Origin of the sequence: Sulfitobacter sp. BSw21498 (assembly GCF_006064855.1) — a bacterium.
In the GTDB taxonomy this organism is placed as follows: domain Bacteria; phylum Pseudomonadota; class Alphaproteobacteria; order Rhodobacterales; family Rhodobacteraceae; genus Sulfitobacter.
The window spans coordinates 1,760,032-1,875,374 of sequence record NZ_CP040753.1 but is presented as its reverse complement, the minus strand read 5'-3'; the positions used below and the strand labels follow the sequence as shown (position 1 = coordinate 1,875,374).

At 59.2% G+C, this 115,343-nt stretch carries 103 protein-coding genes, 1 tRNA gene and 2 pseudogenes (2 of these 106 only partly in view); 47 read left to right on the top strand and 59 right to left on the bottom strand.

The genetic code is table 11. The features are described 5' to 3' along the window. From E5180_RS09115 to E5180_RS09065, 11 genes are all read left to right on the top strand, one after another. On the top strand, positions 1-51 hold the 3' end of the coding sequence (locus E5180_RS09115; RefSeq protein WP_138925178.1) for a class I SAM-dependent methyltransferase. 444 nt of this gene lie to the left of the window's left edge; 51 of the gene's 495 nt are visible here — the last part of the coding sequence; its start codon lies beyond the left edge, outside the window; the stop codon is at positions 49-51. Between the two features lie 165 nt (positions 52-216). Further along, the gene (locus tag E5180_RS09110) at positions 217-1,272 is read left to right on the top strand and encodes a C4-dicarboxylate TRAP transporter substrate-binding protein (protein WP_138924102.1); all 1,056 of its coding nucleotides are present in this window, start codon (positions 217-219) and stop codon (positions 1,270-1,272) included. A gap of 27 nt (positions 1,273-1,299) precedes the next feature. Further along, complete coding sequence (locus E5180_RS09105) at positions 1,300-1,833, top strand: TRAP transporter small permease (RefSeq protein ID WP_138924101.1); 534 nt, start codon at positions 1,300-1,302, stop codon at positions 1,831-1,833. Further along, positions 1,833-3,173, top strand: coding sequence for a TRAP transporter large permease (locus E5180_RS09100; RefSeq protein ID WP_138924100.1), 1,341 nt, complete (start codon positions 1,833-1,835; stop codon positions 3,171-3,173). Before E5180_RS09105 ends, E5180_RS09100 begins: the two co-directional genes overlap by 1 nt. Continuing rightward, on the top strand, positions 3,170-3,946 hold the full coding sequence (locus E5180_RS09095; protein WP_138924099.1) for an IclR family transcriptional regulator: 777 nt from the start codon (positions 3,170-3,172) through the stop codon (positions 3,944-3,946). Before E5180_RS09100 ends, E5180_RS09095 begins: the two co-directional genes overlap by 4 nt. Positions 3,947-3,974: 28 nt before the next feature. Then, a complete protein-coding gene (locus E5180_RS09090; RefSeq protein ID WP_138924098.1) occupies positions 3,975-6,071 on the top strand; it encodes an FAD-dependent oxidoreductase in 2,097 nt (698 codons plus the stop codon). 46 nt (positions 6,072-6,117) lie between these two features. Continuing rightward, complete coding sequence (locus E5180_RS09085; protein ID WP_138924097.1) at positions 6,118-7,326, top strand: acyl-CoA dehydrogenase family protein; 1,209 nt, start codon at positions 6,118-6,120, stop codon at positions 7,324-7,326. Next, positions 7,323-8,456 (top strand): acyl-CoA dehydrogenase family protein, encoded by a 1,134-nt coding sequence (locus tag E5180_RS09080; protein ID WP_138924096.1) that lies wholly within the window; start codon positions 7,323-7,325, stop codon positions 8,454-8,456. The genes E5180_RS09085 and E5180_RS09080 overlap by 4 nt, the downstream gene beginning before the upstream one ends. Continuing rightward, on the top strand, positions 8,437-8,865 hold the full coding sequence (locus E5180_RS09075) for a PaaI family thioesterase (protein WP_138925177.1): 429 nt from the start codon (positions 8,437-8,439) through the stop codon (positions 8,863-8,865). The genes E5180_RS09080 and E5180_RS09075 overlap by 20 nt, the downstream gene beginning before the upstream one ends. Continuing rightward, positions 8,862-9,635, top strand: coding sequence for an oxepin-CoA hydrolase, alternative type (locus tag E5180_RS09070; protein WP_138924095.1), 774 nt, complete (start codon positions 8,862-8,864; stop codon positions 9,633-9,635). The genes E5180_RS09075 and E5180_RS09070 overlap by 4 nt, the downstream gene beginning before the upstream one ends. 84 nt (positions 9,636-9,719) lie before the next feature. After that, on the top strand, positions 9,720-11,213 hold the full coding sequence (locus E5180_RS09065) for a class I adenylate-forming enzyme family protein (RefSeq protein ID WP_138924094.1): 1,494 nt from the start codon (positions 9,720-9,722) through the stop codon (positions 11,211-11,213). A gap of 85 nt (positions 11,214-11,298) precedes the next feature. On the opposite strand, the gene rpe is transcribed toward E5180_RS09065, so the two are convergent. Then, entirely contained in the window at positions 11,299-11,988 is a 690-nt protein-coding gene (gene rpe / locus E5180_RS09060) for a ribulose-phosphate 3-epimerase (protein ID WP_138924093.1), read from the bottom strand. Positions 11,989-12,226: 238 nt separating this feature from the next. Here rpe and E5180_RS09055 point away from each other — a divergent pair, with 238 nt between their 5' ends. The 5 genes from E5180_RS09055 (at position 12,227) to E5180_RS09035 (ending at position 16,134) form a co-directional block, all read left to right on the top strand. Beyond that, on the top strand, positions 12,227-13,246 hold the full coding sequence (locus tag E5180_RS09055) for an ABC transporter substrate-binding protein (protein ID WP_138924092.1): 1,020 nt from the start codon (positions 12,227-12,229) through the stop codon (positions 13,244-13,246). 69 nt (positions 13,247-13,315) lie between these two features. Then, entirely contained in the window at positions 13,316-14,083 is a 768-nt protein-coding gene (locus E5180_RS09050) for an ABC transporter ATP-binding protein (protein ID WP_138924091.1), read from the top strand. Next, positions 14,076-14,882, top strand: a complete 807-nt coding sequence (locus tag E5180_RS09045; RefSeq protein WP_171048931.1) for an ABC transporter permease — start codon at positions 14,076-14,078, stop codon at positions 14,880-14,882. The genes E5180_RS09050 and E5180_RS09045 overlap by 8 nt, the downstream gene beginning before the upstream one ends. Before the next feature lie 66 nt (positions 14,883-14,948). Next, a complete protein-coding gene (locus tag E5180_RS09040) occupies positions 14,949-15,164 on the top strand; it encodes a DUF2945 domain-containing protein (RefSeq protein WP_093733453.1) in 216 nt (71 codons plus the stop codon). A gap of 4 nt (positions 15,165-15,168) precedes the next feature. Then, positions 15,169-16,134 (top strand): DNA topoisomerase IB, encoded by a 966-nt coding sequence (locus tag E5180_RS09035; protein ID WP_138924090.1) that lies wholly within the window; start codon positions 15,169-15,171, stop codon positions 16,132-16,134. A gap of 7 nt (positions 16,135-16,141) precedes the next feature. Here E5180_RS09035 and E5180_RS09030 read toward each other — a convergent pair whose 3' ends face one another. After that, positions 16,142-16,459: an ArsR/SmtB family transcription factor gene (locus tag E5180_RS09030; RefSeq protein ID WP_093733503.1), complete on the bottom strand. Its 318-nt coding sequence runs from the start codon at positions 16,457-16,459 to the stop codon at positions 16,142-16,144. A gap of 81 nt (positions 16,460-16,540) precedes the next feature. After that, positions 16,541-16,927, bottom strand: a complete 387-nt coding sequence (locus E5180_RS09025) for a hypothetical protein (protein WP_138924089.1) — start codon at positions 16,925-16,927, stop codon at positions 16,541-16,543. A gap of 71 nt (positions 16,928-16,998) precedes the next feature. Here E5180_RS09025 and E5180_RS09020 point away from each other — a divergent pair, with 71 nt between their 5' ends. The 10 genes from E5180_RS09020 to E5180_RS08975 all read left to right on the top strand — a co-directional run bounded on the left by E5180_RS09020 (position 16,999) and on the right by E5180_RS08975 (position 25,233). Continuing rightward, a complete protein-coding gene (locus E5180_RS09020) occupies positions 16,999-17,739 on the top strand; it encodes a cytochrome c biogenesis CcdA family protein (RefSeq protein WP_138924088.1) in 741 nt (246 codons plus the stop codon). Between the two features lie 19 nt (positions 17,740-17,758). Further along, positions 17,759-18,331, top strand: coding sequence for a thioredoxin family protein (locus E5180_RS09015; RefSeq protein ID WP_138924087.1), 573 nt, complete (start codon positions 17,759-17,761; stop codon positions 18,329-18,331). Positions 18,332-18,450: 119 nt separating this feature from the next. After that, entirely contained in the window at positions 18,451-18,927 is a 477-nt protein-coding gene (soxX, locus tag E5180_RS09010; RefSeq protein ID WP_138924086.1) for a sulfur oxidation c-type cytochrome SoxX, read from the top strand. A 36-nt stretch (positions 18,928-18,963) separates the two neighbouring features. Continuing rightward, positions 18,964-19,383: a thiosulfate oxidation carrier protein SoxY gene (gene soxY / locus E5180_RS09005; protein ID WP_138924085.1), complete on the top strand. Its 420-nt coding sequence runs from the start codon at positions 18,964-18,966 to the stop codon at positions 19,381-19,383. 19 nt (positions 19,384-19,402) lie between these two features. Beyond that, positions 19,403-19,732, top strand: a complete 330-nt coding sequence (gene soxZ / locus E5180_RS09000) for a thiosulfate oxidation carrier complex protein SoxZ (RefSeq protein WP_138924084.1) — start codon at positions 19,403-19,405, stop codon at positions 19,730-19,732. Positions 19,733-19,759: 27 nt separating this feature from the next. After that, on the top strand, positions 19,760-20,614 hold the full coding sequence (soxA, locus tag E5180_RS08995) for a sulfur oxidation c-type cytochrome SoxA (protein WP_138924083.1): 855 nt from the start codon (positions 19,760-19,762) through the stop codon (positions 20,612-20,614). 97 nt (positions 20,615-20,711) lie between these two features. After that, positions 20,712-22,415, top strand: a complete 1,704-nt coding sequence (soxB, locus tag E5180_RS08990) for a thiosulfohydrolase SoxB (protein WP_138924082.1) — start codon at positions 20,712-20,714, stop codon at positions 22,413-22,415. 25 nt (positions 22,416-22,440) lie between these two features. Continuing rightward, on the top strand, positions 22,441-23,703 hold the full coding sequence (gene soxC / locus E5180_RS08985; protein ID WP_138924081.1) for a sulfite dehydrogenase: 1,263 nt from the start codon (positions 22,441-22,443) through the stop codon (positions 23,701-23,703). After that, on the top strand, positions 23,687-24,724 hold the full coding sequence (locus E5180_RS08980; protein ID WP_138924080.1) for a c-type cytochrome: 1,038 nt from the start codon (positions 23,687-23,689) through the stop codon (positions 24,722-24,724). The genes soxC and E5180_RS08980 overlap by 17 nt, the downstream gene beginning before the upstream one ends. Before the next feature lie 71 nt (positions 24,725-24,795). Then, positions 24,796-25,233 (top strand): DUF302 domain-containing protein, encoded by a 438-nt coding sequence (locus E5180_RS08975; protein ID WP_138924079.1) that lies wholly within the window; start codon positions 24,796-24,798, stop codon positions 25,231-25,233. A gap of 15 nt (positions 25,234-25,248) precedes the next feature. On the opposite strand, the gene E5180_RS08970 is transcribed toward E5180_RS08975, so the two are convergent. Then, positions 25,249-26,160: an MBL fold metallo-hydrolase gene (locus tag E5180_RS08970; protein ID WP_138924078.1), complete on the bottom strand. Its 912-nt coding sequence runs from the start codon at positions 26,158-26,160 to the stop codon at positions 25,249-25,251. A 106-nt stretch (positions 26,161-26,266) separates the two neighbouring features. Here E5180_RS08970 and E5180_RS08965 point away from each other — a divergent pair, with 106 nt between their 5' ends. The 4 genes from E5180_RS08965 to E5180_RS08950 all read left to right on the top strand — a co-directional run bounded on the left by E5180_RS08965 (position 26,267) and on the right by E5180_RS08950 (position 32,139). Further along, complete coding sequence (locus E5180_RS08965; RefSeq protein ID WP_138924077.1) at positions 26,267-27,151, top strand: MBL fold metallo-hydrolase; 885 nt, start codon at positions 26,267-26,269, stop codon at positions 27,149-27,151. Positions 27,152-27,155: 4 nt separating this feature from the next. Continuing rightward, a complete protein-coding gene (locus E5180_RS08960) occupies positions 27,156-28,883 on the top strand; it encodes a SulP family inorganic anion transporter (protein ID WP_138924076.1) in 1,728 nt (575 codons plus the stop codon). Between the two features lie 101 nt (positions 28,884-28,984). Next, positions 28,985-30,553: a class I adenylate-forming enzyme family protein gene (locus tag E5180_RS08955; protein WP_138924075.1), complete on the top strand. Its 1,569-nt coding sequence runs from the start codon at positions 28,985-28,987 to the stop codon at positions 30,551-30,553. 14 nt (positions 30,554-30,567) lie between these two features. Further along, a complete protein-coding gene (locus tag E5180_RS08950) occupies positions 30,568-32,139 on the top strand; it encodes an acetolactate synthase large subunit (RefSeq protein ID WP_254700444.1) in 1,572 nt (523 codons plus the stop codon). Positions 32,140-32,223: 84 nt separating this feature from the next. On the opposite strand, the gene E5180_RS08945 is transcribed toward E5180_RS08950, so the two are convergent. From E5180_RS08945 to E5180_RS08930, 5 genes are all read right to left on the bottom strand, one after another. After that, the gene (locus tag E5180_RS08945; protein ID WP_138924073.1) at positions 32,224-34,659 is read right to left on the bottom strand and encodes a mechanosensitive ion channel domain-containing protein; all 2,436 of its coding nucleotides are present in this window, start codon (positions 34,657-34,659) and stop codon (positions 32,224-32,226) included. Positions 34,660-34,822: 163 nt separating this feature from the next. Further along, positions 34,823-36,073, bottom strand: coding sequence for an OpgC family protein (locus E5180_RS08940; RefSeq protein ID WP_138924072.1), 1,251 nt, complete (start codon positions 36,071-36,073; stop codon positions 34,823-34,825). Next, the gene (gene mdoH / locus E5180_RS08935; protein WP_138924071.1) at positions 36,048-37,826 is read right to left on the bottom strand and encodes a glucans biosynthesis glucosyltransferase MdoH; all 1,779 of its coding nucleotides are present in this window, start codon (positions 37,824-37,826) and stop codon (positions 36,048-36,050) included. Before mdoH ends, E5180_RS08940 begins: the two co-directional genes overlap by 26 nt. After that, entirely contained in the window at positions 37,819-37,980 is a 162-nt protein-coding gene (locus E5180_RS15730; RefSeq protein WP_171048930.1) for a hypothetical protein, read from the bottom strand. Before E5180_RS15730 ends, mdoH begins: the two co-directional genes overlap by 8 nt. Beyond that, complete coding sequence (locus E5180_RS08930) at positions 37,977-39,566, bottom strand: glucan biosynthesis protein (protein ID WP_254700442.1); 1,590 nt, start codon at positions 39,564-39,566, stop codon at positions 37,977-37,979. The genes E5180_RS15730 and E5180_RS08930 overlap by 4 nt, the downstream gene beginning before the upstream one ends. A 334-nt stretch (positions 39,567-39,900) precedes the next feature. Here E5180_RS08930 and nhaC point away from each other — a divergent pair, with 334 nt between their 5' ends. Further along, the gene (gene nhaC, locus E5180_RS08925; RefSeq protein ID WP_138924070.1) at positions 39,901-41,394 is read left to right on the top strand and encodes a Na+/H+ antiporter NhaC; all 1,494 of its coding nucleotides are present in this window, start codon (positions 39,901-39,903) and stop codon (positions 41,392-41,394) included. A 66-nt stretch (positions 41,395-41,460) separates the two neighbouring features. On the opposite strand, the gene E5180_RS08920 is transcribed toward nhaC, so the two are convergent. From E5180_RS08920 to doeA, 4 genes are all read right to left on the bottom strand, one after another. Then, a complete protein-coding gene (locus tag E5180_RS08920) occupies positions 41,461-43,068 on the bottom strand; it encodes a class I adenylate-forming enzyme family protein (RefSeq protein ID WP_138924069.1) in 1,608 nt (535 codons plus the stop codon). A gap of 139 nt (positions 43,069-43,207) precedes the next feature. Then, complete coding sequence (locus tag E5180_RS08915) at positions 43,208-44,581, bottom strand: aspartate aminotransferase family protein (protein ID WP_138924068.1); 1,374 nt, start codon at positions 44,579-44,581, stop codon at positions 43,208-43,210. Positions 44,582-44,608: 27 nt separating this feature from the next. After that, positions 44,609-45,601, bottom strand: coding sequence for a N(2)-acetyl-L-2,4-diaminobutanoate deacetylase DoeB (gene doeB / locus E5180_RS08910; protein ID WP_138924067.1), 993 nt, complete (start codon positions 45,599-45,601; stop codon positions 44,609-44,611). A gap of 4 nt (positions 45,602-45,605) precedes the next feature. Then, complete coding sequence (gene doeA, locus E5180_RS08905) at positions 45,606-46,781, bottom strand: ectoine hydrolase DoeA (protein WP_138924066.1); 1,176 nt, start codon at positions 46,779-46,781, stop codon at positions 45,606-45,608. Positions 46,782-46,899: 118 nt separating this feature from the next. On the opposite strand from doeA, the gene E5180_RS08900 reads away from it, so the two are divergent. Next, positions 46,900-47,355, top strand: a complete 456-nt coding sequence (locus E5180_RS08900) for an Lrp/AsnC family transcriptional regulator (RefSeq protein ID WP_138924065.1) — start codon at positions 46,900-46,902, stop codon at positions 47,353-47,355. Between the two features lie 21 nt (positions 47,356-47,376). On the opposite strand, the gene E5180_RS08895 is transcribed toward E5180_RS08900, so the two are convergent. Then, the gene (locus E5180_RS08895) at positions 47,377-47,817 is read right to left on the bottom strand and encodes a PACE efflux transporter (RefSeq protein ID WP_138924064.1); all 441 of its coding nucleotides are present in this window, start codon (positions 47,815-47,817) and stop codon (positions 47,377-47,379) included. 231 nt (positions 47,818-48,048) lie between these two features. On the opposite strand from E5180_RS08895, the gene speB reads away from it, so the two are divergent. Further along, on the top strand, positions 48,049-49,005 hold the full coding sequence (gene speB / locus E5180_RS08890) for an agmatinase (RefSeq protein WP_138924063.1): 957 nt from the start codon (positions 48,049-48,051) through the stop codon (positions 49,003-49,005). Between the two features lie 142 nt (positions 49,006-49,147). Here speB and E5180_RS08885 read toward each other — a convergent pair whose 3' ends face one another. The 5 genes from E5180_RS08885 to E5180_RS08865 form a co-directional block, all read right to left on the bottom strand. Beyond that, positions 49,148-51,358 (bottom strand): xanthine dehydrogenase family protein molybdopterin-binding subunit, encoded by a 2,211-nt coding sequence (locus E5180_RS08885; RefSeq protein WP_138924062.1) that lies wholly within the window; start codon positions 51,356-51,358, stop codon positions 49,148-49,150. Next, positions 51,355-52,329, bottom strand: coding sequence for an FAD binding domain-containing protein (locus tag E5180_RS08880; protein ID WP_138924061.1), 975 nt, complete (start codon positions 52,327-52,329; stop codon positions 51,355-51,357). The genes E5180_RS08885 and E5180_RS08880 overlap by 4 nt, the downstream gene beginning before the upstream one ends. After that, positions 52,326-52,832: a 2Fe-2S iron-sulfur cluster-binding protein gene (locus E5180_RS08875; RefSeq protein ID WP_138924060.1), complete on the bottom strand. Its 507-nt coding sequence runs from the start codon at positions 52,830-52,832 to the stop codon at positions 52,326-52,328. Before E5180_RS08875 ends, E5180_RS08880 begins: the two co-directional genes overlap by 4 nt. A 123-nt stretch (positions 52,833-52,955) precedes the next feature. Continuing rightward, positions 52,956-53,726: an alpha/beta hydrolase gene (locus E5180_RS08870; RefSeq protein ID WP_171048929.1), complete on the bottom strand. Its 771-nt coding sequence runs from the start codon at positions 53,724-53,726 to the stop codon at positions 52,956-52,958. A 71-nt stretch (positions 53,727-53,797) separates the two neighbouring features. Further along, complete coding sequence (locus E5180_RS08865; protein ID WP_171048928.1) at positions 53,798-54,694, bottom strand: LysR family transcriptional regulator; 897 nt, start codon at positions 54,692-54,694, stop codon at positions 53,798-53,800. Positions 54,695-54,826: 132 nt separating this feature from the next. Here E5180_RS08865 and E5180_RS08860 point away from each other — a divergent pair, with 132 nt between their 5' ends. From E5180_RS08860 to E5180_RS15935, 3 genes are read left to right on the top strand one after another with little or no spacing between them, the layout of a single operon-like run. Beyond that, positions 54,827-55,336 (top strand): TRAP transporter small permease, encoded by a 510-nt coding sequence (locus E5180_RS08860; RefSeq protein WP_171048927.1) that lies wholly within the window; start codon positions 54,827-54,829, stop codon positions 55,334-55,336. After that, positions 55,336-56,646, top strand: a complete 1,311-nt coding sequence (locus E5180_RS08855; protein WP_138924056.1) for a TRAP transporter large permease — start codon at positions 55,336-55,338, stop codon at positions 56,644-56,646. Before E5180_RS08860 ends, E5180_RS08855 begins: the two co-directional genes overlap by 1 nt. 28 nt (positions 56,647-56,674) lie before the next feature. Continuing rightward, positions 56,675-57,787, top strand: a complete 1,113-nt coding sequence (locus tag E5180_RS15935; protein WP_254700441.1) for a C4-dicarboxylate TRAP transporter substrate-binding protein — start codon at positions 56,675-56,677, stop codon at positions 57,785-57,787. Between the two features lie 181 nt (positions 57,788-57,968). Here E5180_RS15935 and E5180_RS08845 read toward each other — a convergent pair whose 3' ends face one another. After that, a complete protein-coding gene (locus tag E5180_RS08845) occupies positions 57,969-58,442 on the bottom strand; it encodes an Lrp/AsnC family transcriptional regulator (protein WP_138924055.1) in 474 nt (157 codons plus the stop codon). 102 nt (positions 58,443-58,544) lie between these two features. Here E5180_RS08845 and E5180_RS08840 point away from each other — a divergent pair, with 102 nt between their 5' ends. Continuing rightward, on the top strand, positions 58,545-59,990 hold the full coding sequence (locus E5180_RS08840) for an aminotransferase class V-fold PLP-dependent enzyme (RefSeq protein ID WP_138924054.1): 1,446 nt from the start codon (positions 58,545-58,547) through the stop codon (positions 59,988-59,990). Positions 59,991-60,361: 371 nt separating this feature from the next. Here E5180_RS08840 and E5180_RS15930 read toward each other — a convergent pair whose 3' ends face one another. Next, complete coding sequence (locus E5180_RS15930) at positions 60,362-60,553, bottom strand: hypothetical protein (protein ID WP_254700584.1); 192 nt, start codon at positions 60,551-60,553, stop codon at positions 60,362-60,364. On the opposite strand from E5180_RS15930, the pseudogene E5180_RS15925 reads away from it, so the two are divergent. Beyond that, positions 60,461-60,739 (top strand): annotated as a pseudogene (locus tag E5180_RS15925) (GAF domain-containing protein); the annotation flags it as partial. The gene E5180_RS15930 and the pseudogene E5180_RS15925 sit on opposite strands and share 93 nt — an antisense overlap. A gap of 12 nt (positions 60,740-60,751) precedes the next feature. Next, positions 60,752-61,534 carry a sensor histidine kinase gene (locus tag E5180_RS15920; protein ID WP_254700571.1) on the top strand — a complete coding sequence of 261 codons (783 nt, stop codon included), beginning with the start codon at positions 60,752-60,754 and terminating at the stop codon, positions 61,532-61,534. Positions 61,535-61,692: 158 nt separating this feature from the next. Here the strand turns inward: E5180_RS15920 and E5180_RS08830 are convergent, their stop codons facing one another. The 17 genes from E5180_RS08830 to E5180_RS08750 form a co-directional block, all read right to left on the bottom strand. Continuing rightward, positions 61,693-62,085, bottom strand: a complete 393-nt coding sequence (locus E5180_RS08830) for a response regulator (RefSeq protein ID WP_138924053.1) — start codon at positions 62,083-62,085, stop codon at positions 61,693-61,695. 38 nt (positions 62,086-62,123) lie between these two features. Next, positions 62,124-63,572 (bottom strand): sensor histidine kinase, encoded by a 1,449-nt coding sequence (locus tag E5180_RS08825; protein ID WP_254700440.1) that lies wholly within the window; start codon positions 63,570-63,572, stop codon positions 62,124-62,126. After that, complete coding sequence (locus E5180_RS08820; RefSeq protein WP_138924052.1) at positions 63,569-65,086, bottom strand: ATPase domain-containing protein; 1,518 nt, start codon at positions 65,084-65,086, stop codon at positions 63,569-63,571. Before E5180_RS08820 ends, E5180_RS08825 begins: the two co-directional genes overlap by 4 nt. Before the next feature lie 158 nt (positions 65,087-65,244). Continuing rightward, positions 65,245-66,426 (bottom strand): benzoate/H(+) symporter BenE family transporter, encoded by a 1,182-nt coding sequence (locus E5180_RS08815; protein ID WP_138924051.1) that lies wholly within the window; start codon positions 66,424-66,426, stop codon positions 65,245-65,247. A gap of 382 nt (positions 66,427-66,808) precedes the next feature. Then, on the bottom strand, positions 66,809-67,693 hold the full coding sequence (locus tag E5180_RS08810; protein ID WP_138924050.1) for a polysaccharide deacetylase family protein: 885 nt from the start codon (positions 67,691-67,693) through the stop codon (positions 66,809-66,811). 3 nt (positions 67,694-67,696) lie between these two features. Further along, the gene (locus E5180_RS08805) at positions 67,697-68,122 is read right to left on the bottom strand and encodes a nuclear transport factor 2 family protein (RefSeq protein WP_138924049.1); all 426 of its coding nucleotides are present in this window, start codon (positions 68,120-68,122) and stop codon (positions 67,697-67,699) included. 16 nt (positions 68,123-68,138) lie between these two features. After that, the gene (locus E5180_RS08800) at positions 68,139-69,611 is read right to left on the bottom strand and encodes an amidohydrolase family protein (RefSeq protein WP_138924048.1); all 1,473 of its coding nucleotides are present in this window, start codon (positions 69,609-69,611) and stop codon (positions 68,139-68,141) included. 90 nt (positions 69,612-69,701) lie between these two features. Beyond that, the gene (locus E5180_RS08795) at positions 69,702-70,727 is read right to left on the bottom strand and encodes an ABC transporter substrate-binding protein (protein ID WP_138924047.1); all 1,026 of its coding nucleotides are present in this window, start codon (positions 70,725-70,727) and stop codon (positions 69,702-69,704) included. 35 nt (positions 70,728-70,762) lie between these two features. After that, on the bottom strand, positions 70,763-71,536 hold the full coding sequence (locus E5180_RS08790) for an ABC transporter permease (protein ID WP_138924046.1): 774 nt from the start codon (positions 71,534-71,536) through the stop codon (positions 70,763-70,765). Between the two features lie 10 nt (positions 71,537-71,546). Beyond that, a complete protein-coding gene (locus E5180_RS08785) occupies positions 71,547-72,398 on the bottom strand; it encodes an ABC transporter ATP-binding protein (RefSeq protein ID WP_138924045.1) in 852 nt (283 codons plus the stop codon). A gap of 201 nt (positions 72,399-72,599) precedes the next feature. Next, positions 72,600-73,310 (bottom strand): TetR/AcrR family transcriptional regulator, encoded by a 711-nt coding sequence (locus E5180_RS08780; protein WP_254700438.1) that lies wholly within the window; start codon positions 73,308-73,310, stop codon positions 72,600-72,602. Positions 73,311-73,489: 179 nt separating this feature from the next. Further along, on the bottom strand, positions 73,490-75,079 hold the full coding sequence (ggt, locus tag E5180_RS08775) for a gamma-glutamyltransferase (protein ID WP_138924044.1): 1,590 nt from the start codon (positions 75,077-75,079) through the stop codon (positions 73,490-73,492). A gap of 71 nt (positions 75,080-75,150) precedes the next feature. Continuing rightward, positions 75,151-76,164: an oligopeptide/dipeptide ABC transporter ATP-binding protein gene (locus E5180_RS08770; protein WP_138924043.1), complete on the bottom strand. Its 1,014-nt coding sequence runs from the start codon at positions 76,162-76,164 to the stop codon at positions 75,151-75,153. Continuing rightward, a complete protein-coding gene (locus tag E5180_RS08765) occupies positions 76,161-77,135 on the bottom strand; it encodes an ABC transporter ATP-binding protein (RefSeq protein ID WP_138924042.1) in 975 nt (324 codons plus the stop codon). Before E5180_RS08765 ends, E5180_RS08770 begins: the two co-directional genes overlap by 4 nt. Further along, positions 77,132-78,031 (bottom strand): ABC transporter permease, encoded by a 900-nt coding sequence (locus E5180_RS08760; RefSeq protein WP_138924041.1) that lies wholly within the window; start codon positions 78,029-78,031, stop codon positions 77,132-77,134. The genes E5180_RS08765 and E5180_RS08760 overlap by 4 nt, the downstream gene beginning before the upstream one ends. Continuing rightward, complete coding sequence (locus tag E5180_RS08755) at positions 78,028-78,978, bottom strand: ABC transporter permease (protein ID WP_138924040.1); 951 nt, start codon at positions 78,976-78,978, stop codon at positions 78,028-78,030. The genes E5180_RS08760 and E5180_RS08755 overlap by 4 nt, the downstream gene beginning before the upstream one ends. Beyond that, entirely contained in the window at positions 78,978-80,582 is a 1,605-nt protein-coding gene (locus E5180_RS08750) for an ABC transporter substrate-binding protein (RefSeq protein WP_138924039.1), read from the bottom strand. The genes E5180_RS08755 and E5180_RS08750 overlap by 1 nt, the downstream gene beginning before the upstream one ends. A gap of 173 nt (positions 80,583-80,755) precedes the next feature. Between E5180_RS08750 and E5180_RS08745 the strand changes: the two genes are divergently transcribed. After that, a complete protein-coding gene (locus E5180_RS08745) occupies positions 80,756-81,463 on the top strand; it encodes a GntR family transcriptional regulator (RefSeq protein ID WP_138924038.1) in 708 nt (235 codons plus the stop codon). A gap of 241 nt (positions 81,464-81,704) precedes the next feature. Here the strand turns inward: E5180_RS08745 and E5180_RS08740 are convergent, their stop codons facing one another. Further along, on the bottom strand, positions 81,705-82,592 hold the full coding sequence (locus E5180_RS08740; RefSeq protein WP_138924037.1) for an alpha/beta fold hydrolase: 888 nt from the start codon (positions 82,590-82,592) through the stop codon (positions 81,705-81,707). Between the two features lie 178 nt (positions 82,593-82,770). Then, positions 82,771-83,817: a helix-turn-helix domain-containing protein gene (locus tag E5180_RS08735; RefSeq protein ID WP_171048926.1), complete on the bottom strand. Its 1,047-nt coding sequence runs from the start codon at positions 83,815-83,817 to the stop codon at positions 82,771-82,773. Between the two features lie 300 nt (positions 83,818-84,117). Here E5180_RS08735 and E5180_RS08730 point away from each other — a divergent pair. Continuing rightward, a pseudogene (locus E5180_RS08730) lies at positions 84,118-85,819 on the top strand (helix-turn-helix domain-containing protein). 35 nt (positions 85,820-85,854) lie between these two features. Here E5180_RS08730 and E5180_RS16050 read toward each other — a convergent pair. The 4 genes from E5180_RS16050 to E5180_RS08715 all read right to left on the bottom strand — a co-directional run bounded on the left by E5180_RS16050 (position 85,855) and on the right by E5180_RS08715 (position 88,217). After that, a complete protein-coding gene (locus E5180_RS16050; RefSeq protein ID WP_441351446.1) occupies positions 85,855-86,058 on the bottom strand; it encodes a DUF6538 domain-containing protein in 204 nt (67 codons plus the stop codon). A gap of 185 nt (positions 86,059-86,243) precedes the next feature. Then, positions 86,244-86,318, bottom strand: a tRNA-Gln gene (locus E5180_RS08725). Between the two features lie 331 nt (positions 86,319-86,649). Beyond that, positions 86,650-87,639, bottom strand: coding sequence for an NADPH:quinone reductase (locus tag E5180_RS08720; protein ID WP_138924035.1), 990 nt, complete (start codon positions 87,637-87,639; stop codon positions 86,650-86,652). Between the two features lie 71 nt (positions 87,640-87,710). Continuing rightward, complete coding sequence (locus tag E5180_RS08715) at positions 87,711-88,217, bottom strand: SH3 domain-containing protein (protein ID WP_093734334.1); 507 nt, start codon at positions 88,215-88,217, stop codon at positions 87,711-87,713. Between the two features lie 126 nt (positions 88,218-88,343). Here E5180_RS08715 and E5180_RS08710 point away from each other — a divergent pair, with 126 nt between their 5' ends. The 4 genes from E5180_RS08710 (at position 88,344) to E5180_RS08695 (ending at position 95,365) form a co-directional block, all read left to right on the top strand. After that, a complete protein-coding gene (locus E5180_RS08710; RefSeq protein ID WP_138924034.1) occupies positions 88,344-89,330 on the top strand; it encodes a 2-hydroxyacid dehydrogenase in 987 nt (328 codons plus the stop codon). Positions 89,331-89,486: 156 nt separating this feature from the next. After that, positions 89,487-91,223 carry a gamma-glutamyltransferase gene (gene ggt, locus E5180_RS08705; protein ID WP_441351445.1) on the top strand — a complete coding sequence of 579 codons (1,737 nt, stop codon included), beginning with the start codon at positions 89,487-89,489 and terminating at the stop codon, positions 91,221-91,223. Between the two features lie 30 nt (positions 91,224-91,253). Further along, positions 91,254-92,666: an FAD-binding oxidoreductase gene (locus E5180_RS08700; RefSeq protein ID WP_138924032.1), complete on the top strand. Its 1,413-nt coding sequence runs from the start codon at positions 91,254-91,256 to the stop codon at positions 92,664-92,666. A gap of 206 nt (positions 92,667-92,872) precedes the next feature. After that, positions 92,873-95,365: a GcvT family protein gene (locus E5180_RS08695; protein WP_138924031.1), complete on the top strand. Its 2,493-nt coding sequence runs from the start codon at positions 92,873-92,875 to the stop codon at positions 95,363-95,365. 9 nt (positions 95,366-95,374) lie between these two features. Here E5180_RS08695 and E5180_RS08690 read toward each other — a convergent pair whose 3' ends face one another. The 14 genes from E5180_RS08690 to xdhA form a co-directional block, all read right to left on the bottom strand. After that, positions 95,375-96,142 (bottom strand): HNH endonuclease, encoded by a 768-nt coding sequence (locus E5180_RS08690; protein WP_138924030.1) that lies wholly within the window; start codon positions 96,140-96,142, stop codon positions 95,375-95,377. A gap of 90 nt (positions 96,143-96,232) precedes the next feature. Beyond that, the gene (locus tag E5180_RS08685; protein WP_138924029.1) at positions 96,233-97,015 is read right to left on the bottom strand and encodes a glycoside hydrolase family 25 protein; all 783 of its coding nucleotides are present in this window, start codon (positions 97,013-97,015) and stop codon (positions 96,233-96,235) included. 2 nt (positions 97,016-97,017) lie between these two features. Next, the gene (locus tag E5180_RS08680; protein WP_138924028.1) at positions 97,018-97,668 is read right to left on the bottom strand and encodes a DUF938 domain-containing protein; all 651 of its coding nucleotides are present in this window, start codon (positions 97,666-97,668) and stop codon (positions 97,018-97,020) included. Next, on the bottom strand, positions 97,665-98,750 hold the full coding sequence (locus E5180_RS08675; RefSeq protein WP_138924027.1) for an NAD(P)/FAD-dependent oxidoreductase: 1,086 nt from the start codon (positions 98,748-98,750) through the stop codon (positions 97,665-97,667). The genes E5180_RS08680 and E5180_RS08675 overlap by 4 nt, the downstream gene beginning before the upstream one ends. 105 nt (positions 98,751-98,855) lie before the next feature. Then, complete coding sequence (locus E5180_RS08670) at positions 98,856-99,470, bottom strand: glutathione S-transferase family protein (RefSeq protein ID WP_138924026.1); 615 nt, start codon at positions 99,468-99,470, stop codon at positions 98,856-98,858. A 91-nt stretch (positions 99,471-99,561) separates the two neighbouring features. Continuing rightward, on the bottom strand, positions 99,562-100,947 hold the full coding sequence (locus E5180_RS08665; RefSeq protein ID WP_138924025.1) for a PepSY-associated TM helix domain-containing protein: 1,386 nt from the start codon (positions 100,945-100,947) through the stop codon (positions 99,562-99,564). A 68-nt stretch (positions 100,948-101,015) separates the two neighbouring features. Continuing rightward, the gene (locus tag E5180_RS08660; RefSeq protein WP_138924024.1) at positions 101,016-101,381 is read right to left on the bottom strand and encodes a hypothetical protein; all 366 of its coding nucleotides are present in this window, start codon (positions 101,379-101,381) and stop codon (positions 101,016-101,018) included. A gap of 138 nt (positions 101,382-101,519) precedes the next feature. Next, positions 101,520-102,593 (bottom strand): BMP family ABC transporter substrate-binding protein, encoded by a 1,074-nt coding sequence (locus E5180_RS08655; protein ID WP_138924023.1) that lies wholly within the window; start codon positions 102,591-102,593, stop codon positions 101,520-101,522. Between the two features lie 53 nt (positions 102,594-102,646). Continuing rightward, complete coding sequence (locus E5180_RS08650) at positions 102,647-103,567, bottom strand: ABC transporter permease (RefSeq protein ID WP_093734321.1); 921 nt, start codon at positions 103,565-103,567, stop codon at positions 102,647-102,649. After that, on the bottom strand, positions 103,567-104,649 hold the full coding sequence (locus E5180_RS08645; protein WP_138924022.1) for an ABC transporter permease: 1,083 nt from the start codon (positions 104,647-104,649) through the stop codon (positions 103,567-103,569). The genes E5180_RS08650 and E5180_RS08645 overlap by 1 nt, the downstream gene beginning before the upstream one ends. 87 nt (positions 104,650-104,736) lie before the next feature. Beyond that, positions 104,737-106,257: an ABC transporter ATP-binding protein gene (locus E5180_RS08640; protein ID WP_138924021.1), complete on the bottom strand. Its 1,521-nt coding sequence runs from the start codon at positions 106,255-106,257 to the stop codon at positions 104,737-104,739. Next, complete coding sequence (xdhC, locus tag E5180_RS08635; protein WP_138924020.1) at positions 106,254-107,225, bottom strand: xanthine dehydrogenase accessory protein XdhC; 972 nt, start codon at positions 107,223-107,225, stop codon at positions 106,254-106,256. The genes E5180_RS08640 and xdhC overlap by 4 nt, the downstream gene beginning before the upstream one ends. Further along, the gene (gene xdhB / locus E5180_RS08630) at positions 107,215-109,617 is read right to left on the bottom strand and encodes a xanthine dehydrogenase molybdopterin binding subunit (protein WP_138924019.1); all 2,403 of its coding nucleotides are present in this window, start codon (positions 109,615-109,617) and stop codon (positions 107,215-107,217) included. The genes xdhC and xdhB overlap by 11 nt, the downstream gene beginning before the upstream one ends. Then, positions 109,614-111,032 (bottom strand): xanthine dehydrogenase small subunit, encoded by a 1,419-nt coding sequence (gene xdhA, locus E5180_RS08625; protein ID WP_138924018.1) that lies wholly within the window; start codon positions 111,030-111,032, stop codon positions 109,614-109,616. Before xdhA ends, xdhB begins: the two co-directional genes overlap by 4 nt. 223 nt (positions 111,033-111,255) lie before the next feature. On the opposite strand from xdhA, the gene dnaE reads away from it, so the two are divergent. Continuing rightward, complete coding sequence (gene dnaE, locus E5180_RS08620; RefSeq protein WP_138924017.1) at positions 111,256-114,789, top strand: DNA polymerase III subunit alpha; 3,534 nt, start codon at positions 111,256-111,258, stop codon at positions 114,787-114,789. Positions 114,790-114,841: 52 nt separating this feature from the next. Here dnaE and E5180_RS08615 read toward each other — a convergent pair whose 3' ends face one another. After that, entirely contained in the window at positions 114,842-115,036 is a 195-nt protein-coding gene (locus E5180_RS08615; protein ID WP_138924016.1) for a SlyX family protein, read from the bottom strand. A 170-nt stretch (positions 115,037-115,206) separates the two neighbouring features. On the opposite strand from E5180_RS08615, the gene hisS reads away from it, so the two are divergent. Continuing rightward, positions 115,207-115,343, top strand: partial view of a histidine--tRNA ligase gene (hisS, locus tag E5180_RS08610; protein WP_138924015.1) — the start only. Its footprint extends 1,372 nt past the window's final position; 137 of the gene's 1,509 nt are visible here — the first part of the coding sequence; it begins with the start codon at positions 115,207-115,209; its stop codon lies beyond the right edge, outside the window.

The window sequence follows — 115,343 nt, the reverse complement described above, 5'->3', positions numbered from 1 at the left end:
TCCGAAGCGGTCGCCGGACGCTGCTTTATGTACCGCCGTGACAAGTCTTGATCTGGCTTAAGTAATTGTAATTAATTTGTAAAATATTGTACGGCACCGGTATTTCGGTGCCGTTTTAAGTTTCGCTTGCGTGTTCCAAGTCCCCTCCCTAGTGTGCGCCCGAGACATAGTGAAACGATGTTTCGCATGGTGAAACAATTCTTGGGAGGGAATTACATGTCCTTTTTGAAAAATCTATCCTTCGCAGCCGCATTGAGCGTTGCAGCCTCTGTCGCCGGTGCCGAAACCGTCCTGATCCACGGCGAAGCCGGCCCGAATCGCGGTGCCCGCGCCAACGCGCTGCAGTGGTTTGCGGACCAAGTGGCCGAGCGGTCGGAAAACGATCTGCGTCTGGACATCCAGTGGGGCGGTGCGCTGTTCAAAGCGAACGCGGCGGTTCAATCCATCGGTGACGGTGTGGCGGACATGGGATCCGTGATCGCTGTCTATTACCCGCAAGAAATGGCGGCCTATGGCATCGCCGACCTGCCTGTCAGCAACCCCGACGCTTGGGTCGGTATGCGCGCCACGGACGAGCTAATGCGTTCAAACCCGGCGATTGCGGACAATCTGGCAGACAAGAACCTTGTTTACATCGGGACATGGACCACCAGCCAGGTGAACATCGGTTGTAAAGGCGACGCGATCCGTTCGATCGCCGATATCGCGGGCAAAAAAGTACGTGGTACAGGGGCCTACGGTAAAGTCTTTGGCGACGAGGGCGCGAACATGGTCAACATGTCCATCTATGACGCGTACCAAGGGCTGGACACTGGCTTGATCGATTGTAGCCAGGGCTATTCCTACGCCGTCGCAGCGCTGAAGCAGGCCGAAGTTATGGACAACTACACCCTGCTGAACTGGGGCCAAGTTGGTGGTGTCGGCATTTTCATGAACAAAGACATGTTCGATGGTCTGTCCGAAGATCAGCAGCAGGTACTGTTGTCCACTGGTGCCGACCTGTCCGATGAATTCGGTCGCATGATCACGATCGCCAATGATGACGCCATCGCAGCGATGAAAGACGAAGGTGTCGAGGTTCTTGAACTGCCCGCAGAAGAGCGCGCCAAACTGGTCGCCGGCGGCGAAAAGTATCTGGCCGAGTGGATCGAGACAGCCAACCGCACCGGCCTTCCCGGCGAACAGCTGCTGGAAGACTACAAGGCGTTGATCGTGAAATACACGAACGAGCGCGACGAGAACGGTTACCCCTGGGCAGCTGATAACAACTAAGCATTAGCTTTGGGAGGAGCAGGGACCATGTTGGTACCACTTGAGAAAATCCTGTTGGGGTTGGGCGCGGCTGCGGTCATCCTGCTGGGGATCTTGATCACGTCCAACGTGGTCGCGCGCGCCGTCTTCGCATCTAGCGTACCCGACAGCGTTACTTTGGTGCGGGAGCTGATGGTCGCGGCCATCCTCCTGCCCCTTGCAGCAGCAACTGCCAACCGCGCGCACGTCAGCGTGGCCTTTGTGTCCGACCGGTTCGGGCCCAAGTTGCGGTCCTGGTTGATCGTGCTGGGATCGGTGATGGGGATGATTGCCTTGGGCGGTCTGATCTATGCTGGCGGCCGCGAATTCCTGAGCGTTTGGGAAAAGGGCAGCTTTTTCTACGGCGACCTGAACCTGCCCAAATGGCCCGGACGTTTGTTGTTTGTGATCGGCATCGCCGCTTGCTGGCTGCGTCTGGCCGAACTGGCGATCCGCGATGTCCGCACGATCCTGTCCGGCGGTACGGTCTCGGACGAAGAAAATCACACAATCGAACTCCTTGCTGAAAAAGAGGTGCTGTAATGGACGCGTCAACCATTGGCCTGATTGCCTTTGCCGCAGTGTTGATCCTGCTGGCGCTTAGGGTGCCAATTGCGTTTGCTCTGGCCAGTGTGGCCACGATCGCCACCTTCTTTATCTTCGCGTTCCGCACCGGCACCTTCATGCCAGAACGTGCCATCCGCGCGACCACGTCGATGGTGTTCTCGAACTCCTTCGATCTGATACACTCGTACGATCTATCTATGATACCGCTGTTCGTGGCGCTTGGACATATCGCCTATCGCGCCGACATCACGACCAAGATTTACCATGCAGCCAAGGTTTGGCTCACGCGTCTGCCCGGCGGTGTTGCCATGGCAAGCGTCATGGGCTGTGGCGGGTTTTCGGCGATCACCGGCAGCTCTATTGCCTGCGCCTCGACCATGGGGAAAATCTGCACACCCGAGATGTTGCGCATGGGCTATGACCCACGTCTTGCCACGGCATCGGTCGCGGCAGGGGGCACGCTGGGGTCACTGATCCCGCCGTCGGTTTTGTTCATCATCTACGGTATCTTCACCGAGACCTCTATTTCGTCCCTGTTTCTGGCCGGTGTTCTGCCGGGGCTGCTGACGCTGGCGGGCTTTATCCTCGTGATTGCCGTCTGGGTCTGGCACTCACCTGAAATCGCACCGTCCACAGCGACGCGTTATTCCACAAAGGAACGGTTCGCTGCAGCTGCGGAAAGCTGGCCTGCGGTGATGCTGTTCGTGCTGATCATCGGTGGCATCTACGGCGGCATCTTTACCGCAACCGAAGCGGCGGCTGTTTGTGTGGTCGCGGCAACGCTCATCGGCTTTGCGCAGCGCAAACTGACGCTGCAAGGCCTGTGGGACGCGGTGAAAGAAACCTGCATCCAGACCGCGGCGATTTTCTTTATCGCGGCGGGGGCCAAGATCTTTGTGGCCTTTATCGCGCTGACCAACGTCGCCCCGATGATTGTGAATGTAGTGGCCGAGGCCGAGCTGTCGGCCGTGGTCCTGCTGCTGGCGATTGCGGCGATCTATCTGCTGCTTGGCATGTTCCTTGATCCGATTGGCATCATGGTTCTGACCCTGCCACTGATGATCCCGCTGGTTGAAAGCTATGACATGAACCTGATCTGGTTCGGTGTTGTGGTGATCAAGCTGCTGGAAATCGGTTTGATCACACCGCCCGTCGGGCTGAACGTCTTTGTCATCGCTAATGTGGTGGGCAAAGAGGCTCCGATCGACAAGATCTTTGCCGGTATCACGCGCTTCCTGAGCGTCGACGTGATCGTGCTGGTGCTGATCATGTCCTTCCCGATGATCTCGTTGCTTATTCCCATGGCGGCGCGATGAGTGGCGACACCACAGATCGGAAATTTGCCAATACTCTGGCGCGGGGGCTTGCTATATTGCGGGCCTTTCGCGCCAGTGACAGCGGGCTGACCCACGCGCAGATCGCGGATCGTACAGGGCTGCCGAAACCCACGGTGTCGCGGTTGACCTATACGCTATGCGAGCTGGGCTATCTTAGCCACGGCGGGCGCAATGACCGCTTTCGGCTGGGGCCGTCGGCCATCGCACTTGGCTCTGTCGCGTCGGTGGCGGTCAACTTTCTGGATCTGGTGTCGGATGCGATGCAGCAGCTGGCCGATGATACGGGCACGCTAACGCTAGTCGCCGTACGCGACGCCGAAAAGATGATGCTGGTGCGCACATGGCGCCCGCAGAATGCATCGACCATCTGGCTGGAGCCGGGACACCGGATTCCGTTGATTGGGTCGTCTTCTGGCATGGCCGTCGTGGCGTCACTTAGTGAAGAGCGCTTTGAGCAGTTGACGCCCGAAGCGGATATGCGAAGGTTCCAGGCGGAGGGATATTCGCAACTGATAGAACAAGGGTTCGCCTACGCGTTGGAAGGCACAAGATATGCCAGCACGATCAACGCCGTAAGTGTCCCCTATTTTGCCGAAGAGTTCGGCGAACCGGTATCGTTCACCGCCGGTGCCATGCCTCATGATTTGCCCGATTCCCGTATCGTGCAAGAGGTCGGCCCCGCGTTGCGTGAACTGGTGCGGGCGCTTGAACAGCGCACCGGGCGCACGCCTGCGCTGAGCCGCCGCGACTGAAACAAGACTAGACCAAGGAATATGCTAAATGACTGACAAGATTGGATATACCCGCAAAGGCGACGTGGCCGTACTGCGGATCAAGAACCCCCCGGTCAACGCGTTGTCCCATGCTGTTCGTGAAGGTCTGGTTGCCGGCATGGCACAGGCCGAAGCGGACGAAGGCGTCAAAGCCGTTGTTATCGTCGGGGAGGGCCGTGCCTTTATCGCCGGCGCGGATATCACCGAATTCGGCAAAACGCCGCTAGAACCCTTCCTGCCTGATGTTTGCAAACGGATCGAGGATTCCCCGTTGATCGTCGTAGCCTCCATGCATGGTGTATCGCTGGGTGGCGGGCTCGAGATCGCGTTATCGGCGCATTACCGCGTGGCGCAGCCGTCGGCCAAAGTGGGCCTGCCCGAAGTGCATCTGGGCCTGATCCCCGGTGCCGGTGCCACCCAGCGTTTGCCGCGTCTGATCGGTGTGGACCCGTCGCTTGATCTCATCACCTCTGGCCGTCAGGTCAAAGCGGCCGAAGCCGAAAGCCTTGGCATTGTCGATCAGGTGACCGAGGGCGACCCCGAGGACGTAGGCGTCGCCTATGCCGAGACCCTGATTGCCAAAAACGCATCGCGCCGCCCCGTAAGCGAGATGGCCGCACCAGCGCCGATCGACTGGGATGCGGCCTATGACGGGACGCTGAAAAAAGGCCGCGGACAGATTTCTCCGGCGCAGGCGGTCCGCGCTGTTCAGGCCGCTGCAGAGCTGCCCTTTGACGAAGGCATGCGGGCCGAGCGCAAGATTTTCATGGAGCTGATGGAAACCGACCAACGGCAGGGCATGATCCACACGTTCTTCTCTGAACGTGCGGTTGGTAACCTGCCGGAGCTCAAGGGCGTAGAGCCACGCGCACTGCAATCCATCGGGATCATCGGCGGCGGCACCATGGGGGCAGGCATCGCCACGGCTGCGCTGTTGGCAGGCTTTAACGTTGTGCTGATCGAGATGAAGGCTGACGCCGCAGAGGCCGCGCGCGGTCGCATTGCAGGCAATCTTTCGGGCGCGCTGAAGCGCGGCAAGATCACCCAAATGAAATACGATGCGATGACCAACACCGCGCTTGAGGTGTCGATCAACTATGACAGCCTCGCCTCGGTCGATCTGGTGATCGAAGCGGTGTTCGAGGACATGGACGTCAAGAAAGAGGTGTTCGGCAAGCTCGACGCCGTGTGCAAACCGGGTGCTATTCTGGCGTCCAACACGTCCTATCTGGATGTGGACGAGATCGCCGCCAGCACCTCGCGCCCTGCGGATGTAATCGGGCTGCACTTCTTCTCGCCTGCGCATATCATGAAGCTGCTCGAAGTGGTCGTCGCCGAAAAGACGGCAGCGGATGTGGTCGCCACGGGCTTCGCCCTTGGCAAGGCGCTGAACAAGATTTCGGTACGCGCCGGTGTGTGCGACGGCTTTATCGGCAACCGTATTCTGGCCACTTACCGCACCGCGGCCGATCATATGGTTCTGGATGGCGCGTCGCCCTACCAGATCGACAAGGCGCTGGTCGACTTTGGTTTCGCCATGGGCCCGTTTGCCGTGGGCGATCTGGCCGGTCTCGACATTGGCTGGGCCACACGCAAGCGCAAGGCGGCCACGCGCCACCCTGCCGAACGCGTACCGACATACCCCGACAAGATCTGCGAAGCCGGCAACTTTGGCCAGAAGACCGGCAAAGGCTTCTACATCTATGAAGCCGGCACACGCGGTGGGGTGCCAAACCCCGAGGTGTCCGAACTGATCGCCGCCGAACGCGCCGAACGCGGCATCACCCCGCGTGACTTTACAGACGCAGAAATCGTACGCCGCTATATGGCCGCGATGGTCAACGAGGCGGCAAAGGTCGTGGGCGAGGGCATCGCGAAACGGCCCTTGGACGTTGATATGGTGCTGCTCTTTGGCTACGGCTTCCCGCGCTATTGGGGTGGGCCGATGAAATGGGCCGACCTGCAAGGTCTGCCCGCGCTGCTGGCCGACATCGAAGGCTACGCCAAGGATGACGCGTGGTTCTGGGAACCCGCGCCGCTGTTGAAACAGCTGGTTGCAGAGGGTCGCACCTTTGACGACCTGAACAAACTAGCCGCAAAGTAAATGAACAAGGGCGCAATGCCCGACAATATAAACCGGAGGAAGACAAATGGATCTGAGCTATAGCGACGAAGAAAAGGCTTTCCGCGCCGAAGTGCGGGCCTTTCTTGAGGAAAAGCTCCCCAAGGAAATGAGCGACAAAATCCGCAAGGGTGAAGAGCTTGGTAAAGACGGTCAGGAACAGTGGCATGCTATCCTGAACGCCCAAGGCTGGCTGGCCCCGAACTGGCCCAAAAAGTTCGGTGGTGCCGAATGGAACGCGGTTCAGCGTCACATTTTCGAAGAAGAAGCCGCTGCCGCCTATGCGCCGCGCCTCGTGCCCTTTGGTCTGTCGATGTTGGCCCCCGTGCTGCAAAAATTCGGCTCGCAAGAGCAGAACGATTACTGGCTGCCACGCCTCTTGGCGGGCGATGACTGGTGGTGTCAGGGCTATTCCGAGCCGGGCGCGGGTTCCGACCTTGCCTCGTTGAAGACAGAAGCGGTTTTGAACGACGAAGGCACGCACTATATCGTCAACGGCCAAAAGACATGGACCACGCTGGGTCAGCACGCGAACATGATCTTCTGCCTCGTGCGCACCGACAAGACCGTGAAACAGCAAGAGGGTATCTCCTTCCTGCTGATCGACATGGAAACCCCCGGCGTCGAAGTGCGCCCGATCATCCTGCTCGACGGCACCCACGAGGTGAACGAAGTCTGGTTCACGGATGTGAAAGTACCGGTCGAAAACCTTGTTGGCAAAGAGAACGAAGGCTGGACCTACGCCAAGTACCTGCTGACTCACGAACGCACCAACATTGCGGGCGTCGGTTTCTCGCAAGCGGGTCTGACAGCGGTCAAGCGCATCGCCAAAGCCGAGATGTCCGGCGGCAAACCCTTGATGCAGAACCCGCACTTTGCGGCGCGCGTCGCACAGGTCGAGATCGACCTGATGGCGATGAGCACCACAAACCTGCGCATCGTCTCCAAGGCGGCGTCGGGTGGCGCGGCACCGGGCGTCGAAGCATCTATGCTTAAGGTCAAAGGCACGATCATCCGTCAAGAGATCAACGATCTCGCGCGTCGTGCGGCTGGTGCCTATGCGATGCCATTCGCATCCGAAGCGATCGAAGGGTCGAACCTGGCCCTGCCTGATCCGTTGAATGCCGGCCCCGTCGCCGCGCAATATTTCAACAACCGTAAACTGTCGATCTTTGGCGGCTCGAACGAAATCCAGCGCCAGATCATTGCCAAAACAACGATGGGAGGTGGAGCATGAACTTCGACCTGACAGAAGAACGCCAAATGCTGCAAGACAGTCTGCGCCGTTTCCTGCGCGACAAATACGACACGGCAACGCGTAACAAGATCCTCGAGAGCGACTCCGGCTTTTCCGCGGATATCTGGAACGGTCTGGCCGAACTGGGCGTCATCGGCGCGCTGTTCACCGAAGATCAGGGCGGCTTTGGCGGCGCTGGTTTCGACATCGCAGTTGTGTTCGAGGAACTGGGCCGCGCGGGCGTGGTCGAACCCTTCCTTGATACGGCCATTCTGGGCGGCGGTCTGATTGCCGATTTGGGCAATGATGACCAGCAGGCCCACATCGAAGAGCTGATCGGCGGCGCGCTGCAGGTGGCCTTTGCCCACGGTGAACCCACCAGCCGCTATGACCTGAACCAGGTCACGTCCACGGCCAAGGCCGATGGCGACAACGTCGTGCTGAACGGTCGCAAGGCTGTTGTGGTCAACGCAGAAAACGCCGACATGCTCATCGTCTCTGCCCGCGAAAGCGGCGCGGCAGGCGACGAAGACGGTATTTCGCTGTTCCTCGTTCCGGCGGACGCCAAGGGCATCACGCTGCAAGGCTATTCGCTGTTGGCCGGTGGCCGTGCCGCCGAAGTCACGCTGGATGATGTGTCCGTGCCTGCCTCTGCCCGTCTGGGTGAAGCCGGCAAGGCGTTCAAGGCCATCGAGGCCCGCGTCGCAGCGGCCAACGTCGCAATCTGTGCCGAAACATTGGGCGCCATGGAAACGGCAACGCGCCTGACCCGTGAATACCTGATGACCCGCAAACAGTTCGGCAAGCCCATCGGCACCTTCCAGGCGCTTGCGCACCGGATGTCCGATCTGCTGATCGAGATGGAACAGGCGCGTTCCGCCGTGATCGTTGCGGCTGGCCACCTCGAAGCGGAGTACAAAGCGCGCGAGACCCATATCTCTGCCGCCAAGAACCTGCTGGGCCGCGCGGGCCGTCTGGTTGCCGAAGACAGCATCCAGATGCACGGTGGTATCGCCATGACCCAAGAATACGAACTGGCTCATATCGCCAAGCGTATCATCATGGCCGATCACCGCTTTGGCGACACAGACCACCATCTGGAGCGTTTCATTGCCCTTGCAGCCGCTTGATGAAAGCCAGCTGATCCGGGACGAGACAGGCACCCAAACCCTTGTCGGATATGTCGTGGACATATCCGACAAGGCCCACGGGCGCTGCTTTCTTGATCTGGGTCCGCAGCACTTTAACCGCCATGGGGTTCTTCATGGCGGTATTGCCGCCACATTGCTGGATAACGCCTGTGGCATGACCGGATCGCTCAGCGTGGACCCCACGGGCCAGAACCCGTTTCTCACGATTTCGCTGACGACGCAGTTTCTGGCCGCTGGTATGCCAGGTCGCGTGACCGCGACCGGCACGATCAAGGGCGGTGGCCGCAGTCTGCTTTATATCGACGCTGAACTCGTCCACGAAGACGGCACGGTCATTGCGACATCCACAGGCGTGTTCAAACGCGTCCCTCAGGAGAAACTGAAATGAGCGCTCGGATCGAAGACAAGGGTGACCGCATCGTCATCTGGAACGGAAACGCGCACAAGCGGGGCGCATTGTCGCCCGAGCTTTACGCCTGCATCGCGCAAGCGATTGAAATGGCCGCCGAGCCGCGCATCCGTGCCGTGATCCTGACCTCCGAAGGCGATTTCTTTTGCGCAGGGGGCGATCTGAACGTCCTGATCGCGCGCCGCGACATGCCCAAGGATGAACGCCGCGGCAAGATCAACGAATTGCACAGCCTGATCCGCGCAATCCGGTCCAGCCCGGTGCCGGTCATTGCCGCCGTCGAAGGCGGTGCTGCCGGGGCAGGGCTGTCCTTTGCGTTGGCCTGCGATCTGGTCGTTGCTGCAGCCGGTGCCAAATTCGCCGCCGCCTACGTCAAGGCGGGTCTGGTGCCCGACGGGGGGCTGACCGCCTCGCTTGCCCGCGCCTTGCCGCGTCAGCTCGCCATGGAGATGTGTCTGCTGGCGCAGCCCGTGACGGTAGAGCGGATGCATGATCTGGGCGTGGTGAATGTCGTCACCGAAAAAGGTGGCGCGTTTGATGCTGCTATGGCGCTGGCCGATCGTTTGGCCGCAGGACCCCGCGATGCCCAAGGGGTGATCCGCGGCTTGGTCGCGCAGGGCTATGACGTGTCCGAGGCTGACCAGCTGGACGCGGAATGCGATGCGATGGCCCACGCCACCGGCGCTGATGAGGCCGCCGAAGGCATCGCCGCTTTCTTGGAAAAGCGCACACCGAATTACGGCGGCTGAGCCTCAGCCACCGATCTATTGACCCAACCCGCAGCCAGACGCGCTGACCGGGTTCTGACTGACTGCGGGGAGGCAGGGAATATTATGGTACGTGTAGAGCAATTTCTGGCGGATCAAGTGGCCGCACGCGGGGACGCGCCCGCGCTGAGTGACAGCACAGGGGTACGCTGGACGTACAAAATGTTCGACAAGGCAAGCGACGACATCGCGCAGGCGCTCAAGGATGCCGGTGTGCAGCCCAATGACCGCGTCCTGATGCTGTCGGAAAACTGTGCCGCCGCCGTGGCGACCGTGTTTGGCACATGGAAAGCCGGTGCGGTCATTATTCCCGTCAATGCACGGCAAAGTGCGGGCGAAATCCAGCGGATCATCGACCATGCGGCGCCGGCTGCGGTGGTGCTGACCTGCCATGCTTCATCTGATGCAACAGTCCACGCCGAAACTCTGAACGCCGCAGAAATCACCGGCGCCTTTGGCACGATGCATCTGGCCACGCCGATCGCAAGCAACCCCGATGATGAGCTAAGCGATGTGGCCGTGCTGCTTTATACCACGGGCACCACGGGCGATCCCAAAGGTGTAATGCTGACCCACGCCAACGTGCGCTTTGGCGGCAAGGCGTCGGCGAAACTGCGCGGGATCAATCCGGGCGATGTGGTCTATGGCGTGCTGCCGCTGACCCACGTCTTTGGTCTGTGCTCGGTCATGACCGCATCATCCTGTGCCGGTGCCGAAATCCGGCTGGAGGCGCGTTTTTCGGCCGAAAAACTCTATCAAGCCCTGACCACGGGGGTGAATTTCCTGTCCGCCGTGCCACAGATGCACGCGCTGTTGATGCAATACACCAAGGAACAAGGGCTCACGCAGCTGAACTCCGAAACGCTGCGCTATGTGTCGTCGGGGGCGGCGCCGCTTGACCCGACATGGAAGCGCAAGGCCGAAGGGTTCTATGGCGTCGCGATCCAGAATGGCTATGGCATGACGGAATCCACGGCTGGTATCTCGGCCACCAGTAACCCGCTGGGATCGCCTGATATTTCGGTCGGGCCTTCGTTGCCTGGCATCGAGACCAAGATCGACGATACCGTCGAGGGGGGCACCAACGGCAAGGGCGAGGTCCTGACCCGCGGGGCGCATGTGATGAAGGGCTACTACAAGAACCCGACAGAGACGGCCAAGGTACTGAGTGCTGACGGTTGGTTGCGCACGGGCGATCTGGGGACCTTCGATGAGCACGGCCACCTGCACATTCTGGGACGCTCGAAAGAGCTGATCATCCACGGCGGGTTCAACGTTTATCCGCCCGAAGTCGAGGCCGCGATCAACGATCACCCGCAGGTTATTCAGGCCGCTGTGGTCGGCCGGTCCACCGGCAATGACGAAGAGGTTCTGGCTTTTGTCCAGATTGCGGAGGGTGACACGCTTGACCCGCAAGATCTCAAGGCCTTCGTCAAAGAGCGGCTGACCGGTTATAAGCGCCCCAGCCAGTTCATCATCGGGACGTCACTGCCCGCGGCACCTACGGGCAAGATTCTCAAGCACAAGCTGATCGAGACGTTCAAGGACCAGCTTGCCTAATAGCCTTTGGGATACCCAATAGAAAAAGGCCGGTCCCTGTGGTGGGTGCCGGCCTTTTTGTCCGAAAGTGTTGCTGCGCTGGCGCTTAGGCGTAAATGCCCTCGGCTGCGGCGCGGATGGCGCGGATATTTTCGCCGTAGGGCGCGGGGTTGCTGACGGACCCGCCACGGAACACGGCAGAGCCTGCGACCAGCACATCGGCCCCTGCTTGCGCCACGCTGGACGCAGTGTTCACATCAACGCCGCCGTCAATTTCGATATGAACCGGACGGTCGCCGATCATCGCACGCAGAGTGCGGATCTTGTCGCTCATGTCGATAAATTTTTGTCCGCCAAAGCCAGGGTTCACTGTCATCACACAGACCAGATCGGCGACGTCCAACAGGTGCTCTACTGCAGAGGCAGGCGTGCCGGGGTTGAGCGCGACACCGGCCTTGGCACCCGCGCCCCGGATCGCTTGCAGCGTGCGGTGGATGTGGGGGCCGGCCTCTACGTGGGCGGTGATCACGTCGGCACCGGCCTTGGCAAACGCGTCGATATAGGGATCAACAGGTTCGATCATCAGGTGCACGTCCATCACGCCCTTGATGTGGGGCCGGATCGCGGCGCATGTGGTTGGGCCAAAGCTGATGTTCGGGACGAAATGCCCGTCCATCACATCGACATGTACCCAGTCTGCGCCTTGCGCCTCGATGGCTTCGCACTCGGCTCCAAAATTGGCAAAGTCGGCAGCAAGAATAGACGGGGCGATTTTGATCGAACGGTCGAAGGTCATGAGATCGGGCCTTTTGTGGTGGGGACGGGCAGGAGCACCCTTTGCGCCCATATAGGCAATGTCGCTGTCGGAGGCAATCTGGGGAGCCTTCGGCGATGATTTGCGGCCATTTGGAAGCCGCCGTGGCGCGATTACGTTGCTGGTCATGCGGGCGCGAGGGGGTGTTTTCGCGGGGCGCGTGCTTGACACTACGTCATGCCACGACCCATTGTGCGCACAAATCCAAGGGGAGGATATCATGACCACATTCAACCGCCGCCAGACACTGGCCACCATGGGCGCTGCCGCTGCCGTCGGGCTGGCCGTGCCGGCCATTGCGCAAGGTAAAAAGATCACGTTGGGTGCGCTGCGCTTTACCAGCCATTCAGGCACGTTCGTGGCTTATCAGCGCGAGTATTTCAAACAGGCTGGTCTGGACGTTGAGATCAAGTTCTTTCAGGCGGCACAACCAATGGCCGTGGCGATTGCCAGCGGTGATGTCGATTATGCCGTGACTGCGGTTTCGGGCGGGTTGGTGTCGCTAGCGGACAAGGGCGCGATCAAGGTTATTGGCGGTGCGCTGTCCGAGGAAAAGGGCATCGACGGGCAGAAGTTTCTAGCCTCTGACGCGGCCTATCAGGCCGGTGTGACTGCGCCTGCGATGCTGGACGGGAAAAGCTATGGCATGACCACGGCGGGATCGTCTTTTCACTACATGGGCTCAAAGATGGCGCAGGCCGAGGGGATCAACCTGTCGTTCAAGCCGTTGCAAAAAGTCGGTGCAATCATCGGTGCGCTGAAAACCGGCCAGATTGATGCTTGGTCGATCGTGCCGCATATCGCCAAACCACTGGCGGGGTCGGGCGCGGTACATATCATCGGGAACGTGTCCGACTATCTGCCCGACTATCAGGTCACCACGGTCTTTACCTCGACCAAGAATGCGACCGACGAAAAGCAGCAAACGCAGGATTACCTTGCGGCCTATGCCAAGGGGGCTGCCGACTACAACGCGGCGATGATCGAACAGACCGCCGGCGCTGAAGGCGTGGCCGAAATGGTCAAGCTGATCCACAACTATGTCTATACCGACAAGACGCTAGAGGCCGCGACACCGGGCATCGTCAACGGCACCATGCGTCTGAACGAGGGTGCCGCGTTGAACGTGGCATCGGTGCGCGACCAGCTTGAGTGGTTCCAGTCCGAAGGTCTGGTGGATGCGGATATCACGCTTGAGACACTGATCGACACGTCGTTCGTCGACACCATCGGCGCCTGATCGCGTCCCCTTTACCAACGTAAGGTCGGGCATCCTTTGCCCGGCCTTTGATATTTCAGGACGGTTCTCATGGATCTTAGGTTAGCGAACGTCAGCCATTACTATGGCGAGACCGAAGTGCTGCGCGACATCAGCCTTGATATACCGTCGGGGCAGATTGTCTGCATCGTCGGGCCTTCGGGCTGTGGCAAGTCGACCCTGCTGCGGATGCTTGGCGGGCTGGAGCAGCCGACGTCGGGCGAGGTGCTGCAACTGGGCACACCGCCTGCTGGCTGTCTGAACCCGCTGACCTATGTGTTCCAGGATTTCGCTTTGCTGCCGTGGCGCAGCGTGCGCGGCAATGTGGCGCTGGTGCTTGAGGATCACGGGCTGGACGCCGCTGCGCGGGCGCGGATCATCGACGATGTGCTGGCGCGTACCAAGCTGACCGAATTTGCCGATGCCCTGCCCAAACAGCTTTCTGGCGGGATGAAACAGCGGGTGGCCATTGCACGCGCCTTGGCGGTTAACCCTGCGGTGATGTTGATGGACGAACCGCTCAGCGCGCTGGACAGCCAGACGCGCGAACTGTTGATGGACGATCTGATCAGCCTGTGGACACGCCAGCCTTTCACCGCCGTCTATGTCACGCACAATCTGGCAGAGGCCGTGCGTCTGGGGCATAAGATCGTGGTCCTGTCGCGCCGTCCCGGACAAATCCGCGAGGTGGTTGATCTGACCACCCCGCTGGCAGAGCGCGCCTATGGCGACGCCGCCCTTGAGGCGCAACAACAACATTTGTGGGGGCTGATGCGCGAAGAAGCCGCTGCCGCCGATGCGGAGCTAATTCATGTCTGACACAGCACACACAACCAGCCGCCGCGTCGATTTTCGCGGGGGCGGGTTCGCTCCGAAACAGCGGCGGGGCATGGGTATTCTGGTCTTTGTCCTGCTGATCCTCTTTGCTGAATGGGGAACGCGCAGTGGGTTTATCACGAACCTCACCTTGCCGCGCCCGTCGGATGTGGCGATGACCTTTGTCGAGCTGTGGCAATCGGGAATGCTGTATAAACATCTTGCCCCGTCGCTTAGCCGGCTGGCCGTGGGGGCGACCCTTGGCGCTTTGGTCGGCGTGGGCGTGGGCGTTATGATCGGGTTGTTCAGCTACGTGCGCGCAGGGCTGGTGCCCCTCGTTGCGGCGCTGTTCCCGATCCCCAAGATCGCGCTGCTGCCGCTGTTCGTGATCTGGTTCGGCATTGACGAGGGCAGTAAATATGCACTGATCGCCTTTGGGACGTTCACGCCAACGGTCGTGGCGACCTATGCGGCGGTGGACAACGTGGACCGCGGGCTGATCCGGATGGGGCAAAGCTTTGGCCTGTCATGGTGGTCGATCGTGCGAAAAATCGTTCTGCCAGGGGCGATGCCGGGCATTTTGTCGGGGCTGCGGATTTCCTTGGCGATTGCGATTATTCTGCTTGTGGCCGCTGAAATGCTGGGCGCGGAATATGGCATCGGGGCATATATCCTTGAGGCCGGCAGCCTGTATGACCTTGAACGCCTGTTTGCGGGCGTGGTGACGCTGTCGGTGCTGGGGGTCTGCGTCAGTGCCGTGATCGCGGCGATCGAGACGCGCGTGTTGCGCTGGCGCGTCTAAGCGGCGGGAACCGTTTCTCGCATCCATGGTTATCCCTCCATACACAGCAGTTGGGGGGGAACGACGATGTCTGGTATTTCCAAAGGCACGAAAGTGAAATGGGACTGGGGGCAAGGCACAGCCACCGGCGAAGTGACGGAACGGTTTACCAAAAGCGTGACACGCACCCTGAAAGGGTCAGAGGTCACCCGCAACGGGTCTGACGATGATCCCGCGTTGTTGATCGAACAGGACGACGGGGATGAGGTGCTCAAGCTTTCCTCCGAAGTCGAGGCGACCTGACCGGATGGGCGGCGCGGGGCTGACCTATTACGGGGATGACCGCCCCGGCATTGCCCGCCAGCGCCACGGGCGCGGGTTCACCTATAAAGCGCCAGACGGGACAATGATTGCCCGCGGGGCGGAACGCGCGCGGCTCGAGGCGATGGCGGTGCCGCCTGCCTATGAAAACGTGTGGATGACGCCGCTCGCGAATGGGCATCTGCTGGCCACGGGGCGTGACGCGCGTGACCGCAAGCAGTATCGTTATCACGAGAAATGGTCCGAGGCACAGGCAGAGACGAAGTTCGCCAGTCTGATAGATTTCGCCCATGCGTTGCCCCGATTGCGGCGCTTTGTGGCCCGAGATCTGGATCAGGACGCAGGCGAGCGAAGCTTTGCACTGGCGAGCGCTGTGACGTTGATCGATCGCGCGTCCTTGCGGGTGGGAAACGCTGACTACACCCGCGAGAATGGCAGCTACGGCACGCTGACGTTGCGGGAGAAACATGTTAAGCTCGACGGAAATGTGATCCGTCTGCGGTACACCGCAAAAGGGGGCAAGAAGGTGCGGCGTCAGATCAATGACCGGACGCTTGCCAAGACGCTCGAGAAAGTCAGCGACCTGCCGGGGGCCGAGCTGCTGACATGGGCGGACGCGCAGGGCACGGTTCAACAGCTCAACTCTGCGGGATTGAACTCCTATATCGCCGAAGCGGCGGGATGCGATGATTTTACCGCCAAGACCTTTCGCACTTGGGCAGGCACCGTCGCCGCCTTTGAAGCCGCAGAACAAGGGCACGCGACGATCAAGCAACTGGCCGAAGCCGCTGCCGCACAGCTGAGCAATACGCCCACGGTGGCACGCAACAGCTATATTCATCCGGCGGTGATTGATCTGGCGGGCGCAGACGTGCCTGCTATCGACGTGGGCCGCAAAAAGGGCCTTTTCGCATCCGAAGCGCGGCTATTGGCCTATCTGGAGCAGTGCTGAACGCGGGTTAGTCCTGAGCGTCTGGCTTGCAGAACATCTCGTAGACCACTTCCATGATCTTTTGGGGCCGGTCATCCGCCAACCGGTAATAGATCGTCTTGCCATCGCGGCGCGGGGTCACCAACCCTTCAAGCCGCAAGCGCGACAACTGCTGCGATACTGCAGCCTGACGCGCCGAAAGCAGCGCCTCCAGCTCGGTGACTGATTTCTCGCCGGCAGACAGGTGGCACAAGATCATCAAACGCCCCTCGTGGCTGATCGCCTTGAGGAAGTTCGAGGCCCGTATGGCGTTCTCGGACATACGGTCCAGATCGGCTTGGCTCATTTCTGTATCGGAACCGGGGATACCCACAGGTTAGAATCCTTAGCGTAGAGAGAAGGGATTGGCGTGCGCATAAGGAGTGCGCTAGCTTTTGGCGGGGTCTGGCATCAGATCGGCGTCGGATAGCATCTTTTCCAGCACGCCCCAAAAGAAATCTTCGCCCGGATAGCCTTCGATCCGAGAGATTTCCTTGCCGTCGTCCATCAGCACAAAAGTGGGTGTATAATGCAGGCTGCGCGCGAAGTGCAGATCCGCAGGTTTTTCATCGTTGATATCGACGCGGCGCAGCGGCGCGGCTTTGCCGGCTTGGGTCTTGGGGTAGATCGGCGCGATCTGGTCATTCCAGCGGGCACACCAAATGCAGCCCTGCTCTTCGACCATGACCAGCGTGGTCTGAGTCGCCGCGATCATCGGGGAAAGTGCCAGACCCGCGGCCACCGATAGGGATAAGAAAGCAGTGCGCAACCGCATAGGGAATTCACCTGTTGATTTCAAAATACATAATGTGAATATGTGAATGGTACAAGATAAAGGCAAGTTGCATGCTAGAAATTACCTTTGTAGGCGCGACGCTGGCTGGGCTATTGTCCTTTTTATCGCCCTGCATTCTGCCGATTGTCCCGTTCTACCTAAGCTATCTGGCGGGGGTTGGCATGAACCAGATCACCGCAGACGGGCCGATTGACGCGGGCGTGCGCCGTCGCGCGGTGATCGCGGCGCTGTTTTTTGCGGCGGGGGTGATCACGATCTTTGTGGGGCTCGGCGCGGCAGCGACCACCTTTGGCCAGATCGTGCGTGATTACTTTGACGTTCTGCGATGGGTAGCGGCGGCGGTTATCATTGCAATGGGGCTGCATTTTCTGGGGGTGATCCGCATCGGATTTCTGTACCGCCAGTTTCGCGCGGATGCGGGCAGCACCTCCGCGACCAGCCTTTGGGGGGCCTATGTCATCGGGCTGGCCTTTGCCTTTGGCTGGACCCCTTGCGTCGGCCCGGTCCTGGCGGCGATTCTGTTCACCGCCGCCGGCGCAGAAACGGCAGTGACGGGCGGGTTGCTTTTGCTGGCCTATGGCATCGGGATGACCGCGCCCTTCGTGCTGGCAGCGTTGTTCATCGGCCCGTTCATGCGCTGGATGGCGCGGTTCCGGCAGCATCTGGGCACGGTAGAGAAAGCGATGGGGGTACTGCTGATCGTGTTTGGTCTGCTGATCGCTACGAATTCGATCAACTATATTGCGCAGTGGATGCTTGAAACCTTCCCCGTTTTCAGCGTCATTGGCTAACAACCGGAGGGACCTTGTGATGAAGATAATCCGAAACAGTTTGGCCGCGCTTGTGGCCGCGGCATGTCTGGCGACGGCGGGTGGGGCTGCACCCTTGGGCGATGACGGTCTGCACAAGGCCGCATGGATGCGCGACACCTTCAAGGACCTGCGCGAGGATCTGGCCGAGGCCACGGACGAGGGCAAACGTCTGATGCTCATCATCGAACAACGCGGCTGCATCTATTGCACCAAGATGCACGAAGAGGTCTTTCCGCTGCCCAAGATCGACGCCTACCTCAAGGACAACTTCTATGTCGTGCAGATCAATATGTTCGGCGATGTCGAGGTCACCGACTTTGACGGAGAAACGCTGCCCGAAAAGGATATGGTGCGCAAATGGCGTCAGATGTTCACGCCGACGCTGATGTATTTCCCGCAAACCGTTGCCGAAGGGCAGACAGCGGTCGAAGCCGCGGTCGCGACCGTGCCGGGTGCCTTTGGTCCGGCGACGACGTTTCACATGATGAACTGGGTCGTGGACAAGGGCTATGAGGGCGACGAGACATTCCAGAAATATCATGCGCGTATGCTGATTGAAGAGCAGAAATAGCGGCGGTAGGAATTGCTAAGTGGCTTGCTGTGCTTAAAAATTCAAAAAGTTGAATTTATAGTTGCGTCATTTCGGCGCGGGCAGTAGTGTTTTCAAAAGTAATGTCTGTGGGAGGACGCATGAAAGTTTCCGTATTTGCCTTGGTGGCCTCTGTTGGCTTTGCGGCGGCTGCCCATGCGGCCGACGTGGTCCCCGGTGACGTGGCCTATGACGATTATGGCGCGGTCGAGCAATCGCTGACCGGCACGCCCGGCAACCCCGAAGAGGGGGCCAAGATCGTTGGCAACAAAAAGTTGGGTAACTGCGTTGCCTGCCACCAGATCAGCGCCTTGCCCGACGTGCCGTGGCAGGGTGAAATCGGCCCGATGCTAGATGGTGCCGGTGATCGCTGGACCGAAGCCGAACTGCGCGGCATCGTTGCCAACGCCAAGATGATGTTCGAAGGGACGATGATGCCCGCCTTTTACAAGGACAGCGGCTATATCCGTCCGGGCAAAGCCTATACCGGCAAGGCCGCCGACGACACGCTGGGGCCAGTCCTGGCCGCGCAGCAGATCGAGGATGTCGTGGCCTATCTTGCCACATTGAAAGACTAAGAGCCCCCGCGCGGGATCTGATCAGGAGTGATGATAATGGAATTTACACGACGTAGTGCGATTGTGATGGGGGCAGGTGCCTTTGCCGCGCTGTTCCTGCCCAAGCTGGCGGTGGCTGCTGCCGGTGACGACGCGATTGCTGCCTTTACCGGTGGCGCTGACATGGCGGACACAGGTGTCACCCTGACCGCCCCCGAGATTGCGGAAAACGGCAATACTGTCCCGATCGAGGTAGACGCCCCCGGCGCGACCGAAATCTTGGTGCTGGCGCTTGGCAATCCCACGCCGCCCGTGGCGACCTTCAAGTTCGGCCCGCTTGCCGCGACACAGCACGCATCCACGCGCATTCGTCTGGCGGGCACGCAAGATGTGATCGCCATTGCCAAGCTGGCGGACGGCTCTTTTGCCAAGGCAACCAGTACCATTAAAGTAACAATCGGCGGCTGCGGCGGCTAAGGCTTAGAGGAAGAATAACATGGCATCTGGTGTAAAACCCCGCGTCAAAGTCCCCAAGTCAGCAGCGGCTGGCGAAACCATCACGATCAAGACATTGATCAGCCACAAGATGGAATCCGGTCAACGCAAGGACGACGACGGCAACACGATCCCTCGGTCGATCATCAACCGTTTTACCTGTGATTTTAACGGTGAGAATGTTGTCGATGTGACGATGGAACCTGCGATCTCGACCAACCCGTATTTCGAATTCGACGCGACAGTGCCCGAAGCGGGGACATTCACTTTCACGTGGTATGACGATGACGGCGATGTCTACGAGGAAACCAAAGACATCACGATCAGCTAAGCGTCCGCATCCTTGGGAGGAACAGGAATGAGCAATTTCACAAAAGGTCTGAGCGCGTGCCTTGCTGCGGTGCTGATGTCGACGGGGGCCTTTGCTGAACCCGCTGACGATACGCTGGTGATCAACGAAGACATCGACATCGTGACCCGTACCGCCGCACCGGCGCATATGTCGGATGCGGTCGACGAGGTTATGTCGGGCTGGCTGTTTCGCGGCACCGAAACCCGCGCGATGCAAGCAGATGATTTTGACAACCCTGGCATGATCTTTGTGGAGCAGGCCGAGGACGTCTGGAACACCGCTGACGGCGAAGAGGGTAAATCCTGCGCTGATTGTCACGGTGCGTCGTCCGAGATGGCCGGCGTGCGTCCGGTCTATCCCAAGTTTGTGGAATCTGCAGGCGAGGTGCGTACGCTTGAAATGCAGATCAACGATTGCCGCGAGAACCGCATGGGCGCGGAAAAGTGGAAATACACGGGCGGTGACATGGTGAACATGACCGCGCTGATTTCTTCGGTGTCGCGCGGGTTGCCGGTGAATGTCGCCATCGACGGTCCGGCCCAGTCCACATGGGAGCAGGGCAAGGAAATCTACTATACCCGTTTCGGCCAGCTTGAACTGTCCTGCGCGAATTGCCACGAAGACAACTATGGCAACATGATCCGCGCGGATCACTTGAGCCAGGGCCAGATCAACGGCTTTCCGACCTACCGTCTGAAAAACACCAAGCTGAACGCGGTGCAGGCCCGTTTCAAAGGCTGCGTGCGCGACACCCGTGCCGAAACCTTTGCCCCCGGCAGCCCCGAGTTCGTGGCTCTGGAGCTTTATGTAGGCTCGCGTGGCAACGGGCTTTCGGTCGAAGGACCTTCTGTCCGCAACTAACCTGAAAAGACCTGTCTTGCTGATGCGAGGCAGGTTTTTTTTCTCACAATGCTATTCAAACATGCGCATATGAATTGCGTGTCACAAAGGCCAATCTATGATCTCTCGTCGTGATTTTCTTCAGGCTAGTATGGCTGCAACAGCTCTGTATGGTGCGTCTTCTTTTGGCAACTGGGGCAAACTGGCCGCGCAACAGGCGCTCACGCAGGACAAGCTGCTGGAATTCGACACGTTCGGCAACGTCAGCCTGATCCACGTGACCGACATCCACGCGCAGCTTAAACCGATCTATTTCCGCGAACCGTCGGTGAATATCGGTGTGGGCGAGAACCGCGGGCAGGTGCCGCATGTGACCGGTGCGGATTTCCGCAAGCTTTATGGCATCGCCGATGGCAGCCCGTCGGCTTATGCGCTGACCTATAATGATTTCACCGCGTTGGCACAGGGCTACGGCAAGATGGGCGGGCTGGACCGCGTGGCGACAGTGGTCAACCAGATCCGCGCCGACCGGCCTGACGCGCTGCTGCTGGATGGCGGCGATACGTGGCACGGCAGCTATACCTGCTACCACACGCAAGGTCAGGACATGGTCAACGTGATGAACGCGCTCAAGCCCGACGCGATGACCTTTCACTGGGAATTCACGCTTGGCTCTGACCGCGTTGCCGAGATCGTGGAGGGGCTACCTTTTGCGGCCTTGGGGCAGAACATCTTTGACGCCGAATGGGACGAACCGGCCGAGCTGTTCCCCCCTTACAAGTTCTACGAGACCGGCGGCGTCAAGGTCGCGGTGATCGGGCAGGCGTTCCCTTATATGCCGATTGCCAACCCCGGCTGGATGTTCCCCGAATACTCGTTTGGTATCCGCGACGAGCGTATGCAGGAAATGGTAGACGAGGTTCGCTCCAAAGGGGCCGAGCTGGTCGTTTGCCTGAGCCACAACGGCTTTGATGTGGACAAGCAGATGGCGGGCATTGTGACGGGGATCGACGTGATCCTATCCGGCCACACCCATGACGCGCTGCCCGAACCCGTGCTGGTGGGCGAGACGATTATCGTGGCATCAGGGTCGAACGGCAAATTCGTCAGCCGCGTCGATCTGGACGTGCAGAACGGCCGTATGATGGGGTTCCGGCACAAGCTGATCCCGATTTTCTCGGATGTGATTGCACCTGATTCCGCGATGACCGCGTTGATCGACGAACAGCGTGCGCCTTACCTTGACCAACTGACCGAGGTGATCGGCACCACCGCAGAGGACACGCTGCTGTACCGGCGTGGGAATTTTAACGGCACATGGGATGACTTGATTTGCGACGCACTGCTGTCCGAGCGCGAGGCCGACATCGCGCTTAGCCCCGGCGTGCGATGGGGGCCCTCGATCCTGCCGGGTCAGGACATCACCCGCGAAGACATCTTTAACGTCACCTCCATGAGCTACCCCGAAGCCTACCGTACAGAGATGACCGGTGAATTCCTGCATGTCGTGCTGGAAGACGTGGCCGACAACCTGTTCAACCCCAATCCCTATTACCAGCAGGGCGGCGATATGGTGCGCACAGGCGGTCTTGGCTACCACATTGATGTGACCCAACCCCAAGGCAGCCGCATCACGGAACTGACCTTGCTGAAAACCGGCGAACGCATTGATCCGGCCAAGTCCTATCAGGTCGCGGGGTGGGCCAGTGTGAACGAAGGCACCGAAGGCCCTCCGATCTGGGATGTCGTGGAAAACCACATTCGCAAGCAGGGCACGGTGTCGCTGGACCCCAACACCAGCGTCAGCGTCAAAGCCACGTAACAAGGCAGCACGGGAGGGCAACGCCATGGCACCACGTAACAAAACAAACAGACGGGCCTTTTTGCGCGGCGCGGCGACGGCCGGTCTGGGGGCGATGGCCGCCCGCAGCGCCGCGGCGCAATCGCCGGACCCGTTGATCACCGACCCGCAACCTTGGGCGCAGGGACTGGGCGAGGGCGTAGATGTTACTTCCTACGGCTTGCCGATCCGGTTCGAAGACGATGTGGTCCGGCGCAATGTGCCATGGCTGACGGCGGATACCATCAGCTCGATCAACTTTACGCCGATCCATGCGCTGGACGGCACGATCACCCCGCAGGGCTGCGCTTTTGAACGGCACCATTCGGGCGCGATTGAACTGTCAAAGCAGGATTACCGTCTGATGTTGAACGGGCTGGTGGACCGCCCGCTGGTGTTCACCTACGCCGATCTGGAACGCTTTCCGCGCGAAAACCATGTGTATTTCTGCGAATGTGCCGCCAATTCGGGGATGGAATGGGCTGGCGCGCAGTTGAACGGTGCGCAGTTCACGCACGGCATGATCCACAACATGGAATACACCGGCGTGCCCCTGCGCCTGCTGCTAGAGGAAGCGGGCTATGACACCGCGGGCAAGTGGGTTTACGTCGAGGGGGCGGATGCGTCGTCGAACGGGCGGTCGATCCCGATGGACAAGGCGCTTGACGATGTGCTGGTCGCATTCAAGGCCAATGGCGAGGCACTGCGCAAGGAACACGGTTATCCCGTGCGGCTGGTCGTTCCGGGCTGGGAGGGCAACCTGTGGGTCAAATGGCTGCGCCGGATAGAGGTCACCGACGCGCCCGTCGAAAGCCGCGAGGAAACCTCGAAATATACCGATACGCTGGCCGATGGCACCAGCCGCAAATGGACATGGGAGATGGACGCGAAGTCCGTCATCACCGCGCCAAGCCCGCAATCGCCAGTCCCGCATGGCGCGGGGCCTTTGGTGATCACGGGGCTGGCATGGTCGGGGCGCGGTGCGATCACCCGCGTGGATGTCTCCACGGATGGCGGGGCCTCGTGGCAGACAGCGCGACTGGCGCAGCCGGGCACGCCAATGGCGCTGACACGCTTTTATATGGATGTGCAGTGGGACGGCGCAGAGATGCTGCTGCAATCCCGCGCGATGGATGACACCGGCTATGTCCAGCCGACCAAAACCCAGCTGCGCGATGTGCGGGGGCTGAACTCTATTTACCACAACAACGGCATCCAGACGTGGTGGCTGCACAAGGACGGGAGCGTTGAAAATGTCGAAGTATCTTAAGGCCATCGCCCTGTGTTTGGGCACATCGGTTATCGCGCTGCCCGTGGGTGCGGCCCCTTACGGGTTAGGCCGTGCAGCGCTGCCCGAGGAAATCGCAGCGTGGGATATCGATGTGCACCCCGATGGAAGCGATCTACCGCAAGGGCAGGGGGATGCCCTCACGGGCGAGGAAATCTTTACCGAGAAATGCGCTGCCTGCCATGGGGACTTTGCCGAGGGGCGCGGAAACTGGCCAGCCTTGGCGGGCGGACAAGACACGCTTGCTGATGCTGATCCGGTCAAAACGGTGGGGTCCTACTGGCCGCATCTATCGACCAGTTTCGACTATATCCGCCGGTCCATGCCTTACGGCGATGCAGGGACGCTGACAGTGGACGAGGTCTATAGCATCGTGGCCTATATCCTGTATTCCAACGATTTAGTGGACGAGGATTTCGTGCTGACGAAGGATAACTTTACCTCTGTCGAGATGCCCAATGCTGACGGCTTTATCCGTGACGACCGCGAAACCGCAGAGCTTGGCCTATGGCGCGCCGAACCCTGTATGACCGGCTGCAAAGACAGCGTAGAGGTGACAATGCGTGCGCTGGCGTTGGATGTGACGCCCAAGGATGAGGTCGCGGATACGGCCGCGGATACAGCACAGCAAGAGACACCTGTAGTGGCCGAGGACGCGCCGATAGAGGCCTCCGTCGACCCGGAATTGCTTGCCGATGGCGAGCTGGTGTTTCGCAAATGCAAAGCCTGCCACCAACTGGGCGAGCGGGCGAAGAACCGCGCGGGTCCGGTTCTGAACGGGATCGTTGATGCGCCTGCGGGGCAGGTCGACGGGTTCAAATATTCGCGTGCACTGACGGCGCAAGCCGACGAAGGATTGGTCTGGACACCCCAGACGCTTGACGCCTTCCTGACCTCGCCACGCGGGTTCATCAAGGGGACCAAGATGGGGTTTGCGGGTTTGAAAAGCGATGCCGAGATCGAGGCAGTGATCGCCTATCTCAAGAGCTTTCCGGCGCCTTGATCCTGCGCCCGATTGGCGGCGCGGCCTTTCGGTACTACACTAAGGGCGTGCCCGTCACGAAAGGACAGAGTATGAAATCGATGCTTATTGCCGCCGCCCTTTGCCTAAGTGCGGCCCCGCTGGCCGCGCAGGATCAGGCGGTGACCTACCCTTATGATGGCAGCTTTGACGATGCGACATTCGCGGTTGAGAACGCGATTGTCGGCAAGGGGCTGGTGATTGATCACGTCAGCCACACGGGCGAGATGCTGGCCCGCACAGCTCGGGATGTTGGCAGCGACGTAGAGATTTTTCGCGCGGCGGATGTGTTTTTGTTCTGCTCTGCCGTGGTGTCACGCAAGATGATGGAGGCAGATCCGATGAACATCGCACATTGCCCCTACAGTATCTTTGTCACGGATATCGAGGGTGAAGTCGCTGTCGGCTACCCGACCTATCCTGACGGCCCGATGCAAGAGGTCCAGAGCTTGCTGGACGAGATCACGCAAAGCGCGCTTGACGGATTTTGAACGTCGGCTGCGTGCTTAGGTGTCGGGGATAAACGCGAAACCCTCGGCGCTTTTGTCGATCCGCCCCATACCGCCCTGCCCAAGGTGAAACCCTACAATCGGCATTTGTGAAGCGGCAAGATCGCCGATCAAGCCGACCCGCGTACGCGCGGCCTCTTCGGGGTTCTGGTCTGATGGCACCTCCCAAGACGGACGGGCCAGCGCGATATGGTCATTGCCGATGGCATCGCCCACGATCATCGCTGCGCTGTTACCGGCGCGCACTTCGAACGACATATGTCCGGGCGTGTGCCCCGCCGTCAGCCGCGCCCCGACGCCGGGCAGGACCTCTGCCCCGTCGGTAAAAAACTGCATCCGTTCTGCAATGACCTCTAGCCGGCGTGCCGCGCCCACGGCAAAGGACTGGCGGGCGCTACCGATGGTGCTGACGGTGTTGGGGTCGGTCCAATACGCCCATTCTTCCTGGCCTATATGATAGCCGGCATTGGCGAACAATGGATCGTCGAAATCATCCAGCACGCCCCACAGGTGGTCGGGGTGGCCGTGGGTAAACACGACATCCGTGATCTCTTCGGGGGCAACGCCAAGGGCATTGAGCGTGTCAGGCAGCTTGCCTGCGCTTGGCATAAAGCCCGTTCCTGCGCCCGTGTCGAACAACACGGTACGCCCGTTGCCGCGCAGCAGACTGAGGTTGCAAGGTGGGGTCAGCGGATCATAGGGTTGGTCAAGAGCTTGCAGCACCGGCATCAGATCATCCTTGGGTAGTCCCTCAAAGGCAAAACTGCCGGGCAGCTCTAGGTGGCCGTCGCTGACAACATCCAGCGTCATCTCTGCGATGGTGATGCGCGCGAGGGCGGGGTGGGCCAGACCCGCCAAGGCGAATGTCGCAGCGCTTTGCTGCAAGAAACTGCGTCGGTCAAGTCTCATAATCCGCTTCCCTCACTAAGAATTCCATAGTATGAATATGTTCGACTCGAAGACTGATGGCAAGCCTGCATTTCGGGCCGGCCAAACGCAAGTGGAGCGGATGACAATGACTGAGTACCCTGTAAATATGGATGTCACCCCTATCGTGTCGGGGCATTTTGATCCGGTGACGAATACGATCAGCTATATTGTCCGCGATCCGGATTCCAACGCCTGTGCAATCATCGATTCAGTCATGGATATCGATTATGCCGCCGGACGGATCACCTATGACCACGCGGACAAGCTGATCGCCGAGGTTGAAGCGCAGGGCCTTGCGTTGGAGTGGATCATAGAGACCCATGTCCACGCCGACCACCTGTCTGCCGCGCCCTACATCCAGCAAAAGCTTGGGGGCAAGATCGGCGTCGGAGAGCAGATCATGACCGTGCAGGACACCTTTGGGAAAGTGTTCAACGAAGGCACCGAATTTCAGCGCGACGGGTCGCAGTTCGATGCGTTGTTCAAGGACGGCGACCGCTACCGCGTTGGCGGTATGGCGTGTTTCGCGATGTACACCCCCGGCCATACGCCCGCCTGTATGGTGCATGTCATGGGCAACGCGGCCTTCACGGGCGATACGCTTTTCATGCCTGACGGTGGCTCCGCCCGCGCGGATTTCCCAGGTGGCGACGCCGGAGAGCTGTATGACAGCATCCAAAAGGTATTATCCTTGCCCGAAGATATGCGCCTGTTCATGTGCCACGACTATGGCCCCAACGGCCGCGATATACAGTGGGAGACCACGGTGGGCGACGAGAAGGCGCACAACATCCACGTGGGCGGCGGTAAAACCCGCGCCGAATTCATTGCCTTTCGCACCGAACGTGACGCGCAGCTTGCCATGCCGAAACTGATCATCCCGTCGCTTCAGGTGAACATGCGCGCAGGGCATATGCCGCGCGACAAGGATGGAAATTTAATGCTCAAGGTGCCGGTGAACGGGTTGTAAGCGGGTGCGTATCCCTTCAGCTGCCCGCCGGTATTTGCCCGTCCTCGACTGGGGGCGCGACTATGACAAGTCGGCTTTGTCCAATGATCTGATGGCGGCGGTGATCGTCACGATCATGCTGATCCCGCAGTCTCTCGCTTACGCCTTGCTGGCCGGACTGCCGCCCGAGGCGGGGCTTTATGCGTCCATCGCGCCGATCCTGCTCTATGCGGTGTTTGGGACCAGCCGTGCGCTGGCGGTGGGGCCTGTGGCGGTGGTGTCACTGATGACGGCGGCTGCCTTGGGCAACATCGCTGATCAGGGCACGATGGGCTATGCCGTCGCAGCGCTGACGCTGGCGTTGCTGTCGGGTGTCATGCTTCTGGTGATGGGGGTGTTCAAGCTTGGGTTTCTGGCGAATTTCTTGTCACACCCCGTCATCTCGGGGTTTATCACCGCCTCAGGCGTGATCATTGCGGCCAGCCAGATCAAACACCTTCTGGGCATTGATGCCACGGGCGGCAATCTGGCAGAGCTGCTGATGTCGATCTGGGCCAATCTGGGCAATGTGAACTGGACGACGGTCGCCATCGGCGTGTCAGCGACGCTGTTCCTGTTCTGGGTGCGCAAGGGGCTCAAGCCGTTTTTGCGTGCCCGCGGTGTCGGCCCGCGGGCGGCGGATGTGGCGACCAAGGCGGGGCCGGTGGCGGCTGTCGTTGCCACAACGGTGGCGGTCTGGTTCTTTGATCTCGCGGGGCAGGGCGTCAAAATAGTGGGCGCTGTCCCGCAAAGCCTGCCGCCGCTGACGATGCCGGATCTGTCGTTCGACCTGATGGGCAACCTGCTGCTGCCCGCGTTCCTGATCTCTGTCATCGGGTTTGTGGAATCGATATCGGTCGCTCAGACCCTTGCCGCAAAGAAGCGGCAGCGCATCAATCCGGACCAAGAGCTGATCGGGCTGGGGGCCGCAAATATCGGGGCGGCGTTTACCGGCGGCTATCCGGTCACGGGCGGTTTCGCGCGGTCGGTGGTAAACTTTGACGCAGGCGCGCAGACACCGGCGGCGGGGGCTTATACCGCCGTGGGGCTGGCCATCGCCGCATTGGCGCTGACGCCGCTGGTGTTCTTTCTACCGCAAGCGACACTGGCCGCGACGATCATTGTTGCTGTCCTGACGCTGGTTGATTTTACGATTTTGAAAAAGTCATGGTCCTATTCCAAGTCTGACTTCGCCGCCGTTCTGACCACCATGCTGATCACTTTGGGCAGCGGAGTCGAACTGGGGGTCACGTGCGGGGTGGTCCTGTCGATCTTCCTGCATCTTTATAAGACCACCAAACCCCATATTGCCGAGGTGGGGCTGGTGCCTGGCACCGAACACTTTCGAAATATTAACCGCCACGACGTTGAAACCTGCCCGACCGTGCTGACCCTGCGCATCGACGAGAGCCTCTATTTCGCCAACGCGCGTTTCCTCGAGGATCGCATCTATGACCGTTTGGCCGGAGATACCTGCCTGCGCCACGTGGTATTGATGTGCTCTGCCATCAACGAGATCGACTTTAGCGCGCTGGAATCGCTCGAGGCGATCAATACAAGGTTGCGGGATATGGGGATCAAGCTGCACCTGTCCGAGGTCAAAGGCCCGGTCATGGACCGCCTAAAAAAGCAGCACTTCATCTCTGATTTGACAGGAAGCGTGTTCCTTTCCCAGCATGAAGCCTATGTCGCCTTGGGAAAAGCTGCCACGTAGTCACCCATCGTTTGCAAGTTTCTGATTGATCGTTACTACTGCTGTCAGGGGCTGCGGAACGGTGTTCCGCAGCGGGGAGAGAACTATTTCAGGACAGTGATATGATACCGATCAATCCGCCGGCACCGGCAAACACACCCACGCAAACCATCGTCGAGGTCGTGCGTGGCAACGCCAAAGCGCATCCGGACAAACCCGCGCTGGTCTGTGACGCAAAGACCGTCAGCTGGGGGGCATTCGACCAGCGCATCAACAAGATCGCCAATCTGCTGCTGTCGCTGGGGGTGGGCAAGGGCGATAACATCGCAATCATCTCTCCTAATTCCATTCCTTATGCAGAGCTGTTTATGGGCATCCTGCGGGCGGGGGCCTGTGTGACGCCGCTGTCTACGATGGCGTCGCCCGACGCGCTGCAAAAGATGCTAACCGATTGCGGCGCGCGTGCGATCTTTGTCGCGGCGCAATACCTTGAACTGGTCGACGGGTTCGTTGCTGATCTGGATCTGGCACGGTTTGCCATTGATTTTGACCACCCCGCGTTCGACCCCTATGAACCGGCGGTCGCCGCGGCGTCTGACACCGACCCCGAAATCAAGACCGAGATGTCGGATGCGTTCAACCTGATCTATTCCTCGGGCACAACGGGGACGCCCAAGGGCATCTTGCACAACCACTGGATGCGGTCCGCGCAAATGGATCGTGTGTCGCCCAACGGATATGACGATAATGCGCGTACTCTGCTGTCGACGCCGCTCTATTCCAACACGACGATCGTGTCGTTCCTGCCCACGCTTTACGGCGGGTCCACGGTGTATCTGATGCCGAAATTCGACGCACGTGGTTACCTCGAGATCGTGCAGCGTGAAAAGATCACCCACACGATGCTGGTGCCTGTGCAGTACAAACGCATCATGGATGTGCCCGATTTTGACCAGTTTGATCTGTCGTCGATGCAGGTCAAATTCTCGACCTCCGCGCCGCTGCGGGCCGAGGTCAAGGCCGACGTGCTGGCACGGTTTCCCGGTAAGTTGCTTGAATACTATGGCCTGACCGAAGGGGGCGGGGTCACGGTGCTGAACTCTGCCGAACATCCCGATAAATTGCATACGGTGGGCCAGACTGCGCCGGGCAATGAAATTCGCCTGATTGACGAGACCGGCAAAGAGGTCCCCAAGGGCGAGGTGGGCGAGATTTGCGGCCGTGGTCCAACGATGATGGCGGGCTATTTCGGGCGCGATGATCTGACAGCGGATTACATCTGGCGTGACGAAGCGGGCAACGTCTTCTTCCGCTCGGGTGATATGGGGCGCTTTGACGACGACGGCTTTCTGATCCTGTCGGACCGCAAGAAAGATATGATCATCTCGGGCGGGTTGAACATCTATGCTGACGATCTTGAGCTGGCGCTGCTGGCGGACCCGGATGTGATCGATGCCGCGGTCATCGGTGTGCCATCTGAGGCATGGGGTGAAACGCCTTATGGTTTGGTTGTGCTGCGCGAAGGGGCGACACGTTCGGGCGATGACGTCTGCGCGGACGCCAATGCCAAACTGGGCAAAAGCCAGCGTCTGTCGGCGGTCGAGCTGCGGGACGAGCTGCCGCGCAGCTCTATCGGGAAAATCCTCAAGAAAGAGTTGCGTGCGCCCTTCTGGGCGGCGGTCTCTGCGTGAACAAGGAAAAATTCATGAACGATCAAACGGATACGGACAAGATGAACGGCGCGGATAGCCTTGTGCAAACGCTACTCGATAGCGGACTGGACACGTGCTTTACCAATCCCGGTACGTCGGAAATGCACTTTGTTGCCGCGCTGGATCACGTGCCCGGCATGCGGTCTATCCTTGTCCTGCAAGAGGGCGTGGCGACGGGGGCGGCGGATGGCTATTACCGTATGGCCGGCAAGCCCGCCTGTACTCTGCTGCACCTTGGGCCGGGTTTGGCCAACGGGTTGTCGAACCTGCACAATGCAAAAAAGGCCGGGTCCGGCGTGGTGAACATCGTCGGCGAACATGCGGTCACGCATATCGAGCTGGATGCGCCACTAACGTCTGACATCGAAGGGATCGCGCGGCCCGTGTCGCATTGGGTGCATACGTCGCTGTCGGCGGCGGATGTGGGCGCGGATGCTGCCCGTGCGGTGCAGGCGGCGAATGTGGCCCCCGGTCAGGTCGCGACGCTGATGCTGCCCAGTGACACCGCGTGGAACGAGGGCGGCACGGTCGCGCCCGCGCTTGAACCCGCAGTGCGCCCCGCCTTTGACGAGGCCGCGCTGGAGGAAGCGGTCGCCGCGCTGTCCGGTCCCGACAGCTTGCTGCTGTTGGGTGGTGCTGCGCTGAGCGCCGAGATGCTGGAGGTCGCAGGGCGGATCGCGGCCAAGACCGGCTGCAAATTGCTAAGCGAATGGGCCAATGCGCGGCAGGAACGCGGGGCGGGTCGTGTCGTGGTCAACCGCGTGCCTTATCCGATTGATCAGGCGCTAGAGACATTGGCACCGTTCAAACGCATCGTACTGGTGGGCGCGCGCGCGCCGGTCGGTTTCTTTGCCTACCCGAACAAGCCCGCCATCCTGACCGCCGAAGGCACGCAGATCATCAATCTGTGCACCACCGGTCAGGATATCGAAGCGGCACTGGCAGCGCTTTGCAGCGGTGCTGACGCGACGGGCACCGCGCCTGCGCATGTGGCAGAGGCCTCTGTGCCGGACAAACCCAGCGGCCCGCTGGAACCCGGCGGCATCGCGCAAGCTTTGGCACGCAGCATCCCCGAGGATGCGATTATCATCGACGAGGCGATCACCACCGGCCGCGCCTTTTTCCCCGCGACAGCAGGGGCACCCAAGCACACATGGGTGAACAACTGCGGCGGGTCCATCGGATATGGCATGCCCGTAGCGATTGGCGCTGCGGTTGCTTGCCCGGACCGCAAGGTGATGGCGTTGGTCGGGGACGGCAGCGCAATGTACACGGTTCAGGCGCTTTGGACGATGGCACGCGAAGGGCTGGACATTACCATCGTGATTTTCGCCAACCGCGTTTACAAGATCCTGCGCGGCGAGCTGACAAATGTTGGCGTCAGCAATGCGGGCCCCAAGGCGATGGATATGCTGTCGCTGGACCAGCCGACGCTTGAATTTGCTCAGATGGCGAAATCGATGGGCGTGGAGGCAACGCAGGTCACAGATTGCGCGGCACTGGAACTGGCGATCGAGACCGGACTGGCACACAAGGGCCCCTATCTGATCGAAGCCGTGATGTAGCGTCCGCGCAGATACTTTGAAAACAAAAGGCCCCCGATCATCGCTGATCGGGGGCCTTTTTTATGTCTCATCCATCAACCGCTGCTAGCGGTCGGCGCCGCCGTCACCGTCGCTGTCGGGCACATCATCCGCCTTGATCGGCTTGGACACCGTCTTGGCCTTTTTGGGGCCCTTGTCGGCATCTTGGGCTGCGGGGCCTTCGATCTTGAACGGCTGGGTGGTGCCGTCCTTGTTCTCGCCCAGCCAGATGGTTTGCTGTGGGAAGGGGATTTCGATCCCACGCTCGTCAAAGACTGTCTTGAGATAGCCGTTGTACATGCGCCCGATGCCCCATTGCTTGCCCGGATCGGTCTTGATCCGCACCCGCAGAACCACGGCGCTGTCGCCAAGCGACTGCACGCCGAACCATTCCAGCTCTCCCATGATGCTATTTGCGATTTCAGGCTCGTTTGCCATCATCCGGTCATAGGCATCGAACATCGCCTGTTTGGCGTCTTCGACATTCTCGCGGTAAGCGATGCCCATGTCACAAACCGTATAGGCAAAGCCGCGCATATAGTTGCTGACCACATCCACGGTCGAGAAGGGGATCATGTGGAACACCCCTTGCACATCGCGCAGGGAAACGGACCGCACCGACAGCTTTTCGACCGTGCCTGTGGTGCCGCCCACGGTGATCACGTCGCCGACGTTGATGACGTTCTCGAACTGGATGAACACGCCGGTGATGATGTCTTGCACCATCTTTTGAGCGCCAAAACCAATCGCCAGACCCAACACCCCAGCAGAAGCCAGCAGTGGCCCGATATCCAGCCCGATTTCGCTAAGCACGAACATCAGCGTCAGGATGATCAGCGCAATGGTCGCCGCGTTGCGCAGCAACGTCAGCAAGGTGGTTTCCCGCGAGGTCGGCACAGCGCCGTATTCAGGGTTCAGCTTGTAATCGACAAAGGACGTCAGCGCGAGCCAGATGCCAAAGGCCACCGTCAGGATCAACCCGACAGAGATCAACGCCTTGGTCACTGCCAGACCGACCTGGCCCTCAAGCCAGCTGCGCATGTCGATCATGCCAATCACGTCCAGTGTAAAGAACAGCACGCAGATCAGCAGGAAAAGACGCAATGTGCTAAAGGCACGCGGGACAAACGTGTTGATGCGGCGTTCAAGCAGCGGCAGTTTGGCGTTCACGTCCTTAGGCAAAGAGATACCACGGTGCACGGCCTGCGCCAACCAGCCCGACAGTAGGGATGCGATGATGATCGCGGCCAAAATCTTGCCTGACCCGACAATCGCCTCGAGCGTCACATCAGCAGGCTGGGTCATCACCACGATGAACATCACCGCAATATACGTCAGAGCAACCCAATGCCAGATGCCTGCCAGCCCATGCAGGATACGGGCGATGAACCCGCGCCGTGCCTGCGCGATGGTAGCCGGATCGACGCCCTCTGCTGCCGTCGCCTCAACGGGGTCCGCCTCGCTTTGAAGCCAGCGGGTAACAGCCTTGCGACGGCGCAGCACGATATAGACGAGATACAGCAGCACCATCACCGACAGCAGTGCCGAGACGCCTGCACCCGCAGCCGCGTTGACGCTTTGATTAACGATGGGCACGACAAGCAGCTGGCCATACCCCAGCAGGCTGACCACGACGCTCAGATAACGGGTCAGCGATTTGGCTGCCGCGTCTCCCACGGGTACGAGCCGCAGACCCGAGGCGACGGGCGACAGGAACGACCGGATGATGACTTTGGTCATCTCGACCAGCAGGAAGGCATTCAGATACATCGACTGGCGGATGCCGATCTGACCGGCTTCGCCCACGGCGAGGATGGTAATCAGATAGCCCGCAGCCCAGGCCACAATGACGATAAACGCATCCAGCAGGTTCGACCCCAGAAACAGGCCGATAGAGCGGAAGATGCCGACGTGTTCAGCTGTTCGGCCCATACGGGCATACAGCCCGCGTGCCAGATAGCGCAGCACCAGAAACAAGACGACGGTGATCGCAATCACGACCAGCAGGCCGGGCAGGGCGTCTAGCAAGACCGATAGCTCTGATCCGCTAAGGCCGGCGAACACGCCGCCGCCGCCTTCGATCGCGGTCCAGAACGACGTAAGCGTGTTAACCGTGTCTTGCCCGATCTGCTGGGTAATCAGCGCGATCTGCCGCCCGACTGACACACCTTCGGCATCGGCCGCAGCGGTGATGGTTTCAATCGCGGGGTTCTCGTCGCCCGCCGGTTGACCGGAAGCGTCCAGCGACTTTTCTAGGTCCGCGATCAGCGCCGCACGCGCGTTATCGTCTTTCAGAACCTCAAGCAGGCTATCCAGCGGTGCCTTCGCTTCGGCATCAGGCGCCGCTTCGGTCGTTTCTTTGTCAGAGGGCCCACCCCCCATAAACAGGGACTGCGCCTGTACCGCGAGGGGGGAGAGGGTCAGGAACACCGCCATCAGAAGGCTCGCCATCAACTGTAGCCACCCTCGGGTTGGTATCGCGATCTTTCCGGTTCCTGACATGGGGGCCTCTTTCGACATCTCTAAATTACGCTACGAGATAGGGGAATGATCCCTATTTCCACTGTTTTGTGCTTATGGGTGGTCTTGGACGCAAAGAAAACCCGATGCACGGGATAAGTTCGCACATCGGGTGTTGCGTCAATGGGGGGGCGGGGCCGTGGCCTTAAGCCGTTGAACTGCTGGCAACCATCTCGGGGCGTGGGGCTGTGGCGGCGGCTGGCTGCTTTGGCTGCGGCTGTTTACGTGAAGCTTCGGCCAGCAGGGCAGCAACATAGCACACAGCGACCGCGACCGGCGGCAGAATCCACGGCAAAGCCGTCACGTTGGGTTCGATGTCCATCATGATTTGACCGGCCAGTGCCAGAATGGTGCCAAGGCCGAACACCAGCAGCCCGTGACTGCCCATCAGCCGGAGCGGGGCGGCCAGACGGTGCGCACATATGTGTGTCACCACGGGGAGGCAGGACAGCACATAGACCAGCGCAAGGACGTGTACCAAACGCGGCAGCGCCAGCATGGACTTATTATGGGTCACGATATTAGCGGGCAGGCCAATCCCGCCAAGTTGCGCCATCTTGTGGTTCATAAAACTGCCCAGACCGGGCACATAGCGCCACGCCGCGATGAACAGCAACACACCGACCGCCAGTTTGAACAACAGCGCAGAGTTGCGGACCAGCCGTTCGCCCTTGCGGTGGCGGACACCGATTGCCAGACCGATCACAAAGATAAGCTGCCACGTGAGCGGGTTAAAGAACCAGCCGCCGCCACCGGGGTGGTTCGGGATGGTAAGCCGCGTGGCACCCGCATAAAGCCAGAACGCCCCCGCGACAGCCAGCGTCGTACGTGGCGCATATAGCACGGCGGCAATCAGAACAGGGCCTGCCAGCAACAAGACAGTATAAGACGGCAAAATGTTCACATAGCCGATTTGGTAGCCCAACGTAACAAGCCCCGCCATCGCGGCACCAGTCTGCTCATAGAGCAAGGCGAGGTTGTGCATCACTCGAAATTCGGATCGAACAAACGTATCCGCCGCCCAAGCATACAGCCCGATGGCGGCGACCGTTAGCACGATATGCACGATATAAAGCTGCCACGCACGCCGCCACAACGGGGCTATCGCATCCCATAGGCGCAGATCGCCCGACATCCACCGACCGATGGCGGGGGAATAGGCGATGCCGGCGGCGATGCCGGACATGATAAAGAACGCCTCTGCCGCGTCGGAGAACCCGATGTTGCGGATGGTCAGATACTCCCACGGGTTGCCGGGCATGTGGTCGATGATGATCATGATCAGCGCCAGCCCGCGAAAGGCATCAATGCGTGGATCGCGGGCGCGACGTGGCAGATCAACGCCACGCCGGATCGGAATAAGCTGGGCGTCAGGCCGGTTGGACGATTGGGTCATGCGACGATCCTTGTTGGGCGGTACCCGTTCTCAGGTTCTCGCGGTAGGCGGCAATTACAGCGGGCGTGACCCGTTCTTGCGGCGTGGTAAAGACGCGGCCATTGCTGGGGTGCGAGGTCACAGCGATCAGCAGCGGGGCGATCGACATGGGAAGCGTCACAGGCAGCAGCCAGTAAATCAGGTTCGGCACTAACAGATAGACCGCAATTGTGACCACGATCCCGAACAGCGACACCCAGCGGCTTGCACGCCAGCTTTCTGTCAGCGTCAGTCGCCCTTCGCCACGTGCAGTCGCAGGCCAGCCACCGTCCTTGCCCGCAAAGACTTCGGCTACGGCGCGGCTTTGGTACATCAGCATGATCGGCGCGATCAGCGCGGTGAGCAGGATTTCGGCCAACACGGACCCAAGCGCACGCAGCGCGCCGCCAAAGCCCCGTGCGCGCCCCGTTGCAGCAGCTTCGCCAAAGATCGCGAGCTTAGGCAGCAAAAGCAGCACGCCAATGCCAAAGGCCAGCGCAACAATCTGAAAGGTCTTGTCGTCGGGGAAAACCGGAAAAAGCTGATAGGCATTGGGGAAGTAATCAGGGCTTGCGTTGGTCGCGGCGGCCAGCAGCGATACGATTAGGAACGCGCCCCATGCGACCGACACCAGATAGGCCGTGATACCTTGGATAAAGACGAAACGGCTCCAGCCATGCAGACCGGGGGCACCGACCAGACGCATATGCTGAAGGTTGCCTTGGCACCACCGACGATCCCGACGGGCAAAGGCAAGAAGGTTGTCAGGGCCTTCTTCGAACGATCCGGTGATGCGCGGGTCCATTTCCACGCGCCAGCCGCCACGCACAAGCAACGCGGCTTCGACGTAATCATGGCTAAGGATTGTGCCGCCAAAAGGGGCAGGGCCGCTGAGTTCGGGCAGGCCGCAGCATTGCGACAAAGCGCGTACACGGGCGATGGCGTTGTGCCCCCAAAACGGGCCCGCACGCCCCTGCATTCGGGCCAGACCGCGGGCAAAGACAGGTGAGTGAAAGCTGGCAGAGAACTGCATCGCACGGCCAAATAGTGACCCCGCCCCGAAAATATTGGGCAGTGTTTGCAGCAGTCCAAGGGTCGTATCTGCCTCCATCCGCGCGACGAGGTGGCGGATCGTATTGCCCTCCATCAAGCTATCGGCGTCAAGGATCACGACGTATTCATAAGCCCCGCCGGATTTGCGGATGAAATCTTCGACGTTTCCAGCCTTGCGGCCGTGGCGGTCTGTGCGGTTGCGGTAGAAGACTGGATTAGACGCGCTATCATCGGCGAATAGCGGGGCGAGTGCCGCTCGCTCTGCGATCAGCGCGTCGGGGTCGAAGGTATCGGATAGGATCGCAAAATCGACCGGCACGTTGGCAGCTTGCATGGATTGGCGCATCGCAGTGATGCGGGCGCAAACCTCTGTCGGGTTTTCGTTGCAGATCGGCACAAGGATCGCTGTGGCGGGGAAGTCTGCGTTGGACAGGTCCATGTCGGGCAGCGGGTCAAAGGACGGCACGCCCAAAAACGCCTGCCCCGCCCCCCACGCCAACCAAGCAGTGGTAAGCGCAATGAGCGCAACGGCAAAGCCGTCCCAGATATCAAAGCCCGTGTTAAGACCCGCCTGCGCAAGCGTCGCGGCTGCGGCCGTCGCACAGAGCAGGGCAAAGCAAATGGCACCGACACGGCTGAACCGCGTGGCACCATCGCGCACATAAGAGGGCATGTCAGGCATTACGCATGAAGATACGGCTCAGCACTTCGAAAAGCGACGGGCGGGCATCATGTTCAAGTACCTGCCGCGGCATATCCAGCGGGGCAGCACGGGGCGCGTAGCGGTCAAAGTCGGTCATTGGTTCGGAAGAAGTTGATGTCACAGACGTATTCATTCTTTCAGCCATTGGTATACCCAAGTCTCGGTCAAGCGGCGGTCACCCGCGGCCAGATTGGCACGCAGTTCAACCATTGCATTCGTTTCGGCGACGACCTCTAGAACCAGTCGCCACATATGATCGTGGCCGTCGATCTGCTGCAGCACTTGTCCTGCAATCTTGCCGCCGACGATGTTTACATTGGCCTCAACAACGTTCTCGGCATTTGGTTCCGCTAAAGTTGCACCTTCAAAGTCGATGACAAATTTTCGGCGATCATTCCGCGGTTTTACGCCTGCAACGCCGCCATGTCCGGCAAGTGTGCGTGAAACTTGAGCAAGTGTAGAAGACGCGCCGGGTGGGGTCATGCCCCAGTTCAGACGGTAGGAGATGCTTTTGCTGTCCCCCGCAGAGAACCCGTCTTTATAGGTCCAGAAGGCGACGATATTGTCGTTTCCTTCCAGATCCGAAGGAATCTCGATCAGGCGGACCATACCTTCGCCCCAGTCGCCCCTGGGTTCGACCATGAGGGTGGGGCGCAACTCGTAATGGGCTTCGGCATCCAGATAGTCGTCAAAGGCGCGGTGGCGTTGCACAAGGCCAAAGGACTTAGGTGATTGCGCGCCAAAGTATGAATTTGCGAGTTTCGGCGGGTTGTTGAGCACCCGAAACAGCGTGTCCTCGCCGGTGTTCACGATCAGGGCTTCACTGTCGTGGACGCGGGCGCGGTAATCATCAAAGCTGCCCTGATCGTTCAGCCCGAACAGATACATAGAGGTCAGCGGCGCGATGCCGAGCTGCTGTACGTCTTGGCGGAAGAACAATTCGGTGGTCACATCCATCGTGGTGGTGGCCCCGGGGGTCACGGTGAACTTGTAGGCCCCCACGACCGACTGGCTTTCGAGCAGGGCAAAGAAGGTCATTGCCGTCTGGCCGGGTTTTGGCCGTTGCAGCCAGAAGGCGCTGAAACGGGGGAATTCTTCGGGCTCAGAGGTCGCGGTGTTCACCGCCAACCCGCGCGCGCTTAGGCCATAGCGGTTGCCCGCCCCTAAGGCGCGGAAATAGCTCGCGCCCAGAAACGACACGATCTCGTCGAACTGTTGCGGGTCATTCAACGGCGCGTTCATGCGAAAGCCCGCCACGCCGGGGAGCTCTGTGCCGGTTGGAATTTTCTCAAGCGCCTTGGCCTGATAGATGAAGTCGTCCGAGGTAAAACCAAGCGGCTGTGCCTTGCCGTCTACAACCTCGTAGAGTGCCACGGTGCCGTCGAATAGCCAGCCGGGGTGATAGGCGTGTACCACAGCCTGCGCCGCGGGGCCTTTCCAGACCGCGCTGTCTTCGCGGAACCGGATGTTGCGGTAGTCGTCATAGTCCAGCGAGGTAAACGGGTCGCCCAATTGCGTCGGCGCGACATAGTCTTCGCCGGCAAGGCTGCGCGCTTGTTCGATCAGTGACTCGAAGGTAAAAGGCTCTGCCGCATCGCTGGTTTGCGCCCATGCAGCAGTGTCCTGCGCACCGATTGCAGCCGCGAAAGCCAAAGCGGCCCCCCCTGCGAGCAAAACAGAGCGGCGAGACATCGGGCGGGTGCGAGACAAATGATGCATCAAAACTGATTCCTGTTCGTTGCTGCATTGCAGAATTCTTATAATTACGCGGGAAGTTCAATGACATGAAGCGTAATGCGCTGAATTTTGCTGCCCAATGCGGGGTTTGCGCGAAAATTGCGATTTTAACGCGGCATCAACCGCCAGTAATTCCATAATTCTAGCGTGACAGGGGACCGATTTTATCTAGAGCCTTCAAAAAACAGCGGAAAATTGCCTGAAATTCCAATCAGACGCCCTAGAATAAGATTGGTTGGCATCACAGGGCTGCAATGCCACCCTAAAGGGAATCTGTGTGTGTAAAAGTAAATAAGACTATAAAAACGAGGACAAAATGGACAATAAAGATCTTCCATCGCTCCCGCTGGCGCTGCTGCCCGTCGTGCTGACGCTTGGCCTTCTGGCGCTGCAACTCTTCTATTACGGCGACTTCACGCCGCATATTCCTCTGATCCTCGGATTGGCCATTACGTCCCTGCTTGGTGTGTTTCGCGGGCAGACGTGGATGGACATCCGCGAGGGCGTGTTTCACGTGATCCACGTGTCGATGCCGTCGCTTGCGGTGTTGATCGTGGTGGGCATGATTGTCGGTGTATGGATCGCGTCGGGCACGGTGCCGACGTTGATCTACTACGGGCTGACGTTGCTGACGCCGTCAATCTTTCTGGCAGCAGCCATGATCTTGTGTGCCGTGGTGTCGCTATCGTTGGGGACCAGCTGGGGCACGGTCGGGACCATCGGTCTGGCGTTGATGGGCATTGGTGCGGGCTTTGGTATTCCGGCCTATTGGACCGCAGGTGCTGTGGTATCGGGCGCATTCTTTGGCGATAAGGTATCACCGCTGTCCGATACGACGAACCTTGCCCCTGCGGTGACGGGCACGAACGTCTTCGACCACATCAAGAACATGCTGCCCACCACTGTGCCTGCGATGATTATCGCGCTGGTGATTTATATCGTGGTTGGCTTCATGCTGATCGAAGAGGGTGTTGGCGATGTAAGTAGCATCAATGCGATCACGGCCGGTCTGGAAGAACGGTTCAGCCTAGGGATCATCCCGCTGACACCTGCGTTGATCGTGATTGTGCTGGCGTTGATGAAAAAGCCGCCACTGCCGTCGCTATTTGCGGGTGTGCTGGCCGGTGGGCTGGTCGCGATCTTTTGGCAGGGTGCCGGTCTGCATGACGTGTTTGCCTTTGCGCAGTCGGGCTATTCTATCGACACTGGGATCGCCGACATCGACAGCCTGCTGAACGCGGGCGGCATCCAGTCGATGATGTGGACCATCTCGCTGATGCTGATTGCCTTGGGTTTTGGCGGTGCGCTGGAACGTACCGGCTGCCTCGAGGCGATTATTATGGCGATCGTCAGCCGCGTGAAAAGCTTTGGCGCAGTTCAAAGCTCGGCCATCGGGACGGCGTTTGCGACCAATATGGTGGCGGGTGATCCTTATATCTCGATTGCGCTGCCGGGCCGTATGTATGCGCCCCTGTACCGTGGGATGGGATATTCGACACTGAACCTGAGCCGTGCGGTCGAAGAGGGCGGCACGTTGATGAGCCCGCTGATCCCGTGGAACGCAGGCGGTGCCTTTGTGATCTCGGCCTTGGGGCTGGGGGTTATGGATGGTAACCTGACCAACCTGCTTTATATCCCGCTGGCCTTTGCCTGCTGGACCGCACCGTTGATCGGCGTGTTCTATGCGGTAACCGGACTGTTCTCGCCCAAGGCGACGGACGAGGACCGGGCAGAGTGGGAAAAATCCGGCGAGGACATCATGGACCTTGGCGACCATGCACTGGCTTACGAGGAACCAGCGCAAAGCTGATTCCGCTTGATACCACACAGATGAAAGCCGCAGCGCCTGATCGCGCGCTGCGGCTTTTTTCATGCGTTACGCTGTGGTCTTGAGCCGGTCCCGCAAGGTGTTCTTGACAATCTTGCCATTGGCATTGCGGGGCAGGGGATCGGGTTCGAATGTTGCGAAATCGGGGGCTTTGTAATCTGCCATCCGCGTGCGCGCGAAGGCTCTTACCGCCTTAAGATCCAGCGCCGTATCGGTGGTGTGGATGAAAACATGCATCTTTTCCCCAAGCACCGGATCAGGGCAGCCAATGGCGGCACATTCGATCACGGACGGGTGGGCGGTCAGCGCGTTTTCAACCTCGGCGCTGTAGATGTTATAGCCGCCACGAATAATCATATCCTTGCGGCGGTCATGCAGGCAGATAAAGCCGTCGGCATCGCGCGACCCCATGTCACCGCTCTTCCAATAGCCGTCATGAAACTCGCTGGCGGTGCGGTCGGGGTTGTCCCAATAGCCGGGCACGGTCATCGCGCCCTTGATCCAAAGCTCTCCGTGGGTGCCGTCGGGCACCTCATTGCCCTGCGGGTCAACGATACGGATGTCGGCGCAGGGCACGGCAATACCGATGCTGTCTGCGCGTTTGGTTCCGAAACCCATCGGCAGGATCGTCACGGCAGAGGTAAGCTCGGTTGCGCCATAGGCATTCATCAGGCACAGGTTCGGCAGCTTTTCTGACAGCTCCGTGATTGTGGACTGCGGCATCGGCGCGCCGCCATAGCCACCGATCCGCCAATGTTGCAGGTCGTAGTCATCGACGTTGCAGCGCAGCAGAAAGAGGTTGTACATCGCCGGCACCATCAGCGTCTGCGTGACTTTTTCATCTGCGGTTAGCGACAGGAATTCATGTGCGCCAAAGTGCTCCATCATCACGGTGCAGCCAGCAGTTTGCAGCATGGTAAAGACAGTGGCAACAAGGCCGGTCACGTGGCTCGCAGGCACACAGAGGAGGGAGCGTTCGCGGGCACCCAGTTCCATGCAAAGTTCAAAATGCATTGCCGAATGGACAATGTTCAGATGGGTCAGTGTCGCGCCCTTGGGCTGGCCTGTGGTGCCCGAGGTATAGAGGATCACCGCAATATCATCTTCGTGCAGCGGGACAGGGTCGCCCAGCGGTGCCTCGGCGGGGAGCGTGTCAAAAGCGTCAGATCCGGCTGCGGTGCCGCCAACACAAAAGCGGTGGGTCAGAGCGGGCAGATCGGCGGGCGCGGGCAGGCGGTCGGCGACATCCGTGCCATGCACGGCGATCTTGGCTCCGCATTGACGCAAGATGAACGCAAGCTCAGGCGTTCCTTCGCGGATGTTGATCGGCACGGCAATCGCACCAAGACGCAAACAGCCCATCATCGTCACGATGAATTCCCAGCGGTTCGACAGCAGCAGGGCAACGCGGTCGCCCTTGGCCACGCCACGCGCACGCAGCCCCGCTGCGATGCGGCCCACCTGCAGATCAAGGTCGGTGTAGATCAGTCTGGTATCGCCGCTGACCACGGCCTCTTGATCGGGGGCGCGGGCAAGTGCCGCGGCGAGCATGGCGTTCAGATCGGCTGGGCGATCCTTAAAGCACTTGATCTCGCGTCCGTCGAAATGGGTTTCTGTTTGTATGCGATCCGTGATCGCCTGTGACCAATGTGGCATCTGCGCTCCTCCCGTAGCTTGGGTAAGTCATTGCGCAAACGATCAAGGGCTGCAACGGCCAAGAGCGGTGTTAGCGCCCTTATAGGGTAACCCTTTCCAACGTGCGGTTCGCCCTGCGAAACAAGGCGAACCGAGACGCTTATCCCAGCACAGTTTTCACCGCGTCGGCGGTTGCGGCGACGACGGTATCGACCTCTTCGCGGGTGATGCAGAAGGGGGGCGCAAAGCCGGTAATGTCGCCTTGGGGCATAGCACGCGCGATCACGCCGCGTTCGAGCATTGCTGCAGAGATCGCAGCGCCCACCTTGCGTGCAGGATCAAGCGGGGACGCGTTGGATTTATCGGCCACATATTCCACTGCGCACAGCAGCCCTTCGCCACGGATGTCACCGACATTCGGGTGGTCGCCGAGCGCCTCTTTCATCGAGGTGTTGAGATACCCCCCGACCTCGGCCGCGTTGCTCACGAGGTTCAGGTCGTCGATCAGCTTGAGGTTGGCGACACCCGCCGCCGCACAAATGGGATGCGCCGAATAGGTCCAGCCGTGACCGATGGGGCCGTTTTCATCCGTGCCCTGTTCCAGCACCTTCCACATCCGGTCCGATACGATGGAGCCTGACAGCGGCGCATAGGCCGATGTCAGCCCTTTGGCGATGGTGATCAGATCGGGTTTCAACCCATAGTGATCGGACCCGAACATGGTGCCCAGGCGGCCAAAACCGGTCACGACCTCGTCGGCGATTAGCAGGATGTCGTGGCGGTTCAGCACCTCTTGGATCGCGTCCCAATAACCGGTGGGCGGGGGCACGATGCCACCGGTCCCGAGCACGGGTTCCCCGATAAAGGCCGCGATTGTGTCCGGCCCTTCGGCCTGAATCTGCGCCTCGAGCGCGTTGGCACATTGGGCGGTGAAGTCGGCTTCGGACTGGTTGCGGTCCTTGCGGCGGTAGTAATAGGGCGCATCCGTGTGGATTACGGGGTTCATGGGTAGATCGAATTTGTCGTGAAACAGCGACAGTCCGGTCAGCGATCCGGTCATCAACCCCGACCCGTGATAGCCACGCCAGCGCGAGATGATCTTTTTCTTCTGCGGACGGCCAAGGATGTTGTTGTAATACCAGACGAGCTTGATGTTGGTTTCATTCGCATCCGACCCCGACATGCCGAAATAGACTTTGGACATATGCGCCGGTGCGCGGTCCATAATCATCTTCGCGAGCGTGATCGAAGTTTCGGTCCCGTGGCCCATATAGGAATGGTAATAGGCCAGCTGATGTGCCTGTTCGGCGATGGCATCCGCGATCTCTGTCCGGCCATAGCCTGCGTTGACGCAATAGAGCCCGGCAAAGGCGTCCAGCATCCGGTTGCCGTCACGGTCTTCGATATGAACGCCCGATGCCCCTGTGATGACGCGCGTTGCGGATTCACCCCGCGCATGTTGTGCCAGATGCGTTGAGGGATGAAAAAAGTTCTCGCGGTCCCACGTGGCGAGTTGGTCATCGTTGCGAAGCATAGGTCAGGCTTTCTGTTTAGGAGAGTTTCAGGTGAGTTCGGTGGCAAGCACGGCAAGACAATCGCCAGGCTGTGTCAGACCGGGGTGATGGCGGGCGATCATGATGCCCCCCATCTGGGCGCGGATCTCGCGCGGGGGGACGCCGGTGTGCTGGCCGTCCCACAGACGTGCAATCAGGTCGCCTTCGGCTACGGTTTGCCCAAGGGTGACGTTGAAGTCGACGAGCCCACCGTGGTTGGTGACATGAAAGCAGCGGTCGTCGTCTTGAGACAGGACGCGTGATGGGGCGGTGACGGGCTGCCCCTCAAGGATACCGGCGTGGATCAACAGGTTACGCACCCCTTTACGAGCGATCTGTGCCGTTTCCGGCGTGGCGGTGCCACCGCCGCCCAGTTCGGTGGTGACGAAAGTCTTGCCCATAGCTTCTGCCGCATCGTCGTACATGCCTAGCGCGTCGATCTCGCGCATCTCGACACTGAACGGCGCGTTGAACGCATCGCGCACGGCGCGGCAGCGGGCCTGCTGGTCCGCATCCTCCAGCGTATGGCAGGCTGCAAAGGGAAGAAAATCAAGCGTTTTGCCGCCCGAGTGAAAATCAAGCACTACATCGGCCATCGGAAGAAGAACGTGTTGAAAGTAATCCGCGATCTTCTGCGTGGGCGTCCCATCGGGACGACCGGGAAAGCTGCGGTTCATGTTCACCCCGTCGAGCGGAGACACGCGCGTGCCGGCCGCAAAGGCAGGCTGGTTCATGAACGGGATTATGATCACGGAGCCGGTGACGTCCTTGGCCTGCAATGTCTGAGCAAGCTCGACCAAGGCCAACGGGCCTTCGTATTCGTCCCCGTGATTGCCACCTGTCAGAAGGGCGCAGGGGCCGTCGCCGCTTTTCACTTGGGTCACCGGAATTTGGATCGCCCCCCAAGCACTGTCGTTACGGCTATAGGGAAGGCGCAAATAGCCGTGCTGCACGCCTGTGCCCTCAAAATCGATGGTGGCAGAGATAGGATTGTCCCGCATGGCGCTATTCCTTGATCACAAGCGCACGCGGGGTGGTGCACAGACAGTCGGCACCCGTTTCGGTGATGACGATAGGTTCCGTGATCTCGATGCCGCCGTCGTCCAGCCACAGCGCTGGCATAAAGTGAAAGGTCATCCCCGGTTCAAGCACTGTGGTGTCGCCCGCGCGGAAGGACATGGTGCGTTCGCCCCAATCGGGAGGATAGGACAGCCCGATGGCATAACCGCAACGGCTGTCTTTCTCGAACCCGCGTTTGCGCAGGGTGGTGTTGAAGGCGCGGGCAATGTCTTCGCATCGGTTGCCGGGTTTGGCTTGTTCTAGCCCCGCGTCAATTGCTTCGAGAACGGCATTTTCCGCATCCAGATATTTTTGTGGCGGTTTGCCCAGAAACAAGGTGCGCGACTGCGGGCATTGGTAGCGCCGGTGCGCCCCTGCGATTTCAAAGAACGTGCCTTCGTTATTGCGCAGGGGGGCGTCGTCCCATGTGATATGCGGCGCGGTGGCATCCAGACCGGAGGGTGTCATTGGCACGCAAGCGGGGTAATCGCCCCAGTGCCCGTGGGCACCGCTGACAGAGGCGTGGTAGATATCCGCGATCAGATCGTTCTTGCGCATGCCGACTTCGGCCTTTTCGCGGATCACCTCGTGCATCCGTTCAACGATCCGGGCGGCGCGGCGCATGTATTCCAGTTCGGTGGGGGATTTGACGGCGCGTTGCCAATTCACCAGCGCGGTGGCGTTCTGGATGTTGACGCCCGGTAGCCGTGTTTGCAGCGTCAGAAACGCAGAGGCGGTGAAATAATAATTGTCCAGCTCGAATCCGATACGGGCGTTTTCTAGCCCGCGGGCGGCGATCAGGCGGGCCAGATCTTCCATCGGGTGTTTGTCGGGGTTCTGGACATAGGTGTCGTCGTAGCCGACGATATTGTCGTCCTCCAGATAGGTGGTGCGCTGGGCACCTGCACTGTCCATCGCTCGGCCCCACCAGACAGGCTGGCCCTCGTGGGTGAGCAGCACGCCCTGATGCACGTAAAACGACCACCCGTCATAGCCCGCCAACCACGCCATATTTGACGGGTCGGTGACAAACAGCGCGTCCAGCCCGCGTGTGGCCATTTCGGCGCGTGTTTTTGCCAGACGTGCTGCATATTCGGGCTGCGTAAAAGAATGGTCAATCATGTGGGAAATCCTGCCAGGGTATTGTGCGAGTTTAGCTTTTTCGGCCTCCGCATTTATGCGAATATCAACGTTACGCGGGTAAAAGCCGCAAACTTTTGGAAGATATGGGGAATTTAGGATGATTGACGCGATAGACCGGAAAATCCTGCATCACGTGCAGCGTGACAATCTGCTGACCAGCGCACGTCTTTCCGAACTGGTGGGGTTGTCGCAAACTTCGATCCAGCGGCGGTTGGCGCGGCTGCGGGCCACCAAAGCAATCGAGGCCGATATTGCCGTCGTATCGCCCGAAGCGGTGGGGCGCCCGCTGACCATGCTCATCGCGGTGGAGCTGGCGCGGGAACGCTCTGATATCATTGACAGGTTCAAACGTGCGGTGCGTGAGCGGGCAGAGGTGATGAGCGCCTATTACGTGACGGGAGAGACCGACTTTATGTTGATCGTAAGCGCCGAGGACATGCAGGACTACGAAGCCTTCACCCGCGATTTTTTCTATAACAACCCGGATATCAAAGGGTTCAAAACCACTGTCGTGATGGACAGGATCAAGGCGTCTTTCACGCTGCCGGTTTAAGGGCGAATGTCAGGTCGGGGCTCAGGCGGTTTTGACACGCTCTTGCGCCCATTCGGGCAGGGGAAAGAGCGTGTCATAGATCAGGTTAAACGCATAGGCATACACAAGGTAAAAGCCAGCCAGCGCGATATCCATGACAAAGGCGTCCCATAGGCTGATCCCCAGATACCACGCGATAAAGGGCATCAGGACAACGAGCAAACCCGCCTCGAATGCAACCGCATGGACCGCCCGCACGGACCGTGATTTCAGGGTGGTTCCGGTCAGCCGCTTCAAGGCAAGATCAAAGATCACATTGTAGCCAAGGTTCCAAAGCGTCGCGAGCGTGGCGCTGACCACCCCGACAATGCCAAAGTCGCGCAAAGGCACGTCGAAGAGGAACGCACCAGCGGGGATCACAAGGATCAGCGCGATGATTTCAAAACTGATGGCGTGGCGAAGACGGTCTAATGCGGAGCGCATGGGTATACCTCGGTGAAGGGCCGGGTCGTCCCGGCAATTTTCCATTCAGGGGAGGTCGTCCTCTCGTTGCCATAGGTGGCAAAGCAGGGCGCGGTTTGCAAGAGGCATGGGGGGCGTTGCTGCGGAAAGCTGCTTGGCTTTGCGGGTAAAGCTGCGAAGCTGCATGCAAACGGGGACGCGGAAATTGGTCTGTGCGCCAAGAACCATGCCAGAGCCAAAAGGAATGGGACGATGAACAAACCAGCATATAATCAGCCGCTTAGCGGGAATTTCATGCCACGCACGGGTGGGCCGGCGACCATGATGCGCTTGCCGATGGCAGAAACGGCGGCGGGGCTGGATGCATGTTTTCTGGGCATCCCAATGGATATTGGCACCTCGAACCGTCCCGGAGCGCGGTTGGGTCCCCGCCAGATACGCGACGAAAGCCGCATGATCCGCCCCTACAACATGGCGACCGGTGCGGCCCCGTTCGAACATCTTCAGGTGGCAGATATCGGTGACGTGCCGATCAACCTTTTTGATCTCAAGAAGTCCGTGGCCATTATCGCGGATCACTACCGCGAGGTCCTGTCCCATGGGGCGATCCCGCTGACACTGGGCGGGGATCACACGCTCAGCTGGCCAATCTTGCGGGCGGTCGCTGAAAAACACGGGCCTGTCGCGCTGATCCATGTGGATGCCCATTCGGATACCAACGATGAAATGTTCGGCGAGAAAGAGGCCCATGGCTGTCCGTTCCGACGCGCATGGGAGGAAGGCTGTCTGCAAAACGACAAGGTGTTCCAGATTGGTCTGCGGGGCACCGGCTATAGTAAGGATGATTTCGATTGGGGGCGGCAACAGGGCTGGACCTGCATTCAGGCCGAAGAATGCTGGCACAAATCGCTGACGCCATTGATGGCGGACATCCGCGCCAAGATCGGGGACGCACCGGTCTATCTGACCAATGATATCGACAGCCTTGATCCCGCGTTCGCCCCCGGTACAGGCACGGTCGAGGTGGGAGGGTTAACCACGATGCAGGGGCTAGAAATCATCCGCGGGACGGCGGGGCTAAATCTGGTGGGCTGTGATCTGGTCGAAGTCTCTCCGCCCTATGATCCGGCGGGCAACACGGCAATGATCGCGGCCAGTTATCTGTATGAAATGCTATGTGCACTGCCGGGGGTTCCGCAGGGCAGATAGACGCCATCAGGCAGAAAGAGGCGTCGGAGGCTGGAGCAGACGACGTGATCCTCAAGCTGGGCGGCCATACCGTCAGCGTTCTACCAGACACCGGCGCAGCGGCAAAGCCGCGCCGGTTTGGTCGGGGTTTGCGCAGACAGTCTCACATATCCGGTAGACCCGGCAGGATTTTGTCCATCGTTGCGGGTAAATCGCGCACACGGACGCCGCAGGCATCGTAGATCGCGTTGATGATCGACGCACCTGCGCCACAGATGCCAAGCTCGCCGATGCCTTTGGCCTGCATAGGGTTGGCCCAAGGGTCGCGTTCCTGCACGAAGTTGACTGTGAGCTGCGGCACATCAAGGTTCACCGGCACGTGGTATTCAGCCAGATCATTGTTAACCAAATGGCCGTCGCGTTTGTCGAACATCAGATCTTCGGTCAGCGCCATGCCGATGCCAAAGGTCATGCCGCCCAGACATTGAGACCGCGCCGTCTTGGCGTTCAGGATGCGCCCTGCGGCAAAGCTGCCGTGCATCCGGCGCACACGTGTTTCGCCGGTAACGCTGTTCACGCCGACCTCTGCAAAGAATGCGCCAAAGGTCGCTTGGCGACGGTCGGTCTGGGTGTCGCCCTTATTGATGGTGCCTTCGACCGTGAGGGGGCCGTTCTTGGTGAACTCTGGCAAATCGGCGCGGCGGTTGTTGGCGGTGGCAACACCGTCATGCAGCGTCAGATCGCGTTCTTCTACGCCCATGGTTTCGGCGATCTTTTTGCGCAGCGCCTCGCATGCAACAAAGACCGACCCGCCCGATGATGCGGCACCCCAGCTGCCCCCGGAACCGGCGGCTTTGGGCAGGCTGCTGTCGCCCAAGCGCACCGTCACACGGTCCGCCGGCACGCCCAGCATCTCGCCGGCGATCTGGGTCAGGATCGCATAGGTACCGGTGCCAATGTCTGTCATATCGGTTTCAACCAGCAGGCTGCCGTCTTCGTTCAGTGTGACACGCGCGTGGCTTTCGCCCAGCATGTTGACCCGCGTGGCCGAAGACATGCCGTAGCCGATCAACCACTCTCCGTCTGTTTTGCCGGCCTCGCGGTCGGCCCAGCCAAAGGTCTTGGCCCCGTCGTCCAGTGCCTCGGCCAGTTTGTGAGATGAGAATTCGCGCCCGTCCGAAGGGTCCACTTCAGGAATGTTGCGTTTGCGCAGTTCGACCGGATCGATGCCGCTCACGTCTGCCAGCTCGTCCATCGCGATCTCGAGCGCGGTGATACCCACCGCCTCGCCCGGTGCACGAACAGAGCCGGCACACATGCGGTTGATCCGTTTGATATGCATCCCGATTTCACGGTTTTCACCGCGATAAAGGAAAGGCGTCGCCTGCGATACCGGCTCTGCAAAGCTTTCATCCAACAATTGCGAGACGGTGGAATCATGCCCGATGCCGGTCATCCGTCCATCAGCGTCCGCGGCTAGTTTGATGTGCTGAACCGTCTCGGACCGGCGCATCGTCGCCTCAAGTACTTGTTGGCGGCTTAGTACAACGGCTACGGGGGCCCCAAGTTCACGTGCGGCATGGGCCGCGGCAACTGCCTCGTGGCTAATCCCGAGTTTCGAGCCAAAGCCACCACCGACGTAAGGCGCCAGAATATGCACATTTTCAGCGTCAATCCCAAGCGCGTCGGCCAGTTCATTCACATTGTATTTGAGCATCTGATACGACCCGCGCAGGGTCAGCTTGCCGCCATCCCACTGGGCAATCGCGGCATGGGGTTCCATCGCAGACGAGCTGTGCCCGCTGGTGCGATAGGTTTCATCCACGGTATAGGCGGCATCTGACAGCGCGGCATCCAGATCGCCTTGGGACGATTGCTTGTCCTTCGGCGTTTCGATTTCTGCCACATCAAGATCAGTCACGGCATCCTCGGGCGTAATCTGAAGCTCGATCATATGGGCAGCGTGGCGGGCCTGTTCAAAGGTATCGGCCACAACCAGCGCGACGGGTTGCCCGATATAGGAAATCTTGCCATCCGGCTGGACAGGGGCCTCGTTTGCGGTGCCTTGGGCAGGGTTGCGCAGGAAGGTCTTGCCGTGAAACACGTCGCGCACACCGTCAAACTTGCGCACGGCTTCGGCGTTCAATCCGGTGATCCGCCCACCTGCAACAGGTGCGCGGACAAGCACGCCGGTCATCATGCCCGCCGGTTGGTCTTCGTGGGCATAAGTGGCGCGGCCAGAGACTTTGAGCGGACCGTCGGGACGGTCCATGCCGGTGTGGATCAACCCTTGAACCGTGGCATCCAACCGATTGCGGTCGTCGGGTTCATTCATCGTCAGTTCGGCGCTCGAGATGTTGCTACCGTCGGTCATTGCTGTACCCCCGTCAGTTCCTTGAGTGTGGCAATCAACGTGCGCCGTGCCAGTGGCACTTTGAATGCGTTGCCGTCTTTGGGTGCTGCGTCTGCCACCAGAATATCGGCGGCCTTGCCGAACAAGGTGACCGAAGGCTCTTGCCCGATGAGCGCCTCTTCGACCGCCGGATCGCGCCACGGCATCGATCCAATGCCACCACAAGCGATTGCGGCTTGGGTAATTTTGCCTTCCGATACCTCGATCCGCGCCGCGACTGATACCATGGCAAACGCGTAGGATGCGCGATCGCGTACTTTGCGATACATCTGGTTCCCCTCGGCAGGGGCGGGCAAGGTGACGGCGGTGATCAGTTCACCCGATTGCAAAATTGTTTCAACTGCGGGATCGGTGGGGATCAGATAGAATTCGGACAGCGGCACCGTGCGAGAGGCGCCATCGGTGCCCTCGATCTCGACTTCGGCCCCCAGCATTTGCATCGCAACGGCCATATCACTGGGATGGCTGGCGATGCACTTGTCGGTGACGCCAAGGATCGCGTGAAGCCGGTTCGCCCCCTCCATCGCGCCGCAGCCTGAACCCGGCTCGCGTTTGTTGCACGGTTGGTCGGTGTCATAGAAATAATAGCAGCGGGTCCGTTGCAGAAGGTTGCCGCCGGTGGTCGCCTTGTTGCGCAGTTGACCCGACGCACCGGCCAACAGGGCCGACGATAATGCGGCATAGTCTTCGCGAACCGTCATATCCGCCGCGAGGTCAGAGTTCGTGACCAAAGCGCCGATACGCAGCCCGCCGTCGCGCGTGGGAGTGATCTGTTTCAGGTCCAGCCGCGAGATGTCGACAAGTTTGTCAGGGGTCATCACCTCTAGCTTCATGAGGTCCAGCAGGTTGGTCCCGCCCGCGATGATTGTCGCGTCAGGGGTGCGGGCGACATCACTGTTTGCACTGGCGCGGATATAGTCGAACTGCTTCATGACTGCTCCTCCGCGGTTTCGCGGATCGCATCGACGATATTGGGGTAGGCGGCGCAACGGCAAATATTACCTGACATCCGCTCTGATATTTCGGCATCGGTCAGCTCGGGCGATGCGGTAAGGCTGCCCGAAACATTGGAGGGCCAGCCGGCTTTGAACTCTTCGAGCATGGCGGTGGCTGAACAGATTTGACCCGGGGTGCAATAGCCGCATTGGAATCCATCGTGTTTCACGAAATTCTGCTGCATGTCTGACAGGTTGTGTTCGTCGCCCAACCCCTCGATCGTGGTGATTTCGTCGCCGTCATGCATGCAGGCAAGGCTGAGACATGAGTTGATGCGACGTCCGTTAACCATGACGGTGCAGGCCCCGCACTGTCCGTGATCGCAGCCTTTTTTGGTGCCAGTGAGGTTCAGGTGATTGCGCAGCGCATCCAGCAGCGAGGTGCGGGTGTCTGCATCAAGACTATGGTCTTTGCCGTTAACGGTCAGTGTGGTTCGCATGAGAAGGGGGCCCTTTGTCCGATGACATCTAGGGAATAGAACCCCGGTCAGCGGGTCAGGGTTCCGCCCTGATGGCGGATCTGTGTAGGCGGCGGCGATATGTTCGCGTGGATTGCAGCTTTCTCAGGCTGTGCAGCGCTGCAAAAATCCGGTGATCCGTTCGGCGATCAGGCCGCGGTCATAATCTAATGTCGCAACATGGTAGGATCGCTCGAGCCAGCCAAGCTGGATATCGCTAGACGTCACCGAGGTCGCAATACGCGGTGCATTTTGCGGATCAACGACGTTATCGCGGCGCGATTGCAAGATCAAAATGGGCTGGCGGATCAGTGGCAGCAGCGCACCGGTGGCATTGGTAAGAAGGAAACGCTCTTTCAGGGTTTCACGCGGGATGCGGTCATAGCAGATTTCGGTGGTGCCCGGTTCGGCAATATCCGAACCGATGCCGCTGATGAACGCCGCCCCCTGAGGCTCATAAAGCGGGGCGACCACTTCGGGGCGGTACAGCCCGGTAGAGCCATTGATGCTGACCACGCCATGTATCTTGTCGGGCATACGCGCGGCGAGGTTGAGAGACAGGGTTGCGCCCAAGGAAAGCCCCCCGACGATCACCCGCGCACAGCGCGCCGATAGCGTCTCAAGGGCCGCTTCAGCAGAGCCTACCCAATCGCTTTGGCCGGTCTGCGCCAAGGCTGCCGGGTCTTTGCCATGCCCTGCGAGCAATGGGCAAGACACGGTCGCACCGCTTGCCGCGTGCACAGCTAGGGCGACTTCGCGCACGCTTTGCGGCGTGCTGGTGAAGCCGTGAAAAAAGAGAAAGCCGGTATCGCTGCCCTCAAGAAGAAAAGGCTGCGCTTCGGGCAGGTCGAATGGGGCAAACGGCATCTGTTTCATGCTGCCATAAAATCGCGTTATTGGGCGGTTACGCAAATAGACTTGCGATATCGCGCGATAACCGAAAGCGATCAACCCAGCGGGGGGAAGTGACCGCGAAACTGACGCAGCAGGCCGGTATCTGCCTTGATGCTCCATGCCATTGCGATCGTCGCTTCTGCATCCAGCCCCTCGACCGGTGCCAGTTCCAGCGCGGCGGGCAGGCTGTCTGCCATGCTCGTGGGGAACAGCGTCACGCCGCGCCGCTCGGCCACGCGCTGCAAGATCACCTGTACGTCCCATGCCTCGTCCACCACCACGGGGCTAAGCCGCGCCCGATCACACGCGCTGTCGAGAAGGGCGCGCCAAGACCGCCAGTTCTCGCGCAGCCCCATGACAAAGGGCACGCCTGTCAGGTCTTCGATCCGTGCGGGGGCTTCTCCGGCGGGGGCGACCACACCAATGCGCGAGCGCCAAACCGGCATCTGGTCGATCCCCGGTGCGCCGACGGTGGGATGAGACAGCAGGAAACCAAGGTCGATCACGCCAGATTTCAAGTTTTTCAGCATGTTATCGGTAGACATGACATGCATCTCGACTTGAATACCCGGCACGCTGCGGTGGAAAGCATCCAGCGCTTCAGAGATTTGCCGCGAGGTGGCAAGCGCCGAATACCCGACGATGATATGCCCCCGTGCGCCGGCCGCATTCTGGCGCGAGGCGCGGATGGTCCGTTCGAACTGGGCCACCGTCTGGCGCGCATCCTCAAGAAAGACGGCCCCCTCGGGCGTGGGCAGAACGCGCGGGCCGCTGCGGTCAAAGATACGGAATCCCAAATCGATTTCAGTGTCTTTCACGGCTTTCGAAATGGCGGGCTGCGCGATATTGAGCGTCTCGGCGGCTGCGCGAAACCCGCTGGCGTCAGCCACCGCCAAAGCGTACCGCAGATGCCGCAGGTCGAGCCGGGTGGGTTTCTTGATGTCGGTCATGCGCATGTTCCGGGGTGATCGCGTTTCGTTATCACTCGATCAATCATCGCTATTTGTCAACCGACCCCTGAGCGGAGAGGTTGAGGCGGAATGACGGGCCTGGTCCCCGTTTTGGTATGGGGAGGAGGCCCGATGCTGACACTATTCAACAAATTATGCGCATCGCTGATGTTTATCGGCGGATTTGGGGTCATCGCGATGATGCTAAATATCGTGGCCGATGTCGTCGCGAAACTGGTGTGGAATGCACCGATCCAAGGCACCGTCGAGATGTCTTCCTATTATTATATGATCGCGTTGGTGATGCTGCCGATGGCTTTTGTTGAAATGCAGGACCAGCAGATCTCGGTCGATCTTTTATTCAATCACTTTCCCAGCTGGCTTCAGAAGTTGGCCTTGTTCCTAAGCTGCCTTGCCGCGGCGGCGATCCTTGCCGTGATGACATGGCGTACGGGCCTTGATGCCGTGCGGGCGTTGCGCGTCGGAGAGGTGGTCATGGGCGGGCGCGAGGTCATCGTCTGGCCGTCACGCATGGTGTTGCCGCTTGGCTTCGGCCTTGCCAGTCTCGCGGCTTTTCTTCGCGCCATCCTTGTGCTGCGCGGGCAGCCCGTCACGCAATCTCAACTTGATGGGAACATGTAATGAGCAACCTTTTGATCGGATGGATCGGCGTCGGTGCCCTGTTCGGCCTGCTGGCCTTTCGGATGTCCATCGGCACGGCGCTTATGGCGGTGTCCTTTGTCGGCATCACCGTCATGTTCAACCTGCAAGCAGCACTTGGGATCGTGAGTGCGATGCCGTTCAACCTGATCGGCGACTGGTCGCTGACAGCGATCCCGATGTTTCTGTTTATGGGCTTTATCGCGGCCAATACCGGCCTAACGGCGGGCGCGTTTGATCTGCTGCGCGTTTTGTTGGCGCGGGTGCCGGGCGGTTTGGCATCGGCGAGCGTCGGTGCCTGTGGCCTGTTCGCCGCGGCCTCTGGGTCGTCCATCGCGACGACTGCTGCCATGTCGAAAATCGCCGTGCCCGAGATGCTACGGGCAAACTACCACCCGTCGCTGGCCACCGGCGTCGTCGCAGCGTCTGGCACGCTTGGTTCGCTCATCCCGCCATCGATCCTGATGGTGCTTTACGGCATCTTCACCGAGCAATCGATCGGCCAGCTGTTTATCGCTGGTGTTATTCCCGGCGTGCTATCAGCGTTTGTTTATATGGCGATGATTACCGTGCGTGCCACGGTGACGCCTGCGCTTGCGCCACCCGTAGTAGAGCGGATTGACCGCAAGAAACTGCTGCGCCTGTTGTGGTCGGTCTGGCCCTTTCCTGTGTTGGTTCTGGGCGTTTTGGGCGGTATTTTTGGCGGGTTTTTCACGCCTACCGAGGCGGGGGCCGTCGGGGCGTTTCTGGCTGCAACCGTCGCGCTGTTGCGTCGTTCACTGACGCGCAAAGCACTGGCCGAGGCGATCCGTCAGACGACGTTGGCGACGTCTTCGATCTTCTTTCTGTCCATCGGGGCGGTGATGTTCACCCGTTTCATGGGGCTGTCAGGTGTGCCACGGGCGCTGACCGACATGATGCTGGCCGTTTCGGATAATCAGATCGTTATTATTCTGATGATCGCTGCGCTGTTCATCATTCTGGGCATGGTGATCGATTCCATCGGTCTGATCCTGCTGACGCTGCCGATCCTTCTGCCGGTGCTAGAGGCCGCTGACATCAACCTGATCTGGTTCGGCATCATCTGCATCAAACTGCTTGAGATCGGCCTTGTGACGCCGCCCGTCGGGTTGAACCTTTACGTCCTACACAGCGCGCTATCGGGCGAGGTCAAGCTCAGCGACATCATCTCGGGCACCACATGGTTCATCGCTATGGATATTTTAACCCTGTTCATCTTGATCGCCTTTCCCGCGATCAGCCTATTCCTGCCCTCGCTCATGGCGCAGTGAAAACTTTTCAACCGGAGGAGACGATAACATGAAACTGAAGACATCCCTTTTGGCCCTCGCGGCCTGTGGCCTTGGCACTGCTGCCATCGCGCAAAACGCCAACCACTTCTTTGCCGAACGCCATTCGATGGTGCGCGGCCCCTATGTCGAGTTCGCCAAGCGCGTGGCCGAGGAAACCAACGGGGACGTGAACTTTACCGTTTTCGCCGGTGGGTCGCTGCTGCCGCCGGCCGCATCCTTGCAAGGCGTGCGTGATGGCGTGGCACAAGTGACCTACCACGCGGGCACCTACACCCCGTCCGAACTGCCCGTTGCCAACCTGATCGGCAACTTTGCTTTCTATAACACCGATCCGATGGTCATGGCCTTTGCCTCGACCGAATTCGGCCTCACCAACGAGGCCGCACTGGCCGAGTGGAAAGAGAATGGCGTCGTTTTCGGCGGCGGATATTCGACTTCGCAATACTACATGATGTGCAACACGCCTGTCGCTACCTACGAGGATATTCAGGGCAAGCGTCTGCGCATGGCGGGCGGTGCCTGGTCACGCTTTGCCGAACATGTGGGCGCGGTACCCGTGTCGATCCCGTCAAGCGAGATGTACACTGGCCTCGACACAGGATCGCTTGATTGTGCGGTTGCGGCTGCGGATGCGTTGGATTCCTTCTCGCTTTCGGATGTGGTCACGCACATGAACACGTTGGCCGTCGGCAACTATTATGCCGGTTTCGAATGGGGCTATAACCCTGCGTTCTGGCAAGGCCTGTCGGAAGAATCGCGCGGCGTATTGTTTGACCAAATGGCATACTACCTTGCGCAGCACCGGGTCGAGTTCGACAAAGATGTTGAAAAAGCGGTTTCCGCGGCCAAAGAAGGCGGCATGGAGGTGTTTGAACCTGATCAGGCTTTGACGGATGCGCTGGCGGAATTTGTGATCGCCGACGAGGCCGTCCTGATCGAGAACGCCAAGGGCCGCGGCATCGAGAACCCCGAAGCGCTGCTGGAAGACTATAAGCGCATCGTTGATCGCTGGGCCGATCTGCTGGCGGATGTGGACCACGGCGATACGGACGCATTGGCAGCATTGGCCAAAGCAGAGATCTACGACAAGCTGGACCGTGCAAACTACGGTATGCAGTAACTGCCAATGACCACGTGGTTCGGCCAGGGGGCGGTATTGCCGACCAACAACCGGACGCGTTGGAACCTGCAGGCCGCGGCTATCGTGCCGCGGTCTGACTTTTATGCGGGACCCTGCCGTTGGTGCAAAGAACTGCGCCGAACGCCCCTCTTTTTAACGCGCAATGCGCCTTCGGGCCGCGTCAGACCGGCAGGTCGCGCCGATCGGCGATCGCTTCCATGGCGATGCAGGATGTAACGGTCTCTAGCGCGGCCCCTGCGATCAGTCGCTGATAGATGCGATCAAAATCGTTCATGTTCTGCGCGACGATTTTCAGCATGTAATCGTAATCTCCGGCGATCCGAAACACGTCGATGATGTTCTCGATCCCAAGGACCGTCTTGCGAAATGTCTCGAGCCATTCCGGAGAGTGATCCCGTGTGCGCAGCATGACAAAAACCGTCAAACCCAGCCCGATCCGCTCATGATCCAGCCGCAGCGTCTGGCCGGTGATGACCCCCGTTTCCCGTAAGCGCACGATGCGACGCCAGCACGCATTCTGCGACAGCCCCACCCGATCAGCGACCTCACGTTGCGACAGCGACGCATCTTTTTGGAGCACGCGCAAAATCGCGGCATCGATCCGGTCGAGCTTTGGGGCTGGCTGTTGGGTCATTTGAACGAAAAACCTCGGAAAGTTGGTGGTAATAGGGTAAGTTTATTGCAGCTTCTCATGTCATTGTCACCTTAACTTACGGCAAGATAGAAGGATTGATTTATGACCGATACGCCCGAGCTCTTTGACAGCTTTCGCCAAGAGATGAGTGCTGGCGACATCATACCCGGTCTGCGCTCTGGCTTGATAGGCGAGGGCATGATGGTCCCGGGGCCACGCGGCCCAAACCCTTTGATCTATGCTGATTATGTCGCCTCCGGGCGGGCGCTAAAGCAGCTTGAAGACCGGATCGCCAAGGATGTGCTTCCCTATTATTCCAACGCGCATACCGAAGCGTCTTTCTGCGGCCGATATATGAACCGTTTGCGGGCGCAAGCCCGACGCGTTGTGGCGCAGGCGTGTGGCGCCGACGCGGATCATGCGGTTATCTTTGCAGGGGCAGGTGCCACAGCTGGGCTGACAAAGCTGGCCGCTTTGCTTGGAGTCGATGCGATGCTGGCCGAGGGGCAGAACCCGCTGGTGCTGATTGGACCCTACGAACATCACTCCAACATCTTGCCATGGCGGGAGTCCGGGGCAGAGGTCATAGAGATCGCCGAAGCCGCTGCTGGCGGGCCCGATATGGATGATCTGGCAGCACAGCTTGCGGCCCATGCCGACCGGCCCGTGATCGGAAGTTTTTCGGCCGCATCGAACGTCACGGGCATTGTCAGCGATGTCGCTGCGATCACCCGTTTGCTCAAGCGGAACGGCGCGATCAGCGTCTGGGATTATGCGGGGGCAGGGCCGTATCTTTCGATCGATATGGGGATGGGTATGGATGCGGTCGTCGTGTCGCCGCATAAATTCATCGGGGGGCCGGGGGCTTCTGGCGTGCTGATCTTGCGCCGCGACGCAGTCAAGCGCGCCCGCCCGACCAGCGCGGGCGGCGGCACGGTGCGCTTTGTATCCCCCTGGGGGCAGGATTATGCTGCCGATGTGGTCGCACGAGAAGAAGCAGGCACGCCCAATGTCATCGGCGATATCCGCGCGGCACTATGTTTTATCGTGAAAGAGGCAATCGGCGAGGCGCGTATGGCCGCGACCCTGAACGCGCATCGGCGCAAAGCTTTGGCGGCGTGGCGAAACGTGCCGGGGCTGACTATTCTGGGTACGGTCGACGCCACGGCCTTGCCCATTTTTTCCTTCATGGTCCGCGATCGAAACGGTCGGATCGTGCACCCGCAACTGGTCTGTCGCATCCTTTCTGATCACTTTGGCATTCAAGCCCGCGGCGGATGTGCCTGCGCCGGCCCCTATGCGCACCGCTTGCTGGGGATCGACCGGGCGCAGTCGGATCGGCTGCGCGCGGAAATTGGATCTGGCAATGAGGTCGCAAAGCCCGGCTGGACCCGGCTTGCATTCTCGGTCCTGATGGACGACGCCAAAGTGGATTTTATCACCGACGCCGTGTCCCGTATTGCGCGCAATCCAGAGGACTTTACCGACGCCTACGCGGTAGAGGCGTCAACAGCGCGCTTCAGTCCAAATCTGCAACTAGCTGTGTAAGACAGGGTCGGCTTACGCTGCCTGTGTTATCACGTAGTTTGAGAAGTGACGACCTGCCAGTAAGCGGCAGTTCGGCGGTATCAAGGTTTGAAGGCGAAGCCCGCGCGGTTTTGCCCCCTACCGCGTGACATGAGATTGAAAATGCAGTGGGGAGTTTTGAACTTCGGATCATGTACCCACTTAGCGCGATAGTACGGAAAACTTCCCGCTCTGATAGTCGCGGCCAAAAGTTGCCCGAAGCTCGGACGCACCGAAGGGTAATAAACAATTGATTGCACACGACTTATCGCTAATAGTCGCTGAATAAAGAGTTAACGAGGTGCATGTTGAGAACCTATCCCATTCCCTTCAATGAAGAAGCACGCCTTAGATCAGTCTTTGCTGTTCCCGGCCTGACCGAAGCAAATAGTGGCGTTTTCGACGCCATTTGCGATGCAACCCGAAAGATACTGGATTGTCCAATCGCACACATCAGTGTCATTGAAGGTGACACCCAGTGGTACAAGTCCGTCGTTGGCATCGAGCTTGATCGGATGTCGAAGAACAACAGCTTTTGCACCCATACGATAATGTCGGGCAAACCGATGGTCGTGCCGGATCTGAGCAAAGACCCTCGGTTCGAGACCCATCCTATGGTAGCCGAAGGCGGGCCCGGGGCACGGTTTTATGCGGGGGTTCCGTTGGTGTTGTCGTCGGGCCATCGTTTCGGGAGCCTGTGCGTCCTTGATCTGGTTCCTCATAAAGCGCCATCGGATCACCAGATGTCGATCCTGACAGATCTGGGGAAAGCCGTCGTCGCCGCGTTGGAAGGCGTGCCGCCAACCCCGGTGGATCTTACGAAGGACGAAGGTGCGAAATCGACTTTTATCACGCTTATCGGCCATGAATTACGTACGCCGCTGACCATTCTCTTTGGGAGCTTGCGGTTGCTTGAGGCGATGGCCGATCGTGGCATCAACGCAGGACTGATTAGCTCGGCGCGAAAATCGACAGAGCATCTTATGGGGCTGGTTGAGGCGATTATCACCTATAGTGATGCGTCGACCGGAGAGCTTTCCCTGAACGAACAAGACTGCGAATTGGGCGATATTCTGAACGGTGTTGCCCAATTGGTATTGCCGGGTGCGGATGGCGAGTTGAAGTCGATTGCGCTAGATGAGAAGGCGCACACTGCATCCATTTACATCGACCCCCATCAGATCAAGCTTGCTTTGCATGCGCTTGCCCTCAATGCGATCAACCACGGCGGATCAGAAATCACTATTGGAAGCAGGTTGGATGGCTCCAGAAATCTTGAACTTTCAATCACTGATAATGGCACATTGGACGACAATGTCGATCTAGCGGCGCTGTATGAACCTTTTGTCGTCGGGGGACATCTCAGAACGAGGGATACCCGCGGGGGATTGGGCCTTGGCTTACCGTTAACCCGAAAACTGGTTGAACTTCATGGCGGTGAATTCGAGGTGCAAGCCACTGATAAGGGTACAACTGCGATAGTACGCTTGCCAGCTTGGCGCGTCAGTCGGTTGAGGGTCGTTTAAATCGAAGTCGCGACTGACCTTGGCCCTGTCAAAAGAGCCTACGTCTGATCGCGTTTTCTATAGACTGTAGGCCCCTAGCCGATGGGCCTTAAAACACCGCAAAAAGACGGCGGGGGCGACCCCACCGGCATCAATCCGAAGCAACGTTTCACCCCAGCTTAGACGGTATGATCCTCGGAGGCCGCGATCGTTTTCATATCGCTGATAATCTGGGTTGTTACATAGGGCTTGGAATAGAATTTCGAACCTTCAGGCATTGCCTCATCTGTAACGCCCACGACGCCCGACGCGATAAGAATTTCTACCGACGGCCAGCCTTCGCGGACGCAAGCCGCGAGCTTGAGCCCATTGATAGAGCCTGGCATGTCGATATCTGTGAACAGGATTCCGATATCGTCATTGTCGCGGATCAGCACCATCGCTTCATCGGCCGAACAGGCTTCGTAAGTCTTGAAACCTGCATCGCCTATCATGTCGACGGCATCCATGCGCAGCAAGGGTTCGTCTTCGACGACAAGAACGGCAAGCCGTGAAGTGTTTTCGGAATACATAGCGCAGTGGAACCTTTCTTTCTGCAGAGACGGGAATATCAGAACAGCAATCCGGAGCCGGGCGCACTGAGCTTAAAATGTAAACCTTCCGGGTCGTAGGAAAGTTCCACCTTTCCCTGAAAATATCCTCCGAGTGCTTGCTCGATCATCCGGCTGCCAAAACCGCGCTTGGTTGGGGGCGAAACCGGGGGGCCGTCTGTCTCGACCCAAGTAAACGTGAAGACATCATCTTTTTCCTCCCAGCAGATGCGGACCTTGCCGCCCTGAGCCGAAAGAGAGCCGTATTTGCTGGCGTTGGTGCTTAGCTCATGGATCGCCATGGTCATCGCAAGCGCCTGCTTTGAACCCACTTCGATATCCGGCCCTTCGATATCAAAGCGACCTTCGCCGGTGCGGTGCGCTGCCAGTGCGGCGTCGACCACTTCGGGCAGTCGGGTTTCGGCCCAAGACGCCGCGATCAATCGGTCATGGGCTTGGGCCATCATCGCGATACGCGATTGCAACGATGTCTGGGCGTCACGCAGGTTGTCCGCCAGCCGCAGGGTCTGCGAAACCATCACATTGACCATGGCCAGCGTGTTTTTGACACGGTGGTTCATCTCGCCCAGCATCAAGTGGCGCTGTTCTTCGGCCACTTTGATTTCGTGAATATCGGTACAACTGCCGTACCACCGCAGAATGGTACCGCCCTTGTCCCGCACCGGTTGGGCCCGCCCGAGCACCCAGCGATAGTCGCCCGAACGGTGACGTAGGCGGTATTCGATCTCGTAGTTTTCGCCGGTGCTGAGGCTGTGGCGCCACCGCTCCCATGCGCGCTCCTGATCATCGGGGTGGAAGATCCCGTTCCAGCCTTCGCCGTCGGTAGAGCCAGCGGGAACGCCCGTGAATTCGTACCAGCGGTCGTTAAAATAGTCGTGAAACCCGTCGGGCAGGGTGGACCAGATCATTTGATCCACCGAATTGGCAATGGCTTGAAATTTCGCTTCGCTCTCGAACAGCTGGCGTTCTCGCAATTGCAACTCTTCGAGCTGGCGACGCGCTTGATGCTGCCGACCGCGGGCCGTCAGTGATGACCGCACGGCGCGGACCAACTCTTCGGCATGAAGCGGGCGCGACAACAACACGGCATTGCTTAACCGGTCCATGCGCTGCACAGCCCGTTCGCTCCGGCTGCGCGTGGCACCATTGGCGAGCACGATAAACGGCACGTCCGACCAAGACGGCTGCGCATCCAGCGCGAGGGCCAGCGCGTCGGCATCGGCGCCGCTCAGGGCTTCTTCGGTAATCAGCACCGCACCGACATGCTGAGAAATAAGCTCGGACAACTGCGACAGCGTTAGGACGGGGATCGACGCGATCCCGTCTTTCGCCAGCAGTTGCCGCGCGACAGCCTCATCCCGCCCCCGCGGTGCCATGACCGCAACGGACGAAAAGATATCTAACGGCGGCGCTTCCTGAGTTTCCCCGAGTGGCGGCAGGCTTGTCACTTTGACCCACCCTTGTCGTCGCCCTTAAGCGCCAAAAGGTGATCCTTTGACGCATTATAGACAGGGGAACCGGACAGAATAGATGAAAAGCCGCGGATCGGCTCGCCGATGCTAATGCCATTTTGATCGATCTTGAACTCACGAATACTGCGTTCGTGGTCCGACGTCCGCGTCTTGATGACAGATATGGATTTTCGGATTTCGCCCTCTGCCTCGAAGAACCGCAGCATCAACACGGTGTCCGCTAGATAGCTGATGTCGATATCCGAGCGCAGATCGCCGGTGACCCCATGTTGGCCGAGCACCATGATCGAAACCACCCCCTGCTGGGCGAGGTAGCTCAGCAGTTCGTGCATTTGGAGAACCAGAAAGTTATCGCTGGGCATCGCGTGCAGATAGGCGTTCAGACTGTCGATCACCACAACACTAGCATCGTCATCCTCGACCGCGCTACGAACTGCATGGGCGAACTCACCAGGCGACAACTCTGCCGGATCAACCTGCCGAATCTGAAGCATCCCGTTGTCGATGAAAGGTTGCAGGTCCATGCCAAGCGCCTTGGACCGGATCATGAGCGTCGAAAGGCGTTCGTCAAACAGAAAATAGGCAGCGTTCTGTCCACGCTTCAGCGCCGCGATCATGCAGCGCACCGCGGTTGTCGTTTTGCCCACGCCCGCAGGGCCTGCCATCAGCGCATTGGTGCCCGGAAAAAGACCATCGCCCAAAAGCGCGTCCAGCTCTTTTAGACCCGTGGTAACAGGGTCCGTCGAATGCGTGCGGTGGTGTTGTGCTGCGATCAGACGGGGATAGACGCAAATGCCGCCCCGCTCGATCGTGAAGTCATGATAGCCGCCGTGGTACTTTAGCCCGCGCATCTTGATCACCCGCAGGCGGCGCCGTTCAGAGCCAAAGTCATTCGCCAAATGTTCCAGCGAAATGACGCCGTGGGCGATCGAATGCAATTGCAGGTCGCCCGGTTCGGCGGTGCGGTCATCCAACATCAATACCGTGCATTTGCGACGCGCAAAGAAATGCTTGAGCGCGAGGATTTGCCGACGATACCGCAGCGGGTTCTGGGCCAGCAAACGCAGTTCCGACAGGCTATCAAGCACGACCCGGTCCGGATTGGTTTTCTCTACCAGATCAATGATCCCGCGCACAGTTTCACCAAGCTCGACTTCGCTAGGGTGCAGCAAGGACTGTTCGTGGTCGGGGCTGAATTCATCTTCTGCCACCATTTCGAACAGGGCGATGTCATCCAGTGTCCAGCCGTGCGACTGTGCCACAGCAGTCAGCTCATTCACGGTTTCAGACAGGGTGATATAGAGCCCCTGACGGCCCGCCGCGCGCCCCTCCATCAGGAATTTTAACGCAAGCGTTGTCTTGCCCGCTCCGGGCGTGCCTTCGACCAGATAAAGCCGTTCGGGTGTTATGCCACCGCGCAGCACATCGTCGAGACCCGAAGTCCCGGTTGATAATCTTTGCGTTACGTCGGGCGTCGTTGTTTCAGTCATGCTGCATTTTCTTCAGTTTGTTCATTTTGGTTAACTAGGTCACTCGGTCAAAGAGTAAACTGGGCAGTTAGAATACGTTATCATCAGAGATAAATCTCTTCATGGAAAATATATGTGCAATGCGTTGGCTTTTTTAAACCTCTGGCGCCAAAGCAAGGTCAGGCCCTTAATCGATGCGCGATGGCCTTTGCCCCCCAGATGATCGCGCCGGTGATAACGCCCCAAAACGCGCCGCTTATGCCATAAAGCGTCATACCGCTTGCCGCGATCAAGAACGTCAGCGCCGGTGCCTCTAGTTGGGTGGGGGTGGTGAAGGCAGCAGAGAGCGAGCCAACCAGCGCGGGGATAAGTGCAAGTCCGGCCACCGCAGTAATCAAAGCAAGCGGTGCAAGGCTTGCCAGTGCGGTGATCAGCGCGGCAGCAAACGCAAGCAGGATGTAGACAATCCCCGATGTGATTGCCGCCCAATAGCGGGTTGCCGGATCGCGGCCCGCGTCTTCGCCAGCCATCATCGCTGCGGTGATCGCGGACATGTTGACAGGGATCGACCCGAACGGCGCGAACGCAAGGCTGACAAGGCCGGTTTTGCGGATCAGGGGTTGGCGGTCGACTGAATAGCCGTTCAGTTCCAGCACAGCAAAGCCCGGGATATTCTGCCCCGCCATCGTCACCAGATAAAGCGGCAGAGCGACGGAAAAGAAGGACTGAACCGTAAAGATCGGGGCTGTAAGAGCAAAGGTAGGAAGCCACGCCCCGCCGGTTTGCACGGGGCTGCTCGACGTATCGACGGCGTAAAAGAGAACCACAATAAACGCAATCACAGCAAAAGGCATTGCTGCCAACCTGTTCCACGTCAGGCCCGCAAGCCATGCGAGGAGCACCGGCAAAACCAGCAAGGGAATGCTGCCAAGCGCAAGTGCAGGGGCGAGACAGAGCTTGAGCAGAACGCCCGCGAGCAGGGCGTTTGCAATAGGTTTCGGTATTGCCGCCACGATCCGGCCAAGCGCGGGGATCAACCCCGTCAGAACGATCAATCCGGCACAAAAGATCAAAGCACCCACGGCTTCAGCAAACCCGCCGGGCAAGATGGCCGTTGTCGCAAGAAAGGCCGCCCCCGGCGTAGACCATGCCACTGCGGCAGGGATGCGCGTTACGGCAGGAAGCCAGATGCTGCAAATCCCCATGCCGAGGGTTGCGAAAAACAGGCCCGTCGTCGCCTGCGCGCCCGTTGCTCCCATCGCGGTCAGCCCCGCCAGTACGATCGCGAATGACGCTGAATATCCGACGAATGCGGCAAGGAGACCCATGGAAACTGCGGGCACTGAAAGATCGCGGAACATTAGAATAAAACGCCTCGGCTGCGGATTTTCATCACCCTTATCGAACCGGCCTGAAACTTCCAGAGCCGCTTTTCAAGAAATCCAGCTAGAATACAGCCGTGTCCTACGGAGGGGGCCTTTTAGTGAGGTTATGGCGATCCTAGGCAAAGAACATTATTAAGCGCATTTCTGGCTCTGCAGCGGCCCTAAGCGCCTAGGGCAATTCCTCACGTCGTGAACGGGGCCATAGACATGCGGCGACGGTTAATCCTGCCAAACCCGTTTTAACCAGACCACGTGATGTGTCTGTCAGTAGACAATTCGAAAAACCTGCGATCCGCAGCATCCAAAAGCAACTCAGAATGCGCCAAATACTACGCAGCGAAGGGGCGTGGCGTATCGCTCAGGGAACCAAGTCGGGTATCACATCATAACAGTAGTCTGAAATAGCACCGCTTGTCGTCAGCCATACCTGGTCTTGTTTCGAAACGATATGAGACAACGCACGGCGCAGATGTCGAAGCCTGTAGGGCTGTCCGACCAGATAGGGATGCAACGCGATGCCCATAACAAGCGGTTGCCGCGAAGACTGTTCGAGCATCTCATCAAAGTTATCGATGATCATATTCGCAAAATCGGCCGCGCCGTCTTTGCGGGCGACGATAGAGGGAATGTCATTCACCTCCTGCGGATAAGGGATCGACAAGAGGCGGCCGTTGCGTGTTTTCATCCAGACAGGTTGATCGTCCATGCACCAGTTGAGCGTGTATCTATACCCAGACTGTGAGAGTAGATCGGGTGTATCCAAACTTTCCGCGATCCAGGGGGAAAGCCAGCCCTTTGGCTGTATACCTTCGGCATTTTTCAGGACTTTCGTAGCTGCGGAAATAAGCGCGGCCTCTGCCTCCATCGTCAGGTCGCTTTGACGTTCGGAATTCGTTCGCCCGTGCCCGACGATTTCGTCGCCGCGCGCGCTGAAAGACGCCACTAGGTCTGGTGCGTATTCATACATTTCGCTGTTGGCCAGCACACTGGCAGGCAGGCCCAATGCGTCAAACAACTCTAACAGCCGCCATGCGCCAACGCGGTTGCCATAGTCGCGCCAAGCGTAGTTTAGAACATCTGGTTGGGGGCCCCCAGGTGCCAGTTCGGCACCAAGTCCAGTCCCAAAGCTAAAATGTTCAAGATTGAGCCCGATATAGACCGCAAGCCGTTTCCCCTCGGGCCAGTTGTAGTCGGCGCGCTTAGAGATTGGGGAGTAGTCGTATCTACCATGATGAGGGAGCATAATTCAGAGTTCCGCTTCTGCTAAACCAGCTTTGTGCAATATAATTTCGGCGCTGTCGTTCCACACGTCGGTGCTGACAATCTTGCCGTCGCGGACGACGAACTTGTCCAGATATCGGTTCGTTTCGAATGTGGTCCCATCCTTCCACGCCCCGTGAAGATAGCCGGTGTTGTAGACGTGGACGTCTCCGGTCGCCTCGTCGAGCGCGGCGTCGGTACGTAGAAACTTCTTCTTGACCCAATCATAGCGTTTTGCATTGAAGGCAGCGCTTTCTGCAGGGCCCGCGAAGGTGCGCCCCCCGGTAAACACCAGTTTGAAATCGTCACTGACATACGCCGCGGCTCCTTCAGGATCGGGCACCATCGACCGTTCAAGATAACTTTCCACAATCGCTTTTGCTGCAGCTACAGGGTCGATGTTCTGGTTCATTTCGTTAACTTTCTTCTCAAGTCGGGTAGGGGAGCGCGCAGGTCGCGCGGCAAAAACTTTGCACGACAGCGGATGCAGCAGCGTTCAGCGTACGCGTGTCTGCGTTCGCTTCATCCAGTCGCGTGGCGGCATCTGCGGCGCGTTTGGCTAGGGCTGCCTCGTCGAGGGTCAGTACACGGTCATTGGCGAATACATATTCACCCGCAATCATCACTTCCCGCAGGGCAGCACCGTTTTCGGCAAACACAATCTGGTCGAGCGGGGTACGCAGCGGCGTATAGTGGCAATAGCCAGCGTCCAGGAACAGCATGTCCGCGGCCCATCCTTCCGCGATCATGCCGACATTCTTGAGCCCCATAATCCGCGCGCTGCCTGTCGTCGCCATGGCAAAAGCATCACGGGTGGATATCCATTCTTTGCTGTCGCTTGCCTGTGCCCGACTTAGCGTCGCCGCGAGGCGCATGGCTTCGAACATGGATTGGCCATCACATGTATTCGAGGCATCCGTTCCGACCCCCAGGGTTACACCGCTGTCCATAAGCATTCGTACAGGTGCAATGCCAGACCCGAGCCGAAGGTTGCTAAGGGGGTTATGGCAAATACACGCGTCATGGGCAGCAAGAATGTCGGCTTCTGAGCGCGATAACCACACTCCATGTGCGCCACTGAAGCGGGGGCTTAGCACCTGTAAACTGTCCAGATGTGCGGTAAGGCTGGTGCCATACTTCCGATGTGCGGTTACCTGTTGCAGGCGCGTTTCAGCCAAATGGGTTTGCAGCGGTATTTCATGCTGTGCTGCAACGTTTGCGCATGATGCCAGAAATGCATCTGAACAATGCAGCGGGATCGTTGGCCCGATGCCTGGTCGTACACGCTTACCCGATATGGGCCACGTCGCGAAGGCTTTTTTGCATACTGCGATAATGTCTTGCCAGTCCGGCATTGACAGGGCGGCAACGATGTCACGCAGGGGCTGGTCAAAATGCTCCAGCAGTCCGGGCAAGGCCTGATAGATCGTCTGGTCTGCGATCATTGGGGCAACGACGGCTCTTAGGCCTGCGCCCTGATACGCCTCAGCAACCGCATGGATACCTTCAACTGTCGGGCCTGGTAGCTCTATGAACAGGTCAAAGCAACTTGTGCAGCCTTTGCGGATTAATTCAGCTGCGCAGAGTTCGGCTGCGAGGCGCAGATCATCGGCACTGCGTGAGGCATTCAGCCATGCTGAACCCGCAAGGAACGGTTCAAGCGTCAGATCGCCAGCAACGCCACCACGCCCAAGCGCACCGTGTGAATGGGTGTGACCGTTCACGAGACCGGGAATGATAAGGCGGTCGCTGACATCAATGCGCTTTGCATCTTCGGGGCCATCGCCATCTGCGAGTAGGGCCGTGATCAGGCCATCCGTCACAAGGATCGAAACTCTTTCGAAGGTTTCATTCTCAACAAGAACGAGCCCACCACAGAGCAAGAGTTGATGCTTGGACATACAGAATTCCGCAAACAAGTTGGGGGAGAAGAAAAGCTTTCAAGATACCTCACCGCGACAGGCAATCACCTGCCGCAGTGAGGTTAAGCGTTAGTTAATAGTCGTCTCAAAGCTGCGCTCATCGAGCGGAGGAAGGAACGACCGGTCGAAAATCTCTGACGCTTCTGGCAGGCGTTCCAGATCATAGCCTTTTGCAACGATCTCGATCGAGCGGGTCAACCGTTCGTCCACAAGGTCACCCATGCCGATGTCCGCGACTTCGGGGGCGTTCATCAGATTGGTTAACGCAAATTCCAACCGCGCGCGTTCCAGATCTGCGTCCACCAGATTGTCATACGCCATGACCGCTGAGACCGAGCTATCTTGATCGGCGGATGCCTCCATTGTCGCTTTGTTCACTGCGCGCACCAGCCCTGCAACGGCTTCTGGGTTTTCGGTCAGCAGTTCACGCGACACCATCATGCCGTTGGAGTAAAGGTCCATGCCGTAGTCTTCGAAGTTGAACCAGTTGTAGTCGTTCGCCGGGTCTTGGCGGTTTGCAATCAGGTTGAACCAGCTTGTCGAGGTAAACACGAATGCGCCGTCGATATCCCCGCGGATCATCATAGGTTCCTGTAGGTTTGGTGCCATGCTTTCTTGCGCGACTTTATCCAGGTCAATGCCGTTGATCTCGGCGAAAACAGGGAAGAGCCGTGTTGTCGGCGTGCCCTGAGCACCCCCAAGCGTCTTACCTTCAAAGTCCGAAGGGCTTTCAATTCCGGCAGATTTCGGTGTCACAATCGCGAAAGGGGGACGGTTCCATAATTGATAGACCATAACAGGTGCTTCATCCGGACGCGCCGCAGCATTCTGAATGATCGCGTTGATGTCGCCAAACCCTGCGTCATAGGCCCCACCCATAATCCGTGTCACTGTCGCGGCCGATCCTTCGCCTTGGTCGATGGACACATTCAGCCCTTCGTCTTCAAAGTAACCCTTGTCCAGCGCCAGTAGAAAAGGCGCGTCAGAACCCTGTGTCTTCCAGCCCAGGGTGAACCGGATGTCGGTCATTTCGGCAAACACCGGGGCTGCGCCGGCCATTAGCGCCAAGGTGGCACCCACGAGAACATTCTTCATTTCAGCTTTCCTTATTTCGATGAGGGGAGGGTTGGTTAAGACATTGCGATGTCATTGCCGCGTGTTGCCCATCCCGTGACGCGTCGTTCCAGAAGCGAAAACAGGGAGTAGAGGGCGACACCAAGCAGCGCGAGAATGATCAAACCTGCGAATACGAGCGACACTTGGAAGTTCGACGAGGCGGTCATCATGACATTTCCGATGCCACGGTTGGACGCCACGGTTTCGGATAGAACAGAACCTACAAAAGCGAGTGTGATCGCGACTTTGAGTGCCGCAAAAAAGTAGGGCATGGTGCGCGGTAGCCCGACATTCACCAGGATTTCCCGTTTGGATGCGCCAAGCGTTTTGAGCACGTCCTCAAGGTCGGGTTCTGTTGTGGCCAGTCCCGTGGCGATATTCACCACAATCGGGAAGACGCAAATCACCATCGCCGTCAGGATCGCAGGTGTTGTGCCTGACCCGAACCAAAGCACAAAGATCGGCACGACAGCGACTTTAGGGATGGATGAAAAGCCAACCAGCAAAGGAGAAGCGACGGCGTAGGCTACTTTGGATGTACCCACCATGATTCCCAAGGCTGTCCCAATCGCGACACCAAGCACAAAGCCGGTGAGCGTCGAATATAATGTCTGGGCGATGTGGGGCACCAAGATCGGAAACTTGATCCAGAGCGTCACGAGGATTTCGGACGGGCGCGGCAGAACAAGGTCAGAGACGTCCAGTAAAACGCAAAGTACTTCCCATATCAAAAAGAAGCCGAAGATCAGTGAAAACGACAGCATTCTGATGCGATTTTTCTCGGTCATAATAGACATCCTATTTACGCACCTGTGCAATCAGCTCGCGCAGGCCTTGGGTCATTTCGACAAATTCTGGGCTGTAGATCATGCCAATGTCCCGTGGCTGCGGGATGTTGACGTGTTCGTCCGATATGACCCGTCCGGGTCGTGCGCTCATCACGCAGATACGTTTTGCCAGAAAACCGGCTTCGCGCAGGTCATGTGTGACCAGCAGCACCGTCGGTTTGCGGTCCAGATACAGGTCTTGAAGAATTTGCCAAAGCTCTTCGCGCGTGAATTGGTCCAGCGCCCCGAAGGGTTCATCAAGCAGCAACAGATCGGGCTCATGGATGAGTGCGCGACAAAGGTTTGATCGCTGCAACATCCCACCGGACAACTGCCAAGGATAGTGATTGGCAAAATCCTGAAGGCCTACCTGTTTTAACAAACGATGGACGCGGTCCCGATAAGCCCCTTTACGATCCTTGCGGAATGTCGCCTTGAACGGGGCCACGATCTTGAGCGGCAGCATCACATTCTGCTCGATCGTCAGCCACGGCAGCATTGTGGGGTTCTGGAACGCCATACCGATGCGCAACTGTTTGGCTGATGCTTCTCGCCCGCCGACAAGGACTACGCCGGATGAAGGCTGTATCAGATCGCTCACAAGGCGCAGGATAGTAGACTTGCCGCAACCCGACGGGCCGACAAGTGCCACGAAGTCACCTGCATCCATTTTCAAAGACGTAGGCGACAGTGCTGTAACAGCATCATCTCCCTTGCCGAAAACAACAGACGCCGTCTGCAATTCTACTGCATAGCGATATGGCGACGGCCCTACTTGGAGAGGGGTGCCGGTGCTTTGTTCAGGATGATTTAATATGTTCATGCAGTCATCAAACTGCAGAGCGGTGAGCCTATAAATAAAATTAAGTAAAAAGTTTTAGAATTAAATGGCTCCGCTCAAGAAAGAGGCGCGGTCCTGGGTGCTGGCGTGAAATTACAGCACTCCATGTTCCCTTATTGGGGGAATTGACGCTTCTTTCGCTTTCGAGGCAGTTTGGGCGTCATTTCCGAAGGGGCAACAGCGCTAATGATTCTGGATGCCGAGGTAGCTCAGAATGACGTCCTTGGCGTGTTGCCGACGTTCTTCTTGCCACGCGTCGTCATGGAGGTTCTGGCCGACAACAATGCCAAGAGTGGCAGCGTTGTTCAGGTGGTGGGCTGAAAGGGCGACAATACTAAGATAAAGCTGGGCGGGATCAGGCTTTCGACTAAACACTCCGCTTGAATATCCACGTTCTACCAGATTGCGGATTGCTACAATGAGAGGCTCCGACATGTCGCGCATCACCGCTGAACGCGCGATATACATCCCGTTCAGAGCGTTTTCATTGCGCGTCATTTTGCGGAAATCGGCGTTATTTTTAAAGTAATCGAAGGTGAATTCCACCAGTTCATTCAACTTCGCGACCGGATCCCCTACGCTAAAATTCAGGTGCGCTTCTTGGTCTCGGATCTGCTGAAAAATATCCTCAAGGGCCGCGATATAAAGCTGCTCTTTCCCGCCAAAATAGTGGTAGATCATACGCGAGTTGCACTTGGCAGCCTTTGTTATGCGGTCAATCCGTGCTCCGTGAAAACCGTGTTCGGCAAACTCGTCTATAGCGACAGCCAAGATTTCGGCCTGTGTCCGCGTCGCATCGCGACTTCTGAATTTTGGGGATTTCGGCGAGGCGTCAGACCTACCAACACATTTTGCCGTCATCATTTCCCCGTATCGACTGTTGGTTTTCTTCACCGCACCTACTTAGGCCATGTAATCGGTTAAAAACGGGATGGTAAAGCTGGCCTGCAAGTCGTCCATGCTGTCGGAGAGCCCTTCGAGACATCGTAAAAGGGGGCAATTAGGGGTTCAGACGCAGCAAACCGTCGATGTTTTTGCGCGCTGAACCCCCCGTAAGTTGCAAGAAGCTACCCTTAAAACCCCAACGCCATCCCGTCTTTTCTTGAGTCACTACCACCAGACAGCAAGCCTGTTTCGGGGTTGATGTAGATTGCCTGGCTCCCGCCGATCGGGGATTCCTGTACGGCCAGCACATGCCCACGCGCCGTCAAATCTTCACGGACTTCCAAGGCAACGCTTGGTTCAATATCCAACACACCATCATGCGCAAAGCTGCGCGGTGCATCCATTGCTTCTTGTATGTCCATTCCCAGGTCCAGCACGCCCGACAAAAAGGCTGCGTGGCCAGCGGCTTGATAGTGCCCGCCCATGACGCCGAAGGGCATAACGGCGACCCCATCTTTGCAAAGCATTCCAGGAATGATTGTGTGCATGGGGCGTTTGCGCGGCGCGATGGCGTTGGGATGATCTTCAGCAAGTCTGAATGAAGCACCTCGTGAGTGGAAAAGAACACCTGTGGTCGGGTCTAAACGTGTCGAGCCAAAACCGTGGAAGATTGAGTTAATGAAGGACAGCGCATTTCCCTGTGCGTCAACGACGCTCAGATAGATCGTATCTTTATGTTCTGGCTCGTCCCAAAGGGTAGGGGGCAGGGCACGGCGCATGTCGATCCGCGCGGCCAATGCGTCTACGACGTCGTCAGACAAGAGTGTTTCAACCACATCGGGACAGTCTGCAGGGTCTGCGATCAATGCATCTCGGTGATGGTATCCAAGTTTTGTCGCCTCGGCGTGCAGATGGATGCGGTCAGCGTCGGAAAGTCCCTTACCCATGTCAAAGCGTGACAGGATGCGTAGAATTAGCAAGGCCGCCAACCCTTGGCCGTTCGGCGGGCATTCATAGACGTCATGATCGCCGTAACGCGATGAAATCGGTTCAACCCAGTGCGCTTGATCCCGACCTTCGTGGAAATCCGCTTCGGTGTGCAAACCGCCAAGAGATTGCAGATGTGCTGCCATTTTAGCGGCCACGTCGCCTTCGTAAAAACCTGCAGCACCGTTCTTTGCGATGTCGCGCAGACGTTCGGCCAATAGGGGTTGGGCATGCATGTCGCCCGCTTTCGGCGCTTTCCCGTCGGGCAGAAACAGCTTTGCTGCATGTTCATCGCCTGCAACAATATCCGCATTTGCGGCCCAATCCATCGCAACGCGCGGTGTGACAGGATAGCCGCTTTCGGCGTATTCTATGGCGCGTGCAAACAACTGCTCCAGTGGGAGAGTGCCATGATCCTTGTGAAGTAGGCACCACCCCGAAATGGCACCTGGAATCGTGACCGAATGCGGGCTTGTCTGCGGAATCTCATCCGTGAGACCTGCATTCTTTAGCGCTTCGACTGTTGCGGCAGCTGGCGCGCGCCCCGACCCATTCAGTGCCTTAACCTTGCCGCCTTTTGGGGCATAGAGCGCAAAGCAGTCCCCACCTATACCTGTCATCAAAGGGTCGACGACACTCTGCACAGCCACTGCAGCAATCGCCGCATCTACCGCATTTCCCCCTTTGGTCAGAATTTCATGGCCAGCCGAGGTTGATAGCGGGTGTGAGGTTGCGATCATCGCTGAAGAAGCGAGCGTACTGGGGCGGCGAGCAGAGAAGAAGTCAAACATTTCGGGTTTCCTGTAGTTAGCACCACCGGCCATTGGCACGCGATGATCTTGTGTAATCTGAAGAGTGACGGCTATTTTAAGGCCAGCGGATGCAGACACGCGACCGCGCGCTGAGGGCTGAGCTTTCCCAACTGTGGATCCTTCAGACGGCAATCGTTCTGCGCCTTTGGGCAACGTGTCGAAAAACGGCACCCTTCAGGCAGGTTGAGAGGGCTTGGGATTTCCCCGGGCAATGGCTCTGAAAGCGGTTCAAAGAATTGTGGAGCAGCGGCACGAAGAGCCGCAGAGTAGGGATGAGATGGCGCATCAAGAACGGCGTCGGTCGGGCCTGTTTCGACGATGCGGCCAAGATACATGATCGCGATTTCTTCGCAAAGGAAGCTCGCGACGCCAAGGTCGTGCGTAATGAAGATAAGCGTCAGGCCCATGTCTCGCTGTAATGACTGCAACAATGTTAACAGCTGTGCTTGGGTCGATACGTCGAGCCCTGAAACAGCTTCATCCGCCACAAGCACCGTAGGCTCCGATGCTAATGCGCGTGCGATAGCCACGCGTCGCACCTGCCCTCCTGACAGTCCCGATGGATACCGGTCAGCAGCGTCAGCAGGCAGCCCCACCCGATCAAGTAGGTGTGAAACACGTGCGGCCTCGTCTTGGCGCGGTACGATATTAAAGTGCCGAAGCGGTTCTGCAATGAGCGCGCCAATCGTCATGCGAGGGTCGAGTGACCCACGGGCATCTTGATAGACCATCGCAACATCGCGTGCAAAATCGATACCGGTCGCGCGTCCTTCCAGAATGGGTTTGCTGTGATAAAGTGCACGCCCACCGCTTGGCCTGTCCAGTCCCAGCAGGACCCGAAGCAGGGTAGATTTACCCGACCCGCTTTCTCCGACGACGGCAAGGGACGTGCCTTTGCGAATATTTAGCCGAACCCCATCCAAGGCACGAAGACCTACGGTATCGCGACTGAAAAGGGATCGCCCTGGTTTGGGGACTTCGAACACCTGCTCGACCTCGATCAACTCGAAGATGGGCTGTTCAGGCGCGGGCGCTTTGGTTTCGAACAAAGTTTGCACAGTCATTTTGGGTTCCAACACGCAATATGATGGTCAAGCGAGCCTGTCGCGGTCTGCTGGGCTGGCACAAGGGGGGGCGCTTCGTCCGCGCAACGCGCCACTGCGCGTGGGCAGCGGGTGGAAAATCGGCAGCCCTTAGGCATCTGCCCATGAGACGGCACAGTCCCTTCGGGGGCTGGTAGGTCTTTGGCACCAATTTCCAGCACACAGGATTTAAGTTGCTTGGTATAGGGGTGGCGATGTCGTTCGAGCACATCGCGCGCCGGACCACTTTCTACAACTTGCCCCGCATACAGTACCGCGATCCTATCGCAGGCCTGACTTGCAAGGGCCAGATCGTGCAATACAAAGACGCAACTTGCGCCGCGTTCACGGGTTAGCTTGAGGATCAGTCGCACAATCTGTGCTTGGATCGTGACATCCAGAGCCGAGGTCGGCTCGTCAGCCAAAAGCAGACCAGGGCTGCCCGCCAATGCGATCGCCACCATGACACGCTGCTGCATGCCTCCTGATAACTGGTGAGGAAAAGCAGACATCCGGCCTTCTGGGTCGTTGATCCCGACAGAGGTGAATAGCTCTATCGCTTGGTCACGGGCGTCTGCCTTTGATAGCCCGTGGATGCGTCGCAAGGTCGTGCTCAGCTGTCGTCCGACTGTGTACGACGGGTTAAGCGCAGTTCCCGCGTCCTGAAATATCATAGACAAACGGCGGCCTCGAAGCTTCACCATCTTCCGCTCTGACAGCGTGAGAAGGTCGCCTTCGCCCGCCAAGGTAGCGCTTCCGGTGACCCTCGCGTTTTCAAGCAAGCGCATGATCGCGGTGGCGATAGTCGATTTCCCGGCCCCACTTTCACCGACCAAAGCCAGTGTCTCTCCCTGTCCAAGCGCAAGTGTGACGCGATCCAGGATTTTAGCGGCACCTCGAAAGACGGTCAGGTCCTTGATCGACAAGACATGATTTACAGCCATATCGCTCATGAATCTCTCCGTAATTTAGGATCAAACTCTTCGCGCACCCCGTCGCCGACAATCGACAAGGCAATCAGCAAGAGAGCCAGAGCAAAACCGGGCATCGCAGACATCCACGGCGCAAAGCTGACAAAATCGCGCCCTTCAGCGATCATGAGGCCCCAGTCAGGTGTCGGGGGCGTCACGCCGATGCCCAAAAACGAGAGCGACGAAGAAACCAGAATGGCCTCTGAAACGCGTATTGTGACCTGAACGGCGAGCGGGAAAATCACGTTAGGCAAAACATGGCGTAAGATCACACGCAGGTATGAAATCGACATCAGTTGCGCGGCCTCGATGAAAAGCTGCACACGCACCTGCATCACGTCACTGCGCACCGTGCGCGCAAAAGGCCCGATCATTGAGAGGCCGACTGCGATGACGACTTTGTCCACGCCTTGACCAAGGATCGCGATGAATGCGACGGCGAGGATCAGCGACGGCAATGCAAGGATGGCGTCGATCAAGCGCATCAGGCCCCATTCAGCCCATCCACCAGAAAGGCCAGCGGCCAGCCCGATAATGAGACCGCCTATCGCGCCAATCATGACCGAGAAGATGCCGATAATGAGCGCATATCGTGCACCGAATATGACACGCGACAGGATGTCTTGGCCGTAGCTGTCTGTCCCCAGCCAATGCACCACAGAGGGTGCTTTCATCATGACGTTAAAATCCTGCTTTGTGGGATCGAACGGGGCGACATAGGGCGCGAAAATGGCAGCGAGCACATAAGCCGCTGCGACAAGTAAAGCTGCGGTAAAGAACGGTCGCCGGATGAAAACAGATCGACGGGATTTTGCAGAGGGCGAAGGCGTGGCCACAATCGGCACAGCCGCGACGTCTTTGGTCATTTGAACGCTCATTTGCTGGCCCTCAATCGTGGATCAAGGAAGGGATACGACAAATCGACCAGCAGGTTGACGCCGATGAACAAAACCGCCGTCATCATAACGCCAGCCTGAACCACAAGGTATTCACGCCCCAGTACAGCCGAGGTCAGCATCTGCCCAACACCAGGAAGGTTGAACACCGTTTCTGTTAGAACAGTCCCTTGCAACAGGACGCCCAATTGCAGGCCAAGGATTGTAACGAGCGGCATAGCGATGTTGCGTACACCATGCACCCAGACGACGCGCCAATTCGGTTCACCGCGTGCACGGGCCGCCGCGATATAAGGTTGCTCTAACACTTCTATCAGCGTCGCGCGGGTAAGGCGGGTAATCATCGCGATGAAATAGGTCGAAAGCGTAAGGCCGGGCAGGATCATGTGGTAAATGCCGAGCCAGAAGTTCTCCCACGGAGAGACGTAGCCCATGACCGGAAAGAGTTGGAGCTTCACCGCGAAGAACCAGATCAGCAAGATGCCCAGAAGAAACGAAGGAAATGCCGTGCCTGTCAGGGCAAGTACAGCCGATCCGGCGTCAAATATCGTGTCCTTCTTAATGGCCGACAACACGCCCAAAGGAACACCAACGAGAATTGCAAAAAGAAGAGAAAAGGAGGCGAGGGTCAACGTGACAGGCAACGCCTCCTTGAAGGCATAGGTGAAAATTTCTGCGCGTGCGACATAGGATGTTCCCCAATCGCCCTGCACAAACTGGATCGCCCAATTCGCGTACTGAACGAGGAATGGTTGATCCAGCCCAAGCTCGGCTTTCAAAGAATCGTAGCTCGCTTGAGAGAACTCTGACCCGAGCATGATCTGAATTGGATCGCCCGGTGCCAGCTTCAAAAGTCCGAAGCTGGCGACCGACACGACGAATAGGACAACGAATGTCTGCGCGATTTTCCCCAGTGCCTTAACGAGCATTAGTCAATACTCACAGTGTGCAGGTTCACAAGGTCAGCCGGGATATATTGGAACCCCTTAACTTTGGTAGAGAACACTTTGTAAATCGGCATGTGGGCCATGACAGCAATGCCGGCTTCATCCATCAGCAGGTCTTCGGCCTTCTTGTACAAAGTGCGTCGTGCTGCTGGATCCAGTTCAACCTGAGCCTGTGCGCAAAGGTCGTCAAAGTCGGTGTTCACCCAACCGCCAAAGTTCCATGCCCCGTCCGATTTGAATTCGGGATACAGCGTTTCATCGGGGTCGAGATCGGCAACCCATTCAAAGTCGTAAAGATCAAAGTCGGATGCGTTGCGGCGCTTGACCCAAGTTGCGGGCTCTACAAGTTCCAGCTTCGCTTTAATGCCGATCTCAGCCAACATCGGGGCCACAGTTTGAGCGATACGTGTCCCAACAGGACCGCGTTCCGCCATCATATATACGGCTTCGACTTCGCCTTGATTAGCCGCTTTGGCGCGGAAGGACTTGGCCTTTTCTAGATCAAACCACTGACCACGGCCACTGGACGCGATGTCGGGATCAAAGAAGTCGGTCATCGGAGGAGAAATCGGCGTATACGCTTTTTGCGCCCGCCCAAAGTAGGCTTGTTTCACGAGGGTGTCGCGATCAAGGGCCCAGGCAACGGCGCGGCGCAGGTTGATGTCATCAAACGGGCCGCGTTTGCAGTTCATGCCGACAAAGGTGTAATTGCCCTCAATTTCACCATACAGGTTTGCATTCGGGAATGCTTCTACCTGGTCGACAAGCTGCATCGGGCAATCGGTCATGCCGTCAATCTGGCCGGACATCAATGCCGCGAGCGCAGTCGACGCCTCGTTCATCAGAACAAATGTCGCGCGCTCAAGCTTTGGCAAACCGGGTTCAAAATAGTCGGGGTTTGCTTCGAGTTCGATCGCGTCGTTTTCTTTCCAGGACACAAATTTGAATGGCCCCGTCCCAACGGGATTACGTCCATAGTCGGCACCGTATTTCTGTACGGCAGCGGGGCTAACGATCGTGCCTGCGCGACCGGTCGAGCCGTTCAGGGCGACGGGCAGGAATGCATATGGTTGGGAGAATGTGAGCCTTACCGTCAGCGGATCGACAACCTCGATGGTGTCCAACAGCGCCAGTTTCCACGCGTGTGGTGACTTGGGTTCTCCTTCTTTGACACGCAGAAGAGAGAATTTGACGGCTTCTGCATCGCAGGGCGTCCCATCATGAAACTTGACGCCATCGCGCAGCTTGAAGACGTGGACCTTGTCGCCCTCGATATCCCAGCTTTCCGCGAGGTCTGGTTCAAAGGTGACGTTCTTGCCGTCGTAAGCGATCTTGAGAAGACCGTTATGGATATTGTTGATGATCTGGATGGAAGACAGGAAGCCAGTGAAGTGGGGGTCCAGCGTATCAATGACTTTAATGGACGCAATTTTGATGTGACCGCTTTGCTGTGCGCGCACAAGAGAAGGTGCGCCAGTGGTCGCGGCAGTTAGAATACCGGCACCAAGGCCCTTAAGTACGGTTCTACGTCCGAAGCGGGCAGAAAGTCGTTCGGCGAGAACTTTTTTGTGGTCGATCGGTTTCATATTTTATTATCCCTGTTGGCATTGTCTCCTCCCTTCGTTCGTTTCGGCCGACAAATACTCGCGCTGGGTTTCCCCCAGTTCGCCCGCCTCACGTCGATTTTGAGGCATTTTTAACCGAACTCTCCCAGTTGCTCGGCGTCATGTGGTTAAAGCTTGCAAGCACATGTATACAAATGGAAGCTAAAAGAGCACAAAACGACTGGATTGATTGGCCGATGATTATTCGTGCAGCAGATTGCATCTTTGAAAGCCTGATAGAGACGATCATGGTCGGCCAATTGGCTCCGGGCGAACCACTTATCGAACAGTCATTGGCTGAAAAATTCGGTGTATCGCGCACCCCGGTGAGGGAAGCCTTGCACCGGCTGGCCCAAGCAGGGCTCGCTGAGCGTGGGACCCGACGGGCCTACTTCGTGCGCGAGATGACACCTGAAGACCTTGCTGAACTGTTTGAAGCCACTGGCGAGATAGAGAGCGCTCTCGCCGCTCTTGCGGCCAAACGTATGAGTGAAATCGAACGCCGTCAGCTTATGGTGATTGTTGACAGCGGCGATGCTTGCGACGACCCGACGACATACAGCGATATCAATAGGCAGTTTCACGAGGCTATAAAATTCGGCGCTCGAAATATGACACTTGCCTCAACCTTGGACGAACTGAGCATGCGAACCTTTGCTTGGCGAGCCGCCAATTTCCGCGAGGATAATAGGCGGTTGGCGTCCTCTCGAAACGAGCATCGTCAGATCGCTGACGCGATACTTAACTTAGATGTCGAATTGACGCGCAAACTGGTGTGCAGCCATGTCGCGTCTTCTTACCTTGTGTCGTCCGACATTCTTGCACGTCGTAAGTCGGAGCTACCCGTTCAACCGAATGTATAGGCCTGCGATCTGTTGGCAGTTCTGTTGCGTTGCAAATACAGAGTTGCAGCGCCTTTGTAGGGGGGATGTTCGCCTCCGGCTCAGTCTTCTCGGGTGCAATGTTAATACAGCCAAGCTTGCCCGGCGTTCGGCGCGCAAATCCATCTGAATGGACTTGCGCGCCGGCACATAGCGTCAATCTGCTGTCATCTGCCCAGACAGCGGCCTAACCGATGACGACAGTTTGCGCTGTCGTAGGACGTTACGACCACTTTTTGATAAACGATCGCGCGAGTTCGTTTACCTCTTTTGGATGTGATGCGCTCAGGAAATGCTGGCCACCTTCGATGATCGTCAGGGTAGCATCTTCGGACTTGGTGAACTTGGATACCCCAAGTTCTGCATTTTCAACGGAATAGACCTGGTCCGCTGTTCCGTGCGCCCAAGCAACCGGACATTTGACATAGTCGAGGCGACCATAAAGACCATCTCGGTCGCGAAGGTTGATCGCACACATTCTCAATCGCTTGCGGCCATCATCACCCGCGTAGTTTTCTTTCAGGGTCTTGTGCCAAAAGGCCCGCTCATCGTCCGAGACGTCAGGGCCAAAGCCCGCAGTTAACAATGCGTCGCAAAACGCGTCCGCGGGCTCCCAGCTCTCATCAACCGGATCGGCAAGTGCATCAACAAGAGGACTGTTGAATTCAGATCCGTTCCAGCAACCCAGAGATTGGCTTTGCTGACTTTCATAGTCCATTGAGGTACCCAGCGGGATTATCCCTTTTATCTTTTCTGGTGCCAGCATGGCCATGCGTGCGGCGACCCATCCACCTTGCGACGTACCTAAGACGAATGCTGAAGAGATGTTTAGCTTGTCCATGGCCTGCAAGTTCGCAATTGCGGAATCCCAGTAGGTAAACTGTTCGGAAGGCGTTCGAGTTTTACCGTGCCCATACAATTCAAATGACACCAGGTTTGCCGTGTCAGATAACGCTTTATCCGAAAACTGGGGTCGGTAGAGCTGACTTGATGTTGCAAAGGAATTCACCATCACTAATGTCGGACGAGATGGATCGAAGTCCTCCCCAAAGCAATAGCCGATCTCTGACCCCCCGAGATGTGCGACGCTTACCGTTTCAACGTTCTTCATATTTTCCTCCACAGATTATACGCAATGGCATGAAGGGCGACTTACGACCCGCATGCTTTGCCGAGCATATCCAAAGAGGGCGGGGCCGGCCTGTCGCGACTTGCCCAATAGCATGCAAGTGTTGCGCAATATGGCGCAATTTGCGGATCGTAACGTTTAAACATGTCTAGGAGGTGCTTTAGTTGCGCATTCGCTGCCGATACTCTGACGGAGATATTCCACAGAGCTTTCTGAACGCGCGCGCAAAGTTGGCACCTGATGAATAGCCGACGGTTTCTGCAATGTCGTCAATCGACATGCTACCATGCTCCAAGTGTTCCTTAGCTTTGCTCAAGCGCATCTGACTGAAATGAAACATAGGCGATGACCCCGTCGAAAGCTTGAACGCCCGCGCAAAGTGGAACATGCTCAGGCACGATACGTCGGCCAAGTTGCTAAGGGAAATGTCTTCTGACAGGTTTTCCATCATGAACTCTACGACACGCTTCAATCGCATCGGATCGAGGCCCTTGGCGTTTTGGGAGCTAACGTAAGCATCAGAGCGCGCCCAATCGTCGGCTCGAGTGTGCCGCTGCAATATCCGGGCCGAAAGCGCTAAACTCAATGTATCAAATACGAGCCGGTTGCTTTTTGAACTTGCCTGCAACTCCTCGGCAATCGCCAACCCAATCTGATGAATTAGCGGATCGAATATGCCTCCAGTGTAGACAAGTCCTGCGTCTTCGGCATTCGTATCTCGATCGCTTAGACCGCCAGAGACGTCCTTACATAAATAGAGATGAAGCATGTCCAAGCTATCTCCATCAATATTGAGGTAGCGAACTGATACACCTTTTGGACAAATGCAGGATACGCCGGCTTTAGACTTGAATCGCTGTTCAGCGCCGTCAGCACGGCGCCTGATTTCGGCGCTGCCAGCCAAAGCGATGGCGACTTCATTGACCGGCTGAATAAATGACGCCCCGCTCAACGAGTTGTGGCGGCGTAGCTCCGCATTGACCGTGCCTCCCCAGCCCAAGCCTTTTGATGAGGCGAGCAAGATGCTCCCCGCGTCTTCGTACTTTTTGCCCAAAACCGCATTGAGCGCTGCGCCAGTATGCTGCCGACCGTCTTCACGTATCGGAAATGGCAGTAATTGCGTAGGTGGTTCACCTTCAAGCAACGCTTCTCCCCCCCCCATGAGTGCGGTTTCTCCCAAAGCCGCTTGAATATAGTCCTCCCGCACACCTCTCATTGTCAATGGGACAGGGTGTGAACCGCCAATGGTATAAGGTAAATCCGGGTCGCCGATGGTGGTCCCGCCTTCGGGGGGGACATCTTGGTGCGCTATGCAGGGTCCTTTGTGCGGCTCAGGTTACCTGTTCTACCGAGATACGCGCTACGGTCGGCTTGCGCCTAAATGGTAGGCGGTCATTCAGGTTCGCCAGATTTTTTGTCACTGTCTGACGTCAGCGCTTATGGGTCCAAATAGCGTTATTTGATAAGAGAGTGTTGTTGGCTCATCATAACCACTGAGGAGTGGCCGATGAGACAGACAACTGGAACACGCAAAAGCCCTGGTGAGAAGATCGTCAAAGACCTCAAACTGGCGCACCGCTGCCCTCTCATCGATACGCAGTATCGATGAGAGGGGCGCAAACATTATTCATCCGAAGAGAAGATCCGGATCGTGCTGGATGGCCTGCGTGGGGAAGACAGCATTGCCGAGCTGTGCCGCCCACTGCCCGGCAGGGTCATGCAAAGCATGATCCCGAGAGGGGTGAGGGCATCTCTCAAGGCATCTATTACAAATGCTCCAAGCACTGCCCGGCAGTGCATGTTTACATGCATGAGAGGGGACTTCATGGAGGCTGGCAAACGGCGTTTGGCAGGCGACACAGCACGTGCGGCAAACACTGACAAGGTCAAGGAGCTGCGCCGCGAAGCAAAGGACCTGAAAGAGGTCGTTGCCGAACAAACGTTGGAACTGCGTCTTCTCAAAAAAAGCATGTTCGACGGTGGGCGCGACCCCGAATGAGGTATCTACTACCCGGCAGCCGCTGTTTACAGCGATGAGAGGGCGGCATCTGAGAAACTTGAGATCGTTCGGCTGGTCGAAGAAAGCCACCTATCAGCCCGTCAGACGCTTGCCAAGCTGGGTATCCCGCGTACGACATTCTACCGCCCCCTCTCATCGACTACTTTGCAATCGACTGCCGGTCAACGGGATACGATCGGTATCTGCAGCGTGGTGAGGCCGGGCTGAAGGACCAATCTCCCAAGCCAAAACATGTCTGGAACCGCATTCCCGACGAGGTGCGCCGCAAGATGGTCAAACTGGCGTTGAAGGAAACGGAACTGTCGCCGCGAGAACTGGCAGTGACGTTCATAGATACAGAAAGCTACTTTGTATCAGAGGCTTCGACGTATCGGATCTTGAAGGCACATGATCTGATTACCAGCCCTGCGTTCATCGTTATAAAGGCGGCGAGCGAGTTCAAAGACAAGACAAGTGGGATCAACCAGCTCCCCCTCTCATCGCCGCAAGCGGCGACTGCCGGGCAGCGGGCAGACCGACTTCACCTACATCAAGGTCCTTGGGTGGGGTTGGTTCTATCTCAGCACGGTCCTCGACGATTACAGCCGCTACATCGTCTCCACTGGCCGACAGGGTACTGCGCAGCTATGTCCCGAAAGGGATGGAAGCTCTGCACCAACCTGCGGGCTAAAGACGTGACGGACACGCTCGATCTGGCACTGAAGGCATCCGGTTTCGATCAGGTTCACGTCATTCATAAACCTCGACTGCTCAGCCCCTCCCGTGCATGTAACCATGCATGGGAGGGCAATGGACAACGGGTCCAGTTACGTCTCGGGTGACTTGGCCGAATGACTACTGGGCAAAGGCATGAAGCACTCGCGTGGCGCACCGTATCATCCCCAAACCCAAGGCAAGATCCTTCTCGGGACATTGCTACGCAATACCCTGAGAGGCAGTGGAACGCTGGCACCAGACCCTAAAGAACCGCATCCTGCTGGAAAACTACTTCCTGCCGGGCGATCTTGAAGCCCAGATTGAGGCCTTCGTCGATCATTGCAATCATCAGCGTTACCACGAGATCCTGAGCAACGTCACACCCGCCGACGTCTACTTCGCGCGCGATAAAGCCATTCTAAAACAAAGGGAAAGGATCAAACGTAAGACGCTCGAAACGCGACGCTTGCATCACAAACAACGCGCCGCATAATCAAACCAACCAGATGAGCCGAACTCTCTCTTAGTTTAGGTCGCCATTGGTCCCAAAAACCCTGACGACGGACAATCTAACTCCTTTTTCTCGTAGACCGAAAGCAGCCTGGCGGCACGCTTCACGGCGTCGAGGGGGAGGTGGGTTCGCAAAGAAAGACAGATAAATTGGTTTGAACCGAATTTTGATATGCATGCTGGCAAACGTTTACGGAAATAAAACATCCGGCCTCTACGCATCAGGTAGGGGCCGGCTCGATATTTAGGTTTTTGTCGGTGGTTTCGGCGGGCTGAAACGCGATGCTGCTGGGCATAGCGCGCAAGGCCATGTGTCACACCCTGTGTCACAGTCTCAGAATGCTGTGACACATACGTCGTACCAGACTTGGTTAAGTCTTTGTTATTTCGTGTGTGAGTAAGAAAGTTGGCTGGGATGGTAGGATTCGAACCTACGGTACACTGTACCAAAAACAGTTGCCTTACCACTTGGCTACATCCCAACGTGTGGGCGTAGTTAGTCTGGGTTGCGGGGGGGCGCAAGACCCTTATCGACAAAAAGTGGTGGGAATCTTGGAATTTATTAATCTGTCTGGTCCCGAGGCTTGGGGGGGCGTAAAAATCTGGGGGCTTCGGTGGTCCGAGGCGTCAGGCCTGTCGCGCGTCGCGAAGTTTCACGGTCTGTGCAGGCCTTGCGATCGCGGCGGACCCTCGCTGAAAAAGGGGCGGAGCGAGGACAAGACATCAGGGGCAGGGAAAGAGGCCGGGCCCTGACTGCTGCGCCGGCCTCTTTCTTATATAGTGCTCAGGGCAATCGCTGCGGACAGCCCTGGATTAGCCCTCGCAGTCGATCAGGATGGCACCGGCGCGGGCACCGGCCTCGACGGCCTCGTGTGCTTTGATCGTGTCCGATAGTGCGAAGGTCTGCTCTACCGGACAGTGCAGCGCGCCGTCGGCTAATGCTTGGTGGGTCTTTTCGATTGCCAAGGCACGTTCGGTTTCGGTCAGCAGGTAGACGAGGATGATGTCGATGGTGACCGCCTTGAAGAGCAGGGGCAGGAAGGGGAGTGTCGGCTCCATCACCTTGGCAGACCCGTAGGCCGCGATGCGCCCGTTGGGTTTGATCACTTCGGCATCCAGCGCGATATTTGCGCCGAACTCTACCTCGATGATCTGGTCGACGGGTGCGCCACCGTTGGCATCCAGCACCTGTTGCGCCAGATCGGTCGCACTATAATCTAGCACCACATCGGCACCGGCGGACTTTGCGCGTTCGGCCCCACTTTGCCCGGTGGTGGCGATGACACGTGCGCCGGCCCAAGTGGCGAATTGTACCGCCAGATAGCCGACGGTGCCCGCGCCCCCCTGAATAAGAAGTGTTTGTCCGGCGACATCGCCCCCGTTGAATACCGCATGGGCTGCGGTCAATCCGGGGATGCCAAGGCTGGCCGCTGTTTCAAAGCTCACGTCATCGGGCAGCGGTACCGCCTGTGCCTGTGGCAGGGCGATATGTGTCGCGGCAGTGCCGAAAGGCCGCTGCCATTGTCCGTTCCAGATCCAGACGCGCTGGCCGACGCGGGCGGGGTCCACACCTGCGCCGACTGCTTCGATCACGCCGGCGCCATCGCTGTGCGGGATCACCTGATCGAACGGCGGATGGGTCACGCCGGGGCGGCCGCGCCGGGATTTCACGTCAGAGGGGTTTACCCCCGATACTGACAGCCGGACCAGCACTTCGTCCGCGGCTGGGGCGGGGGTTGGCATTTCGGTCAGGGTCAGCACGTCACGCGCTTCGCCAAGGGTTGAATAGGTGACTGCTTGCATGGGGGCTCCTGATCATTGGGCAAGGTGTTGCGTCACCTAAGCCCAAGATCGCGCCATGTGCAATTGCGGGGCTAGTCGCGCAGTTCTTGCGCGCCCACGCCCCACAGCCGCGCCTTGGGGGCCCAGCCCTTAAAGCCGTCGACCCGCAAGTAGCACCATTCAAGGTCGCATGCCCCGAGCCGCGCGATCACGCCCAGTTCAAGTTCTGCCTCGATAGGGGCCTTTGGGTCGGGACGCGCCCGCAATTGCAGGCGGTCCTGTTCGACCAAAACGGTGCGCGTGCCGGATAATAGGGAATAATGGACCCAGCCGCCCATGCCGTCGCGGTCTTCGACGCGGCGCCAGTGGCCGTGCTCTGCCGTGATGCGCAGGGGCAGGTCGCGATGTTTGAACACCCAATCGATCCGGTGCGTCAGCGAAGGACCGCGCCGCACATTCCCCTCGCTGGCTTTCATAGACACAAAGCGGGGCACCGGCAGGTTCGTCACCTGTCCGACCTCTTCCGAATAAACGGGGGCGCTGAACAGGTGAACAGCTGCAAAAGCGCCTAAAAGGACGGAACGTAACTTCGGTATCATGACTGCCTGTCTGGTCTATTGCCGTTGATTTAATGCAGTTTTGCCCTGCGAGGTTCTTGTGCCTCGTCTCTGCTTGGGACACCATGCCATCAAGCACAGTGCAAAGCCATATTTGGGAGGCCCACAATGTCAAAGCAACCGCTAAGTGTTGTAGTCACGCGACGGTTGCCGGAAGTCGTCGAAAAGCGATTGACGGAACTGTTCAATGTGACGTTGCGCGAAGATGACACGCCGATGACCCGCTCTGAACTGGGCGAAGCCATGAAAACCGCGGATATTCTAGTGCCCACCGTGACCGACGAAATTGACGCGGCCCTGATCGGGCAGGCGGGGGACCGGCTGAAACTGATCGCGAACTACGGGGCGGGCGTCGATCATATTGACGTGATGACGGCCCGGCAGCGCGGTATCTTGGTCTCGAACACCCCCGGTGTGCTCACCGAAGACACCGCAGACATGACCATGGCGCTGATTCTTGCCGTGACGCGGCGCATGTCCGAAGGGATGGCGCAGATGCAGTCAGGCGACTGGCAGGGCTGGGCCCCGACCGCGTTGCTTGGGGGGCGTGTCAGCGGCCGTCGCTTGGGCATTCTAGGGATGGGGCGTATCGGTCAAGCTGTCGCGCGCCGCGCTGCCGCGTTCGGGATGCAGGTTCATTACCACAACCGCCGCCGCCTGCGCCCCGAGATCGAAGAGAGCCTAGGCGCGACCTATTGGGAAAGCCTTGACCAAATGGTTGCGCGGATGGACGTGATGAGCATCAACTGCCCCCACACCCCAAGCACCTTCCACCTGATGAACGCCCGCCGGCTTAAACTGATGAAGCCGGATGCGGTGATCGTAAACACCTCTCGGGGGGAAGTTATCGACGAAAATGCCCTCACGCGGATGCTGCGCGCCGGTGAGCTGCAAGGGGCTGGGCTGGACGTTTATGAACACGGCACAGCCATCAATCCGCGTCTGCGCGAGCTGACCAATGTCGTGCTCTTGCCGCATATGGGGTCGGCCACGCTAGAGGGCCGCGTCGAGATGGGCGAAAAGGTCATTATCAACATCAAAACCTTTGAAGACGGGCACCGTCCACCGGATCAGGTTGTCCCGTCGATGCTGTAAGCGACGCGCCAGCGCGGTTCAATTTGCGCTGGCGATAAAAACAAGTAGGTTGGCCCCAAGCACCGGAACGGGGAGGGGACCATGCTTGTGAAAAACATCGGAAAACATATCGGGCAGACCTGCTTTGCCATCGTCGTCGCTGGCTTTGCCGGCAGTATGGTGGTGGCGCAGCAGGCCGCCGACAGTGTCGCCCCTGAAGGCGCAAGCCAAGGTACCTTTACCGACATATCCCCTCATATCACTGCCGCATTTGACGCCAAGACGGCAGGCAAACCTGTCGTCGCGCAAAACTGGATGGTCGCCGCTGCCAATCCCCATGCTGTGAAAGCAGGCGCAGATGTGCTGGCCAAGGGCGGCACCGCTGCCGATGCGCTGGTCGCCGTCCAAGCGATGCTGGGGCTGGTTGAACCGCAAAGCTCGGGCCTTGGGGGCGGGGCGTTTTTGGTCTGGTATGACGCGGCATCAGGCAAGCTGACCACACTCGACGGGCGTGAAACCGCACCACTGGCGGTGACGCCACAGCTGTTTCAGGATGCTCAGGGTGTCCCGATGGGGTTCTTTGATGCGGTCGTCGGTGGGCGTTCCGTCGGAACACCGGGCACGCCTGCGTTGATGGCCGCTGCACATGAAAAATGGGGCAACCAGCCGTGGGCTGATTTGCTCGCGCCGTCCATCGCATTGGCCGACAAGGGTTTCGCCGTTTCCCCACGCCTTGCGGGGCTCGTGGCGGAGGACGCCGAAAGGCTGGCAACTTCGGAAACGACAGCATCCTATTTCATGCCGAACGGCACGCCGGTGCAGGCCGGGGATACGCTGAAAAACCCTGACTATGCGCGCACGGTCGCGGCGCTGGCTGAACGCGGGAGCGATGCCTTTTATACCGGTGACATCGCCCGCGACATTGTGGCGGCTGTCCAAGGGGCCAAAGGCAACCCCGGTGTGCTGTCAGAAGTCGATCTGTCGATCTATCAGGTCAAAGAGCGCGATGCCGTCTGTGCGCCCTACCACGGGCACGAGGTCTGCGGCATGGGGCCGCCCTCGTCCGGCGCGCTCGCCGTGGGGCAAATTCTGGGGCTGCTGGAAAATGCGGACCTCGGCGCCGGTCCGGTGGACGCGCAGGTGCTGCGGCTGATCGGCGATGCCTCGCGGCTCGCTTTTGCGGATCGGGGCCGCTATGTCGCGGATACCGATTATGTGCCTGTGCCGGTGGCTGGAATGCTGGACCCGACCTATCTGGCGGAACGTGCCAAGCTGTTGCGGGGCGACGACGCCCTGCCCGAAGTGACCGCGGGCGCGCCGGCTTTTGATCACGCGCTAAACCTTGCCGATGATATCTCTATCGAGCTGCCCTCGACCTCGCATGTGTCGATTGTTGATAGCATGGGCAATGTGGCGAGCATGACCACGACGATTGAGAACGGCTTTGGTAGCCGCCTGATGGTACGCGGGTTTCTGTTGAATAACGAGCTGACGGATTTCTCTTTCCGGTCGCACACCGACGGGGTGCCGATTGCCAATCGTGTCGAGCCCGGAAAAAGACCGCGGTCGTCGATGGCACCGACGATTGTGATGAAGGATGGCGCGCCGGTTCTGGCCGTGGGCAGCCCCGGTGGCAGCCGGATCATCGGCTATGTCGCCGGAGCGATCATCGCGCATCTGGACTGGGGCATGGACGTGCAGCAGGCCGCAGCGCTGCCCCATGCGATCAACCGTTTCGGTCCCTATGACTTAGAAGAAGGCACTGACACTGCCAAAATGGCAGATGCGCTGACAGCCCTTGGGTACGAGGTGAACACACGCGCACTGACCTCGGGGCTGCACATGATTTCGATTGGTGAAGACCTTCGCGGCGGGGCAGATCCGCGCCGCGAAGGTATCGCCCTTGGCGAGTGATCGCCCACTTTGACCTAAAGGAAAGACCATATGGCACAGGCCACCGACATGCCCCGCAACGAGACCGGGATCGACACCGCCTTGGGTATCCTCAAGCAGCAGTTCGGCACGCAGTTTCAAACCGGTGAGGCGATCTGCGAACAGCACGGGCACACAACAACTTGGATCAGAAATCAGGCCCCCGATGCGGTGGTTTTTGCCCGCTCAACCGATGATGTCGCCGCCGTGGTCAAGGTGTGTGCCGCGCATAAAGTGCCGGTCATCGCATTCGGCACCGGCACCTCGCTTGAGGGGCACGTCAATGCGCCGGCGGGGGGCGTGTCGATTGATCTGACCCAGATGGACCGTGTGGTCGAGGTCAACGCGGGCGATCTGGACTGTCGCGTCCAACCCGGTGTGACCCGCGAGGCGCTGAACACCCATTTGCGCGATCAGGGCCTGTTCTTTCCGATTGATCCGGGGGCCAACGCCTCGCTTGGCGGGATGACGGCGACGCGGGCGTCGGGCACCAACGCGGTGCGCTACGGCACCATGAAAGACAACGTGCTGGCCGTAGAGGCGGTGATGGCTGATGGCACCGTGATCCGCACCGGTGCGCGGGCGCGCAAATCGTCTGCGGGGTATGATCTAACACGGCTGATGGTCGGCTCTGAGGGGACGTTGGGCGTCATCACCGAGATCACGCTCAAGCTGCAAGGCATCCCCGAGGCGATCAGCTCTGCCCGCTGTTCCTTTCCGTCGGTAGAGGCCGCCTGCGAAACGGTGCAAAGTGTGATCCAATACGGGCTGCCCGTCGCGCGGATCGAGCTGCTGGACGCGATGGTCGTGCGCGCGGTGAATGGCTATGCCAAGCTATCGCTGCCCGAAACGCCGATGCTTTTGCTGGAGTTCCACGGTTCTGACGCGGGCGTGGTGGAACAGACAGAAACCTTCGCAGCGCTCGCCGAAGAAAATGGTGGCACCGATTATCAGGCAACCACCACGATGGAAGAGCGCAACAGGCTGTGGCAGGCGCGGCATGATGCCTATTGGGCGATCTTGGCCCTGCGTCCGGGGTGCAAGGCGGTTGCGACCGATGTCTGCGTCCCGATCTCTCGGCTGGCAGACGCAGTAGGGCAGGCCAACGCCAAGGCCGCCGAGTTGGAATTGGTCGCGCCCATCGTGGGCCACGCCGGCGACGGCAATTTTCACGCGTCGCTGCTGCTGGATATGGAAAATGCGGAGGAGGTCGCCCGCGCCGAAAGCTTTATCAGCTGGCTCAACGAGATGGCGATCTCGATGGAGGGAACGTGTACGGGCGAGCATGGCATCGGGCAGGGCAAACGCCCCTATCTGGTCAAAGAGCTTGGCGCAGCGGTCGATGTCATGGGGGCGGTCAAACGGGCGCTGGACCCCGATAACATTATGAACCCGGGCAAGATTCTACCCGAAGCCGTCGCGTGACAGGCTAGCGCAAAGTTCGAAGTTGGTCCCTGCCTAGGGCAGGGACGCGATGCCTCCGGCGGGGATTTATTGCCATTTGGAAGCGGCGGGTGCGCGAGTTTTTCAACGTTGGTCGCATTTGTGCTGTCTTTGGTCGGCTGGGTTCTGCGTTTTGCGCAAGGGCTGCTAAATGTCGCTAAGACCTATTCTGGCGGAGCATCGGATTCATGAAAACTCAAGTCAAAGCACTGGTAGTGGGCGGCGGCGCCGTCGGCACGTCGATTGCCTATCATCTGGCCCGCGCCGGATGGGATGATGTGATGCTGCTTGAGCGGGACGAGCTGACGTCCGGCTCTACCTGGCATGCAGCGGGGTTACTGCCCTATTTTAACATGTCCTTTGCCACCACGCACATCCATGACTATTCGATCAAGTTCTATAAAACGCTTGAGCAAGAAACCGGTCTGAACGCGGGCTTTGCCGTGGTTGGCAACCTGCGCATGGCGCAGACGGACGCGCGCATGGACGAGTATATGCTCTATGCCTCAACGGCAGAGACCTGTGGCGTGCCGTACACATTCATGACGCCCGACGAAGTCAAAGCTAAATGGCCGCTGATCAAGACCGACGATCTGAAAGGCGCACTGTATCACGATACCGACGGCTACATTAACCCCGCCGATGTCACCATGGCGATGGCCAAAGGGGCGCGGCAGCGCGGTGTGATGATTGAGCGCAAGTGGCAGGCGGATGCGTTTCATTGGAACGGCGAGGCTTGGGAGGTGACTGTCACGAAAATGGTCGAGAAGGGTGGCAACCTTGTGCCCTCGGATGAGCAAGTTGTGATAACTGCCGAACATGTCGTCACCGCCAGCGGCAATCATGCGCAGCGGACGGCTCAGATGCTAGGGATCAAGATGCCCGCCATTCCGGTGGAGCATACGTTTATTGTGATGGATCAGGATCCGGAGCTGGTCAAATGGCGCGCGCAAGGCAATCCGGAGCATCCGGTTGTGCGTGACGCCGACAATGAATCCTATGCGCGCGAAGAACGGGGCGGCTGGATTCTGGGCATCTACGAACACGGCGCGCCAGCGCGGTTTGAATACGGGGTGCCGGACAGCTTCCGCGCCGATCTTTTCCCGCTGGATCTGGACCGGATCGCGGATCAGTATCTGGCGATGGCCGAACGCGTGCCGTCTTGTGCGGACTCCGGGCTGAAGGACGATTTCAACGGGCCAATCTGCTATACGCCCGATGGGAACCCGCTGGTTGGTCCGGCACCGGGCCTGCGCAACATGTGGCTGGCCGAAGGGTTCTCGTTTGGGATCACGGCTGCGGGGGGCACGGGGTATTACCTTGCGCAGATGATGGTCGAGGGCGAGGCGGAGATCGACATGGCATCACTGGACCCCAAACGCTACGGCGACTGGATGACCACCGAATATGCCGCGCGCAAGAACGAAGAAGCGTATGAGCACGTCTATATCCTGCACCATCCCGACGAAGAGCGCCCCGCGTGCCGCCCCTTGCGGACCTCGCCCGCCTATGACCGTCAAGCCGCCCGTGGCGCGCAATTCGGCCATGTGAATGGCTGGGAACGTCCGAACTATTTTGCCCCCATGGGCTTTGACGATCACGCCAGCCGGTCGTTCCGGCGCGGTGGTTGGTGGGAACATGTGGTAGAGGAAGCCAAGGCGATCCGCGAAGGTGTGGGGCTTATTGATGCCACCGCCTTTACCAAGCATCTGGTCAAAGGGCCGGGGGCGACGGAATTCCTGAGCTGGTTCACCTGTAACAAGCTGCCGTCCGTCGGGCGGATCAACCTGACCTATGCGCTGACCATCAATGGTACCACGCGCACCGAATATACCATCGTGAGTCTGGCGCAGGATGAATACTATCTTGTGTCTGCGGGGGCATGGACCGCCTATGACAGCGACTTCCTTCGCAAGGCCATCGCCGATAAAGCGCCAGAGTTCGGCTATATCGAATGTCATGATGTGACCACGCAATGGGGCGTCTTTGCCATTGCCGGTCCGAAATCGCGCGACGTGCTGAAAGAAATCATCAAGGATGCTGATCCCGAAACGGTGCTCAGCAACAAGCGGTTCCCCTGGCTGACCATGCGCAACATAGAGCTGGGGATGGTGCCCGTGCGTGCCATCCGCGTCGCCTATACCGGAGAGCTGGGCTGGGAGCTGCACCACCCGATCGAGATGCAGAACCACCTGTTCGATCTGCTTGAGAAAGCCGGCGAGAAACACGGCATGAAGCTGGTCGGCGCACGGGCGCAGAACTGGTTGCGGCAGGAAAAATCCTACCGTGCCTTTGGCAACGAGCTGGGCCGTGATGCGACCCCGCTTGAGGCCGACCTGCCGCGCTTTGTTGATTTGTCGAAAGAGTTCCATGGCAAGGACGCGATGCAGGCGCATGGCATCCGCAGCAAATGTGTGACGATCTTGATTGACGGGCCAGAAGATGCCGATCCCTGGGGCCGCGAAGTGTTGTACCATGGGGACACACGTGTGGGCCGTCTGACCTCGGGCGGGTATTCGGTGGCTTTCGGTAAATCCATCGGCATGGGCTATGTCAAACCCGAGATCGCCGTGGTCGGGACCAAGCTAAAGATCAAGATGTTCGACCAGCTGTGGGACGCCGAGATCGTCGAGGACAGTCCTTATGATCCCAAGAACGCGACGATCCGCGTGGATGGCTAGAGCCTGACCTTAACCGAGCGGCGGCCTGTTCTGCCGCTCGGCCATGCGCTGCCGATGATGTTGTAGATACGCAGGATCGGGCAGGAACCGCTCTGGCAATTGCAGGCTTTCGGAGGCTCCGGCAGTTAGCTTGCGTTTGGCTTCATCAGGCATGTCATCGGCGATGAGCATGCGGTAGTCGTCGTCAAAACTGATCAGATGCCGGTCAAAGGCGCGATCATGCAGGGCGTTCAGACAGATACCGTTTTCAGGGTAAAACCGCTGCGCCTCGTTCTCTTGCCAGCCGACAATGTGGCTTGCGGTCAGCAGCCGCGCGTCGTCGATCCCTGTCAGTGCGCAGCGTGACCGGTAGTTGTTCAGGATCATCTCGCGGAAGAAGCTTTGACCGCGGCGCTGCACCACCGCACGTCGGGTGACCTCTGATTGCTTGGCGATCCAGTCTGCTTGCCGCTGTTCTGAAAAACCGGGCATCTGGGGCTTTGGCGGCTCAAGCTGTGCTTCATAGGCGGCAAATACAAAGGAGGGATCCTGCCGATATCGCGCCCACATCTGCCGGTCCATCGCTGACAGATTGGCGAGCCCCTTTTGCGGCAGCGTTTCGTCCAATGCGGCGAGGTTGGACAGTTTCATCGCCACAGACGACGGCGTGCGCCCGATCCGTTCGGCCATGCGGATAATTTGCGGTGTGCCAGAGTGGAACTTGCCAAAGGGCAGCAGCAGATACAGCGACAAAGCCTCTGTTACCTCGTCTTCGGTCCAGTTTCGACGCGTCGCCATGTGCCTGCCATTTCCGCTTGGGAAATCGTGCCAGGTTCACTTTATAATTGCAATGTCCAAGGTGGCGCCCTGATAGATTGCTTTCGCGCCTTACCGCACCTGCCGCCGTGCGAGCCAGCTTTTCCAGCTGGCGGGGCTGCCGGCGTAGACGTTGATGTCGATGTCGCCCTGCGCTCCGGTCACGCGGCCTGTGCTGGTATATTGCCAGAAGGTCCAGCGTTCATTCGGGTATTTCTCGGACGGGTGGGCGGCGGTGGAGCGGAGCCAGAATTCCACATCGCGCAAGCGGCCCAACTGGTTGGTCTCGTAGAAATCAGGTGCCGTGTAGATAATCGGTTGCTGGCCGTAGTGCGCCTTGAGGATGCGCAGAAAAATTAGAGTATTCTTGCGTACGGTATCGGCGGGCGGGCGCAGTGTGCAGGTGGGCGAAAACGGGTTCCACTCCAGATCCAGCACGGGGGGCAGCATGCCTGTGGTCTTGGGCACGTTTTCAATGAACCAGCGGGCCTGTTTTTCGGGTGTCGTGCAGAAATAGTAGAAGTGATATGCCCCGCGTGCCACGCCAGCACGGCCTGCGCCGTCCCAGTGGTTCTGGAACATCGGGTCCAGCAGATCGCCGCCTTCGGTTGCTTTGATAAAGGCAAAGTTCACCCCCGAAACCCGTGCTTCGCCCCAGTTCAGCGGGTCTTGGAAACGGGCCGCGTCGATGCCGTGGACCGCATAACGGTCGGGGCTTTGGCCGGGCCAGTCAACCGGCTTGCGGTCGCCGAAATTGGCCGCCGTCACATCCCCCAAGGGCACAGAGATCTGCGGCGCGCCACAAGCAGAGAGGGCAAGAGAACAGAGCAAGGCAAGAACGCGAAGTCGGGGCATGGTCACGGCTTTCGCGCGATAAAGGCCAGATTATTGGCGGGCATCTCGACGAGGTCGATGGGGCTCAGCGCAGCATCGCTGAGCCAACGCGTGATGTCGACCGTATCCTTATATCCAATGGCAGGGTCGGCGGAACGCAGCTCGGCGTCGAACCTCAGGTCTCCCTCCGAGGTGAGGATGCCATCGCGGCGGAACGGGCCATAGAAGATCAACGCGCCGCCGGGGGCGAGGGCCAAGGCGGCTTCGGAGATGACACGTTGGGCCGCGTCCGTCGGGATCAGGTGCAACAGGTTGGCAAAAAAGATCAGGTCTTGCGCCGGCAGCGTTTCGTGCCAGCCCGTCGCCGTGGCGTCGAGCGGTGCTGCGGGGGCGACATTGGGCAAGGCCGCTTTGGTGATATAGGCGTCAATGCTGGCGCGGCGGTCGGGTGCGGGTTCAGTCGGTTGCCACTGCAGGTTTGGCAGGGCACGGGCAAAGGCGGCGATATGCTGGCCTGTGCCGCTGGCGATCTCGAGCGCGCGCCCTTTTTGCGGCGCGTGTTCGCGCAGCAGATCACACAGGGCGTCTTTGTTCCGGTCGGCAGCGGGCGCGTGCAGCATCGCGCCACTGGCGGGGATCGCCACGCTGGCGGAGGGGGGAAGCTTGCCGGTCATGGGCGTAGCCTTTCTGGGCGCAGTGCCGCGACCACAGTTTCGGGCAGGGATGGGGTATTGCCAAGGGTCAGATCGGCCACCAATTGCGATGCGGCAGCGCTGGTCTGGAAGCCGTATCCGCCTTGTCCCGCGCTCCAGATAAAATCGGGCATGGCGGGATCGGGGCCAAGCACCAGCGTGCGGTCAGGGGCAAAACTGCGCAGTCCCGCCCACGTCGAGATGGGTTTGGTGAGCGGCACGGCGACCATATTCTGATACCGCTCCAGCCCCTCGGCCAGCACCATGTCGTCGGCCCACGCATCATGGGGGTCGGTCGGGTCCTCTTCGGCAGGCGAGATCAACAGCGCGCCCGCGTCGGGCTTGGCGTACCACGTTTCGCCCACGCCAAAAAACATCGGCCAGAGCGACAGGTCGTACCCACCTGGTGCCGCGATCCGCGCCATCGACCGCCGTAGGGGCGTGATCCCCAGTGGGGCGACGCCTGCCAGAATGGCGATCTGATCGGCCCACGCTCCGGCGGCATTCACCAGTTTCTTCGCGTGGTAGGTTTGCGGGCCTGCGGTGACCTCCCACATGTCGCCGGTGCGGGCGATCGCGGTCACGGGATGCCCAGTGTAAATCCGCCCGCCGTTGCGGCGCAGGTCCTTGGCGAAATCCTGCAGCAGGCGGTCGGTATCAATATCATGGGCGTCGGCGTGATAGCCCGCAAAAGCGATCCGTTCCGCAGCGAGGATCGGGACAAGGCGCAGTGCGTCGTCGGGGGTGATCTGTTCAACGCCCATATGCGCGAGATCGGTATGAAACGCCTCTTCCTCGTGGCGATCCGCAATGATCATCAGACCGCGTGGTGTGAGATACCCGCCGTCGCGCAGATAGCCGATGGTGGCGCGGTTCAGCGCCTGCACAGAGGGGGCACCGTAGTTCTCTTCGATCAAGGCGGCAGAGCGGCCCGAGGCGTGATAGCCAAGCGCTTTTTCCCCTTCGATCACCGTGACTTGGGCGTCACCGGACAGGCGCGCCGCTGCCGAAATGCCTGCGATGCCACCGCCGATGACAAGGATATCGGATGTGTGCTGTGTCATATGCGCCCCCTGTCCGTTGCTCTGGTTTCCGCTTGGGGCTGTCTCACCGGCCCGAAGCTGTTCGCATATGGGTGACACGGGCCGGTGGGACGTGCAACCGCGCGGTTAGGCGTCGGTCTTGCCACGCTCTGTTGCACGACCGTAGGCGGAGCGCGCGTGGATCATTTTGACAAAGCCCGCCAGCGCCGGATAATCCTTGGCGCGTCCTTGCTGCATCGCGATCTCTGCCGGAAAGCTGAGCATAATGTCGGCAGCCGACAGCGTATCCTGCACAAAGTGCCCTGACGCCCGCACGCGGCTGTTCATATAGCTATAGTGGCTGTCCAGCTCGGAGGTGATACGTGGATGCAGCGGCGCACCGGCGTCACCCAAGCGGCTGACATAGAGGTTCAGCAGGATCGGCGTCATGGCAGAGCCTTCTGCGAAGTGCATCAGCTCAAGATGCTGCAGATAGGCGGGGCTGTCGCGATCCGGGATCATCTCGGGGGCGAAACGGGTGCAGAGCACTTCGGTAATTGCGGCACTCTCGGCAATCAGCGTGCCGTCAATCTCGACCATGGGGGATTTGCCCAACGGGTGCACGTGCTTGAGCGCGGGCGGGGCGAGGTTGGTCTTGGCATCGCGGCTATAGGGAATGACATCATAGGGCGCGCCGATTTCTTCGAGCAGCCACAAAATGCGATGAGAGCGGGACCGGTTCAGGTGGTGGATTTTAATCATGACGCTGATGATAGCGTGTTGCCGCCGGATGAATAGTGGGGATGCATCCCCCGCGCTGCCTTTGACGGGTGGCGCGGGGGTGCTGTTCAGATCATGTCAGGCGGTGGCGTAACGCGGGCAGGCGCGACAGGATCAACGCGTCGAGCGCAAGCACCGCCAGCAACACGATCCCCGCCATGGGAAAGGCCATCGACACAAACAGACCGACAAGCACAGCCCCCTGCCAGAGCGGCAGCTCTGACGGCATGGGCGGAGCGGACAGACGGCCAGCGGCGGTAGGGCGACGCTTCCACCACAGTACCAGCGCACTAACGCAGAGGAACAGGACCGACAGGCAGACCAGCGTATTGGCCAGTACGCTCAGCAGCCCCAAGGTGCCCATGTGCAGCGCAATCCCCACCGCCATCGCCTTGCCTGCAAGCGAATAGTCGGCATAGCGCACATCGGCGAGGATATTGCCGCTGTGCTGGTCGATGTGCACGGTGCGATCCGACATCGGGTCGGAACTGTCGGAATTCATCGAATCTCGGCTCAGCGTCCAGACGCCGGTATCGCCCTGCGGCAGGTTCATCTGATAGCGCGCGTCAAAACCGATCTCGCGCGCCAGCGCATCGATGCTGTCGATCGTGACCTCCCCCGCAACGCCCGCAGCCCCCGCGTCGCTGCCAGAGGCAGGCATCGGCGTTTGTTCAAGCACCCAAGGCACCTCGCGGCGGTGGTGGTTCATGCTGGCGTGGATGTCATCGGACAATGGCACAGCGTCCCACTTTTCGGCGGGGAACTGGCTCCAGGCTTGCACCATCTTGCCACCCCAGATGCCCGCCCAAGACAGGCCCGAGATCAGGAACAGCACAAGAAACACCGAGACCCAGATGCCCACGACACCGTGCAGCGATTTCCACGTGGCGCGACCATTGGTGAAACGCGGCACCAGCGTACCGCGCCAGCCTGCACCGCGCGGCCACCACATATAAAGCCCCGTTGCAATCAGCACCAAGGCAAGCGAGGCCGCTGCTTCAATCATGCGATCACCGGTCACACCCAGCATCAGGTCACTGTGGATGCCGTCCGCGAAATCGTACCAGCCGGACCGACGCGGGAAGCTCTCGATCATCTTTGCCGTATAGGGATCAACTGCAACCATGACCGCATCACCATCGCGGTCCACCCGAAACAGCGCCGCCAGATCGGGTGCGCGCGGTGCCGCATATTGCACCAGTTTGCCGCCGGCCACGGCCTCGGCCGCGGCTTGCGATTGCTGGGATACCGACAGGACGGTTTCTTGCACGGTCACGGGGGTATATTCACCGTCGCGCCCGTCGATCCACGCGATCCACAACATCGCCATGCCGGTGACGGCGAGGATCGACAGGAAGGGCAGCACGAACAATCCGGCATAGAAATGCCAGCGCCACGCCGCGAAATAGAGTTTGTTCACGCGCCCTTGGGGCTGCGCGGTGGGGGTAGGGGGCGTCATATGAGGGCTCCAAGCCTAAGGGCCTGCATCATCGGCAGGCGAAAAGAATGAACAGGTGGAATAGGTGTTCAGACTTGGGGCGGTGCGCGGGTCAGGCGGCTGGGGTCCGGCTTGCGCGTGTGCAGCAATCGTTTTGCGACAAAGCGCAGGGTTTGGGTTTGCCCAAGCACGGGAACGGGCAGACCGGTGACCGCGTGGGGCAGTGCCATGGTGCCGATCAGACGGCAGGTTTTACAGTCGGCCCTGCTGCCAGCATCCGCCGGATTGCCGGTGCCGCACAGGTCAGCCAATACGCCGCCATTCGCCACATAGGCCTGCAATTCCAGCGACAGGTCTACCGGTGCAAAGCGATGCGCAAACCCCGATGTCGCAAGTGAGATCAGCACCAGAAAGGTGGCGATCAGCTGACAAGGAAAGGCGGGCAAGAAACGCATGCGCCTTCTCTAGGCCGCTTGATCAAGACGCGCCAGATGCGTTTTGTCGCAAGACAGGGGGGGGGCACCGCGATGATTTCACAATAAAAAAGGCCCCGCGTCTGCGAGGCCTTTATATCGTTTATCGTGACGTCCGGCTTAGTTCGGAATGTCGCCTTTGATGCCTTCGACATAGAAGTTCATGCCCGCCAGCGTGCCGTCATCGGCTGTTTCGCCGTCGGCCAGGAAATCCGAACCGTCCTGCTTTTTCAGCGGACCGGTGAACGGGTGGTAGGACCCGTCCGCGATGGAGGCCTTCAGCGCCAGCGCTTCTTCTTTTACGTCGGCAGGAACTGCGTCTGTGATCTCGCCGATGCCAACCATGCCGGCACCGATGCCGTCCCATGTGTCCGTGCTTTCCCATGTGCCATCCATGACCGCTTTGGTGCGGGCGATGTAATAGGGGGCCCAGTCGTCAATGATCGACGACACACGGGGGGAAGGCGCGTATTGCGCCATGTCGGACGCCTGACCAAAGGTGATCACGTTGCCTGCTTCTTGGGCAGCCGCTTGGGGGGCCGTGGAATCTGTGTGCTGCAAGACAACGTCCGCACCCTGTTCGATCAGAACCTTGGCGGCGTCTGCTTCTTTCGCAGGGTCAAACCATGTGTAGGCCCAGACGATCTTGAACTCGACATCCGGGTTGACCTTTTTGGCGTGGATATAGGCAGAGTTGATGCCGCGGATCACTTCGGGGATCGGGAAGGACCCGATGTAGCCGATGATGTTCGATTTGGTCATCTTGCCCGCGATGTGACCCTGAATGGCGCGGCCTTCGTAGAACCGTGCGGAATAGGTCGACACGTTGTCGGCGCGCTTGTAGCCGGTGGCGTGTTCGAATTTCACATCCGGAAATTTGGCCGCGATGTTGATGGTCGGGTCCATATAGCCAAACGAGGTGGTAAAGATCAGATCCGCACCGTCCAATGCCATCTGCGTCATCACACGCTCGGAATCGGGGCCCTCGGCCACGCTCTCGACAAACACGGTTTCAACGGCATCGCCGAATTCCTTTTCGACGGCCAAACGGCCCTGATTGTGCTCGTAGGTCCAGCCGCCATCGCCGACGGGGCCAACAAAGACAAAGCCGACCTTGGTCTTGTCCTGAGCATAGGCCCCGCCTGCAAGCCCAAGCGCCAAAGCCGCGCTGGCCATAAGTGTGGTGAATTTCATAACGTAGTCCCCTGAGTAACGCGCCTTTTTGCCGGGCGCTTGAAGATATGCCCCTAGTTTGAGGCGTGGAAAATGCGGCCCAGCGATGCCGGAGCAGCGCTTTTATCCGCAGAAAGGATCACCAGTACAAGGATGGTGATGATGTAGGGTGACATTGCCAGATACTCTACGGGAATAGCAACGCCGGCACCCTGCAGATTTAGTTGAAGCTGAGTGATACCGCCAAAAAGATAGGCACCCAGCAAAAGCCGCCATGGCTTCCAGCTGGCAAAGACCACAAGCGCAAGCGCGATCCAGCCCACACCTGCGGTCATGCCTTCGGTCCATTGGGGCACACGGATCAGGCTGATATAGGCACCGCCCAATCCGGCACAGGCCCCGCCAAACATGATCGCCAGTGTCCGTATCCGCACGACTTTATAGCCAAGGGCGTGGGCGGCCTCGTGGCTTTCACCTACAGCGCGCAGGATCAGCCCCATGCGGGTGAATTTCAACACGGCCCAGACCGCGACGACCAGCGCAAAGCCAAGGTACAAGATGATATCATGGGAAAAGAAAATCGGCCCGATGACGGGGATGTCATGCAGGGGCCCGAAATTCACATCCGGCAGGCGCGGCGGTTTTACCCCGACATAGCTTTGCCCCAGCAAAGCCGAAAACCCCAGCCCGAACAGCGTCAGCGCCAAGCCCGATGCGACCTGATTGGCCAGTGTGATCTGCGTCAGGAAGGCGAACAGCAGGCTCAACAACGCCCCACCCACGGCCGCGGCGGCAAAACCCAGCAGCGGCGATCCGGTTTCAACGGCAGTGGCAAAACCGCAGATCGCACCGATGATCATCATCCCTTCGACGCCAAGGTTCAGCACGCCGGATTTCTCGACCACCAGCTCTCCGAGTGCGGCAAAGATCAGCGGCGTCGCCGCCACCAGAAAGCCCGCGACAAAGAGGATCGGATTGATTGCAGACAGATCCATTACGCGACCTCCGTCCGGCCAAGACGCAGCCGGTAATGGGTGAAAAGATCAAAGGCGAGCAGGAAGAACAGCAGCATCCCCTGAAATACCTGAATGGCGGCGGCGGGCAGGCCCAACTGGCTTTGTGCGATATCACCGCCGATATAGGTCAGCGCCATCAGGCCACCGGCCAGCAGGATGCCCACCGGATGCAGCCGCCCCAGAAAGGCGACGATGATCGCGGTGAACCCGTAGCCGACGTTGAAATCGATGGTGATCTGCCCTGCGGGGCCTGCGACCTCGAACATGCCTGCCAGACCGGCCAGCAGCCCCGACATGCCCATGCAAAACAGCACCAGCCGTGTCGGGTTCACACCCGAAAACCGTGCCGCACGGGGTGCTTCGCCCGTGACGCGGATGGCAAAGCCCAGACGGTGCCGCGCCAGCAACACATAGGCAAAGATCACTGCGATCAAGGCCGCGACCACACCCCAATGCATGCCCGATCCGGCAAACAGCTCGCCATTATGGGCTGATGCATACTGCTGCAGGTTGCGGCTGCCCGGAAAGCCAAAGCCTTCGGGGTTTTTCAGCAACCCAAGGCTGGCCGACGCAAGGAACTGCTCTGCGACATAGACCAGCATCAACGACACTAGGATTTCATTCGTGCCGAATTTCACCTTCAGCACGGCAGGGATCATGGCCCAGACCCAACCGCCAAGCGCCCCGGCGAGCACCATGATCGGAAAGATAAACACGCTCTCTGTCGGATAGAACGCCAGACCCGCCCCGGCCCCACAAAGGGCACCCATGATATACTGGCCTTCGGCTCCGATGTTCCAGATGCCCGCCTTGAACCCCAGCGACAGCCCGATGGCGATCAGGACCAATGGCGCGCCTTTGACCAGCAGTTGCGGGCGGTAATAAAACGCGAAATCGCCGAACAGAGGTTCCCAAAAGATCGTCATGATCGACGCTAGCGGGTCTTTGCCCAGTACCGCAAACAACGCGCCACCAAACACCATCGTGGCAATGACCGCCAGAACCGGCGTGGCATAGGAAAACGCCCGGCTGGCCTGAGGCCGTTTCTCAAGCCGCATCATGCCACACACCACTTCTTGTCAAACACTTCATTTTGCAGGGAAAACTCCACGGGGGTGTGGGGGTGTAAAACCCCCGCAAGCGACGCGTCAAACATGCGCCACCTCCATCCCATTGGCCCCGCCCATCATCAATCCGATCTCGTCCACAGTCAGGCCCTGTGCCGGACGTGGCTCTGACAGGCGGCCCTCGTTCAGGGCGGCAAAGCGGTCCGATATCTCCATCAGCTCGTCCAGATCCTGACTGATCACGATCACCGCCGTGCCGTTTTCGGCCAGATCCAGCAGCGCTTGCCGGATCGCGGCCGCGGCAGAGGCATCCACGCCCCATGTCGGCTGGTTGACCACCAGCACCTGCGGTCGTTGCAACACCTCGCGGCCGATGACGAATTTTTGCAGGTTCCCGCCCGACAGCGACCGCGCGGCATTGCCGGGGCCAGGCGTGCGGACGTCGAAATCGGCGATAATGCGTTCGGCAAAACGCTTGGCGGCGGGCCAGTTCAACATTCCGCGACGCTCAAGGTTTTCGCGCACGGCTCCGGTCAGCATTGCGTTCTCGGTCAGCGACATATCGGGGGCGGCGGCATGGCCCAGACGTTCTTCGGGCGCGGTGAGTATGCCCAGGCGGCGGCGCGCTGTGGGGCCCATCTGGCCCACGTCCTGTCCGTCGAACCCGACCATGCCAGCGGCGGTCAGCAGCTCGCCCGACAGCGCCGACAGCAGTTCATCTTGCCCGTTGCCCGCGACACCGCCGATACCCAAAATCTCGCCTGCGCGGACTTGCACGGTAATATCACGCAGCGGCATGCCGAATGAACTGGGCGAGGCCGCAGAGAGCCCCATGAGGTCAAGCTTCACCGCGCCGGGTGTCTTGCCCGCCCGCGTCGGCGTCTTGAGCGTGCTGCCCACCATCATTTCTGCCATGTCCCGCGCTGTCGTTTCCGACGGGGTGCAATGGCCCACAACTTTGCCCAAGCGCAGGATCGTCGCGCTGTCGCACAGGCTGCGGATCTCTTCGAGCTTATGGGAGATATACAAGATCGCGGTGCCCTCGGCGCTGAGCTTGCGCAGGGTTTTGAACAGGATTTCAACCTCTTGTGGTGTCAGAACGCTGGTGGGTTCATCCATGATCAACAGCTTGGGGTCTTGCAGCAGACATCGAATAATCTCGACCCGTTGGCGTTCGCCTGCGGATAGGTCGCCGACGATCCGGTCGGGGGCCAGGGGCAGGCCGTAGGCCTCTGACACGTCGCGGATTTGCTTGCTGAGGGCGCGCAGCTTGGGCGCGTTCTCCATCCCGAGGGCGATGTTTTCTGCCACGCTCAGCGCGTCAAATAGGGAAAAATGCTGGAACACCATGCCCACGCCCGCGGCGCGGGCGGCACGGGGTTCTTGCGGGGCAAAGCTGGTGCCGTGCATCTGCATCGTGCCGCTGTCGGGTTTGACCAACCCATAAATCATCTTGACCAGCGTCGACTTGCCGGCGCCGTTTTCCCCCAACAACGCATGAACTTCGCCCGGCGCAATGCGCAATGACACGTCATCATTGGCGACAACACCGGGGTAGGCTTTGGTCAGCCCGGAAAGCGCCAGAAGGGGCGTGTCGGTCATGCGCAGCGTTCCTTTTGTGTCAAACTTGGCTGTTTATTCGTGCGGGCAGGGTCAAATTGCAAGAGTTGCGTAGCTACTCCGAGGGCAATCGCTTGAGGATGCTTGCCAAATTGCCGCGCGCCGATGGGGCAGGTGATGCGGGCGATCTGTTCGGGCGCATGACCAAGGGCGGCCAAACGGCTGCGGAACCGCGCCCATTTTGTGTCCGACCCGATCAATCCGCCAAAGCCAAAATCGCGTTGCAGCAGGCGGTGGCACAGGTCCAGATCGTCATCATGCGCCGGTGTCATGATGAAATGCGCGGCGTCGCTGTCGGCGTTGTGCAGCGCGACACCCCAAGGGCCATCCACGCCGGTGACGCCTTCGGGCAGGTTATCCAGATATCCGGGGCGCGGGTCGGCCAGTGTGACGCGGAACTGCGGCAAGGGGGCCAGAATGCGCGCCAGCGCGCTGCCGACATGGCCTGCGCCGTGGATGACCACATGACGCGAGGGCTGCCACAACGGCTCTGCCAGCCAACCGCCGTGCAGGGTAATGGCCAGCGGTGTCGCGCTGCCACTGGCACGGTCGATTTTGGCGCGAAAGCTGTCGGCAAGGGGCGGGGCGGCCGGATCAATCGCGCGCAGATAGATGTCGGGGTAGGTGTCGGACAAGGCGTCCAGCGTGACGGCATCGAAAACCTCGATCACCACGGTCACCGCCCCGCCACAACATTGGTTCATTGCGGGACCAAGGGCCGCGCGGGTCAGTTTGCTGCGGGGGCCACCCGCCAGCATCATGGCGGCGTCGCGCATGGATTGCAGCTCGAGCTGGCCACCGCCGATGGTACCCAAGGCCCCGCCGTCCCAGACCAGCATCGATGTGCCCGCCGGACGTGGGGCAGACCCTTTGACCTGCACCACAACGATGCGCGCGACATCGCCATGCGCTGCGACCGCTTGGGACAGGGCTGCGCGGTCAAAGGGCATTGCGGGCATTCCCGATCGCGGTCAGTACCGCTTCGGCTGTTGCGGGTGTTTGCAGATCGCCAAATCCGTCGCCACAGGCGCTGACCGCATCCGACAGCGCCATGAAGGCTGAGATCCCCAGCATCAGTGGCGGTTCTCCCACCGCTTTTGAACGATAGACCGTTTGCGCGGGGTTGGGTTCGTCCCAGAGCGCCACATTGAACACATCGGGCCGGTCAGAGATGGCGGGGATCTTATAGGTCGACGGCGCGTGGGTTTTCAGCGTGCCTTTGTCGTCCCAGACCAGTTCTTCAGTCGTGAGCCAGCCCGCGCCCTGCACATAGCCGCCTTCGATCTGGCCGATGTCCAGCGCGGGGTTCAGCGACGCGCCCGCATCATGCAAAATGTCGGCGCGTAGGATCCTGTTTTCGCCGGTCAGCGTGTCGATCACCACTTCGGTGACTGCGGCACCGTAAGCAAAATAGAAGAACGGGCGGCCCTTGCCTGCGATGCGGTCCCATTCGATCTCCGGTGTCTTGTAGTAGCCTGTCGATGACAGTGAGACGCGGTTTTCATAGGCAGAGGCGGCAGCTTGGGCAAAGCTAATGGCCTCCTCCCCGATCTGCACCTGCCCGTCGGCAAAGCGCACCTGATCTAGCGTTGTCTGATAGCGTTCGGCCAGATGGTCGGCGATGCGGTCGCGGATTGTGTCGCAGGCCGCTTGCACCGCCATGCCGTTCAGGTCCGTCCCCGAAGACGCCGCCGTGGCCGAGGTGTTGGGCACTTTACCCGTGTCCGTCGCGGTGATCTTGACTGCTGACAATTCGACGCCAAAGCGGCTTGCCGCAACTTGCGCGACCTTTTGGAAAAGGCCTTGGCCCATTTCCGTCCCGCCGTGGTTCAGGTGGATCGACCCGTCCTGATACACATGCACCAGCGCCCCCGCCTGATTGAGGTGGGTGAGCGTAAAAGAGATGCCGAATTTCACCGGCGTCAGCGCGATACCGCGTTTCAGGATCGGCTGGGTCACGTTCCAATCCGCAATCGCAGCGCGGCGGGCAGCATAGTCCGAGGTTTGGGCCAGCCGGTCGGTGAGCGCGTTGATAATGCAGTCTTGCACGGGTTGGTGGTAGGGCGTGGTTTGCGCATCTTTAGGCTTGGGTGGCGTGCCGTCTTGTGGTGCAGGCGGCGCGCCGCGCGAGGCAAGGTCGGCCGCTGCATCGGGCACGGCGCGGTCGTCATGGGCCTGACCGATCGCATCAGGCTGCATCACATCAGCATAGAAATTCGCCCGCCGCACCGTCAGTGGATCAAGGCCGAGTGATTGTGCGATATGGTCCATCACCCGCTCGATCCCCACGATCCCTTGAGGCCCGCCAAAGCCGCGAAACGCCGTGGCGCTTTGGGTGTTGGTGCGCAACCGGTGCGAGGTGATGCGGATGTTATCAAGGTTATAGGCATTATCCGCGTGCAGCATCGCACGATCCGCCACGGGCAAGGACAGGTCCATTGCCCAGCCACAGCGGGTGTAATGGGTGAAATCCAGCGCGCTGATCCGGCCCTCGGTGTCAAAGCCGACGGTATAGTCGATGCGGAAATCATGACGCTTGCCAGTGACGATCATGTCGTCGTCACGGTCATAGCGCATTTTGCAGGGGCGTCCTGTGCGCGCGGCGGCTACGGCGCAGGCCACGGCGAGCGCGTTGCCCTGACTTTCCTTGCCGCCAAAGCCACCACCCATGCGCCGCGTCTCGACCCGCACTGCGTGCATGGGTTTGCCTAGGGCCTCTGCCACTTTGTGCTGGATCTCGGTCGGGTGCTGGGTCGAGGAATGGACGACCATGTCGCCATTGTCTTGCGGCAGCGCGAGTGCGGCCTGACCTTCCAGATAGAAATGCTCCTGCCCACCAATATTGATCGTCCCGCTCAGGCTTTTGGGGGCCGTGGTCAGGGCGGCTGCGGCGTCGCCTTTTTGGTAGATGCGGGGGCCGTCTTCGAAGCGGGACTCAGCGGCCAGCGCCTCTTCAATGGTAAGGATTGGGGAGGTCGGTGTGATGTCTAGATACCCAAGCCGCGCCGCGTGGCGTGCCGCAAGGTGGGTCGTCGCGACAACCATGAACACAGGCTGGCCCGCGTAATGTACCGCGTCGGTGGCCAGCAGGGGTTCGTCATGGTTGGAGGGCGACACGTCATTGTCAAACGGCAGATCTGCCGCCGTCAGCACCGCCACCACACCGGGGGCGGCTGCGACATCGCGCAGGTCCATGCCATCAAGTGTGCCCGCGGCAACAGTGCTAAGGCCAAAGGCGATGTGCAGCGTTGTGGCCGGTGTCGGGATGTCATCGACGTAGCGCGCGGCCCCCGTCACATGGAGCTTGGCGGCGTCATGGGGGAGGGATTTAGCAACGCTCATGCTGTCACCTCGTGCAGGTTCGTGAGCACGCCATTTAGATCATGCAAATAGCGCAACAGCAGGTTCTGGGCGGTGAGCAGACGATACTGCGCCGAGGCGCGCATGTCGGTCATCGGCTGGTAATCCAGCGCCAGCGCATCCATGGCGCGGCGGATCGTGGCCTCGTCAAAGGATTGATTGACCAGCAGCGCTTCGGTCTGGGTCGCCCGTTTCGGCGTGCCCGCCATACCTCCAAAGGCGATGCGTGCGTCTGTGATCAGGTCATCCTCGCGGGTGATGTTGATACAGCCGCACAGCGCCGAGATGTCCTGATCGAAGCGTTTGCTGATTTTGTAGCAGCGCAGCGTGTCATCCTTGGCAGTTGGCAGCTTTGGCACGGTGATCGCCTCGACAAATTCGCCGGGGGCGCGGTCTTGCTTGCCGTAGTCGATAAAGAAATTTTCCAGCGGTAGGCTGCGGCTGCTGTCACCGTGGCGCAGGTGCAGCGTTGCCCCCATGGCGATGAGTGCCGGAGGGCCGTCCCCGATGGGCGAGCCATTGGCGATATTGCCCCCGATGGTTGCCGCGTTGCGCACCTGCGCCGAGCCATACCGCAGCAACATCGCGCCAAGGCTGGGGTGGAGCGGTGCGAAATGCGCCTCGAGCGCTGAAATGGTGGTGGCTGCGCCGATGCGCCAATGATCGCCGCCATCGGTGATGCCGCGCAGGTCAGGGATCTGGTTGAGAAACACCACCGGCCCCAGATCGCGGAATTGTTTGGTGACCCAAAGCCCCACATCCGTCGCCCCTGCGATCAAGGTCGTGTCGGGGTGATCGGCGTACCAGCGGGCTAGTTCATCTGTGGTCGTGGGGTGCGAGGTCGCAGGGGGCTGTCCGCCCCCGTCCGGCTGCGCCGGCCCCCCCGAGGATTTAGGGCCATCTGGAAGTTTGAGGTTTCTCAGGTGGGCCGGCACGGGGGTTGCCTCGGCCGCTTTGGCAGCCCGAATGATTGGCGCGTAGCCGGTGCAACGGCACAGGTTGCCGGCGAGCGTCGTGTCGTGGTCGGTGGACCCGTTCAGGTGGTCGGTGGCCATGGTGACGGCAAAGCCCGGTGTGCAAAAGCCGCATTGGCTGCCATGGTGGTCGATCATGGTTTGCTGCACCGGATGCAAGCTGCCATCGGGCGCGGCAAGCCCTTCGACGGTGGTGACGGCCTTGCCATTGATCTGGGGTAGGAACAGGATGCAGCCGTTCAGCGCACGGTGGCCCTGGTCGTCGCTGATCATCACGGAACACGCGCCGCAATCGCCTTCGTTGCAGCCTTCTTTGGTGCCGGTCAGATATCGGGTTTCGCGTAGCCAATCCAGCAGCGTCGTGGTGGGAGAGACGCCGGTCAGTGACACGACTTCCCCGTTGAGGAGAAAAGTGATGTCCATAGGGTTCGTTCCGCCGCGGTACCTTAGCCCGTGATCTGCGCGGCGTTCGATGCGACGTAGAACGCGGCGCGGGCAAATGTTCAGCGAGGCTAGGCGGGGGCGAGGGGGCTTGGCAAGAGATTTCGTGGGATAAGGACTTGGTCGTGCGTGGTATTGCCGGAAAACTGCGCACGTGGCACCGGTGGGTCTGGTGACTGCGGGTGGGCTTGGGTAAGTTGGCGCTATGGCACAAGCACCCCGATTCATTCACCTGCGCACGCACTCCGAATATTCGTTGTTGGAAGGGGCGTTGCGGCTGAAAAAGCTGCCTGATCTGTGCAAGAGTGCCGGTATGCCCGCAATGGCACTGACCGACACCAACAACATGTTCGCCGCGTTGGAATATTCGGTCGCTATGGGCGGTGCCGGGGTGCAGCCGATCATCGGGTGTCAGGTTGATCTGGCCTATGTGACGGTGCAGCCGGGTGAAAAGCCGCGCGATCCGGCCCCTGTGGTGTTGCTGGCCCAATCCGAGGTCGGCTATGAGAATCTGATGAAGCTGAACTCTTGTCTGTATATCGACAAGGGCGGTGCGCTGCCGCAGGTCACGCTGGAGGAGCTGGAGGCGCTGAACAGCGGGCTGATCTGTCTGACCGGCGGCGCGGGCGGGCCTGTGGGGCAGTTGTTGCAAGGCGGGCAGCGCCCTGCCGCCGAGGCGCTGATGGCGCGGTTGCACGGGGCATTTGCGGACCGGCTGTATGTCGAGTTGCAACGCCACCCCGGCGAGGACGGCCAACCGCTGGCCGAACAGCTGACCGAACGCGGCTTTGTCGAGCTGGCCTATGCTATGGGTATTCCGCTGGTCGCGACGAATGACGTCTATTTCCCCAAGGCCGATATGTACGAGGCCCATGATGCGTTGATCTGTATCGCGGACGGCGCCTATGTCGACCAGCAGCACGAACGCCGCCGGCTGACGGCGCAGCATTATTTCAAGTCGCAGGCCGAGATGGTGACGCTGTTTGCCGATCTGCCCGAAGCCATCGACAACACGGTCGAGATCGCCAAACGCTGCGCCTTTATGGCCTATCGTCGTGATCCGATCCTGCCGAAATTCGCGGATAACGAGATCGAAGAACTGAAGCGGCAGGCGCATGAGGGGCTGAAGAACCGACTTAAGGTGATCCCCCATGCCACCAGCGTCGAAGACTATGAAAAGCGGCTGGATTTTGAACTGGGCATCATCGAGGGCATGGGGTTCCCCGGCTACTTCTTGATCGTTGCGGATTTTATCAAATGGGCCAAGGACAACAATATTCCCGTCGGGCCGGGGCGGGGCTCGGGGGCGGGCAGTCTGGTGGCCTATGCGCTGACCATCACCGACCTTGATCCGCTGCGCTATCAACTGCTGTTTGAACGGTTCCTGAACCCCGAACGGGTATCGATGCCTGACTTTGACATCGACTTTTGCATGGATCGTCGTGAAGAGGTGATCCAATATGTGCAGCGCAAATACGGGCGCGACAAAGTAGGGCAGATCATCACCTTTGGTGCGCTTTTGTCCAAGGCGGCGGTGCGCGACATCGGGCGGGTGTTGCAGATGCCCTATGGGCAGGTGGATCGTCTGTCCAAGATGATTCCGGTCGAAGGCGTGAAGCCCGTCAGCATCGAAAAGGCTTTGGCGGATGAACCACGCTTGCGCGAAGAGGCCAAGAACGAAGAGGTCGTCGCGCGGCTGCTGAACTATGGCCAGCAGGTCGAGGGGCTGTTGCGCAACGCATCGACACACGCGGCGGGGGTTGTGATCGGGGACCGGCCGCTGGACGCGCTGGTGCCGCTGTATCAGGATCCGCGCTCCGACATGCCCGCGACGCAGTTCAACATGAAATGGGTCGAACAGGCCGGTTTGGTCAAGTTCGATTTCTTGGGTCTCAAGACCCTGACCGTCATCCAGAACGCGGTAGACCAGATCAAGTCTTCGGGCCGTCATTTGCATGTGGCCGCTGACGGGACAGAGCTGTTTGCGCCGCCCGAAGGCTTGATCGACGATATCGCTACGATCCCGTTGGACGACGAGGCATCCTACAAGCTTTATGCCAGCGCCAAGACGGTCGCGGTGTTCCAGGTGGAATCCAGCGGCATGATGGATGCCCTCAAACGGATGAAACCGACCTGCATCGAGGATATCGTGGCTCTTGTGGCCCTGTACCGTCCCGGCCCGATGGAGAATATCCCCACCTATTGCGAGGTCAAAAACGGCCAGCGCGAGCGGGAATCTGTGCATCCGTCGATTGACCACATCCTAGAGGAAACCCAAGGGATCATCGTTTACCAAGAACAGGTTATGCAGATCGCGCAGGTCATGGCGGGCTACAGCCTTGGCGGCGCTGACCTGTTGCGCCGTGCGATGGGTAAAAAGATCGCCGAGGAAATGGCCAAGGAACGCCCCAAGTTCGAAAAAGGCGCGATGGCCAACGGCGTCGATAAAAAGAAAGCGTCGGAAGTTTTCGACCTGTTGGAAAAATTCGCCAACTACGGTTTCAATAAATCCCACGCTGCGGCCTATGCCGTGGTCAGTTATCAGACGGCCTGGCTCAAGGCGAACCATCCTGTCGAATTCATGGCTGGTGTGATGAACTGCGATATCCACCTGACGGATAAGCTGGCTGTCTATTTCGAAGAGGTCCGCAAGCGGCTTGAACTGCCGTGGGTGCCGCCTTGCGTGAACCGCAGTGATGCGACGTTCAAAGTGGTCGAGGGCGCGTTGGTCTATGCCTTGGGGGCGTTGAAGAACGTCGGTGTCGAGGCGATGAAGCTGATCACCGAAGGCCGCAAGATTGACGGTGTCGACAAGCCCTTTGCCACATTGTTCGATCTGGCGCGGCGGGTTGATCTGAAACGGGTGGGCAAACGCCCGCTTGAAATGTTGGCGCGGTCTGGTGCGTTTGATCAGCTGGACAATAATCGCCGTCGTGTCTGGCAATCGCTGGACGGTTTGGTCAGCTACTCTGCCGCGATCCACGAACAGAAGGCCTCTAATCAGGTGTCTCTGTTTGGCGAGGCGGGCGATGATCTGCCCGAGCCGCGTATCGTGCCGTGCGATGACTGGGAGGCCGCTGAACGACTGACCGAAGAATTCAAAGCCATCGGCTTTTATCTGTCGGGCCACCCGCTGGATGACTACATGGGGCCGATGAAGCGTAAATCCGCCACCGGCGGGGTGCCGTTTCTGACGCTGGACGAGCTAACTGCAAAAGTGTCGATCAAAGGCGCGATGAACGCCCGTTTGGCCGGGATCGTCGCCGGACGGCAGGAACGTAAATCGGCGCGCGGCAATCGCTTTGCCTTTGCACAGCTGTCGGACCCGACAGGCGCGTACGAGGTGACATTATTTTCGGACACGCTGGAACTGGCGCGTGATCACCTTGAAACCGGATCAAAGGTTGTGGTCATGGTCGAGGCCACAATGGAAAGCGACCAGCTGAAACTGCTGGGCCGGTCTGTGGTGCCGATCGACACGGTGGTCGAGGATGCGGGCAATATGGGGCTGCGCATCTTTGTGGAGGACGCAGGGGCGATTCAAGCGGTCGCCGATGTCTTGGCAGGTGCGCGATCTTCGGCGCGCAGCGCGGGCAAGGGGCCGGTGCAACTCTGCCTGATGGACCCGACGTTGCCCGGCGAGGTCGAAGTAGACCTCTGTGCCGAATACCCCGTCACCCCCAAGATCAAGGGCGCAATCCGGTCATTGACCGGCGTGATGGAGGTCGAGGAAATCTGATGGCGGCCATCTGGCACGACGGCAGCTGTCCTGCGCCGCCCGTAGCCCCAGATCAGTAGTGCGGCGGACGTTCGTTCCCGATAACGACGCCTTCGGAGCCTGACGCCTCGCGTTCACCTTCGCGCTGCATCAGCATATGGACCCGCCGCGTCAGCATTGCGATCTCGTTCTCCTGACGGGCAACGACATCGGACAGGTCATCCACCGTGCGGATCAGATGGGCCATTTGTTCTTCGAGCTTATCCATGAGGGCACCTTCTCAGCTTGCGCATTTGCCGCCCTCCTAACAGGTTGCGCTGCGTTAGATAAGGGGGGATGCGTGCGCAGGTCTGGACAGCGCGGGGCCGCGTCGCTTGCCCTTAGCGGGGGGTTGGGCTAGACGCGAAGCGCGATATTTAGCCCACAGGATGTGATCCAATGGCCAAGCCAAAAAAGACTCCCCGCCCCAAAGCCGAAGCGCCAAAGGGATTTCGTGATTATTTCGGTGCAGAAGTCACGCAGCGCGCAGAGATGCTGCACAAGATTGCGCAGGTCTATCATCGCTACGGGTTTGA

Excerpts from the sequence above, each read along its gene's own strand:
- E5180_RS09110 (WP_138924102.1), top strand. The coding sequence starts at position 217 with ATGTCCTTTTTGAAAAATCTATCCTTCGCAGCCGCATTGAGCGTTGCA.
- E5180_RS09105 (WP_138924101.1), top strand. The coding sequence starts at position 1,300 with ATGTTGGTACCACTTGAGAAAATCCTGTTGGGGTTGGGCGCGGCTGCG.
- E5180_RS09100 (WP_138924100.1), top strand. The coding sequence starts at position 1,833 with ATGGACGCGTCAACCATTGGCCTGATTGCCTTTGCCGCAGTGTTGATC.
- E5180_RS09095 (WP_138924099.1), top strand. The coding sequence starts at position 3,170 with ATGAGTGGCGACACCACAGATCGGAAATTTGCCAATACTCTGGCGCGG.
- E5180_RS09090 (WP_138924098.1), top strand. The coding sequence starts at position 3,975 with ATGACTGACAAGATTGGATATACCCGCAAAGGCGACGTGGCCGTACTG.
- E5180_RS09085 (WP_138924097.1), top strand. The coding sequence starts at position 6,118 with ATGGATCTGAGCTATAGCGACGAAGAAAAGGCTTTCCGCGCCGAAGTG.
- E5180_RS09080 (WP_138924096.1), top strand. The coding sequence starts at position 7,323 with ATGAACTTCGACCTGACAGAAGAACGCCAAATGCTGCAAGACAGTCTG.
- E5180_RS09070 (WP_138924095.1), top strand. The coding sequence starts at position 8,862 with ATGAGCGCTCGGATCGAAGACAAGGGTGACCGCATCGTCATCTGGAAC.
- E5180_RS09065 (WP_138924094.1), top strand. The coding sequence starts at position 9,720 with ATGGTACGTGTAGAGCAATTTCTGGCGGATCAAGTGGCCGCACGCGGG.
- rpe (WP_138924093.1), bottom strand. The coding sequence starts at position 11,988 with ATGACCTTCGACCGTTCGATCAAAATCGCCCCGTCTATTCTTGCTGCC.
- E5180_RS09055 (WP_138924092.1), top strand. The coding sequence starts at position 12,227 with ATGACCACATTCAACCGCCGCCAGACACTGGCCACCATGGGCGCTGCC.
- E5180_RS09050 (WP_138924091.1), top strand. The coding sequence starts at position 13,316 with ATGGATCTTAGGTTAGCGAACGTCAGCCATTACTATGGCGAGACCGAA.
- E5180_RS09045 (WP_171048931.1), top strand. The coding sequence starts at position 14,076 with ATGTCTGACACAGCACACACAACCAGCCGCCGCGTCGATTTTCGCGGG.
- E5180_RS09040 (WP_093733453.1), top strand. The coding sequence starts at position 14,949 with ATGTCTGGTATTTCCAAAGGCACGAAAGTGAAATGGGACTGGGGGCAA.
- E5180_RS09035 (WP_138924090.1), top strand. The coding sequence starts at position 15,169 with ATGGGCGGCGCGGGGCTGACCTATTACGGGGATGACCGCCCCGGCATT.
- E5180_RS09030 (WP_093733503.1), bottom strand. The coding sequence starts at position 16,459 with ATGAGCCAAGCCGATCTGGACCGTATGTCCGAGAACGCCATACGGGCC.
- E5180_RS09025 (WP_138924089.1), bottom strand. The coding sequence starts at position 16,927 with ATGCGGTTGCGCACTGCTTTCTTATCCCTATCGGTGGCCGCGGGTCTG.
- E5180_RS09020 (WP_138924088.1), top strand. The coding sequence starts at position 16,999 with ATGCTAGAAATTACCTTTGTAGGCGCGACGCTGGCTGGGCTATTGTCC.
- E5180_RS09015 (WP_138924087.1), top strand. The coding sequence starts at position 17,759 with ATGAAGATAATCCGAAACAGTTTGGCCGCGCTTGTGGCCGCGGCATGT.
- soxX (WP_138924086.1), top strand. The coding sequence starts at position 18,451 with ATGAAAGTTTCCGTATTTGCCTTGGTGGCCTCTGTTGGCTTTGCGGCG.
- soxY (WP_138924085.1), top strand. The coding sequence starts at position 18,964 with ATGGAATTTACACGACGTAGTGCGATTGTGATGGGGGCAGGTGCCTTT.
- soxZ (WP_138924084.1), top strand. The coding sequence starts at position 19,403 with ATGGCATCTGGTGTAAAACCCCGCGTCAAAGTCCCCAAGTCAGCAGCG.
- soxA (WP_138924083.1), top strand. The coding sequence starts at position 19,760 with ATGAGCAATTTCACAAAAGGTCTGAGCGCGTGCCTTGCTGCGGTGCTG.
- soxB (WP_138924082.1), top strand. The coding sequence starts at position 20,712 with ATGATCTCTCGTCGTGATTTTCTTCAGGCTAGTATGGCTGCAACAGCT.
- soxC (WP_138924081.1), top strand. The coding sequence starts at position 22,441 with ATGGCACCACGTAACAAAACAAACAGACGGGCCTTTTTGCGCGGCGCG.
- E5180_RS08980 (WP_138924080.1), top strand. The coding sequence starts at position 23,687 with ATGTCGAAGTATCTTAAGGCCATCGCCCTGTGTTTGGGCACATCGGTT.
- E5180_RS08975 (WP_138924079.1), top strand. The coding sequence starts at position 24,796 with ATGAAATCGATGCTTATTGCCGCCGCCCTTTGCCTAAGTGCGGCCCCG.
- E5180_RS08970 (WP_138924078.1), bottom strand. The coding sequence starts at position 26,160 with ATGAGACTTGACCGACGCAGTTTCTTGCAGCAAAGCGCTGCGACATTC.
- E5180_RS08965 (WP_138924077.1), top strand. The coding sequence starts at position 26,267 with ATGACTGAGTACCCTGTAAATATGGATGTCACCCCTATCGTGTCGGGG.
- E5180_RS08955 (WP_138924075.1), top strand. The coding sequence starts at position 28,985 with ATGATACCGATCAATCCGCCGGCACCGGCAAACACACCCACGCAAACC.
- E5180_RS08950 (WP_254700444.1), top strand. The coding sequence starts at position 30,568 with ATGAACGATCAAACGGATACGGACAAGATGAACGGCGCGGATAGCCTT.
- E5180_RS08945 (WP_138924073.1), bottom strand. The coding sequence starts at position 34,659 with ATGTCAGGAACCGGAAAGATCGCGATACCAACCCGAGGGTGGCTACAG.
- E5180_RS08940 (WP_138924072.1), bottom strand. The coding sequence starts at position 36,073 with ATGACCCAATCGTCCAACCGGCCTGACGCCCAGCTTATTCCGATCCGG.
- mdoH (WP_138924071.1), bottom strand. The coding sequence starts at position 37,826 with ATGCCTGACATGCCCTCTTATGTGCGCGATGGTGCCACGCGGTTCAGC.
- E5180_RS15730 (WP_171048930.1), bottom strand. The coding sequence starts at position 37,980 with ATGAATACGTCTGTGACATCAACTTCTTCCGAACCAATGACCGACTTT.
- E5180_RS08930 (WP_254700442.1), bottom strand. The coding sequence starts at position 39,566 with ATGCATCATTTGTCTCGCACCCGCCCGATGTCTCGCCGCTCTGTTTTG.
- nhaC (WP_138924070.1), top strand. The coding sequence starts at position 39,901 with ATGGACAATAAAGATCTTCCATCGCTCCCGCTGGCGCTGCTGCCCGTC.
- E5180_RS08920 (WP_138924069.1), bottom strand. The coding sequence starts at position 43,068 with ATGCCACATTGGTCACAGGCGATCACGGATCGCATACAAACAGAAACC.
- E5180_RS08915 (WP_138924068.1), bottom strand. The coding sequence starts at position 44,581 with ATGCTTCGCAACGATGACCAACTCGCCACGTGGGACCGCGAGAACTTT.
- doeB (WP_138924067.1), bottom strand. The coding sequence starts at position 45,601 with ATGCGGGACAATCCTATCTCTGCCACCATCGATTTTGAGGGCACAGGC.
- doeA (WP_138924066.1), bottom strand. The coding sequence starts at position 46,781 with ATGATTGACCATTCTTTTACGCAGCCCGAATATGCAGCACGTCTGGCA.
- E5180_RS08900 (WP_138924065.1), top strand. The coding sequence starts at position 46,900 with ATGATTGACGCGATAGACCGGAAAATCCTGCATCACGTGCAGCGTGAC.
- E5180_RS08895 (WP_138924064.1), bottom strand. The coding sequence starts at position 47,817 with ATGCGCTCCGCATTAGACCGTCTTCGCCACGCCATCAGTTTTGAAATC.
- speB (WP_138924063.1), top strand. The coding sequence starts at position 48,049 with ATGAACAAACCAGCATATAATCAGCCGCTTAGCGGGAATTTCATGCCA.
- E5180_RS08885 (WP_138924062.1), bottom strand. The coding sequence starts at position 51,358 with ATGACCGACGGTAGCAACATCTCGAGCGCCGAACTGACGATGAATGAA.
- E5180_RS08880 (WP_138924061.1), bottom strand. The coding sequence starts at position 52,329 with ATGAAGCAGTTCGACTATATCCGCGCCAGTGCAAACAGTGATGTCGCC.
- E5180_RS08875 (WP_138924060.1), bottom strand. The coding sequence starts at position 52,832 with ATGCGAACCACACTGACCGTTAACGGCAAAGACCATAGTCTTGATGCA.
- E5180_RS08870 (WP_171048929.1), bottom strand. The coding sequence starts at position 53,726 with ATGAAACAGATGCCGTTTGCCCCATTCGACCTGCCCGAAGCGCAGCCT.
- E5180_RS08865 (WP_171048928.1), bottom strand. The coding sequence starts at position 54,694 with ATGACCGACATCAAGAAACCCACCCGGCTCGACCTGCGGCATCTGCGG.
- E5180_RS08860 (WP_171048927.1), top strand. The coding sequence starts at position 54,827 with ATGCTGACACTATTCAACAAATTATGCGCATCGCTGATGTTTATCGGC.
- E5180_RS08855 (WP_138924056.1), top strand. The coding sequence starts at position 55,336 with ATGAGCAACCTTTTGATCGGATGGATCGGCGTCGGTGCCCTGTTCGGC.
- E5180_RS15935 (WP_254700441.1), top strand. The coding sequence starts at position 56,675 with ATGAAACTGAAGACATCCCTTTTGGCCCTCGCGGCCTGTGGCCTTGGC.
- E5180_RS08845 (WP_138924055.1), bottom strand. The coding sequence starts at position 58,442 with ATGACCCAACAGCCAGCCCCAAAGCTCGACCGGATCGATGCCGCGATT.
- E5180_RS08840 (WP_138924054.1), top strand. The coding sequence starts at position 58,545 with ATGACCGATACGCCCGAGCTCTTTGACAGCTTTCGCCAAGAGATGAGT.
- E5180_RS15930 (WP_254700584.1), bottom strand. The coding sequence starts at position 60,553 with ATGGGTGCAAAAGCTGTTGTTCTTCGACATCCGATCAAGCTCGATGCC.
- E5180_RS15920 (WP_254700571.1), top strand. The coding sequence starts at position 60,752 with ATGTCGATCCTGACAGATCTGGGGAAAGCCGTCGTCGCCGCGTTGGAA.
- E5180_RS08830 (WP_138924053.1), bottom strand. The coding sequence starts at position 62,085 with ATGTATTCCGAAAACACTTCACGGCTTGCCGTTCTTGTCGTCGAAGAC.
- E5180_RS08820 (WP_138924052.1), bottom strand. The coding sequence starts at position 65,086 with ATGACTGAAACAACGACGCCCGACGTAACGCAAAGATTATCAACCGGG.
- E5180_RS08815 (WP_138924051.1), bottom strand. The coding sequence starts at position 66,426 with ATGTTCCGCGATCTTTCAGTGCCCGCAGTTTCCATGGGTCTCCTTGCC.
- E5180_RS08810 (WP_138924050.1), bottom strand. The coding sequence starts at position 67,693 with ATGCTCCCTCATCATGGTAGATACGACTACTCCCCAATCTCTAAGCGC.
- E5180_RS08805 (WP_138924049.1), bottom strand. The coding sequence starts at position 68,122 with ATGAACCAGAACATCGACCCTGTAGCTGCAGCAAAAGCGATTGTGGAA.
- E5180_RS08800 (WP_138924048.1), bottom strand. The coding sequence starts at position 69,611 with ATGTCCAAGCATCAACTCTTGCTCTGTGGTGGGCTCGTTCTTGTTGAG.
- E5180_RS08795 (WP_138924047.1), bottom strand. The coding sequence starts at position 70,727 with ATGAAGAATGTTCTCGTGGGTGCCACCTTGGCGCTAATGGCCGGCGCA.
- E5180_RS08790 (WP_138924046.1), bottom strand. The coding sequence starts at position 71,536 with ATGACCGAGAAAAATCGCATCAGAATGCTGTCGTTTTCACTGATCTTC.
- E5180_RS08785 (WP_138924045.1), bottom strand. The coding sequence starts at position 72,398 with ATGAACATATTAAATCATCCTGAACAAAGCACCGGCACCCCTCTCCAA.
- ggt (WP_138924044.1), bottom strand. The coding sequence starts at position 75,079 with ATGTTTGACTTCTTCTCTGCTCGCCGCCCCAGTACGCTCGCTTCTTCA.
- E5180_RS08770 (WP_138924043.1), bottom strand. The coding sequence starts at position 76,164 with ATGACTGTGCAAACTTTGTTCGAAACCAAAGCGCCCGCGCCTGAACAG.
- E5180_RS08765 (WP_138924042.1), bottom strand. The coding sequence starts at position 77,135 with ATGAGCGATATGGCTGTAAATCATGTCTTGTCGATCAAGGACCTGACC.
- E5180_RS08760 (WP_138924041.1), bottom strand. The coding sequence starts at position 78,031 with ATGAGCGTTCAAATGACCAAAGACGTCGCGGCTGTGCCGATTGTGGCC.
- E5180_RS08755 (WP_138924040.1), bottom strand. The coding sequence starts at position 78,978 with ATGCTCGTTAAGGCACTGGGGAAAATCGCGCAGACATTCGTTGTCCTA.
- E5180_RS08750 (WP_138924039.1), bottom strand. The coding sequence starts at position 80,582 with ATGAAACCGATCGACCACAAAAAAGTTCTCGCCGAACGACTTTCTGCC.
- E5180_RS08745 (WP_138924038.1), top strand. The coding sequence starts at position 80,756 with ATGGAAGCTAAAAGAGCACAAAACGACTGGATTGATTGGCCGATGATT.
- E5180_RS08740 (WP_138924037.1), bottom strand. The coding sequence starts at position 82,592 with ATGAAGAACGTTGAAACGGTAAGCGTCGCACATCTCGGGGGGTCAGAG.
- E5180_RS16050 (WP_441351446.1), bottom strand. The coding sequence starts at position 86,058 with ATGCGTAGAGGCCGGATGTTTTATTTCCGTAAACGTTTGCCAGCATGC.
- E5180_RS08720 (WP_138924035.1), bottom strand. The coding sequence starts at position 87,639 with ATGCAAGCAGTCACCTATTCAACCCTTGGCGAAGCGCGTGACGTGCTG.
- E5180_RS08715 (WP_093734334.1), bottom strand. The coding sequence starts at position 88,217 with ATGATACCGAAGTTACGTTCCGTCCTTTTAGGCGCTTTTGCAGCTGTT.
- E5180_RS08710 (WP_138924034.1), top strand. The coding sequence starts at position 88,344 with ATGTCAAAGCAACCGCTAAGTGTTGTAGTCACGCGACGGTTGCCGGAA.
- ggt (WP_441351445.1), top strand. The coding sequence starts at position 89,487 with ATGGTGGTGGCGCAGCAGGCCGCCGACAGTGTCGCCCCTGAAGGCGCA.
- E5180_RS08700 (WP_138924032.1), top strand. The coding sequence starts at position 91,254 with ATGGCACAGGCCACCGACATGCCCCGCAACGAGACCGGGATCGACACC.
- E5180_RS08695 (WP_138924031.1), top strand. The coding sequence starts at position 92,873 with ATGAAAACTCAAGTCAAAGCACTGGTAGTGGGCGGCGGCGCCGTCGGC.
- E5180_RS08690 (WP_138924030.1), bottom strand. The coding sequence starts at position 96,142 with ATGGCGACGCGTCGAAACTGGACCGAAGACGAGGTAACAGAGGCTTTG.
- E5180_RS08685 (WP_138924029.1), bottom strand. The coding sequence starts at position 97,015 with ATGCCCCGACTTCGCGTTCTTGCCTTGCTCTGTTCTCTTGCCCTCTCT.
- E5180_RS08680 (WP_138924028.1), bottom strand. The coding sequence starts at position 97,668 with ATGACCGGCAAGCTTCCCCCCTCCGCCAGCGTGGCGATCCCCGCCAGT.
- E5180_RS08675 (WP_138924027.1), bottom strand. The coding sequence starts at position 98,750 with ATGACACAGCACACATCCGATATCCTTGTCATCGGCGGTGGCATCGCA.
- E5180_RS08670 (WP_138924026.1), bottom strand. The coding sequence starts at position 99,470 with ATGATTAAAATCCACCACCTGAACCGGTCCCGCTCTCATCGCATTTTG.
- E5180_RS08665 (WP_138924025.1), bottom strand. The coding sequence starts at position 100,947 with ATGACGCCCCCTACCCCCACCGCGCAGCCCCAAGGGCGCGTGAACAAA.
- E5180_RS08660 (WP_138924024.1), bottom strand. The coding sequence starts at position 101,381 with ATGCGTTTCTTGCCCGCCTTTCCTTGTCAGCTGATCGCCACCTTTCTG.
- E5180_RS08655 (WP_138924023.1), bottom strand. The coding sequence starts at position 102,593 with ATGAAATTCACCACACTTATGGCCAGCGCGGCTTTGGCGCTTGGGCTT.
- E5180_RS08650 (WP_093734321.1), bottom strand. The coding sequence starts at position 103,567 with ATGGATCTGTCTGCAATCAATCCGATCCTCTTTGTCGCGGGCTTTCTG.
- E5180_RS08645 (WP_138924022.1), bottom strand. The coding sequence starts at position 104,649 with ATGATGCGGCTTGAGAAACGGCCTCAGGCCAGCCGGGCGTTTTCCTAT.
- E5180_RS08640 (WP_138924021.1), bottom strand. The coding sequence starts at position 106,257 with ATGACCGACACGCCCCTTCTGGCGCTTTCCGGGCTGACCAAAGCCTAC.
- xdhC (WP_138924020.1), bottom strand. The coding sequence starts at position 107,225 with ATGCCCTTTGACCGCGCAGCCCTGTCCCAAGCGGTCGCAGCGCATGGC.
- xdhB (WP_138924019.1), bottom strand. The coding sequence starts at position 109,617 with ATGAGCGTTGCTAAATCCCTCCCCCATGACGCCGCCAAGCTCCATGTG.
- xdhA (WP_138924018.1), bottom strand. The coding sequence starts at position 111,032 with ATGGACATCACTTTTCTCCTCAACGGGGAAGTCGTGTCACTGACCGGC.
- dnaE (WP_138924017.1), top strand. The coding sequence starts at position 111,256 with ATGGCACAAGCACCCCGATTCATTCACCTGCGCACGCACTCCGAATAT.
- E5180_RS08615 (WP_138924016.1), bottom strand. The coding sequence starts at position 115,036 with ATGGATAAGCTCGAAGAACAAATGGCCCATCTGATCCGCACGGTGGAT.